The organism is Brevundimonas sp. NPDC090276, assembly GCF_044772165.1.
In the GTDB taxonomy this organism is placed as follows: domain Bacteria; phylum Pseudomonadota; class Alphaproteobacteria; order Caulobacterales; family Caulobacteraceae; genus Brevundimonas.
This window is the reverse complement of sequence record NZ_JBIVYK010000001.1, coordinates 888,238-996,339: the sequence shown is the minus strand read 5'-3', so window position 1 is coordinate 996,339 and position 108,102 is coordinate 888,238. Positions and strand designations below refer to the sequence as shown.

120 protein-coding genes, 2 tRNA genes and 1 riboswitch (2 of these 123 cut by a window edge) are annotated in these 108,102 nt (G+C 68.6%); of the genes, 50 read left to right on the top strand and 72 right to left on the bottom strand.

Annotated elements, in window-relative coordinates; all coding sequences use genetic code 11:
* The 6 genes from gcvH to ACIQTU_RS04825 all read left to right on the top strand — a co-directional run.
* Positions 1-105 carry the 3' end of a glycine cleavage system protein GcvH gene (gene gcvH, locus ACIQTU_RS04850; RefSeq protein ID WP_184271400.1) on the top strand. It extends 261 nt beyond the left edge of the window, so the window shows 105 of its 366 coding nt (coding positions 262-366); the start codon falls outside the window, past its left edge; its stop codon occupies positions 103-105.
* A 3-nt stretch (positions 106-108) separates the two neighbouring features.
* On the top strand, positions 109-609 hold the full coding sequence (locus tag ACIQTU_RS04845; RefSeq protein ID WP_400543116.1) for a hypothetical protein: 501 nt from the start codon (positions 109-111) through the stop codon (positions 607-609).
* Positions 610-1,956 (top strand): aminomethyl-transferring glycine dehydrogenase subunit GcvPA, encoded by a 1,347-nt coding sequence (gene gcvPA, locus ACIQTU_RS04840; RefSeq protein WP_400543113.1) that lies wholly within the window; start codon positions 610-612, stop codon positions 1,954-1,956.
* A gap of 15 nt (positions 1,957-1,971) precedes the next feature.
* The gene (gene gcvPB, locus ACIQTU_RS04835; RefSeq protein ID WP_400543110.1) at positions 1,972-3,552 is read left to right on the top strand and encodes an aminomethyl-transferring glycine dehydrogenase subunit GcvPB; all 1,581 of its coding nucleotides are present in this window, start codon (positions 1,972-1,974) and stop codon (positions 3,550-3,552) included.
* A 177-nt stretch (positions 3,553-3,729) separates the two neighbouring features.
* Positions 3,730-4,143, top strand: a complete 414-nt coding sequence (locus tag ACIQTU_RS04830; RefSeq protein WP_400543107.1) for a hypothetical protein — start codon at positions 3,730-3,732, stop codon at positions 4,141-4,143.
* Positions 4,144-4,262: 119 nt separating this feature from the next.
* The gene (locus ACIQTU_RS04825) at positions 4,263-4,733 is read left to right on the top strand and encodes a DUF6789 family protein (RefSeq protein WP_400543104.1); all 471 of its coding nucleotides are present in this window, start codon (positions 4,263-4,265) and stop codon (positions 4,731-4,733) included.
* A gap of 75 nt (positions 4,734-4,808) precedes the next feature.
* On the opposite strand, the gene ACIQTU_RS04820 is transcribed toward ACIQTU_RS04825, so the two are convergent.
* The 10 genes from ACIQTU_RS04820 to ACIQTU_RS04775 all read right to left on the bottom strand — a co-directional run bounded on the left by ACIQTU_RS04820 (position 4,809) and on the right by ACIQTU_RS04775 (position 12,302).
* Positions 4,809-5,327 (bottom strand): F0F1 ATP synthase subunit B, encoded by a 519-nt coding sequence (locus ACIQTU_RS04820; RefSeq protein WP_400543101.1) that lies wholly within the window; start codon positions 5,325-5,327, stop codon positions 4,809-4,811.
* On the bottom strand, positions 5,327-5,932 hold the full coding sequence (locus tag ACIQTU_RS04815; protein ID WP_400543098.1) for a hypothetical protein: 606 nt from the start codon (positions 5,930-5,932) through the stop codon (positions 5,327-5,329). Before ACIQTU_RS04815 ends, ACIQTU_RS04820 begins: the two co-directional genes overlap by 1 nt.
* Positions 5,933-6,004: 72 nt before the next feature.
* Positions 6,005-6,229 carry a F0F1 ATP synthase subunit C gene (locus tag ACIQTU_RS04810; protein WP_046651755.1) on the bottom strand — a complete coding sequence of 75 codons (225 nt, stop codon included), beginning with the start codon at positions 6,227-6,229 and terminating at the stop codon, positions 6,005-6,007.
* Between the two features lie 59 nt (positions 6,230-6,288).
* On the bottom strand, positions 6,289-7,080 hold the full coding sequence (locus ACIQTU_RS04805) for a F0F1 ATP synthase subunit A (RefSeq protein ID WP_400543094.1): 792 nt from the start codon (positions 7,078-7,080) through the stop codon (positions 6,289-6,291).
* A gap of 14 nt (positions 7,081-7,094) precedes the next feature.
* Positions 7,095-7,460, bottom strand: a complete 366-nt coding sequence (locus tag ACIQTU_RS04800; protein WP_400543091.1) for an AtpZ/AtpI family protein — start codon at positions 7,458-7,460, stop codon at positions 7,095-7,097.
* 180 nt (positions 7,461-7,640) lie between these two features.
* On the bottom strand, positions 7,641-8,309 hold the full coding sequence (scpB, locus tag ACIQTU_RS04795; RefSeq protein WP_400543088.1) for an SMC-Scp complex subunit ScpB: 669 nt from the start codon (positions 8,307-8,309) through the stop codon (positions 7,641-7,643).
* A 30-nt stretch (positions 8,310-8,339) separates the two neighbouring features.
* Positions 8,340-9,167: a segregation and condensation protein A gene (locus ACIQTU_RS04790; protein WP_400543772.1), complete on the bottom strand. Its 828-nt coding sequence runs from the start codon at positions 9,165-9,167 to the stop codon at positions 8,340-8,342.
* Positions 9,168-9,169: 2 nt separating this feature from the next.
* The gene (gene nagZ, locus ACIQTU_RS04785) at positions 9,170-10,219 is read right to left on the bottom strand and encodes a beta-N-acetylhexosaminidase (RefSeq protein ID WP_400543085.1); all 1,050 of its coding nucleotides are present in this window, start codon (positions 10,217-10,219) and stop codon (positions 9,170-9,172) included.
* A gap of 21 nt (positions 10,220-10,240) precedes the next feature.
* Positions 10,241-11,035, bottom strand: coding sequence for an SPOR domain-containing protein (locus ACIQTU_RS04780; protein ID WP_400543082.1), 795 nt, complete (start codon positions 11,033-11,035; stop codon positions 10,241-10,243).
* Positions 11,036-11,114: 79 nt separating this feature from the next.
* On the bottom strand, positions 11,115-12,302 hold the full coding sequence (locus tag ACIQTU_RS04775; protein ID WP_400543079.1) for a deoxyguanosinetriphosphate triphosphohydrolase: 1,188 nt from the start codon (positions 12,300-12,302) through the stop codon (positions 11,115-11,117).
* A 103-nt stretch (positions 12,303-12,405) separates the two neighbouring features.
* Here ACIQTU_RS04775 and ACIQTU_RS04770 point away from each other — a divergent pair, with 103 nt between their 5' ends.
* The 3 genes from ACIQTU_RS04770 (at position 12,406) to ACIQTU_RS04760 (ending at position 14,129) form a co-directional block, all read left to right on the top strand.
* Positions 12,406-12,759: a HesB/IscA family protein gene (locus ACIQTU_RS04770; protein ID WP_400543769.1), complete on the top strand. Its 354-nt coding sequence runs from the start codon at positions 12,406-12,408 to the stop codon at positions 12,757-12,759.
* 43 nt (positions 12,760-12,802) lie between these two features.
* Positions 12,803-13,195, top strand: coding sequence for a hypothetical protein (locus ACIQTU_RS04765; protein ID WP_400543076.1), 393 nt, complete (start codon positions 12,803-12,805; stop codon positions 13,193-13,195).
* Between the two features lie 82 nt (positions 13,196-13,277).
* The gene (locus tag ACIQTU_RS04760; protein ID WP_400543073.1) at positions 13,278-14,129 is read left to right on the top strand and encodes a neutral zinc metallopeptidase; all 852 of its coding nucleotides are present in this window, start codon (positions 13,278-13,280) and stop codon (positions 14,127-14,129) included.
* Here ACIQTU_RS04760 and ACIQTU_RS04755 read toward each other — a convergent pair.
* Together ACIQTU_RS04755 and ACIQTU_RS04750 are read right to left on the bottom strand one after the other, a co-directional pair.
* Positions 14,116-15,426: a DUF418 domain-containing protein gene (locus tag ACIQTU_RS04755; protein ID WP_400543070.1), complete on the bottom strand. Its 1,311-nt coding sequence runs from the start codon at positions 15,424-15,426 to the stop codon at positions 14,116-14,118. The two genes, ACIQTU_RS04760 and ACIQTU_RS04755, sit on opposite strands and share 14 nt — an antisense overlap.
* A gap of 62 nt (positions 15,427-15,488) precedes the next feature.
* Positions 15,489-16,433, bottom strand: coding sequence for an aspartyl protease family protein (locus tag ACIQTU_RS04750; RefSeq protein ID WP_400543067.1), 945 nt, complete (start codon positions 16,431-16,433; stop codon positions 15,489-15,491).
* A 154-nt stretch (positions 16,434-16,587) separates the two neighbouring features.
* On the opposite strand from ACIQTU_RS04750, the gene thrC reads away from it, so the two are divergent.
* Positions 16,588-17,976, top strand: a complete 1,389-nt coding sequence (thrC, locus tag ACIQTU_RS04745) for a threonine synthase (RefSeq protein ID WP_400543064.1) — start codon at positions 16,588-16,590, stop codon at positions 17,974-17,976.
* Here thrC and ACIQTU_RS04740 read toward each other — a convergent pair.
* The 3 genes from ACIQTU_RS04740 to ACIQTU_RS04730 all read right to left on the bottom strand — a co-directional run bounded on the left by ACIQTU_RS04740 (position 17,973) and on the right by ACIQTU_RS04730 (position 20,727).
* Positions 17,973-18,917, bottom strand: coding sequence for a DUF5996 family protein (locus ACIQTU_RS04740; protein WP_400543062.1), 945 nt, complete (start codon positions 18,915-18,917; stop codon positions 17,973-17,975). The genes thrC and ACIQTU_RS04740 overlap by 4 nt on opposite strands.
* A 125-nt stretch (positions 18,918-19,042) precedes the next feature.
* Positions 19,043-19,369, bottom strand: coding sequence for a hypothetical protein (locus ACIQTU_RS04735; RefSeq protein WP_400543059.1), 327 nt, complete (start codon positions 19,367-19,369; stop codon positions 19,043-19,045).
* Between the two features lie 179 nt (positions 19,370-19,548).
* The gene (locus tag ACIQTU_RS04730) at positions 19,549-20,727 is read right to left on the bottom strand and encodes a helix-turn-helix domain-containing protein (protein WP_400543056.1); all 1,179 of its coding nucleotides are present in this window, start codon (positions 20,725-20,727) and stop codon (positions 19,549-19,551) included.
* 240 nt (positions 20,728-20,967) lie between these two features.
* On the opposite strand from ACIQTU_RS04730, the gene ACIQTU_RS04725 reads away from it, so the two are divergent.
* Positions 20,968-21,297, top strand: coding sequence for a hypothetical protein (locus ACIQTU_RS04725; RefSeq protein WP_400543053.1), 330 nt, complete (start codon positions 20,968-20,970; stop codon positions 21,295-21,297).
* A 58-nt stretch (positions 21,298-21,355) separates the two neighbouring features.
* On the opposite strand, the gene ACIQTU_RS04720 is transcribed toward ACIQTU_RS04725, so the two are convergent.
* Together ACIQTU_RS04720 and ACIQTU_RS04715 are read right to left on the bottom strand one after the other, a co-directional pair.
* Positions 21,356-22,318 carry a homoserine kinase gene (locus ACIQTU_RS04720; protein WP_400543050.1) on the bottom strand — a complete coding sequence of 321 codons (963 nt, stop codon included), beginning with the start codon at positions 22,316-22,318 and terminating at the stop codon, positions 21,356-21,358.
* A gap of 2 nt (positions 22,319-22,320) precedes the next feature.
* Positions 22,321-24,054 (bottom strand): homoserine dehydrogenase, encoded by a 1,734-nt coding sequence (locus tag ACIQTU_RS04715; RefSeq protein ID WP_400543047.1) that lies wholly within the window; start codon positions 24,052-24,054, stop codon positions 22,321-22,323.
* 432 nt (positions 24,055-24,486) lie between these two features.
* Positions 24,487-24,611: riboswitch (SAM riboswitch) on the top strand.
* Between the two features lie 80 nt (positions 24,612-24,691).
* On the opposite strand from ACIQTU_RS04715, the gene ACIQTU_RS04710 reads away from it, so the two are divergent.
* Together ACIQTU_RS04710 and metB are read left to right on the top strand one after the other, a co-directional pair.
* Positions 24,692-25,759, top strand: a complete 1,068-nt coding sequence (locus ACIQTU_RS04710; protein WP_400543044.1) for a homoserine O-succinyltransferase — start codon at positions 24,692-24,694, stop codon at positions 25,757-25,759.
* Complete coding sequence (gene metB / locus ACIQTU_RS04705) at positions 25,756-26,937, top strand: cystathionine gamma-synthase (RefSeq protein WP_400543041.1); 1,182 nt, start codon at positions 25,756-25,758, stop codon at positions 26,935-26,937. The genes ACIQTU_RS04710 and metB overlap by 4 nt, the downstream gene beginning before the upstream one ends.
* 59 nt (positions 26,938-26,996) lie before the next feature.
* Here the strand turns inward: metB and ACIQTU_RS04700 are convergent, their stop codons facing one another.
* From ACIQTU_RS04700 to ACIQTU_RS04660, 9 genes are all read right to left on the bottom strand, one after another.
* A complete protein-coding gene (locus tag ACIQTU_RS04700; RefSeq protein WP_400543038.1) occupies positions 26,997-28,817 on the bottom strand; it encodes a methyl-accepting chemotaxis protein in 1,821 nt (606 codons plus the stop codon).
* Positions 28,818-28,922: 105 nt separating this feature from the next.
* Positions 28,923-29,747 carry a sulfite exporter TauE/SafE family protein gene (locus tag ACIQTU_RS04695; protein WP_400543035.1) on the bottom strand — a complete coding sequence of 275 codons (825 nt, stop codon included), beginning with the start codon at positions 29,745-29,747 and terminating at the stop codon, positions 28,923-28,925.
* A 225-nt stretch (positions 29,748-29,972) separates the two neighbouring features.
* Complete coding sequence (gene dusA / locus ACIQTU_RS04690; RefSeq protein ID WP_400543766.1) at positions 29,973-31,007, bottom strand: tRNA dihydrouridine(20/20a) synthase DusA; 1,035 nt, start codon at positions 31,005-31,007, stop codon at positions 29,973-29,975.
* A gap of 83 nt (positions 31,008-31,090) precedes the next feature.
* A complete protein-coding gene (locus ACIQTU_RS04685) occupies positions 31,091-34,303 on the bottom strand; it encodes an efflux RND transporter permease subunit (RefSeq protein WP_400543032.1) in 3,213 nt (1,070 codons plus the stop codon).
* A 10-nt stretch (positions 34,304-34,313) separates the two neighbouring features.
* Positions 34,314-35,477, bottom strand: a complete 1,164-nt coding sequence (locus tag ACIQTU_RS04680; RefSeq protein WP_400543030.1) for an efflux RND transporter periplasmic adaptor subunit — start codon at positions 35,475-35,477, stop codon at positions 34,314-34,316.
* Positions 35,477-36,727, bottom strand: a complete 1,251-nt coding sequence (locus ACIQTU_RS04675) for a TolC family protein (protein ID WP_400543027.1) — start codon at positions 36,725-36,727, stop codon at positions 35,477-35,479. Before ACIQTU_RS04675 ends, ACIQTU_RS04680 begins: the two co-directional genes overlap by 1 nt.
* 54 nt (positions 36,728-36,781) lie before the next feature.
* Positions 36,782-37,120, bottom strand: coding sequence for a hypothetical protein (locus ACIQTU_RS04670; RefSeq protein WP_400543024.1), 339 nt, complete (start codon positions 37,118-37,120; stop codon positions 36,782-36,784).
* Between the two features lie 105 nt (positions 37,121-37,225).
* Positions 37,226-38,734: a copper resistance protein B gene (locus ACIQTU_RS04665; RefSeq protein WP_400543021.1), complete on the bottom strand. Its 1,509-nt coding sequence runs from the start codon at positions 38,732-38,734 to the stop codon at positions 37,226-37,228.
* On the bottom strand, positions 38,731-40,515 hold the full coding sequence (locus ACIQTU_RS04660; RefSeq protein WP_400543018.1) for a copper resistance system multicopper oxidase: 1,785 nt from the start codon (positions 40,513-40,515) through the stop codon (positions 38,731-38,733). The genes ACIQTU_RS04665 and ACIQTU_RS04660 overlap by 4 nt, the downstream gene beginning before the upstream one ends.
* Positions 40,516-40,723: 208 nt before the next feature.
* Between ACIQTU_RS04660 and ACIQTU_RS04655 the strand changes: the two genes are divergently transcribed.
* Positions 40,724-41,455, top strand: coding sequence for a PepSY domain-containing protein (locus ACIQTU_RS04655; RefSeq protein WP_400543015.1), 732 nt, complete (start codon positions 40,724-40,726; stop codon positions 41,453-41,455).
* A gap of 7 nt (positions 41,456-41,462) precedes the next feature.
* Here ACIQTU_RS04655 and copD read toward each other — a convergent pair whose 3' ends face one another.
* Positions 41,463-42,347, bottom strand: coding sequence for a copper homeostasis membrane protein CopD (copD, locus tag ACIQTU_RS04650; protein ID WP_400543012.1), 885 nt, complete (start codon positions 42,345-42,347; stop codon positions 41,463-41,465).
* Between the two features lie 17 nt (positions 42,348-42,364).
* Positions 42,365-42,724: a copper homeostasis periplasmic binding protein CopC gene (copC, locus tag ACIQTU_RS04645; protein WP_400543009.1), complete on the bottom strand. Its 360-nt coding sequence runs from the start codon at positions 42,722-42,724 to the stop codon at positions 42,365-42,367.
* A 136-nt stretch (positions 42,725-42,860) separates the two neighbouring features.
* Between copC and ACIQTU_RS04640 the strand changes: the two genes are divergently transcribed.
* From ACIQTU_RS04640 to ACIQTU_RS04625, 4 genes are read left to right on the top strand one after another with little or no spacing between them, the layout of a single operon-like run.
* On the top strand, positions 42,861-45,356 hold the full coding sequence (locus tag ACIQTU_RS04640; RefSeq protein WP_400543006.1) for a heavy metal translocating P-type ATPase: 2,496 nt from the start codon (positions 42,861-42,863) through the stop codon (positions 45,354-45,356).
* A complete protein-coding gene (gene cueR / locus ACIQTU_RS04635) occupies positions 45,353-45,781 on the top strand; it encodes a Cu(I)-responsive transcriptional regulator (RefSeq protein ID WP_400543003.1) in 429 nt (142 codons plus the stop codon). Before ACIQTU_RS04640 ends, cueR begins: the two co-directional genes overlap by 4 nt.
* The gene (locus ACIQTU_RS04630; protein ID WP_400543000.1) at positions 45,778-45,975 is read left to right on the top strand and encodes a heavy-metal-associated domain-containing protein; all 198 of its coding nucleotides are present in this window, start codon (positions 45,778-45,780) and stop codon (positions 45,973-45,975) included. Before cueR ends, ACIQTU_RS04630 begins: the two co-directional genes overlap by 4 nt.
* 2 nt (positions 45,976-45,977) lie before the next feature.
* Positions 45,978-46,466: a DUF411 domain-containing protein gene (locus ACIQTU_RS04625; RefSeq protein WP_400542997.1), complete on the top strand. Its 489-nt coding sequence runs from the start codon at positions 45,978-45,980 to the stop codon at positions 46,464-46,466.
* A gap of 42 nt (positions 46,467-46,508) precedes the next feature.
* Here ACIQTU_RS04625 and ACIQTU_RS04620 read toward each other — a convergent pair whose 3' ends face one another.
* On the bottom strand, positions 46,509-47,267 hold the full coding sequence (locus tag ACIQTU_RS04620) for a 3-oxoacyl-ACP reductase (protein WP_400542994.1): 759 nt from the start codon (positions 47,265-47,267) through the stop codon (positions 46,509-46,511).
* A gap of 115 nt (positions 47,268-47,382) precedes the next feature.
* On the opposite strand from ACIQTU_RS04620, the gene ACIQTU_RS04615 reads away from it, so the two are divergent.
* From ACIQTU_RS04615 to ACIQTU_RS04605, 3 genes are read left to right on the top strand one after another with little or no spacing between them, the layout of a single operon-like run.
* The gene (locus ACIQTU_RS04615; protein ID WP_400542991.1) at positions 47,383-47,670 is read left to right on the top strand and encodes a metalloregulator ArsR/SmtB family transcription factor; all 288 of its coding nucleotides are present in this window, start codon (positions 47,383-47,385) and stop codon (positions 47,668-47,670) included.
* A complete protein-coding gene (locus ACIQTU_RS04610; protein WP_400542988.1) occupies positions 47,667-48,344 on the top strand; it encodes an SdpI family protein in 678 nt (225 codons plus the stop codon). The genes ACIQTU_RS04615 and ACIQTU_RS04610 overlap by 4 nt, the downstream gene beginning before the upstream one ends.
* A gap of 19 nt (positions 48,345-48,363) precedes the next feature.
* Complete coding sequence (locus tag ACIQTU_RS04605; RefSeq protein WP_400542985.1) at positions 48,364-49,287, top strand: alpha/beta hydrolase; 924 nt, start codon at positions 48,364-48,366, stop codon at positions 49,285-49,287.
* A 6-nt stretch (positions 49,288-49,293) separates the two neighbouring features.
* Here ACIQTU_RS04605 and ACIQTU_RS04600 read toward each other — a convergent pair whose 3' ends face one another.
* From ACIQTU_RS04600 to ACIQTU_RS04590, 3 genes are all read right to left on the bottom strand, one after another.
* The gene (locus tag ACIQTU_RS04600) at positions 49,294-50,028 is read right to left on the bottom strand and encodes a prephenate dehydrogenase/arogenate dehydrogenase family protein (RefSeq protein ID WP_400542982.1); all 735 of its coding nucleotides are present in this window, start codon (positions 50,026-50,028) and stop codon (positions 49,294-49,296) included.
* Positions 50,025-51,362 carry a dihydroorotase gene (locus tag ACIQTU_RS04595; protein ID WP_400542979.1) on the bottom strand — a complete coding sequence of 446 codons (1,338 nt, stop codon included), beginning with the start codon at positions 51,360-51,362 and terminating at the stop codon, positions 50,025-50,027. The genes ACIQTU_RS04600 and ACIQTU_RS04595 overlap by 4 nt, the downstream gene beginning before the upstream one ends.
* 64 nt (positions 51,363-51,426) lie before the next feature.
* Positions 51,427-52,383, bottom strand: coding sequence for a glycosyltransferase family 9 protein (locus tag ACIQTU_RS04590; protein ID WP_400542976.1), 957 nt, complete (start codon positions 52,381-52,383; stop codon positions 51,427-51,429).
* A 179-nt stretch (positions 52,384-52,562) separates the two neighbouring features.
* Between ACIQTU_RS04590 and ACIQTU_RS04585 the strand changes: the two genes are divergently transcribed.
* From ACIQTU_RS04585 to ACIQTU_RS04535, 11 genes are all read left to right on the top strand, one after another.
* Positions 52,563-53,291 carry a hypothetical protein gene (locus ACIQTU_RS04585; protein ID WP_400542973.1) on the top strand — a complete coding sequence of 243 codons (729 nt, stop codon included), beginning with the start codon at positions 52,563-52,565 and terminating at the stop codon, positions 53,289-53,291.
* Positions 53,292-53,340: 49 nt separating this feature from the next.
* On the top strand, positions 53,341-53,886 hold the full coding sequence (locus tag ACIQTU_RS04580) for a hypothetical protein (protein WP_400542970.1): 546 nt from the start codon (positions 53,341-53,343) through the stop codon (positions 53,884-53,886).
* A 27-nt stretch (positions 53,887-53,913) separates the two neighbouring features.
* Positions 53,914-54,705 carry a YgfZ/GcvT domain-containing protein gene (locus ACIQTU_RS04575; RefSeq protein WP_400542967.1) on the top strand — a complete coding sequence of 264 codons (792 nt, stop codon included), beginning with the start codon at positions 53,914-53,916 and terminating at the stop codon, positions 54,703-54,705.
* A 102-nt stretch (positions 54,706-54,807) separates the two neighbouring features.
* Positions 54,808-55,260: a hypothetical protein gene (locus tag ACIQTU_RS04570; protein ID WP_400542964.1), complete on the top strand. Its 453-nt coding sequence runs from the start codon at positions 54,808-54,810 to the stop codon at positions 55,258-55,260.
* Positions 55,257-55,457, top strand: coding sequence for a helix-turn-helix transcriptional regulator (locus tag ACIQTU_RS04565; protein ID WP_292033751.1), 201 nt, complete (start codon positions 55,257-55,259; stop codon positions 55,455-55,457). The genes ACIQTU_RS04570 and ACIQTU_RS04565 overlap by 4 nt, the downstream gene beginning before the upstream one ends.
* A gap of 72 nt (positions 55,458-55,529) precedes the next feature.
* Complete coding sequence (locus tag ACIQTU_RS04560) at positions 55,530-55,691, top strand: hypothetical protein (protein WP_400542961.1); 162 nt, start codon at positions 55,530-55,532, stop codon at positions 55,689-55,691.
* A gap of 29 nt (positions 55,692-55,720) precedes the next feature.
* Positions 55,721-55,879 carry a hypothetical protein gene (locus ACIQTU_RS04555; RefSeq protein WP_400542958.1) on the top strand — a complete coding sequence of 53 codons (159 nt, stop codon included), beginning with the start codon at positions 55,721-55,723 and terminating at the stop codon, positions 55,877-55,879.
* Between the two features lie 84 nt (positions 55,880-55,963).
* Positions 55,964-56,944: a TraB/GumN family protein gene (locus ACIQTU_RS04550; RefSeq protein ID WP_400542955.1), complete on the top strand. Its 981-nt coding sequence runs from the start codon at positions 55,964-55,966 to the stop codon at positions 56,942-56,944.
* Between the two features lie 258 nt (positions 56,945-57,202).
* Complete coding sequence (locus tag ACIQTU_RS04545) at positions 57,203-57,817, top strand: DNA-3-methyladenine glycosylase I (protein ID WP_400542952.1); 615 nt, start codon at positions 57,203-57,205, stop codon at positions 57,815-57,817.
* Between the two features lie 211 nt (positions 57,818-58,028).
* Positions 58,029-58,307, top strand: coding sequence for a hypothetical protein (locus ACIQTU_RS04540; RefSeq protein ID WP_400542949.1), 279 nt, complete (start codon positions 58,029-58,031; stop codon positions 58,305-58,307).
* A 121-nt stretch (positions 58,308-58,428) separates the two neighbouring features.
* The gene (locus ACIQTU_RS04535) at positions 58,429-59,079 is read left to right on the top strand and encodes a ribonuclease HII (RefSeq protein WP_400542946.1); all 651 of its coding nucleotides are present in this window, start codon (positions 58,429-58,431) and stop codon (positions 59,077-59,079) included.
* Positions 59,080-59,198: 119 nt separating this feature from the next.
* On the opposite strand, the gene ACIQTU_RS04530 is transcribed toward ACIQTU_RS04535, so the two are convergent.
* The 4 genes from ACIQTU_RS04530 to ACIQTU_RS04515 form a co-directional block, all read right to left on the bottom strand.
* Positions 59,199-59,348, bottom strand: a complete 150-nt coding sequence (locus ACIQTU_RS04530; protein WP_296174369.1) for a hypothetical protein — start codon at positions 59,346-59,348, stop codon at positions 59,199-59,201.
* 37 nt (positions 59,349-59,385) lie between these two features.
* Positions 59,386-60,426 carry a DNA adenine methylase gene (locus ACIQTU_RS04525; RefSeq protein ID WP_400542942.1) on the bottom strand — a complete coding sequence of 347 codons (1,041 nt, stop codon included), beginning with the start codon at positions 60,424-60,426 and terminating at the stop codon, positions 59,386-59,388.
* Positions 60,427-60,435: 9 nt separating this feature from the next.
* Entirely contained in the window at positions 60,436-61,890 is a 1,455-nt protein-coding gene (gene pyk / locus ACIQTU_RS04520; protein ID WP_400542939.1) for a pyruvate kinase, read from the bottom strand.
* Positions 61,891-62,037: 147 nt separating this feature from the next.
* Positions 62,038-63,726: an alkaline phosphatase family protein gene (locus ACIQTU_RS04515; protein ID WP_400542936.1), complete on the bottom strand. Its 1,689-nt coding sequence runs from the start codon at positions 63,724-63,726 to the stop codon at positions 62,038-62,040.
* A gap of 166 nt (positions 63,727-63,892) precedes the next feature.
* On the opposite strand from ACIQTU_RS04515, the gene ACIQTU_RS04510 reads away from it, so the two are divergent.
* Complete coding sequence (locus tag ACIQTU_RS04510) at positions 63,893-64,627, top strand: hypothetical protein (protein ID WP_400542933.1); 735 nt, start codon at positions 63,893-63,895, stop codon at positions 64,625-64,627.
* A gap of 4 nt (positions 64,628-64,631) precedes the next feature.
* On the opposite strand, the gene ACIQTU_RS04505 is transcribed toward ACIQTU_RS04510, so the two are convergent.
* From ACIQTU_RS04505 to ACIQTU_RS04475, 7 genes are all read right to left on the bottom strand, one after another.
* Positions 64,632-64,716 (bottom strand) — tRNA-Leu (locus ACIQTU_RS04505).
* A gap of 12 nt (positions 64,717-64,728) precedes the next feature.
* On the bottom strand, positions 64,729-66,165 hold the full coding sequence (locus tag ACIQTU_RS04500; protein ID WP_400542930.1) for a M28 family peptidase: 1,437 nt from the start codon (positions 66,163-66,165) through the stop codon (positions 64,729-64,731).
* A gap of 82 nt (positions 66,166-66,247) precedes the next feature.
* A complete protein-coding gene (locus ACIQTU_RS04495) occupies positions 66,248-66,487 on the bottom strand; it encodes a DUF3297 family protein (RefSeq protein WP_312063422.1) in 240 nt (79 codons plus the stop codon).
* Positions 66,488-66,571: 84 nt separating this feature from the next.
* Positions 66,572-67,525 carry a MotE family protein gene (locus tag ACIQTU_RS04490; RefSeq protein ID WP_400542927.1) on the bottom strand — a complete coding sequence of 318 codons (954 nt, stop codon included), beginning with the start codon at positions 67,523-67,525 and terminating at the stop codon, positions 66,572-66,574.
* Between the two features lie 108 nt (positions 67,526-67,633).
* Positions 67,634-68,215 (bottom strand): DUF6468 domain-containing protein, encoded by a 582-nt coding sequence (locus tag ACIQTU_RS04485; protein ID WP_400542924.1) that lies wholly within the window; start codon positions 68,213-68,215, stop codon positions 67,634-67,636.
* A gap of 1 nt (position 68,216) precedes the next feature.
* Positions 68,217-69,275, bottom strand: coding sequence for a flagellar motor switch protein FliM (gene fliM, locus ACIQTU_RS04480; RefSeq protein ID WP_400542921.1), 1,059 nt, complete (start codon positions 69,273-69,275; stop codon positions 68,217-68,219).
* Positions 69,276-69,277: 2 nt separating this feature from the next.
* The gene (locus ACIQTU_RS04475; protein WP_400542919.1) at positions 69,278-69,919 is read right to left on the bottom strand and encodes a flagellar basal body-associated FliL family protein; all 642 of its coding nucleotides are present in this window, start codon (positions 69,917-69,919) and stop codon (positions 69,278-69,280) included.
* A gap of 179 nt (positions 69,920-70,098) precedes the next feature.
* Here ACIQTU_RS04475 and flgF point away from each other — a divergent pair, with 179 nt between their 5' ends.
* From flgF to ACIQTU_RS04435, 8 genes are all read left to right on the top strand, one after another.
* Positions 70,099-70,836: a flagellar basal-body rod protein FlgF gene (gene flgF, locus ACIQTU_RS04470; protein ID WP_400542916.1), complete on the top strand. Its 738-nt coding sequence runs from the start codon at positions 70,099-70,101 to the stop codon at positions 70,834-70,836.
* Positions 70,837-70,852: 16 nt separating this feature from the next.
* Positions 70,853-71,641 carry a flagellar basal-body rod protein FlgG gene (flgG, locus tag ACIQTU_RS04465; RefSeq protein ID WP_400542913.1) on the top strand — a complete coding sequence of 263 codons (789 nt, stop codon included), beginning with the start codon at positions 70,853-70,855 and terminating at the stop codon, positions 71,639-71,641.
* 3 nt (positions 71,642-71,644) lie between these two features.
* Complete coding sequence (flgA, locus tag ACIQTU_RS04460; protein WP_400542910.1) at positions 71,645-72,418, top strand: flagellar basal body P-ring formation chaperone FlgA; 774 nt, start codon at positions 71,645-71,647, stop codon at positions 72,416-72,418.
* 11 nt (positions 72,419-72,429) lie between these two features.
* On the top strand, positions 72,430-73,152 hold the full coding sequence (flgH, locus tag ACIQTU_RS04455) for a flagellar basal body L-ring protein FlgH (RefSeq protein WP_400542907.1): 723 nt from the start codon (positions 72,430-72,432) through the stop codon (positions 73,150-73,152).
* A gap of 185 nt (positions 73,153-73,337) precedes the next feature.
* Positions 73,338-73,742, top strand: coding sequence for a hypothetical protein (locus ACIQTU_RS04450; RefSeq protein ID WP_400542905.1), 405 nt, complete (start codon positions 73,338-73,340; stop codon positions 73,740-73,742).
* Between the two features lie 37 nt (positions 73,743-73,779).
* Positions 73,780-74,214, top strand: coding sequence for a hypothetical protein (locus tag ACIQTU_RS04445; protein WP_400542902.1), 435 nt, complete (start codon positions 73,780-73,782; stop codon positions 74,212-74,214).
* 8 nt (positions 74,215-74,222) lie between these two features.
* Complete coding sequence (locus ACIQTU_RS04440) at positions 74,223-74,723, top strand: hypothetical protein (protein ID WP_400542899.1); 501 nt, start codon at positions 74,223-74,225, stop codon at positions 74,721-74,723.
* A gap of 69 nt (positions 74,724-74,792) precedes the next feature.
* The gene (locus ACIQTU_RS04435) at positions 74,793-76,610 is read left to right on the top strand and encodes a DUF885 domain-containing protein (protein WP_400542896.1); all 1,818 of its coding nucleotides are present in this window, start codon (positions 74,793-74,795) and stop codon (positions 76,608-76,610) included.
* Here the strand turns inward: ACIQTU_RS04435 and ACIQTU_RS04430 are convergent, their stop codons facing one another.
* Positions 76,611-76,952, bottom strand: a complete 342-nt coding sequence (locus ACIQTU_RS04430; protein ID WP_400542893.1) for an MmcQ/YjbR family DNA-binding protein — start codon at positions 76,950-76,952, stop codon at positions 76,611-76,613.
* A 1-nt stretch (position 76,953) separates the two neighbouring features.
* On the bottom strand, positions 76,954-77,604 hold the full coding sequence (gene msrA / locus ACIQTU_RS04425) for a peptide-methionine (S)-S-oxide reductase MsrA (protein WP_400542890.1): 651 nt from the start codon (positions 77,602-77,604) through the stop codon (positions 76,954-76,956).
* Positions 77,605-77,748: 144 nt separating this feature from the next.
* Here msrA and ACIQTU_RS04420 point away from each other — a divergent pair.
* A tRNA-Ser gene (locus ACIQTU_RS04420) sits at positions 77,749-77,838 on the top strand.
* A gap of 124 nt (positions 77,839-77,962) precedes the next feature.
* On the top strand, positions 77,963-79,027 hold the full coding sequence (gene fba / locus ACIQTU_RS04415; RefSeq protein ID WP_400542887.1) for a class II fructose-bisphosphate aldolase: 1,065 nt from the start codon (positions 77,963-77,965) through the stop codon (positions 79,025-79,027).
* Positions 79,028-79,093: 66 nt separating this feature from the next.
* On the opposite strand, the gene ACIQTU_RS04410 is transcribed toward fba, so the two are convergent.
* Entirely contained in the window at positions 79,094-79,732 is a 639-nt protein-coding gene (locus ACIQTU_RS04410) for a DUF2799 domain-containing protein (RefSeq protein ID WP_400542884.1), read from the bottom strand.
* An 80-nt stretch (positions 79,733-79,812) separates the two neighbouring features.
* Here ACIQTU_RS04410 and ACIQTU_RS04405 point away from each other — a divergent pair, with 80 nt between their 5' ends.
* Positions 79,813-80,814, top strand: coding sequence for an RluA family pseudouridine synthase (locus ACIQTU_RS04405; RefSeq protein ID WP_400542881.1), 1,002 nt, complete (start codon positions 79,813-79,815; stop codon positions 80,812-80,814).
* Positions 80,815-81,041: 227 nt separating this feature from the next.
* Positions 81,042-81,926 carry an RNA polymerase sigma factor RpoH gene (rpoH, locus tag ACIQTU_RS04400; protein ID WP_400542878.1) on the top strand — a complete coding sequence of 295 codons (885 nt, stop codon included), beginning with the start codon at positions 81,042-81,044 and terminating at the stop codon, positions 81,924-81,926.
* A 45-nt stretch (positions 81,927-81,971) separates the two neighbouring features.
* On the opposite strand, the gene ACIQTU_RS04395 is transcribed toward rpoH, so the two are convergent.
* The 8 genes from ACIQTU_RS04395 to ACIQTU_RS04360 all read right to left on the bottom strand — a co-directional run bounded on the left by ACIQTU_RS04395 (position 81,972) and on the right by ACIQTU_RS04360 (position 91,815).
* The gene (locus ACIQTU_RS04395) at positions 81,972-82,778 is read right to left on the bottom strand and encodes a two-component system response regulator (protein WP_400542875.1); all 807 of its coding nucleotides are present in this window, start codon (positions 82,776-82,778) and stop codon (positions 81,972-81,974) included.
* An 87-nt stretch (positions 82,779-82,865) separates the two neighbouring features.
* A complete protein-coding gene (locus tag ACIQTU_RS04390) occupies positions 82,866-84,161 on the bottom strand; it encodes an adenylosuccinate synthase (protein ID WP_400542872.1) in 1,296 nt (431 codons plus the stop codon).
* A gap of 78 nt (positions 84,162-84,239) precedes the next feature.
* Positions 84,240-85,400, bottom strand: a complete 1,161-nt coding sequence (locus ACIQTU_RS04385) for a phosphoserine transaminase (protein WP_400542869.1) — start codon at positions 85,398-85,400, stop codon at positions 84,240-84,242.
* A 42-nt stretch (positions 85,401-85,442) separates the two neighbouring features.
* Positions 85,443-86,339: a DnaJ C-terminal domain-containing protein gene (locus tag ACIQTU_RS04380; protein WP_400542866.1), complete on the bottom strand. Its 897-nt coding sequence runs from the start codon at positions 86,337-86,339 to the stop codon at positions 85,443-85,445.
* Between the two features lie 81 nt (positions 86,340-86,420).
* Positions 86,421-90,104, bottom strand: coding sequence for a glycoside hydrolase/phage tail family protein (locus ACIQTU_RS04375; RefSeq protein ID WP_400542863.1), 3,684 nt, complete (start codon positions 90,102-90,104; stop codon positions 86,421-86,423).
* Between the two features lie 3 nt (positions 90,105-90,107).
* Positions 90,108-90,551, bottom strand: coding sequence for an NlpC/P60 family protein (locus tag ACIQTU_RS04370; RefSeq protein ID WP_400542860.1), 444 nt, complete (start codon positions 90,549-90,551; stop codon positions 90,108-90,110).
* Positions 90,548-91,201: a DUF2163 domain-containing protein gene (locus tag ACIQTU_RS04365; protein WP_400542857.1), complete on the bottom strand. Its 654-nt coding sequence runs from the start codon at positions 91,199-91,201 to the stop codon at positions 90,548-90,550. The genes ACIQTU_RS04370 and ACIQTU_RS04365 overlap by 4 nt, the downstream gene beginning before the upstream one ends.
* A gap of 2 nt (positions 91,202-91,203) precedes the next feature.
* Positions 91,204-91,815, bottom strand: a complete 612-nt coding sequence (locus ACIQTU_RS04360; protein ID WP_400542854.1) for a TIGR02217 family protein — start codon at positions 91,813-91,815, stop codon at positions 91,204-91,206.
* A gap of 162 nt (positions 91,816-91,977) precedes the next feature.
* Between ACIQTU_RS04360 and ACIQTU_RS04355 the strand changes: the two genes are divergently transcribed.
* Positions 91,978-92,679, top strand: coding sequence for a DUF805 domain-containing protein (locus ACIQTU_RS04355; protein WP_400542851.1), 702 nt, complete (start codon positions 91,978-91,980; stop codon positions 92,677-92,679).
* Positions 92,680-92,804: 125 nt separating this feature from the next.
* On the opposite strand, the gene ACIQTU_RS04350 is transcribed toward ACIQTU_RS04355, so the two are convergent.
* The 8 genes from ACIQTU_RS04350 to ACIQTU_RS04315 form a co-directional block, all read right to left on the bottom strand.
* Complete coding sequence (locus tag ACIQTU_RS04350) at positions 92,805-93,335, bottom strand: phage tail tape measure protein (protein WP_400542848.1); 531 nt, start codon at positions 93,333-93,335, stop codon at positions 92,805-92,807.
* Positions 93,328-93,501 (bottom strand): phage tail assembly chaperone, encoded by a 174-nt coding sequence (locus ACIQTU_RS04345; RefSeq protein ID WP_400542844.1) that lies wholly within the window; start codon positions 93,499-93,501, stop codon positions 93,328-93,330. The genes ACIQTU_RS04350 and ACIQTU_RS04345 overlap by 8 nt, the downstream gene beginning before the upstream one ends.
* Positions 93,498-93,788 (bottom strand): GTA-gp10 family protein, encoded by a 291-nt coding sequence (locus tag ACIQTU_RS04340; protein WP_400542841.1) that lies wholly within the window; start codon positions 93,786-93,788, stop codon positions 93,498-93,500. The genes ACIQTU_RS04345 and ACIQTU_RS04340 overlap by 4 nt, the downstream gene beginning before the upstream one ends.
* A gap of 62 nt (positions 93,789-93,850) precedes the next feature.
* Positions 93,851-94,261: a phage major tail protein, TP901-1 family gene (locus ACIQTU_RS04335; RefSeq protein ID WP_400542838.1), complete on the bottom strand. Its 411-nt coding sequence runs from the start codon at positions 94,259-94,261 to the stop codon at positions 93,851-93,853.
* A gap of 1 nt (position 94,262) precedes the next feature.
* On the bottom strand, positions 94,263-94,670 hold the full coding sequence (locus tag ACIQTU_RS04330; protein ID WP_400542835.1) for a DUF3168 domain-containing protein: 408 nt from the start codon (positions 94,668-94,670) through the stop codon (positions 94,263-94,265).
* A complete protein-coding gene (locus ACIQTU_RS04325) occupies positions 94,667-94,960 on the bottom strand; it encodes a head-tail adaptor protein (protein WP_400543763.1) in 294 nt (97 codons plus the stop codon). Before ACIQTU_RS04325 ends, ACIQTU_RS04330 begins: the two co-directional genes overlap by 4 nt.
* Before the next feature lie 5 nt (positions 94,961-94,965).
* On the bottom strand, positions 94,966-95,232 hold the full coding sequence (locus ACIQTU_RS04320) for a head-tail connector protein (protein ID WP_400542832.1): 267 nt from the start codon (positions 95,230-95,232) through the stop codon (positions 94,966-94,968).
* A gap of 59 nt (positions 95,233-95,291) precedes the next feature.
* Positions 95,292-96,518 carry a phage major capsid protein gene (locus ACIQTU_RS04315; RefSeq protein ID WP_400542829.1) on the bottom strand — a complete coding sequence of 409 codons (1,227 nt, stop codon included), beginning with the start codon at positions 96,516-96,518 and terminating at the stop codon, positions 95,292-95,294.
* Positions 96,519-96,647: 129 nt separating this feature from the next.
* Here ACIQTU_RS04315 and ACIQTU_RS04310 point away from each other — a divergent pair, with 129 nt between their 5' ends.
* Both ACIQTU_RS04310 and ACIQTU_RS04305 read left to right on the top strand, forming a co-directional pair.
* Entirely contained in the window at positions 96,648-97,328 is a 681-nt protein-coding gene (locus tag ACIQTU_RS04310) for a hypothetical protein (RefSeq protein ID WP_400542826.1), read from the top strand.
* Positions 97,328-97,966, top strand: coding sequence for a hypothetical protein (locus ACIQTU_RS04305; RefSeq protein WP_400542823.1), 639 nt, complete (start codon positions 97,328-97,330; stop codon positions 97,964-97,966). The genes ACIQTU_RS04310 and ACIQTU_RS04305 overlap by 1 nt, the downstream gene beginning before the upstream one ends.
* Here ACIQTU_RS04305 and ACIQTU_RS04300 read toward each other — a convergent pair.
* From ACIQTU_RS04300 to ACIQTU_RS04270, 7 genes are all read right to left on the bottom strand, one after another.
* A complete protein-coding gene (locus tag ACIQTU_RS04300; protein ID WP_400542820.1) occupies positions 97,961-98,386 on the bottom strand; it encodes an HK97 family phage prohead protease in 426 nt (141 codons plus the stop codon). The two genes, ACIQTU_RS04305 and ACIQTU_RS04300, sit on opposite strands and share 6 nt — an antisense overlap.
* A complete protein-coding gene (locus ACIQTU_RS04295; RefSeq protein WP_400542817.1) occupies positions 98,386-98,610 on the bottom strand; it encodes a hypothetical protein in 225 nt (74 codons plus the stop codon). Before ACIQTU_RS04295 ends, ACIQTU_RS04300 begins: the two co-directional genes overlap by 1 nt.
* On the bottom strand, positions 98,610-99,788 hold the full coding sequence (locus ACIQTU_RS04290) for a phage portal protein (protein ID WP_400542814.1): 1,179 nt from the start codon (positions 99,786-99,788) through the stop codon (positions 98,610-98,612). Before ACIQTU_RS04290 ends, ACIQTU_RS04295 begins: the two co-directional genes overlap by 1 nt.
* Positions 99,789-99,812: 24 nt before the next feature.
* Positions 99,813-101,066 (bottom strand): DNA-packaging protein, encoded by a 1,254-nt coding sequence (locus ACIQTU_RS04285; RefSeq protein WP_400542811.1) that lies wholly within the window; start codon positions 101,064-101,066, stop codon positions 99,813-99,815.
* Positions 100,957-101,394, bottom strand: a complete 438-nt coding sequence (locus tag ACIQTU_RS04280; protein ID WP_400542808.1) for a hypothetical protein — start codon at positions 101,392-101,394, stop codon at positions 100,957-100,959. The genes ACIQTU_RS04285 and ACIQTU_RS04280 overlap by 110 nt, the downstream gene beginning before the upstream one ends.
* A 121-nt stretch (positions 101,395-101,515) precedes the next feature.
* Positions 101,516-103,930, bottom strand: a complete 2,415-nt coding sequence (locus tag ACIQTU_RS04275; protein ID WP_400542805.1) for an ATP-binding protein — start codon at positions 103,928-103,930, stop codon at positions 101,516-101,518.
* A 54-nt stretch (positions 103,931-103,984) separates the two neighbouring features.
* Complete coding sequence (locus ACIQTU_RS04270; RefSeq protein ID WP_400542802.1) at positions 103,985-104,455, bottom strand: YcgN family cysteine cluster protein; 471 nt, start codon at positions 104,453-104,455, stop codon at positions 103,985-103,987.
* A gap of 79 nt (positions 104,456-104,534) precedes the next feature.
* Between ACIQTU_RS04270 and ACIQTU_RS04265 the strand changes: the two genes are divergently transcribed.
* Positions 104,535-104,894 carry an endonuclease domain-containing protein gene (locus ACIQTU_RS04265; protein ID WP_400542799.1) on the top strand — a complete coding sequence of 120 codons (360 nt, stop codon included), beginning with the start codon at positions 104,535-104,537 and terminating at the stop codon, positions 104,892-104,894.
* 164 nt (positions 104,895-105,058) lie between these two features.
* On the opposite strand, the gene ACIQTU_RS04260 is transcribed toward ACIQTU_RS04265, so the two are convergent.
* Together ACIQTU_RS04260 and ACIQTU_RS04255 are read right to left on the bottom strand one after the other, a co-directional pair.
* On the bottom strand, positions 105,059-105,397 hold the full coding sequence (locus ACIQTU_RS04260; protein WP_400542796.1) for a DMT family transporter: 339 nt from the start codon (positions 105,395-105,397) through the stop codon (positions 105,059-105,061).
* A complete protein-coding gene (locus ACIQTU_RS04255; RefSeq protein WP_400542791.1) occupies positions 105,394-105,987 on the bottom strand; it encodes a TetR/AcrR family transcriptional regulator in 594 nt (197 codons plus the stop codon). The genes ACIQTU_RS04260 and ACIQTU_RS04255 overlap by 4 nt, the downstream gene beginning before the upstream one ends.
* Positions 105,988-106,095: 108 nt before the next feature.
* On the opposite strand from ACIQTU_RS04255, the gene ACIQTU_RS04250 reads away from it, so the two are divergent.
* Positions 106,096-107,910 (top strand): ABC-F family ATP-binding cassette domain-containing protein, encoded by a 1,815-nt coding sequence (locus ACIQTU_RS04250; RefSeq protein ID WP_400542788.1) that lies wholly within the window; start codon positions 106,096-106,098, stop codon positions 107,908-107,910.
* Positions 107,911-107,978: 68 nt separating this feature from the next.
* Here ACIQTU_RS04250 and ACIQTU_RS04245 read toward each other — a convergent pair whose 3' ends face one another.
* On the bottom strand, positions 107,979-108,102 hold the 3' end of the coding sequence (locus tag ACIQTU_RS04245) for a hypothetical protein (RefSeq protein ID WP_400542785.1). Its footprint extends 203 nt past the window's final position; only the last 124 of its 327 coding nucleotides appear in the window; its start codon lies beyond the right edge, outside the window; the stop codon is at positions 107,979-107,981.

The following is a 108,102-nucleotide window of genomic DNA, read 5'->3' as shown; positions in this document are numbered from 1 at the left end:
CCGGAAGGCGAAGGCTGGTTCGCCAAGATCAAGGTCTCCGACGCCTCGGCCGTCGAAGCCCTGATGGACCAGGCCGCCTACGACGCCTACCTGACCACCCTCTGATCCGTGTTCACGGTCTACTTCAGCCACGCCACGACGACGCCCAACCAGCCGGGCCTGGCCCAGTTGGTGGAGGCGGCGCTCGTGGACTGTGGCGCGGAGCGGACCGGTCTAGAGGCGGAAATCCGGCTGGCGGACGGAGCCTCGCTGTATCTGTTCGGCGAGGATCAAGCCGATGGAATGCTGGCCGAATTTCCTACTCTCACGTCGGAGGTCGCAGTCGCCACGCTGGCGATCCTACGCCGTACCAACAGCTTCATGCTGATTGAGCCGGACAGCGCGGTCTTCGTTCGCGCCTTTGGCGTCGTTGGTGAACCTCGGATGCCTTTGGCCTTCGATGTCGAGGTCGCCGAAGTTCAAGATGCCGACGCCATGGCAGATATCCTGAGGGAGGTCCGAGCCAATCGTTCGCCTCCCTCGCCCCGGCCTAAGGCGCCTCGCACCCCGTCTCCCCGGGCCGGTCGAGGCTTCTCACTCACCGACTTCCTTTTCGGAAAAGCTGTCTAGATGCGCTACCTCCCCCTGACGCCCGACGACCGTGAGGCCATGCTGGCCGCCATCGGTGCCAAATCCATCGACGACCTGTTTGTCGACGTGCCGCAGGCCGCGCGCCGCGACGGCTTTGTCGACCTGCCCCGCGTGGCGGGCGAGCTGGAGGTCGAACGCGCCCTCTCGGCCATGGCGGGCAAGAACGCCACGGCGGGAACCGTGCCCTTCTTCTGCGGCGCCGGCGCCTACAAGCACCACGTCCCGGCCACGGTCGATCACGTGATCCAGCGCTCGGAGTTCCTGACCAGCTACACCCCCTATCAGCCGGAAATCGCGCAAGGGACCCTGCAGTACCTGTACGAGTTCCAGACCCAGGTCGCGAACCTGACCGGCATGGAAGTCGCCAACGCCTCGCTTTATGACGGTTCAACCGCCATGGCCGAGGGCGTGCTGATGGCCACCCGCGTCACTCGCCGCAACAAGGCCGTCATCTCGGGCGGGGTGCACCCGCACTACGTCAAGGCGACCGAGACCGTCGTCCATGCCGTCGGCGTCGAGACCCAGGCCCTGACCGCCGCCGTTGACGCCGAAGACGCCGTCATCGCCGCCATCGACAAGGACACGGCCTGCGTCGTCGTCCAGACCCCCAACGTCTTCGGCACAGCCACCGACGTCACGAAGATCGCCGAGGCCGCCCACGCCGCCGGCGCCCTGCTGATCGTCGTCGTCACGGAAGCCGTGTCCATGGGTCTGCTGAAGTCGCCCGGCGAAATGGGCGCCGACATCGTCGCGGCCGAAGGCCAGTCGATCGGCAACGCCCTGAACTTCGGCGGCCCCTACATCGGCCTGTTCGCCACCCGCGAGAAGCTGCTGCGCCAGACGCCCGGTCGCTACTGCGGTGAGACGGTGGACGCCGACGGCCGTCGCGGCTTCGTCCTGACCCTGTCGACGCGCGAGCAGCACATCCGCCGCGACAAGGCTACGTCGAACATCTGCACCAACTCGGGCCTGTGCTGCCTGGCCTTCACCATCCACATGAGCCTGCTGGGCGAGACGGGCCTGCGCCAGATGGCCCTGCTCAACCACGAGAAGGCCGTCGCCACCCGCGACGCCCTGGCCGCCATTCCGGGCGTCGAGGTTCTGACCCCGCGCTTCTTCAACGAGTTCGCGGTCAAGCTGCCGAAGAACGCGGCTGACGTGGTGCAGACCCTGGCCGACAACGGCGTCCTGGCCGGCGTGCCCTACAGCCGTCTGGCCCCGGAAGCCGGTCTCGACGACGTCCTGCTGGTCGCCGCCACCGAGACGACGCTGGACGCCGACATCAAGATCCTGGCGGGTGCGCTCGCCAAGGTCCTGGCCGCCTAAAGGGAGTTTGGAACCATGAGCACGATGAACACTGTCGGCCGTCCGACCACCCCGAACGCCCTGCCGGACAACGACTACAAGCACCCGACCCTGACGGGCGCGCGCGGCCTGCTGCAGGACGAGGCCCTGATCTTTGAAGGCGACGGCTGGAACAAGACCGGCGTCGACCTGCCGAAACCCGCCACCGACGGTTCGGACCTGGGCGACCTGGTCCGCAAGGACCCGATCGGCCTGCCCGGCCTGTCCGAGCCCGAGGCCATGCGCCACTATGTGCGCCTGAGCCAGAAGAACCACGCCATCGACCTGGCCATCTATCCGCTGGGCTCGTGCACGATGAAGCACAACCCGCGCCTGAACGAGAAGATGGCCCGTCTGCCCGGCTTCTCGGACATCCACCCGCTGCAGCCGCAATCGACGGTTCAGGGCGCGCTGGAGCTGATGGACCAACTGGCCCACTGGCTAATGACGCTGACCGGCATGCCCGCGGTGGCCCTGTCGCCCAAGGCCGGCGCCCATGGCGAACTGTGCGGCCTGATGGCCATCCGCGCCGCCCACGAAGCCAAGGGCGAGCATGAGCAGCGCCGCAAGGTGCTGGTCCCGACCTCGGCCCACGGCACCAACCCGGCCACCGCCGCCTTCGTCGGCTATTCGGTCGTCGAGGTCGCCCAGACCGACGACGGTCGCGTGGACGTGGCCGACCTGGCCGCCAAGCTGGGACCGGACGTGGCGGCCATCATGGTCACCAACCCGAACACCTGCGGCCTGTTCGAGCGCGACATCCTGGAGATCAGCCGCCTGACCCACGAAGCGGGCGCCTACTTCTATTGCGACGGCGCCAACTTCAACGCCATCGTCGGTCGCGTCCGTCCGGGCGACCTGGGCGTCGACGCCATGCACATCAACCTGCACAAGACCTTCTCGACGCCGCACGGCGGCGGCGGTCCCGGCGCGGGTCCGGTCGTACTGTCGGAGGCCCTGGCCCCGTTCGCACCCGCCCCGTGGGTCGTGAACACGGGCGACGGCTACAAGCTGGTCGAGCGTGAGGAAGACGAGGCCGCGCAGGCCTTTGGCCGTCTGTGCGCCTTCCAGGGGCAGATGGGCATGTATGTGCGCGCCCTGTCCTACATGATGTCGCACGGCTCGGACGGCCTGCGTCAGGTGGCCGAGGACGCCGTCCTGAACGCCAACTACATCAAGGCCCGCCTCGAGGACCTGATGAGCCCGGCCTTCCCCGAGGGACCGTGCATGCACGAAGCCCTGTTCGACGACGAATGGCTGAAGGGCACGGACATCACCACGCTCGACTTCGCCAAGGCGATGATCGACGAGGGCTTCCACCCCATGACCATGTACTTCCCCCTAGTGGTGCATGGCGCGATGCTGATCGAGCCGACCGAAACCGAATCCAAGGCCGAGCTGGATCGTTTCATCCACGCCATGCGCCTGCTGGCCGAGGCCGCCAAGGCCGGTGACGTTGACCGCTTCAAGGGCGCCCCCTTCCATGCGCCCCTGCGGCGTCTGGACGAGACCCGCGCCGCGCGCTCGCCGCGTCTGCGCTGGTCGGCCCCGGAAGGCTCCAACATCGCCGCCGAGTAAGATCTCGAACCCGACCTGAAGTGAAGCGCCGTGTCTTTCGGGACACGGCGTTTTGCATTTCAGCCGGCTCTTACGAAAGCTTCACCCGCACGCCACGGTTCGGCCTTGTCGTCCGTGTCTAGGATAGGCTGACAGCCCCTCCCAGGGTCGTCGCCTCCTCTCCCAGCCGTGACGCCCGTGACCCTCGCCCTGATTCCCTTCCGTGCCGACAGCCAGCCTCGTCAGAGGCCCGGACTGCTGCGTCGTGCGAAGCGTCTGGGAATGATGGCTCTGGGTTTCCTGATCATCGGCCTGGGCATCCTGATCGCCCCCCTGCCCGGTCCGGGCGGCGTGCCGGTCATCGCCCTGGGCCTGGTCCTGCTGCTGCGCAATTCCTGGTGGGCCAAGCGGCAGTTCATCCGCGCCCAGTACGCCCGCCCCAAGTGGGTCTATCCCTTCCGTCGCCTGATGCGGAAGAACCCCGAGATCGCGCCCGTCTTCTGGCAACAGGCCCTGCGCGCCGAGAAGGTGGTGCTGCGCAAACGCCCCTCGCGTCAACTGATCCGGGCCCGCAAGCGCGTGCGTCGCTTTTTCCGCAAGCTGCTCCGCTAAAAAGCCACATTTCATCAGACACGGTAACGTGAACGGCGAATCGTCCCGCCGCGCGCCGAACGGCGTATGCTTCCCCTTGCGTAGTCAAAAGGCAGATGGCGTTGGGAGGCGCTTTTCTCATGATGTCACGCGTAAAACAGGGAATCGTCGCCGGCTTCGTAGCCACCGTCGCGGTTTCCATTCTTGAAGCGGTGAACCTCCTGTTCGCCAAGGTCTTCGACCCATTCCCTGAAATCGTCGCCCGTATGTTCCGTCTTGGTGACAACCTGGCGGCCGGTTGGGCCATCCACTTCGTCATCGGCTCCCTGATCATGGGGCCGCTGTTCGCGGTGCTCTATGCCCGGCTGCCGACCAAGACGCCTGAGACCAAGGGCATCCTGTTCGCCGTGGCGGCCTGGGTGGCGATGATGCTGATTATCAGCATGATGGGCGATCCGCGCACCTTCTCGGGCAGCGCCGGCTTCGGCACCTTCGGCTGGATGCTGATCACCCACATGATCTTCGGCGGGGTGATGGGCAATGTCTTCGCCCGCTTGCTGGCGCGCGAGAAACGCGCCGCCGGCTTCATCCACGGCGCGCCCGCCCACTAACCAGCGCGCGCACCTGAAACGCAAAAGGCCCCGCCGGCGACGGCGGGGCCTGATGTGTTGTCGCTGTGATCGCGATCAGTTCAGCTTGTCGCCGATCTGAGCGATGGCGGCGTCGATCAGCGGGTCCGACTTGGCGCCGGCCAGGCGGGCGGCCAGGATGTCCTGGGCAGCCTTGGCGGCCAGTTCGGCGGCAGCGGCCTTGACCTCGGTCGTGGCCTCGGCCTCGGCCTGGGCGATGCGGCGCTCGGCCAGGGCCTGACGACGGGCCAGAGCCTCTTCCAGCTTGACCTTGGCTTCGGCCTCGATGCGGCGGGCGTCGGCTTCGGCGGCGGCCAGCATGTCGGCGGCCTGGGCTTCGGCTTCGGCCTTCTCCTGACGGATCTGGGCCAGCATGGCTTCGGCTTCGGCGCGCAGACGGGCGGCCTCATCCAGTTCCGACTGGATCTTGCCGGCCTTGTCGTCCAGCGCCTTGGCGACCATCTTCGGCACGCCGGCCAGAACCACGATGCCGACGAAGATCAGCAGACCGACCAGAACCCACAGTTCGGCGCTGGTTTTGACGTCCCAGAAGTGGGGATCGAAGAACATGTTCATCAGGCGGCTCCCTTGACGGCCGCGTCGGCCTCAGCGGCCGTCGGAGCCTTGCCGGTCAGACGCTCGACGATGGCGCGCGTGGTGTCCGAAGCGATGGCCGAAGCGTGGGCCATGGCCCCGTCGCGGGTTGCGGCGATAGCCTTCTCGGCCTCGGCGACGCGGGCCGCGACAGCGGCTTCTTCCTGAGCCTGACGGGCCTGGATTTCAGCAGCGATACGCGCCTTGGCGCCGGCGGCGGTGGCGCGCGCATCAGCGCGGGCCTTTTCGAGGTCGGCCTTGGCGGCGTCGGCCTGGGCGACGGCTTCGGTCTGAACCGAACGCGCCGTGGCGACAGCCGAAGAAACGGTCTCGGCCCGTTCGTCGATCACGCGGCGCAGACGCGGCGCAAAGACCTTGGCGACGAGCACATAAAGAATAGCGAACAGGATCAGCAGGTAGGCGGCCTGGCCGGCCCAGTGCTGGAACTCGAACTGCGGCAGTCCGCCGGCGTCATGCTCGGCAGCAGCGGCAGCCGCGTTGGCGGGCACGTGCCCGGTTTCGGCCGCGTATTCGACGGCCTGTTCCACCGGCAAGACCGGGGGCGGAGCAGAGGGGGTTGCAGCCATGATAATCCGTCGCGAAAGCAGATGCGGCGGCGCAGCCGGTCAGGCGCGCCGCCGCTGATCAAGTGTTCGGGTTTAGCCGAGCCAGATCAGGATGCCGAGCACGAAGGCCAGGATGCCCAGGGCTTCGGCGAGGGCGGCGCCCACGAACAGGTTGCCGACTTGCGAAGCGGCGGCAGCCGGGTTGCGCAGAGCGCCGGCCAGGAACTGGCCGAAGATGTTGCCGACGGCCAGAGCCGAACCGACCATACCGATGGTGGCGATACCGGCGCCGATGAACTTGGCGGCTTCAGCTTCCATGATGATATTCCTAATTCTTGGAGCGTTTGGAGGGTGGGGTTTAGTGCTGGTCCGCAGCCTTAATGGCCATGACCCAGGTTGACCACATCATTGAGATAGATGCAGGCCAGAACAGCGAAAACGAAGGCCTGAAGGAAGGCCACGAGGAACTCAAGCGCGGTCAGGGCGATCACCATGCCGAGCGACAGCGCCGCCACCGGCAGGGCGAACAGGCCCACGCCGCCCGCCAGCGCCACGCCCATGAGGGAGACGATGAAGCCGGCGAAGATCTTCAGCGCCACGTGACCGCCCAGCATGTTGCCGAACAGACGAAGCGCCAGGGTGACGGGACGCAGGAGGAAGGAGAAGAACTCGATCAGGCCCACCACCGGACGCAGCACCAAAGGCGCGCTGGTCGGCCAGAACAGACCGAAGAAGCCCAGACCGTTCTTGGCGATACCGATGATGACCACCAGTGCGAAGGTCAGGACGCCGAAGGTGGCGGTGACGGCCAGCTGCGAGGTGGCGGTGAACGTCAGGAACATGCCCAGCAGGTTCATCATCAGAACCAGCATGAACAGGGTGAAGACGAACGGGAAATACTTGCGGCCTTCATGGCCGATGATCGACTGGGCCAGGTTGTCGATCATGCCGAACATGGTTTCGCCCGCGGCCTGCAGACGCCCCGGGACCACCTGGGCGCGCGACGTCGAAAACTGCAGGAAGGCGATGACCAGGACGAACGCCAGCGTCATCGCCAGGTGCGAGTTGGTGAAGGCCAGGTGGACCGTGCCAATGACCGGCAGCGTGACTTCACCGAAGTCGAGGCCGGGCAGCGGCGTGATCTGGAACTGATGAATCGGATCGGCCACGGGCCTTTCGCTCCTTAGTCTTCTTCTTCGCCGGCCTCGACGTAGGGAACGGGTTTCGCCGTCACTCCTGCCGCCAGAGCCTGCGCCATCAGCCGATTGGCTGTCCGGCGCGCCATGTAGATCGCCAGGGCGAAGCCCAGAAGGACTCCGACCAAAAGGCCCCAGGGGGTCGTGCCGAACAAACGGTCGACGCCGAACCCGAGCCCCAGACCAACGAAAACACCGCCGAGCAGCTCGGCGATGATCTTGTAGGCCTGCCCCGTCACCGCGTGCGCAGCGAACTCGGCCGATTGCTCGACCTTGGTCCGGTCTTCCAGCGCGGATGCGCTTTCGTGGAGGCGTTTAATCGCCTCTTCGCGCGATTCCTTCGTCGGGGACATGGGCCTGTTCGCTCAGCGTCCGACACAAGGCCGGAACGGGTCTGAATTCGGCGCGGAACCTATAGCCGAGGGGGCCTCAGGTCAAGGCACGCCCGCCCTTACTTAAGTCTATGTATTTCAGATATTTAGCTGCAACGAACAAACAGGCGTGGCGATGCGTCGCTGCCTGGCTTGCGAGTCTCAGTCCTCGCTGACGAAATCCTGGGCGAATTCGGGCGATCCCTCGTCCAGGCTGGTCAGCAGGTCCTCGCCTTCGCTCTCGCCGCTACGGGTCGGGTCGGGCACCTCGAAGCCCACAGGGATCGACAGATCCAGCAGGCCCGCCGCCTTCATCTCCTGCACGCCCGGCAGGTCATAGAGGCTGCCCAGACTGAAATGCTCGAGGAAGCGGTCGGTCGTGGCGTAGGTGACGGGCCGCCCCGGCGTGCGCCGACGCCCGCGCAGCCGCACGAAGTCCATCTCCAGCAACAGGTCCAGCGTCCCCTTGGACAGGGAGACGCCGCGCACGCTCTCGATCTCGGCTCGGGTGCAGGGCTGGTGGTAGGCGATGATGGCCAGGGTCTCGAGCGCGGCCTTGGACAGGCGACGCGGCTCGTCGCGCTCCTCGGTCATCAGGAAGGCCAGGTCGGCGGCGGTGCGGAAGCGCCAGCGGTCGGCCACGCATTCCAGCTCGACGCCCCTGCCCTGATAGCGTTGGCGCAGGGCGGCGATGGCGCGACCCGCGTCGGCGCCCTCGGGCAGACGGCGCGCGATCTCGGCCGCCGACAAGGGCGCGGCGGCGGCGAACAACAGAGCCTCGACCCGGCGCTCGATCTCGGTTTCGTCAGGTTGGAAGCTGAGATCAGACATCGAAACACGCACGCAGCGGCAAAAGGGAAATCACGGCGTCAGCTCCAGCGGTTCGCCAAAGCCCCGGCGTTTGAGGAAGAGATCGGCGAAGGCCTCGGCCTGGCGCACGTCCATGGCCCCCTCCTTCACCAGCTCCAGACTGGCCGACAGGGTGGAGGCGGTATAGCTGGCCTGGCTGGGCCCCTCCCCGTCTTCTTCCTCACGCGCAGGGGCGACCTGATCCAGCGGCGTCCAGTCGGCCAGGCGCGGCATCATCGAGCGCAGCCAGTCGCGCGCAGCCTCCAGCTGGAAGGCCTCGACCCGTTGGCCGGGCGCGTAGTTGCGGCGCTGCTCGCGGCGGCGCTGGGCGACATAGGCTGCCATCAGCTCATAGAGGCTGGCGTCCACGCGGTCCGACGGGATGATGACGGTGGCTTCGGGATCGCCACGGGTGAAGACGTCGCGCTTCAGCTGCGGGCGGCTGGTGATAGCCTCCACCGAGCGGCGCATGGCCTCAAGTTTCTGCAGGCGAAACGCCAGGGCGGCGGCCATTTCCTCGGCCGGCGGCTCCTCGGCCTTGCCCTTCTCATTGCGGGGCAACAGCAGGCGCGACTTCAGATAGGCCAGCCAGGAGGCCATCACCAGATAGTCGGCGGCCATGGCGAAGTTGCGCCGCCGGGCCTCGTGAACGAAGGCCAGATACTGTTCCGCCAGCTTGGTGATGGACAGCTTCAGCAGGTCCACCTTCTGCGTGCGCGCCAGCGCCAGCAGGACGTGCAGAGGCCCTTCATAGCCTTCCAGATCGACGACGAAGGCCTCGGTAGCATCCGCCTCGGCGACGGCGGTGAAGTCCAGATTAGGCTGGAACGCCTGATCCATCATCAGGCTTGCGCCTCACCGACATCGGGGCCTTTGGCGGCGTCGAAGCGCCCGCTCAGGGCCGCCTCCAGCCGGGCGCGCGCCTCGGCCACGTCGAGCGGTTCGGGCGTGTGGACGATGCGGTTCAGCGCCGCCTCGGCGCGGCGCCGGGCCTCGCCCTTCAGCTTGCCGGTCCCTTCGGCCACCGAACGCATCTCCGTCAGGTCGCCGTTGCAGTGCAGGATAACGTCGCAGCCCGCCTTCAGCGACTGTTCGGCGCGCTCGGTCAGGCTGCCCGACAGGGCCTGCATCGACAGGTCGTCGGACATGATCAGGCCGGAGAAGCCCAGATGCTGTCGCATCAGGCGGATGCTCTTCTTCGACGTGGTGGCCGGGCGTTTGGCGTCCACGGCGGTGAAAACGACGTGGGCCGTCATGGCCATCGGCATGTCGGACAGGGCCTTGAACGGAGCGAAGTCCCAGGCGTCCAGCGTCGCCAGGTCTGTCTCGACCACCGGCAGGGCGTGGTGGCTGTCGGCGAAGGCGCGGCCATGGCCGGGGATGTGCTTGATGATCGGCAGGACGCCGCCCGCCAGCAGACCTTCCGCCGCCGCCCGGCCCAGCTGGGTCACGGTGGCGGGGTCCTGGGCATAGGCGCGGTCGCCGATGATGTCGTGGGCGCCCGGCACCGGCACGTCCAGTACAGGCACGCAGTCCACGGTGATGCCCAGTTCACGCAGGTCGTGGGCGATCAGACGCGCGCCCAGACGCACCAGCTCACGCGCCGCCATCGGATCGTTGACGGCCTTCAGATAGGCCGAGCCGGGCGGATACTTGGGCCAGTGCGGCGGGCCAAGGCGCTGCACCCGGCCGCCCTCCTGATCGATCAGGACGGGAGCGTCGGCGCGGCCCACGCTGTCGCGCAGGTCCTCGACCAGAGCTTTCACCTGAGCAGGGCTGTCCACGTTGCGGCGGAACAGGATGAAGCCCCAGGGCTTGGCCTCGGCGAAGAAGGCGCGCTCCTCCGCCGTCAGCCTGTGGCCGGAACAGCCGTAGATGGCGGCGGAGGTCATGCGTTGTCTTTCCCGCTCGTCTTAGCGGACGATGCAGTCGCGGCCGGCGGCCTTCAGCGCGTTGCAGAAGGCGACGGCGCGGTCGCGGCTCATGCCGGTGAAGGTCGTACGATAGACGGTCGAGCCGTTGGCGGCGGTGACTTCCTGCACGCGCTTTTCAGCGCCCGAAGCGAACGAGCCAAAGCGCGCGGCGACGGCGGCGTATTCACGGTCGGCGATGGCGGTCGAGGAGAAGGCGCCGATCTGCACGCCCGACGAACCGCCAGCGGCAGGAGCCGGCGTCGCCGGAGCCTTGACGGCGGGCGCCGGGGTCACCGGCGCGGGCTTGGCCGGAGCGACCGGCGCAGGCGCCACGGCGACAGGCGCAGCGGGCGGCAGGGCGGTGGCGGCGACCGGCGGGGCGACGGGGGCCGGCGCGGGGCGCGGCTCGACCGCTTCCGGGCCGGGGGTGAAGGTGGGGGCGGCGCCGACGGCCTCACCGCCGTCGCGATAGACGCGCACGCCCGCTTCCGGGTCGATCGGCTGAGCGTCCAGCGGCGCCTCGACCTTCATGCTTTCAACCGGCGTGCCGACGGCGGGCGGGGCGTCGGTCGAGGAGCGCACGCCCGAACGATAGAAGACCACCACGGCCACGATCAGCAGCAGCAGGACGATGGCGCTGATGATCAGGGTGATCGGCGGCGACTTGGCGGCCGGGGCGCGACGGGGATCATAGCTGCGGCGCTCGAACGGCAGGTCGTCGTCAGTGGGCGGCGTGTAGGCCCCCCGCTCGCGGCCGGCGTTGGGGTTGCCTCGGTGATCGTCGTCGTAGGACATGGGTCGCGCTTTCTGGATCGGCCCCGCGCGAATCGGCGCCGGGAAGTATCAGTCTAGCCCGCCCGTGGCCGCTTTCGAATCACAGATCAAGCGCCAGGTCGAGACTGAACAGCTTGCCGTGCACCTCGATGGCGTAGCGGTCGGTCATGCCGGCGATATAGTCGCACACGGCCCGCGCCCGCTTGACCGGATCCTCCGACAGGGCCGGGGCCGACCATTCGGGCGGCATGACCTCGGGTTCTTCCATGAACAGGTGGAACAGCTGCGACAGGACGCGGCGGGCCTGACTGCGGGTGCGGTTGACGCGGTAATGGCGATACATCCGCTCGAACAGGAAGCGACGCAGCACGCCCAGGTCCGCCATCATCTGCGGCGAGAACTGCACCATCATCTGCGGGGCCAGACGCACGTCCTCCGCGGTGACGATGCGGTGCTCCGCCAGCCGCCGCTCCGTCTCGGCCAGAACGTCGTCGACCATGATGCCGATCATGCGGCGCACGGCCTCCAGCCGCACCATGCGGTCGTCCAGCGCGGGCCAGTCGCGACGCACCTCGGCCAGACAGGGCCCGATCAGCGGCACCTCGGCCAGATCGGCCAGGGTGAACAGGCCCGCCTGCACCCCGTCGTCCACGTCGTGGTTGTTATAGGCGATGTCGTCGGCGATGGCCGCGCACTGGGCCTCCAGCGAGGCGAAGGTGTCGAGACGCAGGTCCCAGTTGGCCGCCCCGCCCGGCGCATAGGCCGCGACCGTCTTCCACGCCGGGTCGTCCAGGTGATGCATCACCGGGCCGTTGTGTTTGATGACGCCCTCGACCGTCTCCCAGCTCAGGTTCAGGCCTAAAAATTTCGGATAGCGGACTTCCAGCTCGGTGATGACGCGGAAGCTCTGGACGTTGTGATCGAAGCCGCCGTAGTCGGCCATCTGGGCCTGCAACTCGTCCTCGCCCGCGTGGGCGAAGGGCGGATGCCCCAGGTCGTGGGCCAGGGCGATGGTCTCGGCCAGATCGTCGTCCAGCCGCAGGGCGTGGGCCAGGGATCGAGCGATCTGCGCCACTTCCAGACTGTGGGTCAGACGGGTGCGGTAGTGGTCGCCCTCATGCGCCACGAAGACCTGGGTCTTCTCCTTCAGACGACGGAAGGCGGTGGCGTGAATGATGCGGTCGCGGTCGCGGGCGAAGGGGGTGCGGGTGCGGCTGGCGGGCTCAAAGACATGGCGGCCGCGGCTGGCGGCGGGGTCTTCGGCGAAGGACGCGCGGGTCTGGCTCAAGGCGGACAGCACTTCTATTGCAGCACAGGCCTTTGCGAACGCCTGTCAGCTCCTCATATAGAGAGGCGTGAGCACCGTCCAATCCACAGAATCAGCCCGCGACCTGTCGCTTTCGGTTTCCCCCCGCGCCCCGGAAGGCATCCTTCTGGCCGAAAGCGCGGCGAAACGTCTGGCCAAGCTGGCCGAGATCGAGGGCAGGCCGGTCATGCTGCGTGTCGCCGTCGACGGCGGCGGCTGCTCGGGCTTCCAGTACCGGCTGGAACTGGTCGACGCACCAGAGGCCGATGATCTGGTTATCCGCCGCGACGGTCAGGCGGCGGTGATCGACCCCGTCTCCATCCCCTTCCTCAAGGGGTCCGAGATCGCCTTCGTCGATGAACTGGCGGGGGCGCAGTTCGTGGTGCGCAACCCCAACGCCTCGTCCAGCTGCGGCTGCGGAGTCAGCTTCGCCATCTAGGGCCACGCTTGGCGCAGAGCGGATGGGCGCCCATTTAGGCCTCATGCGCCGTCTGATCCTCATGACCCTGCTGCTGGTCGCCGCGCCCTTGACGGCGAACGCCCAGACCTGGCCCGGCTGGCCCGCTCCGCCGCCGCCCGGCTACGACCCCGGCTCGGCCATCGCCGACCAGCACCGCATCGAGATGGACCGCCTGCGCAATCAGGCCGCCGAGCGCGAGGCCTTGGCCCAGCAGCAGCGGCTGCAAACCCGGCTGACGATCCAGCAGCTTGAGGCTGCGCGCCAGCCGACGCCGCCCCTGCCGCCGCAAACCGCCTATGCCCCGCGCACGCTGGAACAGGAGCGGCAGGCGCGCGAGGCGCAGGACGCACGCCGCGACCAGATGGTGCGCGGCGTCACCGAGATCGACGCCTGGCTGGACCGCCGCCCGCACTGAGCCTTCGTTACAATTGCATCCCTTCCCTGCCCCCCGCGTTTTCGCCTAGCTTCGGGCGAGACTTCAGGGCGGAGACGACATCATGCGTTGGCAGGGCGGACGGCGCGGCGGCGGCATCGAGGACCGGCGCGGCATGGGCGGCGGCGCTGTGGCCGGCGGCGGCATCGGCGTTCTGGTGCTGGCGGCCATCGGCTACTTCGTCTTCGGCATCGACCCCAACACCACCCAGCAGGTCGCCAGCCAATTCGGCGGCGCCAGCCAGACCGAGCAGGCCGGAAAGATGGGCTCGCCCGAGGATCAGGCCGGCCAGTTCGTCGAGGTCATCGGCTCCAACATCAACGACGTCTGGAAGACCAAGCTGCGCGGCTACACCCCGCCGACGACGGTCCTCTATGAGCAGGGCACCCAGACGGGCTGTGGCTTCGGCCAGTCAGCCATGGGCCCCTTCTACTGCCCCGCCGATCAGAAGGTCTATCTGGACCTCGGCTTCTGGCGCGAGATGGAGACCAAGCTGGGGGCCTCAGGCGCCGACTTCGCCAAGGCCTATGTCATCGCCCACGAGTTCGGCCACCACGTCCAGACCCTGACCGGCGCAAGCGAGCAGGTGCAGCGCGCCCAGCAGGCGGCGCGCTCACAGGCCGAGGGCAACAAGTATTCGGTCGCGCTGGAGCTTCAGGCCGACTGCTACGCTGGCGTCTGGGCCAGGAACGCCGCCGCCGTCTCCGGCGGTCAGGTGGCGCTGGAGCCCGGCGACCTCGAAGAAGGCATGAAGACCGCCCAAGCCATCGGCGACGACACCCTGCAACGTCGCGGCGGCGGTCGCGTCTCGCCCGAAAGCTTCACCCACGGCTCCTCGGCGCAACGGGTCGAATGGCTGCAACGCGGCTATCAGACCGGCGATCCTGCGGCCTGCGACACCTTCAAGGGGCTGTGACGAGGCGGGCGCGGCGGACCGCCGGCACCTTGCCATAGGCCACCAGCCGCAGCGCCCACTCCATCGGCCCGAAGGCGAAGACGCGCAGCCACAACAGGCTGCCGATCGCCAGCGCCACCCAGATGATCGCGGCGATGCCCCACAGCGTCCACCAGTCGAACCGCCCCCACAGGTCCAGGCCGTAGAAGAGCAGCGACGTGATCGCTGACTGGGCCAGATAATTGCTCAGCGCCATCCGTCCCATGGCCTTCAGCCCCGTGCCGACGAAGCCGAAAGCGTTCAGCTTCCACAGGGTCAGGATCAGCCCCACGTGGCCCAGGGTCACGCCCAGGCGCCCGACCTCATAGGTGGCGCGGCTCAACCATAGCTCGGGCGAGAAATCATTGCGCCAAAAGGCGACCGCCTGGGCGCCGTTGATGCTCAGCCCGACCGCATAGCCCGCCGCCATCAGCAACAGGTAGAATCGCAATGACTGCTCGCCCGTCAGCACGCCCAGCTTGAACAGGGCCATGCCCAGCAACATGAAGGCCACGCATTCCATCACCAGTATGATGGTGTAGCTGGAGGCGGCGTAATCGACCCAGGTGTGGACGCTCCACTTCAGCAGACTGACCGGCCCGCCGGTGCGCTGTTCCGTCTGCTCGGCGCGGGCTTCACGTGTCGGCTGACGCGCCGCCACCGCCGCCTGATAGGCGTCCAGAGCCTCGCGTTGTTTCGAGTTCAGCCGTTCGGCGGGCAGATGGCTTTCAGCTACGGCCCGGCCCTCGCGCGCCTCGACAGCCCGCTTGTAGGCGCTCGCGCCCTGGAACCCGGTCAGAAGGGCGATCAACAGGACCGAGGTCAGGATCAGGGCGCGCGGTCTGGCCGCCCGGAAGGCGAACAGGAAGAAGCCCGACAGCCCATAAACGTAAAGGATATCGCCCGGAAACAGCAGGATGGTGACATTGCCCACGCCCAGCACCAGCAGGGCGATGCAGCGTCGGAAGTAGACGTCCGCCGCCTCGATCGTGCCCTTGCCGCTGCCGCCACGCAGGGTGATCAGCAGCATCCCGGCGCCGAACAACAGGGTGAACAGCCCCCGCATCGAGCCCTGCAGGAAAACGTGCTGCACCAGCCAGGCCGACCAGTCCGGGTTTTCCAGATTGGGCGTCGACATAGGCACATAGGCTTCCCAGATGCCGCCCATGGATATGATGTTGACCAGCAGGATGCCGCACAGAGCGAAGCCCCGCAGCAGGTCAAGGCTCTCAAGCCGTTGGGGCGCCGCGACGGGCGCGCTCATGAGCGCATCGGTCATGCAGAAGGCCTAGCGCCGATCCTTCGAACGGCAAAGCCCGCCTTTGTAACAAATCCTGCGCCCTAACCCACCGTCAGATCCATCATCGGCGAGACGTGCAGGCGCCCTCGCCCCAGATCCAAGGTCACCTCGCGATCCTCAAAGGCGGCCATGCCCAGCAGGGCGTCGGGATAGTTGGGCAGAGGCGAGTCAGCGAAAACGGGCGTCCGCACCGACCGCCACAAGTCGTCGCCGAAAGTCACGGTCCGCGCCTCGATCACCCGCGCCTTCGCCATCCCGCCAAGAACAATGCTGGCCCCGGCCGTCTCAGGCCGACCGTCCAGCAGACCCGCCGCCTCGGCGGCGCCCTGACTGAGGGCGATCAACGACGAAAAGCCGGTGTCGATGACGGCGCTAATCACCGCACCCTCGACCGTCACCTCGGCGGTCAGGGCCGTGCCGCTTGGCTTGACCGGAACCGGACGCAGGACGGACGAAACGACAAAGCCGTCTGGATCGACAAATCGCGCGCGACGTCGCTTCAGGTCCAGATCCAGCACCGCCTCGCTCAGCAGATCCTGCCCCAGCACCAGCGGCGCCCCCAGGCCCGCCTCATCCGCCAACGGCCCCAGATCGAGGATGGCTGTACGCAGACCCGTCACCGCCAGCGAGCCGATCGTCACGTCCAGCGTCACCCCGCGCCCGACCTGCGGCTGTCCCCCGACCCCGTAAGCCACCAGAGGCATGTCGAAGAAGGTCGTCAGGCCCAGGGCCTCGACCAGGGCTCGGTCGATCACCGAATACTGGGCCCCGCTGTCGATCAGAGCCGTGACCTCACGCCCGGCGATCCGCACTCGCACGGTCGGCGTGGTCGCGTCATGGACGACGAAGGGAGACCAGCCGCTGGTCCCGCCCTCGGGGAAGATCAGCCCAGGCCGACGCCAGATGACATGATCCTTCAGCCACAACCCGCCGCCGATAGCGGCCGCGGCGGCGCCCGCGCGGATCAGGAAGGAACGACGTCTCATCGCCCCTGACATGGACCGGACGGCGGCGATGCGCCAGCCCCGCCGTCGCCGCACGCCCTTTCCCGCCATCTTGTTGCGCAAAATCGCGAAATCGCCTTCGCAGACGCAAAATAATCATGACGAAGCGTCGCACGGCGGCTAGAAACGACCCGTCATGAGCACCTCCCCCGACCGCTATCTTTCGACGCGCGGCGACGCCGCCCCGACCAATTTCGCCGACGCCCTGCTGCGCGGCATCGCGCCCGACGGCGGCCTCTACATGCCGCAGACCTGGCCGACCCTGCCCGCCGACGCGGCGCGGCCGGGCCGGACCTATGCCGAGATGGCCAGAGAGGCGATTTCCCCCTTCATCGGCGACGCCCTGCCCGCCGGGGCGCTGGACCGCGCGCTGGAGCGGCTGACCAAGGGCTTCGACCATCCGGCGGTGACGCCTCTGGTCGAATTGGAGCCGGGCCTGTTCGTGCTGGAGCTGTTCCACGGCCCGACCGCCGCCTTCAAGGATCTGGCGATGCAGCTGGTCGCCGCCCTGTCGGACGAGGCCCTGGCCGCGACCGGCCAGAAGTTGACCCTGCTGACCGCCACCAGCGGCGACACCGGCGCCGCCGCCGTGCGCGCCTTCGCGGGCGCCGAGCGCATCAACCTGGTGGTGCTGCACCCGCTGGACCGCGTCTCGCCCGTGCAGCGCAAGCAGATGACGACGGTGCAGGCCGACAACGTCCTGAACCTGGCGGTGCGCGGCGATTTCGACGACTGCCAGCGTCTGGTGAAGGGCCTGCTGGCCGAGGAATCCTTGCGCGACGGTCGCCGCCTGTCGTCGGTCAACTCGATCAACTGGGGCCGTCTGGCGGGGCAGATCCCCTACTATGTCTCGGCCACGGCCCAGCTGGGTCAGGCGGCGACCTTCGTCGTCCCTACCGGCAATTTCGGAGATGCTTTCGCCGGCATCGCCGCGAAGAACATGGGCCTGCCGGTCAAGGGCTTCGTCGCCGCCGTCAACCAGAACGACGCCCTGGCCCGCGCCCTCAACGAGGGCGTCTATGCCCGCCGCCCCGCCGTCGAGAGCGGCAGCGTGTCGATGGATGTCCAGGCGCCGTCGAACTTCGAGCGTCTGGTCTATGAGGCCGCGGGCCGCGACGCCGACGCCACCCGCGCCGTCTTCGAAACCTTCGCCCGCGAGGGGTCTGTCACCCTGTCGCCCGACCTGCTGGCCGCCCTGCGCGCCGAGGTGTCCGGCGTCTCCATCGACGAGGCCGCCACCAAGGCCGAGATCGCCCACGCCCACGCCGCCTGGGGCCGCGTCGTCTGCCCGCACACCGCCGTGGCCCTGGCCGCCGCGCGCCGACTGGACCGCGCTGACGGCCCGGTCGTCGCCCTGTCGACCGCCCACCCGTCCAAGTTCGGCGCCTTCGTCTCGGACGTGCTGGGCTTCGAGCCGGAAGCCGCCCCCGTCATCCGCGCCCTGGGCGACCAGCCCGAGCGCCTGACCATCATCGACAATACGGCGGAAGCCGCGCTGGCGGCGGTGAAGGGTTTTACGGCCTAACCTACCCGACGCGGGTGGCGCGGCGTGCCGCGCGGACACTCCAGCGCCGCGCGATCCCAGGCCGCCAGATCGGCGGCGGCCTCATAGGTGGACTCCAGAAAGGCGCAGAGGGCGGCGTCGGGATCAGCCTCGGCCCGCACCGCCGCATAGGGCAGGACGAACTCGCCCAGCCCGGCGTCCCAATGCGCCGCGGCGGGCGCGACCGTCGCCGCCTCGAACCCCGGCGGCGCGGGATAGGCGTAGGCGTAGAAGGCTGGTTCGCGCCCCGAATCGCCGGGCCAAAAGCCCGCGCTGGACACCTCGTGCGAATAGGCCTCGCGCGTCACCGCGTCGGGCAGGTGCGGCACCCCGCCCGGATGCAGGGGCGCCGGTCGCCCCGAGAACCGCGTCACCGCCAGATCGAAGGCGCCCCAGAACAGGTGGACGGGGCTGCACTTGCCCAGAAACCCGGTGCGGTAGAGGTTGAACACCCGGTCGACCTGCACCAGCGCCCGCCAGTAGTCGCGCGCGACCTCGGGGTCATACTGACGAAACCGCTCGTCCAGCGGAAAGGGCGTCGCCTCGGCCATTTCATCGGGGGTCAGGTCGATGCGGCAGGCCACGCCCAGCGCACTCAGGGCGTCCTGCACCTCGGCGTAGAAATCGGCCACCGTCCCGGATTTCAGCACGACCCGGCGTTCGCCCCCGTCGCTGACGCGGATGATCAAGGCCCCGGCGATAAAGTCGAACTCCATCGAAAACCCGACCGCCCCGTGCGGGATCAGTCCGGTCGTCAGCCCCCGCGCCGAGACCCGCAGAGTCACGTGCCAGCCGTGGTTCAGCCAGGGCGTCTGCGACAGCCGCGTCTTGCCGACAATCTGCGCCCACAACTGCAAGGTCTCCATCGTCGGCCACAGCCTCGCCGCTGACAGCTCTGGCCATCCATCCGCGCGCGCCGCCATCCCAAATCTCCTCGCCGGCCCCCTGCCTCAAAATCCCGCGCGGCGAGATCGTTGCATGGAGAGCTGGAAGCAGACCTAGGCGGCGACATCCTATGGGTGGGAAGCGGACGTTCGTCGGTAGAGATTCAGAGGTCGAAGGGTGCCGAGTGTTCCTGTGGCCAAATCACCTGGCGAGCGCCGGATTTCAGTTCCTTGGCAATCACGGCTCGGGAAAGCCATCCCTTGAGCTTGAGGAACGCCTGCACGCGTTCGATGACAGGTCCCCAAGAGCTACGCGGATAGACGAAGATGTTGAAACGACCTTGCCCGAAGTCGTGACCGTCCACGGCGCCGTAGTTATTCTGAGAAAACGCCTGAATCAACGTGTCTTCGACCGCTATGAGGTCGTCGTAGGAATCCCCTTCTGACACTTCAAACTGAATGATGAGCCGATTTCGAAGGTTCGTCGCCACGTCCACTCCGCTGGAAGCACTGGGCTGCAGAATGCAGCGGCAGAGTTCGCCCGGCAAGCCGACGTTTTCGACGCCACCTATGGCTGGATAACGAAGGCCGCCAACCCGTCACGATGAGCGTCCGCTATGGGTCGAAAGCGGCCTCTCGCCCAAGCGCTGGAAGCCGCCCCTGGCTGTCATCACGGATGCGCGGCGAACGCTCCGCTGTCGAGCGGCTGAGGCGCCGGGCGATACCGTCCCTCGACGGCAGGCTCCGGCGTCGCCGTGGCCCGCCCGGAGCGTCGATCCCAGCTGTCCATGATCTCCAGCGCGGCGCGCTCGTTCAGCCGGTCCCGCGCCTCCCCCGTCGCGGCGCGGACGGCGTCCGGCGTCGCATTGAGGCGGTTGACGAAGGCGCGGGTGAGACGCGCCTTGCTGGCGTAGCCGCACAGGCTGGCGATCTCGGCGATCGGCGGGCCGACCGGCGACGACACCAGAATCCAGGCCCGTTGCAGCCGCCGCTCGTCGATGAAGCGTGCGACCCCGCCATAGGGCGCAAAGGTGCGATAGAGGGTGGCGCGCGACACCCCCAGCCGCTCCGCGATCGAGGCGGGCGTCAGGCCAGGGCTCTTGAGATGCTCATCGACGATGGCCTCGGCACCGGCTCGCAGGGACATCTCTTCGCCCCGGGCGCGGGTAGTGTCCGTCAACGCCAGACCCAGCATCTCGATCACGCCCTGAAAGACGACCGAACCCTGGGCAGGGGTCATGCGTCGGGAATCTTCCCACAGACGATGGGTGGTGCTGGTGATCACGCGAGCCAGCGGGTGGTCGGCGCGGATCTCGGTGCAGTGCAGGTCCAGACCGCGCGCGGCCTTGGGCAGCAGGCTGCGCGAGATGACCACCATCATCGCCGTATAGTCGGTGTTGACCACGGTGGCGGCCTTCTTCAGGTCGACGATCAGGATGTCGCCTTCGCGCAGACGTCGCCCTGAGCGCGTCGGCTGCACATCGACCGTGCCCGCCTCGACCAGGATGATGAAGAGCTGATCGGCGCCCGTGGCGGCTACGCGCTCGGCGTCGCGCACCAGGGTCACCGCCCCGCGAAGCACCGAGCGGGAAATGACGCCGTCAAGCAGCACCGCCGTTTCGGCCGAATAGTCGAAATCGGTCTGGGCCGCGGTCAGCTCGGGATCCATATAGAAGGCGAAGGCCACCGAATGGGCGGCGCGACGCATCAGATCGACCATCCGCTCGCCGGGCAGTCGCACATGATGGACGCGGGGGATCGGCTGCTCGCAGTGAAGCTGCCCCCCGGTCGTGTCCATGTTGATCGGCTCCATGGGCGCCTGAATGACCGAGACAACGACGGTATCCAAATCAATTTCTCATTCCTGAGACGGATGGGGCGCAATATCCCGTTCGTGAGACACCGCGACAGCAGTCCTCTCAATGCGCTCGTCCACTCGCGCTGCACTGAGCCGACTTGCGTCGCCAGCACACGGGCCGGCGGGACATTCCGAGCACTTCACGATACAATTCACAACATTGTTATTTAGAATCAAGCCCCAGACAACGACAACCTGCGATTGCCAAACTTGGCTATTTGGGAGGGTTTCATGTCTTGGAAGATAATGGGCGTCGCCGCAGCGAGCCTGACGATCTCGACGATGGTCGGCGCCGCCGCGCCGATGCCTACATTGCAGCAGTACTACCCTGGAGAGGGAATCTACTGCATGGGCCACAGCGCCTGCTACCCGATCGCCTACCAGAGAGAGGTCTACTCCGACGCCGCCTTGACCAATCTGATCGGCAGCGGATCAGACGACTGCACCCAGTCAGGAAGCATGGTCTGGATCACGACGCCTCAGTTGCCCACCGGCTATGAGGTCAAGACTCCGATGTGGGTTTGCACGCCCAGCGGTCCTTACGAGCCCCTCGACTGGTGACGTGAGGAACGGAACGGGGCGGCTGGCGGCCGCCCCGTTTACGGCGAAGAGGATGTCCTCAAGCCACTTCCGCCGCCTTCCAGTAGTCCAGCCGCCGGAAGAAGGGCGCCGGGTCCTTCGGCGTGACCAGGTTGGCGGGGTCGTGGAACAGGCGGTCGTGCAGGCGGGTAAGGGTGAAGCGCACCGCCGCCGCCGCGCCCAGTCCGGGAAGCGCTGCAGCCTCGGCGGGCGTCAGGGGACGCACGGATTCATAGCCCTTCTGGAAGGCGCGCAGGGCCGAGTGCATGGGCCGGCCCTCAGCGTCAAAGCCCCAGGCGCTCAGCGCAATGGCCAGGTCATAGGCCAGGACGTCGGTGCAGCCGAAGTAGAAGTCGATCACCCCGCCGACGTCGCACTTCCCGTGCTCGTTGGTCGCGAACAGGACGTTGTCGGGGAAGTAGTCGGCGTGGATCGGTCCGCGCGGCAGGGCCGGGTCGCTCCACGGCTCGGCCAGACGCGGCAGCAGGGCCTTGATCTGATCCAGCATCTTGCGGTCGACGCCTTTCGCGGGCGCATCGCAGCGCGCGGCCAGCGCCGCCCAGGCCTCGGGCCCGACCGGGTTTTTCCGCTCCAGTGCGAAGTCGGCGGCGTCGAGGTGCAGCAGGGCCAGCACCTGTCCGGCGCGATACTGCTCCTTGTCCGATGGCTGACGCTTCCAGGCGCCCGGCGCCCAGTTCAGGATGGCGGCGGCGCGGCCGTTCAGATGACCGATGATCTCGCCCTGATGATCCGCCACCGGCGACGGCGTGGGGAAGCCGCGCGCCGACAGATGCCGGGTCAGGCCCAGGCAGAAGGGCAGAGACGCCGCGTCCGTCCGTCCCTCGAACAGGGTCAGGACATAGGCGCCGGACGTGGTTTCCAGCTTGTAGTTAGTGTTCTCGACCCCCTCGGCGATCGGCGTCAGCGCGACCAGATCGCCCAGGGGGTAACGCATGAGATAGTCAGCGGCCTGATCCGGCGTGACGGGCGTGAAGACAGCCATATCTAGACTAGCTCCGCCGCCGCGCGACGGGCGCGCACCACGTCGGCCACATCGGCCAGCACGCTCTCGGTCGTGGCCCAGCGCCCGGCGCCGCGCCCCTTGCACGTCCAGACGCGACCGTCCTGTCCATAGACTTTCAAGGCGTTTCTCTCTCCGTTCAGCGACTGGAAGAGCGCGTCTTTCAGATCGCCGTCAAGCCGGACCGAGGCGTCCAGACGACCGTCGCGGTCGTGACAGGCGCCGATCTGGCGCACGGGCCGGTCGCCCAGCGGCGTTTCCGCCGACAGCTCGTCGCGCGGCAGGTCGGCGGGGGCGTGACCAAAGGCCTCGAAGGACAGCAGCTTGACCTTGGCGGCGGCGTCGTGACCCTCCAGATCCGACGACGGGTCTTCCTCAGCGAAGCCCGCCACGCGGGCGTCGGACAGGGCGTCGGCGAAGGCCGCGCCCTCGCCCAGACGTTGCAGCATGAAGTTGACCGTGCCGTTCAGCACCGCCTCGAAGCCAGCGACGGGGCCGGCGGCGCGGGCGGCGCGCAGGGTCTCGATCATCGGCGCCCCGCCGCCGACCGAGGCCGACCAGGCGACGCGACAGCCGTTGGCGGCGGCCAGAGCCTGAAGGCCTGCCGGATCGCGAGCCACGGCCTGCTTGTTGGCGCTGACCACGTCGCAGCCGGCCTCCAGCGCGCGGCGGATCAGGGCGTGACCGGCCTCGCCTTCCGACAGGGCCTCCAGCAGCAGGTCAGGCTTCTTGGCCAGCAGGCCCTCGACGTCGCTGGTGAACAGGTCGGCGGGGGCGGACACATCGCGCGCCTTGCCCGGGTTGCGGACCAGAACCCCGACCACCTCATAGCGTTTGTCGGGCAGCAGACGGTTCAGCAGCCCGCCGCCGACGACGCCGCAACCGGCCAGGGCCACGCGCAGCGGGGCGTTCGGCTGGACCGGGCCAGGAGGGGCGCCGCGCTCGCCGACCACCGTCCCCTCGGCGCGGCCCAGGGCGGCGACCTCGATCTCGACCCCGTGCTGCATGCCCAGATCGATGGCGTCATGCTGAACCAGGGCCCCGCCCAACTGGCGCGCCGTCTCCCAGCTGGCGCGGCGATAGCGCAGCGGCGTGCCCGTTTCCGAGGCTGGATCGCGGTCATAGAGACCGTCCACATCCTTCACCAGGCGCACCCGGTCCAGACCCAGTTCGGCCGCCAGAACCACCGCCGTCAGGTCCGACCCGCCGCGTCCCAGCAGGGCCACCCGGCCGTTGGAGCGTACGCCGCCGAAACCGGGGACCACCACCACCTCATGCTCGGCCAGGGCCTGCGCCAGCCGGTCGCCCTTCAGGCTGACGGGGCGGGCGTGCTGCGCCGGCCCCTCGACCACGATACCCAGTTCCCGCACCGACAGACCCACCGCGTCCAGCCCCACCCGGTCGCAGGCGATGGCGACCAGGGCCGCCGCCTTTTCCTCGCCCAGCACCACATAGGCGGGCAGCAGTTCGTTCTCGTGATCCAGACCCAGGGCGCGGGCGTCGGCCAGCAGCCGGTCCGTGTGACCCGAAAGGGCCGAAACCACCGCCACCACTTTGCGGCCCGCGCGGACATGGCCGTAGATTTCCGAGGCCACGGCGGGGGCTTCGGCGGCGTTGCGCAGGACGGAGGAGCCGAACTTCAGCACCACGACTTCGGCGTCGGGCGCCGCTTGCAGTTTCTGTTTATCGGCGACGAGAGCGAGGGCGGAGGCGGGCATCGGGGTGATCCTGAAGGCGGGGTCTGGGGAAGGTCGGCGTGGGCTCGGGCCATAAAAAAACCCGCCCGGAGGTCCGGGCGGGGTGTTCGGTTTTTGCGTTTCTCGCCTAGGCGGCGCGCATCATCCGGTCCCCGCCCGCAAGGGCATGGTGGTGGTACCGGTGGTCGTAATCATGGACGCAAAGAGACCCGTCGCCGAAGCGGCGATCGCGGTCATCTGCATGCTGGCGAGGCGGTGAAGCACAGGCGGCGTCCGGTTGAAAATCTTGCCTCAAGGGTGGTGCACGACCCCGCACCGCGTCAACCCCGGAAAGGATAAATTTTTCTCATGACAACACCAAAAGCGCGTTTTCACCGACTTTCGACCACCATCGCCGCAAATGAGGTGAAATTTTCCGCTTGACCGGCGCCCTTCGCAACCGCAACGTAAGGTCACTCATCAAGACCGGCTGAGGGATTAGGCCCTTTGACGCCGGGGCAACCATCGGGTTCCGCCCGAAACGGTGCCAACTCCTGCGGGGTTCCCGAGCTTGTCTCGGGGGCCGCGAGAGATGGGTGGAGCATCGACGAGGCGAAGTTCCACGGTCTGTCACTGCATGGGTTCCTTGGCGAGCCGTTTTGCTGAGTGACCGAGACCCATGACCCTGGCCCTGATCGAACCTGTCGAAGCCGTCGAAGACCCCGCCTGTCGGCCCGCGTCCGCACGCCGTCCGTCCGAGCTACTGTCGCGCGACGGCGCCCATGACGTCTTCGTCCCCATCCCCGATGGCTTCCCGCTGGATTTTGGCGGAACCCTGAACCAGAAGCAGGTCGTCGGTCGTCTGCACGGCAAGGCCGGCGCCCCCCTGATCGTCGTGGCTGGCGGCATCTCCGCCGACCGCTACGTCCACCGCACCGAGACCAAGGGCCTGGGCTGGTGGTCGGGCGCCGTGGGCGTTCGCGCCCCCATCGACCTGACCCGCTTCCGCGTCCTGGCCTTCGATTTCGCGCCGGAATTCGGCGACGGCGTGAAGGATCCGAAAACCCCGCTGACCATCACCACCCAGGATCAGGCGCGGCTGCTGGCCCTGCTGCTGGACCACCTCGGCGTGGACAAGGTCGCGGCCTTCATCGGCTGCTCCTACGGCGGCATGATCGCCCTGGCCTTCGGCGAACTCTTCCCCGACTGGGCCGAGCAACTGGTGGTGGTGTCCGCCGCCCACCGCCCTCACCCGCTGGCCACGGCCTGGCGCGGCATCCAGCGCCGCATCCTGCAACTGGGCCTTGAGACCGGCCGCGTGGATCAGGCCGTCGGCCTGGCCCGCGAGCTGGCCATGACCACCTATCGCACCCCCGACGAGTTCGGCGAGCGCTTCGATTCCGAGGCCCCCAGCCACGCAGGGCAAGCCTATCCCGTCTGCGATTATCTGACGGCGCGCGGCCGGGCCTATCGCGACCGCACCACGCCGTCGCGCTGGCTGAGCCTATCGGACTCCATCGACCGCCACCGGGTCGAGCCCGAGGCCATCACCGCCCCCGTCACCCTGATCGGCTTCACCACCGATCGCCTCTGCCCCATCGACGACATGAAGGAGCTGGCCGCGCGCCTGCCCAACCTCTGGCGCTTCGAACAGCATCCCTCCCTCTACGGCCACGACGCCTTCCTCAAGGAAGACGTTCTGGTCGCTGACATTTTGACTTCCGTACTGAAGGACATCGACCAATGAGCCGCGCCGCCCGTCCCGCCGATCCCCGCACCATCGCCGCCCGCTCGGGCGTCGATACGGACACGGCCCACGGCGCGGTCATGCCGCCGCTGTATCTGTCGTCCAACTATTCCTTCGCCGGCTTCGACCAGAAGCGGAAGTATGACTACTCGCGCTCGGGCAACCCGACCCGCGACGTCCTGGCCGAGACCCTGGCCGAGCTGGAAGGCGGCGCCGGCGCCGTCATCACCGCCACCGGCATGGCCGCGGTCGATCTGCCGCTGAGCCTGCTCAACCCCGGCGAGCTGCTGATCGCGCCGCACGACTGCTACGGCGGCACCCACCGCCTGCTGACGGCGCGGGCCAAGAAGGGCCACTTCCGCGTCGCCTTCATTGATCAGAACGACGGCGCGGCCCTCGACGCGGCGCTGGCTGATGGCTGCAAGCTGGTGCTGATCGAGACCCCGTCCAACCCCTTGCTGCGCGTGGTGGATGTGGCCGACGTCTGTCGTCGCGCCCATGCGGTCGGGGCCAAGGTGGTGGCCGACAACACCTTCCTGTCGCCCGCCCTGCAACGCCCTCTGGAGCTGGGCGCCGACATCGTCGTTCACTCGACCACGAAATACATCAACGGTCACTCCGACGTGGTCGGCGGCGCCGTGGTCGCGGCGGATCCGGCGGATCATGCCGAGCTGGCCTGGTGGGCCAACTGCCTGGGCGTCACCGGCTCACCGTTCGACGCCTATCAGACCCTGCGGGGCTTACGCACCCTGTTCACCCGCATCGAGCGCCAGCAGACCACCACGGGCCTGGTCGCCGCCGCGCTGGAAGCGCACCCTGCGGTCAAGGCCGTCCACTATCCGGGCCTGAAGTCCCACCCCGGTTACGCGCTTGCGGCGCGCCAGCAGTCGGGACCGGGCGCCATGCTCAGCTTTGAGCTGAACGGCGGCACGGACGCCGTGCGCGAGCTGATCGACAACCTCGACATCTTCACCCTGGCCGAGTCGCTGGGCGGCGTCGAAAGCCTGATCGCCCACCCCGCCACCATGACCCATGCCGCCATGACGCCTGACGCCCGCGTCACCGCCGGCATCACCGACGGCCTGATCCGCCTGTCGGTCGGGCTTGAGCATCAGGACGATATTCTGGCCGATCTGGTTCAGGCGCTCGACGCCCTGGTGCTGCAACAGGCAGCCTGATGCGAAAAGGGCCTCTCCGGTTCGCCGGAGAGGCCCTCATCTTCACTCGCGCCAGGCTGTCAGGCCACCGCGCGCTCCAGCATCCGCTGCTGACCGCGCGCGTCCATGGCGGCGTCCTCCAGCGAGAACTGACCCATCATCCGGTCCAGCTCGCGCGCGTCCTGCGCCAGCGAGTGGCTGGCGGCGGTGGATTCCTCGACCATGGCCGCGTTCTGCTGGGTGACCTGATCCATCTGGGCCACAGCGATGTTGACCTGTTGCAGGCCGCTGGACTGCTCCTGCGACGAGGCTGAAATCTCGCGGGCGATGGCGGTCAGGCGCGTGATCTGCTCGGCGATCCGTTCCAGCGCATGGCCGGTGTCGCCGACCAGAGACACGCCCTCGCCGACCTGACGGCTGGAGGCCGAGATCAGGGTCTTGATCTCTTTCGCCGCCTCGGCCGAACGCTGGGCCAGAGCCCGCACTTCCGAAGCGACCACGGCGAAGCCGCGGCCGGCTTCGCCCGCGCGCGCCGCCTCGACGCCCGCGTTCAGGGCCAGCAGGTTGGTCTGGAAGGCGATCTCGTCGATCACGCCGATGATGTTGCCGATCTCGTTCGAGGACTGCTCGATCTCGCCCATGGCGACGATGGCGCGGCCGACCACGGCCTGGCCCTGGGTCGCTTCCTGACGGGCGCCGTCGACGACGCCGCCGGCCTCGATGGCGCCCTCGGCCGAGCGGGCCACGGTGGCGGTGATCTGTTCCAGAGCGGCGGCGGTTTCCTCCAGCGAGGCGGCCTGCTGCTCGGTGCGGCGCGACAGGTCGTCGGAGGCCTGGCTGATCTCATGGGCGCTGGCGCCGATGGCGCTGGAGCGATCGACGATGACGCGCATCGTGTTCTGCAGTTGGGCCATCGCCGCGTTGAAGTCGGCGCGCAGCTTTTCATACTCGGGCGCGAAGGCGGTGTTCAGGCGATAGGCCAGTTGGCCGTGGGACAGACGATCCAGACCGGCGGCGATGCCGTCCACGACCTGGGCCTGCTGGCGGGCCGCCTCTGCGTCGCGCTCGGCCTGGGCAATGCGGGCCTGTTCGGCGGCGGCGCGCTGGACCTCGGCCTCGGCTTCCAGACGCACCTTCTCCTCGGCGTTCTGCTTGAAGGTCAGGACGGCGTCGGCCATGTGGCCGATCTCGTCGCGGCGACCCACGGCGGGAATGGCGACGTTCAGATCGCCCGAGGCCAAACGGGCCATGGCGCGGGTCATGGCTTCGACCGGGCGGCTCAGCGCGCCGATCAGCCAGGCGATGGCGCCGAGCGCGATGATTAGCGCCACGACCCCGCCGATGGCGAAGCTCCAGTAGGCTTCCTTGTAGGCGAAGGCCTTGGCCTCGGCGTTAGCAGCGGCGACCACCGCCTCCTTTTCCTGAATGGCGCCGATGGCGGCGCGAATGTCCGACAAGCGCGCGCCAGCTTCCAGTCCGGCGATAGCCTGGGGCTGGGTGGCGGGGTCCCGGGCCAGGGCGATCAGGCCGTCGGCGCTCTGGTGGAAGGCGTCGACCGCGCCCTTCAGCGCCGTCTGCTCCTGACCATAGGCGGCGTTGACGTCGGCGGCGGCCAGGTCGGCCAGCCGCGACACCAGAACCTTGCCCGGCTCCTCGTACTTGGGAATGAAGTCAGCGTCGCGCGTCGCCACAAAGGCGCGCATGGCGTTCTGCTGCTCGACCGCGGCGGCCAGCACCAGGTCCGAGGCCTTGAACATTTCGGCGGAGGCGGCGTTGGCGGCGTCAGCGCGTTGCAGCACCGTCACGGCCCACAGGACCACCATGGTGGCCATCCCGCAGGCCGCGATCACGGCGGCGAAGGACAGCATCAGCTTCTTGGGAACGGACAGGTTTTGCAGCATTTTCTACGCTCGGGGGGAGGACTACAGCCTCTCCCTAACCGCGCGCTGTTCGCCAAAGCCTTATCGTCGCACCCCGGAAATTTACGTAGGCGAAATGGACGTTTCTCAAAGCGCCTTCAGCACCACCGACAGGGCGGTCAGCAGCAGGTAGACCGCGAAGGCCTTGCGCAGCACCTTTCGGTTCAGCCGGTGCGCCAGCCGCGCGCCATAGGGCGCGGTCAAGGCCGTCAGCAGCCCCATGATCACCGCCGCCGGGACGTTGACGTAACCCAGCGACAGCGGCGGACGCCCCGGCGCGTCCCAGCCAAAGGCGGCAAAACCCAGGGCCGCCGTGGCGCCGATGGCCAGACCGAAGCCGCTGGCCGTGGCCACCGCCTGATGGATCGGCCGACCGCACAGGGTCATCATCATGCCCCCGAAACTGCCCCCGCCGACGCCCATCATGGCCGACAGCAGGCCGATGCCTGTGCCCACCCCGCGCCGTCCCCAGCCGGTCGGCAGGTCCTTGCGCAGGGTCACATGCTCGGGCAGCAGCCCCATCTGCATGGCGATCAGCAACAGGCATACGCCATAGACGACGGCCAGCCCCTCCATCGAGGTGAAGCCCGCGATCGCCGCGCCGACCAGACCGCCGAACGCCACCCAGGGCGTCCAGGTCTTCAACACCTGCTCGTCCACCGCCCCATGCGCCCGGTGGGTCGCCAACGACCGCAGCGAGGTGGCGACGATGGTCAGCAGCGAGGTGCCGATGGCGACGTGCAGATTGCTCTCTCCGCCCACCCCCAGCACCGAAAAGGCGTAGAACAGCGCCGGCACCAGCACCGTCCCGCCGCCGACTCCGAACAGGCCGCCGATGACGCCCGCCACCGCGCCCGCCGCGATCAGGGCGGCGAACATCATCAGCAGTTCGGACAGGGGCAGAGCGCTCATGGCCTGGGCATAGCCGCAGCCTTCGCCAGCGTCATCCCGGAAAGGGCGTCAACCTACCCCGCCTTTCGTCATCCTCCGGCGTCCGCAGGGCGACCGGGGGACCCAGCGGCGCCGAAGGCGACCTTTAAAGCAGGCGTCGCGCGTGCAGCTTTCGCCCTCACGGGCGCCGCTGCCCCCCCGGTCAGCGCCGCTGCGCGACTTGCCGGAGGGTGACGAAAGTAGAGATCAGGCCGCTTCTTCGCTCTCGCCAAGCCGCGCCTGCCGCGCCTCGGCCTCGCGCACGGCCTCGACCGCGCGGTCCACAACCTCCAGCCCGGCCCCGGCCTTCACGCCTTCAACGGTCAGGATGCGGCGGAAGGCCCGCGCCCCGGCCCGACCGTGCATCAGGCCCAGCATATGCCGCGCCATGCTGGCCAGATGCGCGCCCTCGGCCAGCCGCCCGGCCATATAGGGACGATAGCGCTCGATGGCGGCGAAGGGATCGACGTCCTCGACATCCATGCCGAAGATGCGGCGATCCACCTGCCCCAGCAGGGCCGGCTCGTGATAGGCGGCGCGGCCCAGCATGACACCGTCCAACTGCACGCCGTCCGCGTCTTCCAGATGCGCCTCGGCCTGATCCAGATCGCCGATCCCGCCGTTGATGCAGATGGTCAGATGCGGCCGCTCGCGCTTCAGGCGCCGCACCAGATCATAGTCCAGCGGCGGCACGTCGCGGTTTTCCTTGGGCGACAGGCCCTTCAGCCAGGCCTTGCGCGCATGAACGATGAAGCTGGTGATCCCCACCGCCGCCGAGGCGTCCACCGTGGCGAACAGGCTGACTTCCGGGTCCTGATCGTCGACGCCGATGCGGCATTTGACGGTGGCGGGGACGCTGACCGCGCCCTTGATCGCCGCCATGCAGTCGGCCACCAGCTCCGGCTCGCGCATCAGGCAGGCGCCGAACTTGCCCGACTGCACCCGGTCCGAGGGGCAGCCGACGTTCAGGTTGATCTCGTCATAGCCGTAGGCCTCGCCGATCTTCGCCGCCTCGGCCAGTTGCACCGGGTCTGAACCGCCCAGCTGCAGCGCCACCGGATGCTCGACCGCGTCGAAGCCCAGCAGCCGCTCGCGGTCGCCGTGGATCACCGCCGGGGCCGTGACCATCTCGGTATAGAGCAGCGCCCGGCTGCTCAGGGCGCGGTGAAACGCCCGGCAGTTGCGGTCGGTCCAGTCCATCATCGGGGCGACGGACAGTCTGTGCGGCAGGTGTTGCGTCATCACTCGGGAAGTCAAGCGGCGGGGATTGGCGGCGGGAAGGCCGGCTATATAGGGCAAACCTTCCCGCAGCGCGAATGAGGCGGCTAGATCGCCCTCTCCCGTCGTTTCACCGTCCGCGCCGCGAACGTCGGCAGGACCAGCAGCGTCAGGGCCGTGGCGGTCAGCAGGCCGCCGATCACCACCGTCGCCAGCGGCTTCTGCACCTCGGCGCCCGCGCCGTGCGCCAGGGCCATGGGCAGGAAGCCGACGATGGCCACGGTCGCCGTGGTCAGCACCGCCCGCAACCGACTGGACGCCCCCTGGACCGCCGCCTCGAACGGGGCCAGCCCCGCCTCCAGCCGCTCACGAATGGCCTGCATCAGCACCAGACCGTTCAACGTCGCCACCCCCGAAACAGCGATGAAGCCGACTGCCGCCGAGACCGAGAAGGGCATCCCCCGCAACAACAGGGCCAGCGCCCCGCCGACCAGGGCCAGAGGCACGCAGGCGAAGACCAACCCCGCCTCAGTGAACGAGCCCAGAGCCATGAACAGCAGGACCCCGATCAGGACGAAGACCACTGGCAGGACCAGCGACAGCCGTTGCTCGGCTCGCTTCAGGTTCTCGAACTGACCGCCCCACTCCAGCCGATAGCCGGGCGGCAGCGGCACGTCCGCTATCGCACCCTGGGCCTCGGCGACGAAGCCGCCCAGATCGCGACCGCGCACATTGGCCTGGACCACGATGCGGCGACTGCCGTCGTGGCGGCTGATCTGGTTCGGCCCCTCGCCCGTCTGGATACGCGCCACCGTCGACAGGGGCGCGATGACCCCATTGGCCGCGACCATCGGCAGAGCTTCCAAGGCGGCGGGATCATTGCGGCCCTCGTCGGCCAGACGCACCACCACGTCGAAACGACGGTCGCCCTCGAAGACCTGACCGGCCTCGGCCCCGCCTACCGCTGCGGACACCGTCTCGCTGACATCCGCCGCCGACAGGCCGTAGTTGGCGGCGTTGAAGCGATCCACGCTGACCGTCAGGGTCGGCAGGCCCGACACCTGCTCCACCTTGACATCGGCCGCGCCCGGCGTCTGGCGCAGGCGGTCCGCGACCTGATCCGCGACCGATTTCATGACCTCGAAATCCTCGCCATAGACCATGACGGCCAGGTCGCTGCGCACGCCCGAGATCAGTTCGTTGAAGCGCAGCTCGATGGGTTGGCTGAACTCGAAGCTGTTGCCGATCTGCTGGCTGGCCGCCTTTTCGATCCGCGCAATCAGCTCTTCTTTCGACAGCTTCGGATCGGGCCAGGCCTTGCGGTCCTTCAGGATGATGACGCTGTCCGAGATGTTGACCGGCATGGGGTCGACCGCCGCCTCGGCCGTGCCCGTGCGTGAAAACACCGTCTCGACTTCCGGCAGTGCGGTGATGACGCGCTCCAGCCCCATCTGCATCTGCAACGACTGCTCCAGCGAGGCCGAGGGGACGCGCGACGCCTGCATGGCGATGTCGCCCTCGTCCAGGGTCGGAATAAACTCGCGCCCCAGAAGCGTGAACGAAATCCCGCCCAGAACCAGCGCCCCTAGGGCCGCCGCCAGCACCACCTTGGGCCGCGTCGCCGCCGCGCGGATGGCGGGCTCGACGCCGCGACGAGCCAAGCGCAGAAGGCGCGTCTCATGCTCCTCGACCCGACCGTGTGCGTCCAGATGGACCTGCTTCGGCTCACGCACCAACAGGGCCGTCATGGCTGGAACGAAGGTGAAGGAGAAAATGAAGGCCCCGATCAGGGCCAGCATGACCGTCGCCCCCATGGGCACGAAGGTCTTGCCCTCGACCCCGTCGAGCATCAGCAGCGGCGTGAAGACGAGCAGGATGATCAGTTGGCCAAAGGCCGCCGGCTTGACCATCTGACGCGCCGCCCGAACCGCGATGTCGAGACGTTCACGCACGACCAGGGCCCGCCCTATTGCACCGCGCTTCCGGCTCAGCATCAGCAGGGTGTTTTCGATCACCACCACGCCGCCGTCGACCATCAGGCCGAAGTCGAGCGCGCCGAGGCTCATCAGGTTTCCGCTGATGCCGAACCGGTTCATGCCGATGACGGCGAACAGGAAGCTCAGCGGGATCATCAGGGCCGTGATCGCCGCCGCGCGGAAATTACCCAACAGCAGGAAGAGGACGACGATGACCAGCATCGCCCCCTCGGTCAGATTCCGGGCCACGGTGGCGATAGTGGAATTTACCAGGGCGCTGCGGTCCAGAACCGGCTCGGCCAACACGTCGGGCGGCAGGCTGTCGTTGACCCTGGCCAGTTGCCGGGCCGCCGCCTGAGCCGTTGTGCGGCTGTTCTCGCCAGCCAGCATCAGGGCGGTGCCCAGAACCGCCTCGTGACCGTCTCGACTGGCGCCGCCCAGACGCGGCGCCTGGCCGATCTCGACCGTGGCCACATCAGAGACCCGCACCGTCAGCCCAGCCCGGTTGACGACCGGCGCCTGGGCCAGATCCTGCAGCGTGCTCGCCCGTGCATCGACGCGCACCACCAAGGCCTCGCCCGCGCGCTGGACATAGCCGGCGCCGGACTGGACGTTGGCCCGCTCCAGCGCCTGGGCCAGATCGGTCACGGACAGACCGTAACGGGTCAAAGCCGCTACGTCGGGCCGCACAGCATATTCCTTCACATAGCCGCCGTTGACGTCGATCCCGGCCAGGCCGGGCGTGTTCCGCATCTGCGGCGCGATGATCCAGTCCTGCACCGTCCGCAGATAGGTGGCGCGCTCCTTTGCGGTCGCCAGACGCTCACCTTCGGGCGTCAGATAGGCGCCGTCGGCCTGCCATCCGGGCTGACCTGTCCTGGCGACCTTGCGGGCATTGAACGGCGCATAGTCGACCGTCCACATCAGCACCTCGCCCAAACCCGTGGTGATGGGGGCCAGGGCCGGCTCCACGCCTTCGGGCAGGTCCGCCGCCGCGCCCCGCATCCGCTCGACCACCTGCTGGCGGGCGAAATAGATGTCGGTGCGGTCGGTGAAGACGACGGTGATCTGGCTGAAGCCGTTGCGCGACAGGGAGCGGGTGCTTTCCAGCCCCGGTAGGCCCGCCATCGCCGTCTCCAGTGGATAGGTGACCTGCCGCTCGACCTGATCCGGCGACAGGGCCGGCGCCAGGGTGGTGATTTGCACCTGCCGGTTGGTGATGTCCGGCACCGCGTCGATCGGCAGGCGGGTCAGATTATACAGGCCGAGACCCGCGATCAGGGCCGCCGCCAACACCACGAACCAGCGATGGCGGACCGAGGCCTCAATGATGAGTTTGAACATCGAACGCCCCTTAGTGACCGTGATCGGCGTCGCCGAGGCCCAGTTGGGCCTTCAGCAGGAAGGCCCCGGCGGCGGCGATCCGTTCGTCGCCGTTCAGCCCGCGCAGGATCTCCGTCCGTCCCCCCGCCTGACGTCCGGTCAGCACCGGCGCGGCGCGGAAGCCGTCCTTGGTCTGGACGAACACCACGGCGCTCCCCTCCACGGTCTGCACCGCTTCGGTCGGCACGGTCACAGCGCCCGGGGCCGCTGTGGTCGTCAGAACGCCCGTGACCGACGCCCCGGCCGGCGGCGGCTGGCCCTGGGTCGGACGGGCGCGAACGACTGTCGCGCCGCTGTCGCCGCCCGCCCCCGCCGCCACGCCAGTAACGACCGCGTCGAACGCGCCGGCCGGTCCCTGCACCTTGATGGTCGAGCCGAGCCGCGCCTGCACCGCCGCCAGCGGCGGGGCGTGGAAGACCAGATCGACGCGGGTCGGGTCCGAGACCTCGGCCACCACGCCACCCTGGGCCGCAAAGCCCCCCGGGCCGACCTGAACCGAGGTCACCACGCCCGAGATCGGCGTCGTCACGCTCAGCCGACCCGCCGCGTTCGGCGCGCCGCTGGCCGCGACCCGCGCGCGAGCCGCGCGCCCCGCCGCCTCGGCCCCCAGATAGCGGGCGTGGGCGGCCTCGACGTCCTGGCGCGCGACCACGCCCTGTTCCGCCAGACGGCTGTCGCGCTGATAGGCGCTACGGGCAGCGTCGGCGGCGGCCGAGGCCGCGTCGGCGTCGGCGCGCATGACGGCGGCGTCGCCACTGACCACCACGGCCAGAACCTGACCGGCTCGCACCGCTTGGCCGGGGGCGACCAGCACCCGCTCGACGCGCCCGCCGACCGGCGCCGCGACCGCCGCGCGAGCGTCGATCATCGGCTCGACCCGCCCGGACAGGCGCACCTCGCCGCCGCCGCCGCGCTCGACAGAGACGACCGAAATACCCGAGGCCTGCATCTGTTCGGCGGTCAGTTGGACGACGCCTTCGGGCGCTTCAGCCGCCTCGGCCTCAGCCTCGGCGGCGACCGCCTGCGCTGGCTCCGCGCCGTCGCGAGTCAGCAGAAAGGCCGCCCCGCCGACAGCGATGACGACGACGGCCGCGCCCGTCAGAAGCCGGGCGCGGTTGTTCATGAACGGACGCATCAGCGACCTCCTTCAAAGGGGGCGCGGCCCTGCAGGCGCGCCAGATCAACTTCGGCGCGCACCCGCGCCAGACGGGCCTCGACGGCGGCGTCGCGCGCCGCGATCAGGGCCGAGCGGGTCGAACGGAGTTCAAGCTGGGAGATGCGTCCCGCCTCGAACCCAAGCCGCGACAGGCGATAGGCTTCCTCGGCCGAGGTCACGCCCATGTCGCCGACCGCCACCCGGTTGGCCGAGACCCGCAGCCGGGCCAGGGCCGCGCTGCGCTCGGCGGCCTCGGCCATTCGCGCGCCCGTCACGCGGGCCTCGGCGGCGCGGTGTTCAGCCCGCGCGGCGTCGATATTGCCGCGATTGCGATCGAACAGCGGCAGAGGCATGGAGACGCCGAACGTCAGGGCCGTGGCGTCCTCGGCCTGATAGCGGGTCACCCCCACCGAAGCGCTGACATTGGGCCGCGCCTCGATCTGCTCGCGCCGGATCCGGCGCGCCGCGGTTTCGGCCTCGGCCTCGGCCACACGCACCGTCAACGAGGTCTCGCCGCTGTCTGGAAAGGTCGGAGAGGTCCGGTCCAACAGGCCGTCGCCAACCGACGTCACCGGCGTCGGCAGCATGGCCACAGCGGTCAATCGGGCAAAGGCTGCGTCGCGCTCGGCGCGGGCCTCTTCCGTGGAGATGCGCGCGGCGGCGGCTTCGGTTTCCGCCTGGATGCCGCGCAACAGAGGCTCGCGTCCCTCCTCTACCAGCGCCATGGCGGCGCGGGCATCGGCCAGGGCCAGGGCCAGGGCCTCCTCGGCCAGCGCGAAGCGACGCTCGGCCGCCTCGGCCTCGGCATAGGTCAGGGCCAGACGCGCGACCGTCTCGGCGTCCGTCAAATCCCGGCGCAGGGCGCTGATCCCCGCTTCCGCGCGGGCCACGTCGATGCGCGCGCCGCGACGCCCGCCCAGTTCCAGGTTCTGGGTGACGTCGAGACTGATCTCGGCCTCACCCCACCCCGCGTAGGGCTTGCCGCCCAACACCCCGTCGGCGCGCACGGCCAGTTCGGGGTTCGGTCGGACGCCCGCCTGATGCAGGCGCGCCTCGGCGGCCTCCAGCAGGGCCTGGGCCTCCTGACGCGCCGGTGTCTGACCGATCCGTTGCAGCAGGGTCTCATAGGCCGGCGCGGGGTCCGCCCGCGCAGGGCCGACGTCCCAGGCCGCGACGGCCAGGACGCAGCCGGCCGCGACAAGCGGCAGCCGGCGTTTCAGGGAATTCATGGTTCCTATCCCGAATGACTGACAAGAAGACGCGCCAGGCGGCGCGGCGTCTGATCAGCTTCGGGGCGGGCGCTCCAGACCGCTGGGCGCGCGCGAGATCATCAGGTCGCCGGGCACGGGCGTCGGCAGACTAGCCCCGCCAAACGCCACGGGGGTCACGCCCCCGAACGGGGCCAGAGCATTGGTGGCGTGGTGGCAATGGCCGTGGGCGCAGGCCGCGTCTCCATCCAGACCGGCGTGGTCGCCCGCATCATCCGCGTCATGGACTTCGACGATCAGCCCGTCAGCCGCCACGACGTCATGCGGCAGTTCGGGACCGCAAACCGCGGCGTCGGCGACGGGCACGAGACCGAACATGGTGACGACGAGCGCCAGAAGCGCCCCCAACACCATCGTCCTGAATCCACCCGAGACCATGACCTTCAGATAACACGGCGCGAATGGTTCGCACGACCCTGAATCATCCACGCGCCGATCCGCCGCAGCGCTGGTCCGTCATCAGAACCAGGCCTTGATCCCGACGACGAAGCGCGTCGCGTCCACGTCGTCGCCCCGCGCCCTGGCGTAGTCGGCGGTGTCACCGAACGCGCGGCTCCACTCAATCCCGACATAGGGGGCGAACTCCTTGCGGATTTCGTAGCGCAGGCGCAGCCCCGCCGTGACCGAGGTCAGACCCGAACCCATCTCCAGCTCAGGGATGTCGCTCGCCGAGAAGGCCGCCTCGATCGCTGGTTGGAGGATCCACTTCTGGGTGATGCGCTGGTCGTATTCGGCCTCGGCGCGGGCGGTCAGATCGCCCTCGGTCGACAGGAAGGCGGCGGCGCTCATCTCGAACCAGTAGGGCGCGACGCCCTGGACGCCCACGGTCAGGTGGGTCGTGTCGTCGCCGTCGGGACGGAAGTCCTGACGCACGCCGGCCTGCACGTCCCAGAAGGGGGCGACGGCGCGGCTGTAGAGGGCCTGGAGCTCGGCGTCGTGCAGCTTGCCGTCGAAGGCCCCTTCGCCCTCGGTCTTCCACCAGAAGCGGTTGATGTCGCCGCCAGTCCAGCCCTGGGCGTTCCAGCTGTAGCTCTTCTCGCCGTCGCCGAAGCTGGCCTCGAGCGTGTCGATCAGTACGGCGGTCGTGCGCACGTCGCCGTTCTCGACCAGCAGTTGCTTGCGCGACGCCGCCATCACAGCCGGGTCGAACAGCAGGTCCGCCGCATGGGCGGGCGCGGCCCGGGCGGCGGCGGGCGGCGGCGTCTCGACCATGCGGCCGCCGACGGCGTCCACGCTGGTCGGGATGTTGGGCGCGCCGCCGGTCATGGCCGACATGTCATGACCGGCGCGGGGATCAGTCTGGGTCGGCGCCATGTCGTGACCCGCGTGCGGGTCGGCGGCAGGCGTCTGAGCCGGAGCCCTCTGCATCCCGCTCATGTCATGGCCAGCGTGCGGGTCCGCCGCAGCCGCAGGAGCCGCGCTCATGGCATGACCGGCATGAGGATCGACCGGCGCCGGCTGGGCGGCGTGCCCCGCATGGCCGCTCATGTCATGGCCCGCATGGGGATCGGCAGCAGGCGTCTCAGCCGCAGCCTTCTTCATGCAGTCCATGTCATGGCCAGCGCGGTCGCTCATGTCGTGACCGGCGTGAGCGCCTTCCTGACCCGCGCAATTGGGGCAGGCGCAGGTCCTGGGCGTCGGTTGTTCCGTCGTGGGAGCTGCGGCCGCGCCCATGTTGTGACCCGCGTGCGGATCGGCGGCGGGCGTCTGGACCGGAGCCGCCTGCATCCCGTTCATGTCGTGGCCGGCGTGCGGGTCCGCCGCCGCCGGGGCCGCAGGCGCAGCAGGCCGAGGCGCGGCGACGCGCGGCTTGGGCTTGGGCGCAGGCCTCGGACGGGCTTGCGGCGGGCGCACGGGCGCGGCGTGGGCGCCGTGGCCTCCATGCTCCCCATGGCTCTGAGCGACGGCGGAGCCGGCGGCCAGCATCAGGGGCAGAACCGCGACAGCGGCGAACAGGGCGCGGCTCATCGGGCGGCTCCTTCCAGCGGACGAACCGTGACGACGTTGAACATCCCCGCATGCATGTGCATCAGCAGGTGGCAGTGGAAGGCCCAGTCGCCCGGCGCATTGGCGGTCAGGTCGAAGGTGACCTTGCCCCCCGGCGCCACGTTGACCGTGTGTTTCAGCGGCTGATAGCCGTCGTGGCCGTTGACCAGTTCGAAGAAGTGGCCGTGCAGGTGGATGGGGTGGGCCATCATGGTGTCGTTGACCAGGGTCACGCGCACCCGCTCGTTCAGCTCGAAGCGGATCGGCTCGACCAGCTCCGAGAACTTGCGCCCGTCAAAGCCCCACATGAACCGCTCCATATTGCCGGTCAGGTGGATTTCCATCGAACGCGACGGCGGGCGGGTGTCCGTGTTGGGCGTCAGCGAGCGCAGGTCGGTATAGACCAGCACCCGGTGATCAACGTCCTGAAGCCCCTGCGGGCGGTCGCCGAGACGGTTGGCGGGCGCGGGCGCGATGGCGTCCACGCCGACCCCGACGGCCATGTCAGCAGGGGCATTGTTCGGATCGCGCATGCTCATGGCGCCGTGATCCATCGGCGCGGCAGCGGCCGCTCCGGCTGCAGCGCCTCCCGCTGCACCATGGGCCGAATGGTCCATCCCGGCCATCGCGCCGTGGTCCATGCCGCCCATGCCCATGTCCTTCATGGTCAAGTTCGGCACCTTGCGCAGCGGCGGCACCTCGGCCGTCATGCCCAGACGCGGGGCCAGGGTGGCGCGGCCCATGCCCGAGCGGTCGATGGCTTCCGAGACGATGGTGTAGGCGCGGTCCTCAGTCGGGCGGACGATGACGTCATAGGTCTCGGCGACCGAGATCTGGAACTCGTCGACCTCGACCGGACGCACGTGCTCGCCGTCGGCCTGGACCACGGTCATGGCCAGACCGGGGATGCGGACGTTGAAGATCGACATGGCCGAGGCGTTGATGACGCGCAGGCGCACCCGCTCGCCGGGCCGGAACAGGCCGGTCCAGTTCTCTTCAGGGCCGTGGCCGTTGACCAGATAGGTATAGGTGGTGCCGTTGACGTCGAGGATGTCGCGCGGGTCCATGCGCATCCCGCCCCACATCCGGCGCTCGGCCAGATTCATGCCGTCCGAGCCGTCCAGCAGACCCGCCAGCGTCGTCTTCTGCATGTTGAAGTAGCCGGGGCTCTTCTTCAGCTTGGCCAGGATTTCGTGCGGATGCAGGAAGCTCCAGTCCGACAGGACCAGAACATGCTCGCGGTCATAGCCGACCGGATCGACACCCGCCGGGTCGATGACGATGGGGCCATAGTGGCCCATGGCCTCCTGCAGGCCCGAGTGGCTGTGATACCAGTAGGTGCCCGACTGCTTGATCGGGAACTCGTAGACGAAGGTCTCGCGCGGCTTGATGCCGGGGAAGCTGACGCCCGGAACGCCGTCCATCTGGAAGGGCAGCAGCAGGCCGTGCCAGTGGATCGAGGTGTCTTCGTCCAGGGTGTTGGTCACCGACAGGCGCACGTTCTGGCCCTCGCGCATGCGCAGCAGGGGCGCGGGCAAGAGGCCGTTGACGGTGAAGGCGTGGCCCGTGCGCCCGCCGACGGTGAAGTTGGAGTGCCCCACCGTCAGGTCGATGTTCGGCCCCGTCAGCGTCGGCAGGTCGGCGCGCAGGCCGGGTGATCCGGTTTGCGCCCAGGCGGGCAGCAGCCCCGAAAGACCAAGCAGCCCGCCGCCCGCGGCCGCGCCGCGCAACAGAGATCTGCGATCGAGAGCCATGCTCGACATGGAGAGGATCATCCTTCTTGTACCGGCCCGCGCCTGACGATTTCGACGCGGGCTTCACTGCTATTACGCAGCCCGGCGCAACGCCCCTTGCGACAGGACGCCACAGAGCGTCCAAGACTATCACGCCCGCCACGAGGGATGACCGCGACCGGCGCGTAGGATCATGCAGGGACGCGCCCCACAAAGGCGCAAGAGGGGGCAAACCACCGTGAAACTGCTTCGACTATCCACCCAGATCCACAAGTGGGTCGCGCTCGTCATCGGCCTGCAGGTGCTGTTCTGGGTCGGCGGGGGTCTGGTGATGACCGCCATCCCCATCGAGACCGTCCGCAGCGAACATCGCTTCCAGAAGCCGGACTACCCCGCCTTCGCCATCGACGCCCTGGTCCCGGTCCAGACGGTGGCCGCCGGCCTGTCGGCCCCGATCGACAAGGCCGAGTTGCGCCCCACCCCGCGCGGCCCAGCCTGGGTCCTCACGCCCGAGGGCGGCGAGCCGGTCATGCTGTCGGCGCTGGACGGCAAGCCCTTTGCGGCCTTCCCCCGCGCCGAGGCCCTGCGTCTGGCCCAAGCCGTCTATCGCGGCGAGGCCCGCGCCGAAAAGGCTACCCTCCTCGCCGAGGCTCCGCGCGAGACGGGCCGCGAAGGCCCGCTGTGGCGCGTCGACTTCAACGACTTCGAACACACCAGCTTCTATCTGTCGCCCGAGACCGGCGAGGTCGTGACCCGGCGCTCCGACGTCTGGCGCTTCTATGACTTCTTCTGGCGGCTGCACATTCTCGACTTCAAGAACGGCGAGAACTTCAACCATCCGACCCTGATCATCATCACCGTCCTGACGCTCAGCATGGTGATCAGCGGCTTCATGCTGCTGTGGATCAAGCTGGCGCGCGACTGGACGGTGCATCAGGCCACCCGTCGCAAGCTGGCGCAGAAGGCCTGATGTGAGCCTAGAGGGATGCCGGCGGCGCCAGCATCCCCATCGCCCCGATCAAGGCCAGGATCAGAAGACCCAGGGCCAGCTCGGCGCCGAGGCTGAGCCTCAGCCCCGCCAGACCGCCCTGCCCCCGCTCCAGAGCCGGGGTCGAGCGGAACCGGTGCAGCGCCGCCAGCCCCAGCATGGCCGCGAACGCCGCCAGCTTGACCGCCAGCAGACGGCCATAGGGCGTCTCATTCAGGCTGACGACCCGTTCGATCCCGACCAGGTAAAAGCTGTTGATCAGGCCCGTCACCAGCAGGACGGCGACACAGAGCGTCCCGACCTGGGCGAAGCCGCCCAGCGCCCTCGCCAGCTCAGTCTTCGCCGCCACATCCGTCTCGATCCGCCGCGTCGCCATGGCCACGAAGGCGAAGACGGCGCCCAGCCAGATCAGGGCGGCGACGGCGTGGGCGATGTCCGAGGCCAGATGCAGGCCATGCCCCGGCCCCTCGGTGGCCGCGCCGTGGCCGGTCCAGGCGAAGCTGGCCGCGACGACCAGACCCAAGGACAGACCGACCAACCACAGCCCGCGTCCCGGTCGCAGCGCCAGAACGGCCAACAGAAACAAGAGCCCCGCCGCGATCCGCACCACATAGGCCGCGCCCAGCGACGTGCCGCCGACGACAAAGCCCAAAGCCTCCGGGTTCAGCGCCTGATCCAGCGCCCCGGCCATCAGCCCGGTCTGCAGGGCCAGAGCCGCCGTCGCCAGCAGCGCCAGCATGGCAGCGCTCCACCCCAGGGCCGGACGCGCCCAACCGGGCGGCTGTCCTCCGAAGACCCCGCCGCCGTAGAGCATGAAGGCGGGCAACCCCATTGCCACGGTGGCCGCCGCGTACTGGGCCGCGCGCAGCCCCATCAGCCAAGCCTCCATGCTCAGCGCACGGTGAAGGGAACGGATCCCGTCATGCGGTGGCCGTCGCTGGAGGCCAGCCGCCAGTTGATCACATAGGCGCCCGCCGCCAGCGGCCGGGCCACGGGCGCGCTCAGGGTCTTGCCGTCCTCGCTGACGGTCGTGCGCACCGGGGTCTTCACGCCCGCGGCGTTGACGACCTCGAAGGTCGAGAAGGCCGGGGCCATCTTCTCGCTGAAGGTCAGGCTGATGGCGCGCGGCGAGGCCACGCTTGATCCGGCCACCGGGGTCGAGCTGACCAGACGCGCATGGGCGGCGGCGACGCCGGGCAGCATCAGGGTCGTGGCGACGGCCACCGCAGGCAGAAGGCGAAACAGGGTCATGGGATTCTCCTTGAGGAAATCAGCTCTCCCAACCTCTACGCATCGACCCGATCGCCCCCTCGAGAAGGGGCGTTGACCTTACCATGACGGGAAGGTTTAGAAGGTTCAGGCTGAATAACGACGAAAGGCTCCGCCGATGTCCGACGCCTCCCTGAAAGTCCTTGATCTGCCGGTCCTCGGCATGACCTGCGCCAGCTGTGTTGGCCGGGTCGAGAAGGCCGTCCGCGCCGTGCCCGGCGTCACCGAGGCCAGCGTCAACCTGGCCGCCGAACGCGCCCATGTGGTGCTGGACGGCGGCTCGCCCGCCGCGGTCGCCGCCGCCATCCGCACCGCCGGCTATGAGCCGATGGAAGAAGAAGTCGTCTATCCCGTCCGCGAAATGACCTGCGCCAGCTGCGTCGGTCGCGTGGAAAAGGCCCTGGCCGCCGTGCCCGGCGTGCTGGGCGCCAGCGTCAATCTGGCGACCGAGCGCGCCACCGTCCGCTTCCTCTCGGGCGCCGTCGCCTTCCGCGATCTGGCCGCCGCCGTGCAGCAAGCCGGCTATGTGCTGGAACAGCCGGAACAGACCGGCCTCGACGCCGCCGACCGTGAACAGGCCGCGCGCGCCGCTGAAATCCGCAACCTGGGCCGGGCCGTCCTGATCGCGGGCGCCGCCACCCTGCCCCTGTTCGTGCTGGAAATGGGCTCGCACTTCGTGCCGGGCATGCACCACTGGCTGGAACAGACCATCGGCACGCAGAACTGGAGGCTCGTCAGCTTCGTCCTGGCCACGTTTGTCCTGTTCGTCCCCGGCCTGATCTTCTTCCGCAAGGGCGTGCCCGCCCTGCTGCGCCGCGCGCCGGACATGAACTCCCTGGTGGTGCTGGGCGCCAGCGCGGCCTGGGCCTTCTCGACCGTGGCGACCTTCGCCCCCGCCCTGCTGCCGTCCGGCACGGCCAACGTCTATTTCGAAGCCGCCGCCGTCATCGTCACGCTGATCCTGGTCGGACGCTGGATCGAGGCCCGCGCCAAGGGTCAGACCAGCCAGGCCATCCGTCGCCTGATGTCGATGCAGGCCAAGACCGCCCGCGTCGTGCGCGACGGCGTCGAACAGGACGTGTCGATCGACACCGTCCAGGCCGGCGACATCATCGTCGTCCGCCCAGGCGAGCGCGTCCCCGTCGACGGCGTGGTGACCGAGGGCTCCTCCTACCTCGACGAATCCATGCTGACCGGCGAACCCATTCCCGTCGAAAAGAGCGCAGGGGCCAAGGTCGTCGGCGGCACCCTGAACACCACCGGCGCCTTCCGCTTCGAGGCGCAACAGGTCGGGGCCGAGACGGTGCTGGCCCAGATCGTCCGCATGGTCGAAACGGCCCAGGGCGCCAAGCTGCCCATTCAGGCCCTGGTCGACCGCATCACCGGCTGGTTCGTGCCGGTCGTCATGGGCGTGGCCGTCCTGACCTTCGCCGTCTGGTATCTGTTCGCGCCCGATCCGGCGCTGGGCATGGCCCTGGTCGCCGCCGTGTCGGTGCTGATCATCGCCTGCCCCTGCGCCATGGGTCTGGCCACGCCGACCTCGATCATGGTCGGCGTGGGCCGCGCCGCCGAGTTGGGCGTCCTGTTCCGCAAGGGCGAGGCCCTGCAGGCCCTGCAAGGGGTCGAGGTCATCGCCTTCGACAAGACCGGCACGCTGACGGCGGGCCGCCCCGAACTGACCGACCTGAACATGGCTGCGGGCTTTGCCGAAGACGACGTCCTGGCCCTGGTCGCCGCCGTCGAGGGTCAATCGGAACACCCCCTGGCCCGCGCCCTGGTCGCGGCCGCCGCCGCGCGCGGCCTCAGCGTGGCCCGCCCCGAAGACTTCGCCTCCGTGCCCGGCAAGGGCGTAGCGGGCGTCGTCGCGGGCCGCCGCATCGAGGTCGGCGCCGACCGCTACATGGCCGAACTGGGCCACGACGTCGCCGTCTTCGCTAACGACGCCGCCCGTCTCGGCGACGAGGGCAAGACGCCCCTCTACGCCGCCATCGACGGCCAACTGGCCGCTGTCATCGCCGTGGCCGACCCGATCAAGCCGACCACCGCCGCCGCCATTCAGGCCATGCACGGCCTGGGGCTGAAGGTGGCCATGATCACCGGCGACAACCGCCGCACCGCCGCCGCCGTCGCCCGCCTGCTGGGCATCGACGAGGTCCACGCCGAGGTCATGCCCGACGGCAAGGTCGCCGCCATCAACGCCCTGAAGGCCGGCGGTCGCCGCGTCGCCTTCGTCGGCGACGGGGTCAATGACGCGCCTGCGCTGGCCTCGGCCGATGTCGGGCTTGCGGTCGGCGGCGGCGCCGACGTGGCCATCGAAAGCGCCGACGTGGTCCTGACCGGCGGAGACCTTCGCGGCGCCGTCAGCGCCATCGGCCTGTCGCGCGCCACCATGACCAATATCCGCCAGAACCTGGCCTGGGCCTTCGGCTACAACGTCCTGCTGATCCCGGTCGCGGCGGGCGTCCTCTATCCGGCCTTCGGCTACATGCTGTCGCCCATGCTGGCGGCGGGGGCCATGGCCCTGTCCAGCGTCAGCGTGGTGCTGAACGCCCTGCGCCTGCGCGGCTTCAAATCCCAGATGGGCAAACCCCAGATAGAAGGAGCCGCCCGATGAACATCGGCAAGGCGTCCGCAGCCACCGGCGTCACCGCCAAGATGATCCGCTACTACGAATCCGTCGGCCTGATCCGACCGTCCGAGCGGACCGAGAGCAACTATCGCGACTTCAACGAGCGCGATCTGAACGACCTGCGCTTCATCCGCCGCGCCCGCAGCCTGGGCTTTTCGGTCGAGGAGATCGCTCGCCTGCTGTCGCTGTGGCGCGATCACAACCGGCCCAGCCGCGAGGTGAAGGCCATGGCCGAAAAGCACGTCGCCGACCTCGATGCCCGAATCAAGGAAATGCAGGCCATGGCCGACGCCCTGCGCGACCTGTCTCGCTGCTGCGCCGGCGACGACCGCCCCGACTGCCCCATCCTGTCCGACCTGGCGGGTTCGTCCGCTGCGGCTTCCCCTGTTCCTCAAGGAGTAAACCCATGATCGCCCTGACTATTCCCAAGATCCGCTGCGGGGGCTGCGTCGCCTCCGTCGAGAAGGCCATTCACTCCGTCGACGCCTCGGCCCAGATCGTCGCCGACATCGAGACCCGCCGCGTCGAGGTGACGACCCAGGCCGACCGTCAGGCTCTGGTGACGGCTCTGGACGCCGCCGGTTATCCGGCCGAGGCCGCCTGATCATGAACAGGATGAAGATCGCCACCCTCGCCTTCGGCGTCGCCATCCTCGGCGGCGCGGGCTTCTTGCTGAACGGCCTGCCGACCGTGGCTCAGGCCGCCGACATAACCGTCTACAAGAGCGATTCCTGCGGCTGCTGCGGCGGCTGGGTCGAGCATATGCGCAAGGCCGGCTACGCCATCACCGTGGTCCCGACTGATGATCTGGCCCCGGTGAAGATCCGTCTCGGCGTGCCGGAATCCCTGTGGGGCTGCCACACGGCGGTCGTCGACGGCAAGGTGATCGAGGGCCATGTCCCCGCCGCCGCCGTCGACGCCTTCCTGAAATCGCCGGGCGCCGCGCGTGGTCTCGGCGTGCCCGGAATGCCGACCGGCTCGCCCGGCATGGAGGCCCCCGGCTACGCCCCCGAACGCTACGACGTCATGCGTTTCGGGACCGGAACCCCGGCCCCCTTCATGACCTTCGAGGGCGTGAACCCGGTTCGCCGCTAAAGATCAAAGGCCCCGCCGGTTCGCCAGCGGGGCCTTCTCGTATCAGTCCCGGACCAGCCCGCCGTCGACCACCAGGTTCTGCCCCGTCACCGCCCGGCTCCACGGCGAGGCGAAGAAGAGCACCGCATCGGCGAACTCCTGCGGCGTCGTCACCGAGCGCAGCGGCGTCATGCCGGCGATCAGGTCGAACACCGCGTCCGGCGTCGCCGCGCTGGCGTCCGTGGTCCGCAGCAGACCGCCCGAGACCATGTTGACCGTGATCCCCGACGGCCCCAGGTCGCCCGCCGCCGTCCGCGTCAGGCTGAGCAGAGCGGCCTTGGCGGCGGTGTAGTCGTGATAGGGCACGACCGGATTCTGGAACAGGTTGGTGCCGATGTTGACCACCCGGCCAAAGCCCTGCGCGCTCATGCCCGGCGCCGTGGCCTGGATGACGTTCAGCGCCCCATGGATCACGGTCGAGAACTGACGCGCCATATCCTCCCACGGAATGTCGGCCATCTGCGCCCGCGCGTCGCCGTTGAAGCTGTAGTCCAGGGCGTTGTTGACCACGGTGCTGATCGCGCCGCCGAAATGCGCCCCGGCCTTGGCGACCATGGCCTCGACCGCCGCACGGTCCGTCACATCGGCCTGAATGGCGATAGCGCGCTCGCCCAGCTCAGTCGCCAGAGCCTCGCCCTGTTCGCCGCTGGCGCGCCAGTTGATGACCACCCGCGCGCCCTGCCCGGCGAAGGCCCGCGCCGTCGCCGCGCCGACGCCGCGTGCGCCGCCGGTGATGAGAACGATCTGATCGCGGATTTCCATGGCCATTCCTCAACTCGAAACCAGCTGAGCCATAAGCCGGCCCCTTATCGAAGGCCAGCCGCGCTTGAGCGAACACGGGTTGCATTTAGCAATACTCCTAATTAGCCTCTTCCCTATGAACAGCCTGTTCAAAGCCCTGTCGCATCCGGTCCGACGACGCATCATCGCCATGCTGCGCGCCGGCCCCCTGTCGTCCGGCGACATCGCCGCCGCCTTCGACATGAGCTGGCCGACGGTGACCGGACACCTCAATGCCCTGAAGGAGGCCGAACTGGTCAGCACCGAGCGCGAGGCCCAGTCGATCCGCTACCGGCTAGAGATCTCGGCGGTCGAGGAGGCCCTGGCCTTCCTGATGGACCTGAGCGGAACGGGCAAAACGGACGAGGAGGAGAAAGAGCCATGATGAAGAACCTCACCCTGGCCGACACGGTCGCCGCCATCGTCTCGCTCCTGATCCTGACCGGGGCGGCGTGGATCGCGGTCTACGGCCCCGAAACCCCGATCCCGGTGCATTTCGACGGCGCCGGGCAGGCCAATCGTTACGGCAGCCGCTATGAGCTCGCGGCTGTTCTGGCGGGACTGGCCTTGCTGAACCTGCTGGTCGCCTGGATGACCGGACGTCAGGCCGCCTCGGTCGCGGACCCGGTCCGCCGCAAGGGGCTTCAACGCGGGCAATGGCTGTCGGTCCTGATCATGGGGGCGGTTTGCACCTTCGTCGCCTGGGCCAGCCTCGGCCCCGCCGCCGCGTCCGGGGTGAGCCACCCTGGCGTCGCCATGGCCTTCACCGCCTTCATCCTGCTGATCACCGGCGCGGTCCTGGGCCGTGTCAGCCCCAACCCCTTCATCGGGGTCAAGACGCCCTGGGCCTACAAGTCGCGTCTGGCCTGGGATCGTTCCAACCGCCTGGCCGGACGGCTGATGTTCTGGCTGGGGGCGGCGGGCCTGATCGCCAGCCCCTTCATCGCCCAGCCCGCTGGCCTGATCACCCTGCTCGTCAGCGTCCTCATCGCCGCCCTCTGGTCCGTGTTCGAGAGCTGGCGCGTGTGGCGCACCGACCCCGACCGGCAAGCCTTCTGATTTCAAGACGGAGACGACCATGCTTACCCTCGCCGCCGCCCTGCTGCTCTCACCTGTTTCAATGCCCATCGAACTGGCCGCCATCCCTGCGCCCCTGCACGGAACCCTTCTGACGCCGGACGGCCAGACGCGCGCCGCCGCTGTCATCCTGCCCGGCTCCGGCCCGACCGACCGCGACGGAAACAGCCCCCAGTTCGGCATCAAGGCCGCCCCCTACCGGATGCTGGCCGAGGGCCTTGCCGAGCACGGCGTCGCCACCCTGCGTATCGACAAGCGCGGCATAAACGAGAGCGCCGCGGCCGGCGGGGCCGAGGCCGACCTGCGCTTCAACGCCTATGTCGACGACGCCCGCGCCTGGGCCGCCGAGGCGGCGGCGAAGACCGGCCGCCCCTGCGCCTGGCTGATCGGCCACAGCGAAGGCGCTCTGGTCGCCCTGGCCGCCGTCGCGAACGGCGACGACAAGGTCTGCGGTCTGGTCCTGCTGTCCGGCGCCGGGCGGCCAGCTGGGGCGGTTCTGCGCGAACAGTTGGCGAGCCTGCCCGAGCCGCTGAAGAGCCAGGCCGACGTCGCCCTGACCGAACTGGAGGCCGGTCGCACCGTCGCGAACCCGCCCCCCGAACTGGCCGCCCTGTTCCGCCCCTCGGTCCAGCCCTACCTGATTTCCTGGCTGGCGCTGGACCCGGCCAGGCTGGCCGCCGCCTATGACGGTCCGATCCTCGTCGGCCAGGGGACCACCGACCTTCAGGTCAGCATCGCCGACGCCGAGGCGATCAAGGCGGCCCAGCCGCGCGCCACGCTCGTCGTCTGGGACGGCGTCAATCATGTGCTGAAAGCCGCGCCCGTCGACCGCGCCGCCAACGCCGCGACCTATATGGACCCGGCCCTGCCGCTGGCCCCGGGCGTGGCCGAGGCGGTGGCGGACTTCGTGCTGAAGACGCGCTGAGGCGCCCTAGCCGTCCAGTTCCGCCCGCGCCTGTTCGGCCAGGCCGAAGAAGCGACGGCGGACCTCGGCGGCGTAGGGGTTGTCGTGTTCGATAGCGCGGAACACCGCCGCGCTGTCATGGCGCACCATATCGACGCCCTGCATGACGCGCTCGAAGCTGGACGTGGTCATGCGCGTCGGCAGCGGCTCCATGGCCAGCAGGACCTTGGCGATCAGGTGGGTCAGACCCTGCACCGTCGCCGCCTCGCGGTCGTGATCCTCGGGCGTGACGACGAAGACTTTCAACGCCAGCTCCTTTCTGCAGAAGGCCGCCACCCGCCACGCCGCCTTGTCGCCGCGCACCGGACAGACGGCGATGCGCAGACCGGCGATGCCGTCCTTGCCGCTCTGGGGGCCGAACAGGGGGTGGGTGCCGACGATCTGAACCGCCTCGGGCAGGCCCTCCAGCATGACCCCGGCCGGCCTCACCTTCACCGATCCGACGTCGAGGATCAGGGCGCCCGGCGTCACGTGCGGCGCGATGGCCCCGACCGTCTCGGCCAGCACGCCGACCGGCACGGCCAGCACCACCACCGGACAGGCGGCGGCTTCTTCCAGCGTCGTCAGCCGCGCCAGCCCTTCACCGTCGCTCGCCGCCGGATCATGGGCGAGGATGTCGAACCAGGACGACAAATGCAGCGCCGTCAGCCGCCCGAAGGCGCCGAAGCCGATCAGTCCGAGCGTGGGCTTGGGCGCGCTCACCCCGCCAGCGTCTCCTGGAACCGCACCGGCTGGCCGTGGGCCTTACCGATCAGTTCGCCGTCCTTCATCACCACGCGGCCGCGCACGATGGTGGCCACCGGCCAGCCCGTCGTCTCGAAGCCGTCGAAGGGCGTCCAGCCGCAACGGCTGGCCTGCTGGTCATGGGTGATGGTCTTCTTCGCCTTCAGATCGACGATGGTCAGATCGGCGTCATAGCTGACCGCCATTCGCCCCTTGTTAGCCGTGCCGAACACCCGCTGCGCCCCGCCCGAGGTCAGGTCGATGAAGCGTTCCAGCGACAGACGCCCATTGGCCACATGGGTCAGCATCAGCGGCACCAGGGTCTGCACCCCCGGCATGCCCGACGGCGAGGCCGGATAGGGCTTGGACTTTTCTTCCTTCGTGTGCGGCGCGTGGTCCGAGCCCAGCACGTCGGCCACCCCCTGCTGCATCCCCCACAGCCACAGGGCGTCGACGTGTTCCTGCGAACGGATCGGCGGGTTCATCTGGGCATAGGCGCCGAGGCGCTCATAGGCCTCGGGCGCCACCAGGGTCAGGTGCTGGGGCGTGATCTCGACGGTGGCGACATCCTTGTGGAAGCGCAGGAACTCCATCTCGTGCTTGGTCGTGACGTGCAGGACATGGATGCGGGCGCCGGTTTCCTTGGCCAGCCCGACCAGACGGCGGGTGGACATGATGGCGCTCTCGGCGTCGCGGACTTCCGGGTGGCTGGTCCAGTCGCCGGTGCGGGCCAGGCTGCGGCGCTCGACCAGTCGGTATTCGTCCTCGGAGTGGAAGGTGGCGCGGCGGCGCACGTTCGACAGAACCTTGCGCACCCCCTCGTCGTCGGCGATCAGCAGGTCGCCGGTCGAGGCGCCCATGAAGACCTTGACCCCGCAACAACCCGGCAGGCGCTCCAGATCGGCCAGATGCTCGGCGTTCTCATGCGTGCCGCCGACGTAGAAGGCGTGGTCGGTCCACATCCGGTTGTTGGCCCGCACCAGCTTGTCGGCCATGGTCTCCGGGTCAGTCGTATTGGGATTGGTGTTCGGCATCTCGAACACGGCGACGACCCCGCCCAGAGCCGCCGAACGGCTGCCGGTCTCCAGATCTTCCTTCCATTCCAGACCCGGCTCGCGGAAGTGGACCTGGGTGTCGATGACGCCCGGCAGGACCGTCAGGCCCCTGGCGTCGAACACCTCGCCCGCCGAGGCCTGGCTCAGGTCGCCGATGAAGGCGATGCGCCCGTCGATGACGCCGACGTCCGCCTTGCCGCGTCCGGCGTGGTTGGCGACTTCGCCGCCCCGCACGATCAGGTCATAGGTCTGGGTCATGGGCGCATCTCCTGAGGTCGAGCGCTTATGCGCGCCTGACGCCTCAGGGGGAACCCCCGAAGGCTCAGCCGGCCAGTTGCGCCAGCAGCTTCTTCGACGCCTTCAGCACCCGCTCATAGGGCAGGTCCATCATGTGCTGGATGTGCTGGTTCAGGCGCGGGTCCATGTCGATGAACTCCTGCAGGCTGCGCGGACCGCGCACCGCCACCCCGGTCCAGGGACGACGCAGCCCCTCATCCGAGGGACCGAACACCCCCACCGCCGGCACGCCCGCCGCCACCGCCAGCTGGGTCCACAGCGAGTCCCCGCCGATATAGAAGTCGGCCCGCGACAGGGCCGCGACCGTCTGCAGCCGCGTCAGCCGACCCTGCAGCTCGATCACTCGCTCGCGCTTGACGGCGAAACGGATCGAGTGGGCCGCGTCGCGATCCGCCTCCTCTCCGACGATCATCAACCGCCCGCCTGCCAGAGGTCCGTCCTCGCCCAGCAGGGACAGGGCCACCTTGGCGTAACGGTCGGCCGGCCAGCGCTTGCCGATCCAGTCCACGCCCGGCCCGATGGCCAGGATGGGCCCTTCGCCTGGCGGGATCAGGGCGTCGGCGGCTTCCTGCGTGTCGCGGCCCACGAACAGCTTCGGCGCCGGAATCTCGTCCAGTTGCAGCACCCGCGCCGCCTGTTCGACCAGATGGATGTCGGGCAGAACCTTGCCCTTCACCGCCCGCTTCTGACGCCGCAGCTTGCCCGACAGGGTCGAGCCGCGCATGTCGACCACCAGCCCCCAGTTGGTCTCGCGCACCTGGTTCCACAGGGCGATCCAGTCCCAGCGCCCGTCTCGGTCCAGAACGATCAGCCGCTCCAGCCGCGGCAGGTCGGCAAACAACGGCGCGCTGGCCGGCGATCCGACGACGGTGAAGGTGGCGTGCGGTATGGCTTCAACCAGATGGGCGAGCGTCCCCGACGAGAGGACCGCCTCTTCAGCGTCCGCCTCGGCGATATAGAGGATCGGGAAACGCCCATGCATGGGCCTGACCCTAGAGGGATTCTCTACGGAATTCAGCGGTGATGCGATGTCGCCCTGAAGTCCGCCTTCCTCGCTTCAAACAGCCTTCCCGTCTGCCGGCCCCAGACTGGCGGTTGGCCTGACGGTCTTGCGCTCCGACAAACGCGATGCGATCCAGCCTCCAGCTAGCGGGGGTCTTCATGAGCGAACAGGAACAGTCGGCCAAACCGACGCGGGCACAGACGGTTCACGACCTGTCCGAGGACACCCTGGGCGTTGGCTCGGTGGACCTGCGCACCGCGCGCGACCTGCTGGTTCGTCCCCGTCAGGTGCTTGAAAGCTGGATGGTGCTTGGCCCAACCGGCGGCGGCCTCTACACGCGCCCCCTTCGCCTCTATCTGGCGCTCAACGCCATTCTGATGCTGATGCTCTTTCTGAGCGGCGGGTCGGGTCACATGATCACCACCCTGCCCCCCGAAATGCTGGACCCGTTGATCGAGACCTCGGGCAAGAGCCGCGACGCCTTCGTGGCCGACGCCGACAGCTGGATGACGCTGTTCATGGTGCCGCTGTTGTCGACCCTCTACGCCCTGGCGACCGCCCCCCTGCTGCGCTGGTGGGACGCCGAGAATCTGGGCTGGCGTCGCGGCTTCCGCGCCAGCTTCGCCTTCCTCAACGCCTGGACGCTGCTGATGCTGCCGATTTCCTGGTTCCTGTACGGCCAGGGATGGCCAGCCGTCCTCGCTTCGTTCGCCATGTGGGTGATGGGCGTCGTCACCTTTATGCGCATGGGCAGGGGGCGCTGGTACCGGACGGTCGGCGCCGGCGTCGCCAAGGGTCTGACGGCTCTAATCAGCCTCTATGCGATCAGCCTCGTCGGCGGCATGGCCATCACGGCTATTGGTCTGGCGGCCGGTCTCTGGTTCTGACCTCCGATCCGCGGGCGAATTTCCGAACGTAATGGGCTAAGGCGGCGGCATGAGCCTTCCCCTTCTGCCTGACCGGACCTGCGGCGGCTGCGTCGAGTGCTGCCGCGTGATCCCGCTGAACCTGCCCGAACTGGCCAAGCCGACGGGCGAGCTGTGCGGCTATTGCATCAACGGTTCGGGCTGTTCGGTGCATGAGGTTCGGCCCCAGACCTGCCGTGTCTGGTTCTGCCTGTGGCGGGCGGTCGAGCTGTCGGACGATTGGCGCCCCGACCGCAGCGGCGTCATTATCCGCCCCGACGGCGTCGATCGGGGCGAGATCACCCTCTATGTCGTGCGCCGTTCCGACTTCCTGGCGGGCATGGACTTCTTCGCCGCCGTGGCCGGCTGGATCGCCGAGGGGGTCGAGGTGGCGCTCAGCGTACCCGGCCCGGTCGGGACCTATCCGGCCCGCGCCGTCGTCACCGACTGGCTGCGCCCCGCCATCGAGGAAGGCGATCCCGAGGACTTCGTCGCGCGCGTGATCGCCTCGCTGGACAGGCTGGCCGAGCACGACTTCCAGCCCGACGGCGTCACGGCACGGTATGCGGTGGTGTAGGGGCCTCCCCCTCCCTATCTTGGCCGCATGTCCATCGCCCGCCTCGACAGCCGCGCCCTGATCCGCGTCACCGGCCCTGACGCCCGCCCCTTCCTGCACAACCTGCTGACGCAGGATGTGGAGACGCTGGAACCCGGCGCGTTGCGCTTCGGCGCCCTGCTGTCCCCCCCCGGTCGGCTGCTGTTCGATCTCTTCCTCTGGGGCGAGGAGAACGGCGTGGTGCTGGACGTGGCGGCTGAGCGTCGCGACGCCCTGGTCCAGCGGTTGTCGATGTACAGACTGCGCTCCAACGTCGAGGTCATGCCCATCCCCGACGCGGTGTTCGTGGCGTGGAACGAGACGCCCGCAGGCTTCATCCCCGACCCCCGCCTGCCCGCCCTCGGCGGCCGCCGCTGGGGCGACCAGTGCGAAACCAACGCCACCGAGGCCGACTGGCAGGCGCACCGCCTGGCCCTCGGCGTGCCGGACCCCACGGCGGATACGCTGTTGGACAAGACCTATCCCATCGAGGCGGACTTCGACCTGCTGAACGGCATCGATTTCCACAAGGGCTGCTTCATCGGTCAGGAGACGACCTCGCGCATGAAGCGGCGCGGCACGATCAAGAACCGCATGATGGCCATCGCCTTCGACGGACCGGCCCCGGAACGCGGCGCCGAGGTGCTGAACGGGGACTTGCGCGCCGGCGAGGTCATGACCGGGGCCGAGGGGCGCGCCATCGCCCTGATGCGTCTGGACCGTCTGGAGGGCGATTTGACCGTCGATGGCCGTCCCGTACGCGTCGAAAAGCCGAGCTGGATCCCTGACTTTCAAGGCTAATTTCGGAATAACGGAAAATCTGCTTGTCATGATGTAAAAGTCGCTTGACGCAAAACACAGCGCTGGTAAAGTTCACTTGTCACAACGACAGGGGAGCTTGTCATGAACACCGCCACCAAGACCGCCGCCGCCAACAAGAAGAAGATGGACGACCTCACCGTGGGCCTGTGCGCTCTGGTCGTGGTCTCCTCCGGCCTGACCGTCGCCACGCCCTTCTGGCCCGCCCAACTGGGCAGCGCCCCGCAACTGGGCGTGGTCCTGCTGGCCGCCGCCGTCGCTGTCTTCTCCGCCATCCACAGCCTCTACTGGTGGCGCGCCCTCGATGAAGCCGCCAAGGAAGCCCACAAGTGGGCCTGGTGGTGGGGCGGAAATCTGGGCCTGGTCGTCGGCGGCGCCGGCGTCGTGGCCGCCACGCTGATGGACGTGAACCTGCTGCCGGCCTTCGTGCAGCGCTCGGACGCGGCCCTGGTCGCCGCAGGCGTCCTCGGCGTCTTCGCCGCCCAGGCCGTCGGCTACGGCATCGCCTGGTGCGGCTGGTGGATGGCCCGCCGATGACCAGTGAGTTCGTGAACCGCCTCAAGGTCTTCCGCGCCGAGCGCAACTGGACCCAGGCCGATCTCGCCGAACAGCTCGGCGTCTCCCGCCAAACTGTCCAGGCGCTAGAGAAAGGCCGCTACGACCCCTCCCTGCCTCTGGCCTTCCGCATCTCGCGCCTCTTCGGCCGACCGATCGAAGCCATCTTCGTTCAGTGATCCGACTCTAGCTTCTGGCGAGCCCCGCGCCCGCCAACTTCAAAAACACACCCACATTCAAAGGACTAACCAATGACCTGCGCCAACCGCATGGGCCAAGCGGCCAAACACGTCTCCGACTTCGCCCTGGGCGTCTGCGGAGCCCTGCTGATCTGCATCGCCGTCATGACCATTCCCAGCCCCGGCCAGGCCGCCGCCTGGTTCGACGCCCCTGCCGCCGTCACCGCTCGCTAAGCCCTCAGCTCATTTTCAGGACCAGACCCATGTTCAATCTCTACTCTTCGATCGTCGACCGCTTCTCGGGCTTCGCCCTCGGCGTCTGCGGCGCCCTGCTGATCACCACGGCCATCGAGGCCGTCCCCACCTTCAGCCACAGCCAGCCCGCCGCCGTCATCGCCACCGCCGTTTCCAACGCCTTCTGATCCAGCCTTCCAGCCCTCCCGGCTGATGCTGCCGCCGACCTGATCGGCGCCTCGAAACACTCCAGACAATCCAAGGACGATCCAATGACCCTCGCCAACCGCATGGGCCGTATGGCCAACCACGTCTCGCGCCTGGCCCTCGGCGCCTGCGCCGCCCTGGCCGCCAGCGCCGCTCTGGCCGCCTTCCCCGGCGCCGCCCACGCTGAGCAAGCCGCCGTCCCGGCCGCCGCCGTGGCCGCTCCCGCCATCCCCCGCGCCGAGGGCGCCGGTCCGCCGCTGTGGGTGGTCAAGGACGCGGACTCCACCGTCTATCTGTTCGGCACCGTCCACTATCTGCGTCCCGGCACGGCCTGGGGCTCGGACAAGGTCGACGCGGCCTTCGCCAGCGCCGAGCAGTTCTGGGTCGAGGTGGCCGATCAGGACGACCCGAGCGTGGCTGCCCGGGTGGCCCAGCAGCACGGCGTCACCCCCGACCGCCCCCTGTCGTCCATCCTGTCGGCCGAGGACTTCGCCGCCTTCGACAAGGCCGCCCAGGGCGTCGGCGCCAGCGGCGCGGCCATGGACGCCTACCGCCCCTGGCTGGCCGCCTTCATGGTCGCCGGAACCGCCCCCCTGCAGGCCGGCTATCGCCCCGACGCCGGGGTGGACAAGACCCTGATGGACCGGGCCCGCGCCGAGGGTAAGACCATCCGCGGCTTCGAGACCGCCGACATCCAACTGCGCCTGATCGCCAGCATGAGCGAGGAGGCCCAGATCGCCTATCTGAACAACTACGTCCGTCACGGCGACCAGATCGTGCCCAAGCTGGATCAGACCGTGGCCGCCTGGCTCAAGGGGGACGCCGCCGAGGTTGGCCGCCTGAACCGCCTCGACACCCGTGACATCCACCCGGACGTCCACCGCGCCGCCCTGATCGTGCGCAACGCCGACTGGACCGACCAGATCGAGACGATGATGAAGGGTTCGGGCACCGCCTTCGTCGCCGTCGGCGTCGCCCACCTGGCCGATCAGGACAGCCTCATCGATATGCTGAAGGCACGCGGCTTCACGGTCGAACGGCTGTAGATTTCGGTATCGAGCACACGAGAGGCCCGGCGGAAACGCCGGGCCTCTTTCTTTTTCGTCATCCTCCGGCAAGCCGCAAAGCGGCGCTGACCGGGGGACCCAGCGGCGCCCGCCAGGGCGAAAATCCACGCGCCACGTTTGCAGTTAGGTCGCCTTCGGCGCCGCTGGGTCCCCCGGTCTCGCTACGCTCGCCGGAGGATGACGAAGGAAGTTATTGCTCCCCCTTGCCACCCCAGAACATTCCCGCAACATCGCCCCATGACCGAATCCGACAAGGCCCCCATCGACAAGGCCAATGGCCGCTGCGGCTGGTGCGGCGTGACCGACCCGCTCTACATCGCCTATCACGACACCGAATGGGGCGTGCCCGAGTACGACCCCCGCGCCCTGTGGGAGAAGCTGGTGCTGGACGGCTTTCAGGCCGGGCTGGCCTGGATCACCATCCTGAGAAAGCGCGAGGGCATGCGCGAGGCCTTCGACGGCTTCGACCCCGAGATCGTCGCCCGCTACGGCGAGGCGGACCGCGCCCGCCTGCTGGCCGACCCGCGCATCATCCGCTCGGGCGCCAAGATCGACGCCGCGATCAACGGCGCGCGCATCTGGCTGGAGATGCGCGACAACGGCGAGGACTTCTCCGCCTGGCTCTGGTCCTTCGTCGGCGGCGAGCCCCTGGTGAACCAGTGGGGCCATTTCCGCGAGGCTCCGACCCAGACGCCGCAAAGCGTCGCCATCGCCAAGGCTCTGAAGGCCCGCGGATTCAAGTTCTGCGGCCCCGTCATCACCTACGCCTTCATGCAGGCCGTCGGCATGGTCAACGACCACCAGACGACCTGCTTCCGTCATGGGGAGGTGGGGGCGGCAACCGAGGTCTGATTCCGGGCGTAGCGCAGCAATCGGCTTTCGACCCGTTGCGGAACTTGCGTGTTAGCTCGCAAGATGGGTGTGGACTTGAATGGGGGAGCAAATGCCTAGGCTATTCATTTGGAGCGCCGCGTTCATTTGCGTTGTCAGCGTACTGGCATGCGCTCCCACGACTTCATCGGTCTGTGCACCAGCGCTTCAAGCTGGAAAGATTTCGACGACATTGAGCTACTACACCAATGGCATCGAGGTCTCGCGGGTCTACGATCCGGCCTGTCCTCAGGTCACCATCGAACTCGATCTCACCCGCCTATCGCAAGGTGAACAAGTGGCACTCTACGACTTCGCCTACTCAGAGATCGAACGGCGGTCCAACCCGGCAACTGTGCAGTTCGACGTGAGGGGCGATGTCAGACGACGCAACGACCGACTTGAACTCGCAGTAACGAAGCTCAGCAACTTCCGAGGTGTAGTCGCGCCTTCCCCGTATGGCGTTCGTTGATGCTAGCGTTCGCCAATCGGATGTCCGCTTCCCACCCTTAGCCGAAGTTCAGCGTGTCTACTTCGCGCCGCCAACCCGCGACCACCTTCCGCCCCGCACCCGTTCGTGGCACTGACGGGCGATGAAGCCGCCGAAAACCGCCCCCAAGATCGACCGCTCCTTCCCCAATCTGATGCTGGAGCTGGAGGCTCGCGCCGCCTGGAACGGTCACGTCTGCGGCGTGGACGAGGCGGGGCGCGGTCCCTGGGCCGGGCCGGTATCGGCGGCGGCGGTGATCCTGAACCCCGACGACCTGCCGCCCGGCATCGACGACTCCAAGGCCCTGACGGAAAAGCGCCGCGCCTTGCTTGAACCCGAGATCAAGGCCCGCGCCCTGGCCTGGGGCGTCGGCTTCGCCTCGGTCGAGGAGATCGACGCGCTGAACATCCTGCACGCCACCGGCCTGGCCATGCGCCGCGCGGTCGAGGCCCTGGCCCATGCGCCGGTTCACGCCCTGGTCGACGGCAACTACCGCTTCAAACTGCCCTGCGCCGTGACGCCCGTGGTCAAGGGCGACAGCCGCTCTCTGTCCATCGCTGCGGCCTCCATCCTGGCCAAGACGGCGCGCGATCGGCTGATGATCGAGATGGATGCGACCTATCCGGGCTACGGCTTCGCCAGCCACAAGGGCTACAACGCCCCCATCCACCAGCAGGCCCTGAACACCCTCGGCCCCTGCCCCGAGCATCGCCGCAGCTGGGCGCCGATCAAGGCCCTGCTGGAAACCGCCTAAAATCGACCGTCATCCCGGCCGCAGCGAAGCGGAGAGCCGGGACCGCCCAGGACGCCGCCCTCAGCATTTCCTGCAGTCCCGGATAGCGGCCGCGCCGCTTCCGGGATGACGAAATGGGGTTAGCCCCCCGTCGCGCCCGCGACCAACAGGCCCAGGATCACGACGACCGCCGCGACCAGGACAAAGAACAGCCAGTTGGGCAATCCGCTGGACGACCGACGGCGCGGCTCGGAAGGCGTGACAGGCGAACGATCGGTCGAGGCACTCATGTTGCCTGTAACCGGATCGCCGCGCCTTGGTTCCGCGTCAGGCGGCGACCGGCAGGACCAGTGGCTTTTCCGTCACGACGAACAGATGCTCGACGTTGCGCAAGCGCCCGACCGCGCCGACCTTTTCGCCCTTCAGGTTGTGGATGCCGATGCGGGCGCCGACGTAGCGGGGGCGCGGTATCTCGACCACCTGCACATGGCCGCGCGCCGACAGCATGGCGACCAGATCGTCGCGGCTCAGATAGCCCTCGTCGTTGAAGCTGACGATCAGGTTGGGCGTTTTCAGCCGTTCGACCACGGATTGCAGGGCCGGGCCAATGCCGGGACGGCTGTTGAACGGGCTCTTGCGGGTCCGCACGTCCACCCGCTTGTTGGCGATCCCGTAAGTCTCGGGCTTGTCCCACAGGATCAGGCTTTCCCAGCAGTGGTAGTTCGCCAGATAGGAGTGCTGGTTGTAGGGCGGGTCCAGATAGACGAGGTCCGCCTCGACTTGATCGGCGATCTCGACCGCGTCCCCTTGGGTGGCCCTGCACGGCCCCGCCGCCACGCCCGGCAGCAGGTCCGGCAGGCGCAGCTCCAGCGGCTTCAAGGCGCGCGGCGCCCACTGCTTCATATAGGCCATCTGCAGGCCCGCGGTGGAATCCACCCGGTCCGCCGCCTCCATCAGGGCGACCAGAACCACGGCCTTCAGTTCCGGCTCCAGCCCCATGGCCTCGATGCGGGTGCGCATGGCGTCGATGCGGGCGCCGTTGTCGGGATGGAAGAAGCGGGCGTCCTCGCAGAAGGCCTTGGTGAACCAGCCCGCCTCGGGCGTCACCGTCCGCAGCTCGGTCAGGATGATCTGGGCCTGCGTTTCCCAGCGTTCACGGTCGGCCTGGACATAGGCCGTGGCGAGCGTGTGGGCGTAGGCGTTGTGGTCGTTGGACCAGACGCGGAACCCCTGTCCCTTCAGGGCGTGGCCGACGCGGGCCGAACCGGAAAACAGGTCGCAGACCGTCCCGCCGGCCGGCAGGGCGGCGCGCACCGCACCCGTGACATGGCCCAGAAGCGCGCGCTTTGAGCCGATGTACTTGATCATTCCGTCCCGTCAGGTCTTCCGGGCGCGCTTCGCCCCTTGCGGAACATGGGCCGGAGCATGGGCCAGACGCAACAGATTCGCGGCCCCCGGCGCGCCGAAAGGCGTTCCGGCCAGGATCAGGATGCGCTGTCCGGCCTCGGCCAGGCCATAGGTCATGGCCGCTTCGACCGCATCGTCGGTCAGGCCTTCCAGCGACGACGGCTGTTCGCCCAGACGCGGCTCCAGCCCCCAGACCAGAGCCAGACGGCGCGCCGTCTCGGGCTTGGGCGTCAGGGCCAGCACCGGTTGCAGCGGCCGCTCGCGCGACATGCGCCGCGCCGTGCCGCCCAGGGTCGTGAACACTACCATGCAGGCGGTCGAGGCGGCTTCCGCGGCCTTCCTCGCCGCCGCCACCAGGGCGTCGACGTCGTGGATATCCATGCCCGCGTGCTCGGCGTCCATCAGGCCCGGCCACAGGGGATCGCGCTCCACCCGTTCCATGATGCGGTTCATGATGGCGACCGACTCCAGCGGATAGTCGCCCGAGGCCGTTTCCGCCGACAGCATCAGGGCGTCCGCGCCCTCATAGACGGCGTTAGCCACGTCGGACGCCTCGGCCCGCGTCGGGGCCGGCGAACTGGTCATGGACTCCAGCATCTGGGTGGCGACGATGGCCGGCACGCCGCGCTGGCGGGCGGCGCGCAGGATCTTCTTCTGGGCGACCGGCACTTCTTCCGGGTCCATCTCCACGCCCAGATCGCCACGCGCGACCATGACGCCGTCGCAGTAGTCGAGGATGCTCTCCAGGTCGTTCAGGGCCTGCGGCTTCTCGATCTTGGCCAGACAGGCCGCCTTGCCGTTCACGATGCGCTTCAGCTCGGCCATGTCCTCGGCCTTCTGCACGAAGCTGAGAGCCACCCAGTCGACGCCGAGGCGAAGCGCGAAGGCCAGATCCTCGCGGTCCTTGGGCGTCAGGGCCGACACAGGGATGACGGCCTCCGGCACGGCCACGCCCTTGCGGTCCGACAGCTTGGAGCCGCTCTCGACTGTCACGTCGGCCCATTCGTCTGTGCGCTCGCCGACCCGCAGGCGGATGCGCCCGTCGTCGATCAGCAGCAGCATCCCGGTGCGCAGGGCCTTGAAGATTTCCGGGTGCGGCATCTGCACCCGCGTCTCGTCGCCCAGGGCCGGGTTCAGGTCGAAGCGCATCTTATGGCCGGGCTTGATGGCGATCTCGACATCAGCGAACCGACCCAGCCGCAGCTTCGGCCCCTGCAGGTCGGCCAGAACCCCCAGCGGACGCCGCAGCGCCATCTCGGCCCCGCGCACGGCCTTGAGAGCCGCCGCGTGATCCTCATGCGAACCGTGGCTGAAATTCAGGCGGAAGACGTCCACCCCGGCCTGGGCCAGCGCCTTGACGGTTGCGGGTGCGCGGCTCGCGGGTCCAAGGGTCGCGACGATGCGCGCGCGGCGGGCTCTGTTCATAGTGTTTCCTCGGCGGCTCTGACGGCCATGCCTCCCTCAGAGGCCTTGTATCCCTTGTGCCAATGAAAAGCCGGGGGCGTAAGACCACGCCCCCGGCCGGAAACACGAGTTTATGAGCGCCGAAACACGATGTTACGGCCCTTAGCCCTATTTGGCCTCGCAACGCCCCGCGGCGAACTGCGGCAGGTCCATGCAGCGACCGTCCACTTCGTCCGTCGGCTTGACCCCGATCAGGTGGGCCAGGGTCGGTGCGATGTCGATGGTGCGCATCGGCAGGAAACGCTCCTGACCATGGGCGCCCGGCCACCAGAAGATGATGGGCACGCGGCGGTCATAGTCCCAGGGCGAGCCGTGGCTGGAAATGGCGCCGCCGACGCGTCCCGATCCGGTCAGACCCGGCTGATAGGATCGCATAATGTCCGGCGAACGCCCGGCCACCGCCGACAGGCGCAGACGCTGGCGCACGCTCAGCTCCTCGGGATTGTCCGAGGCGGGCAGCGGCTCGGCCAGCAGTTCATCGCGCGACACGGCCAGGGCCACCTGGGGCTCGGCGTTCAGCAGTTCGACGGCGGCGGCCAGGACCTGGCTGCGCAGCGGCTCAGCCAGCGACTTGTGATCGGCCCCGACCACGATCAGCCCGCCCGCCGAGGAGACCAGCGGATTGGCGTCCAGCTTGAACCGGGCCTTCAGCGCGTCATTCACGCGCGGCATCAGGGCGCGATCCACGCGGCCCGCCGCCGGATAGCCCTCGACCGAGGAGCGCTCGGGGAAGTCCGACCCGCCGTGGTCGGCGGTCAGGGTGACGATCACCCCGCCGGGGATGGTCGACAGCTTGTCGAGGAAGACGCCCAGGGCCGCGTCGAGACGCAGCATCTGCTCGCACATCTCGGGGCCCTGCGTGCCATAGCCGTGGCCGATGCGATCGGTGGCCGACAGGCTGACGCCCAGCATGTCGGTGACGCCGCGACGGCCCAGTTGCTGCTCGTCCAGCAGCACGGCGGCGCCCTGCAGCGTCAGTTCATCCAGCATCGGCGAGCCGTCGATGGTGTCGTCGGCGGGCGGCAGGGTCGAGTTGAAGGTCTGGCCGCCGATGACCCACTGGCCTTCCAGACGACGGCAAGCGTCGTGCTGATAGGTCCAGGTCGGCATCTGACGCGTGAAGCGGTCGATCATTCGCGCATTGATCGCCGCCACCGGCGCCAGCCTGGCCTCGGCCGACTGGCCCGGCTCGACATAGGTGGTGAAGCCGAAACCCTCGGTCAGCCAGAAGGCGCCGTCGGCCTTGTGACCCGCCAGGTTGATGGCCCCGCGATCCTTGCCGGAAATGCCGAAGACGCGGCTGTTGGGGCTGACCGTCTTCAGCCAGTCGCCCAGGGTCGAGGCCTTCAGCTGGTCCGGGCCGACCGGGCCGTTGTCGGTGTTCTTGCCGTGCGCCAGGGTGTTCTGCGGCGCGGCCAGGCAATAGGTCTCCTGCCCTGTCGTGGTGTCGATCCAGTCGTTGGCAGGGATGCCGCTGTGCGTCGGATGGACGCCGGTCAGGACAGTCGAGTGACCGGCGCAGGTCACGGTGACCCCGTGGGTCTGATAGCCGTTGATCGAGACCATGCCCTGATCGGCCAGGGTCTTCAGTCCGCCGGTGAACTGGCTACGGTACTGGTTGAACAGGTTGGCGCTGAACTGGTCGATCACCAGGGTCACCACCAGGGCCGGGGCCGCACGTTCGGCGGAAGCGGCGCTAGCAACCGGCTGGGCCGCCTGCTGCGCCATCGCCGGAAGGGCCGCACCCGCCATAAGGGCGAGCGCCAGGGTCGGAGCCAGTACGCGGCTAAAGATCATCTTGAACACCGGAAATACGACAGGATGCAGGGTGACTACCTCCCTAGCGCAACCGTGCCAAGACAACCGGCCGACCTTGACCAAGGCCGCCCGTTGCTCTCGGCCTCCGACACACTTGATACCCCACACACCAGAACAAATGAGAGACTCATGTTAGGCAACCAACATGAAAAAAGAATGGGTTCAGATAGTAGTCGCCGTCGCGGTTATAACCACCACAGGTGCGGCTATCGTATTCGTAGAGCGCGGTATCGACATTGGCACTCTTGGTGAATGGGTATCGGGCCTAGGCTCAATTGGAGCAGTCGCCATTGCATTATGGATCGCTGAAAGCCAGCGAAAGCATGCAACGCAACAATTTTCAGACGAGCGCGATCACGCAAATAAAGCGGTCGAGGAAGACAGGCGATACCAGGCCAAACTCGCATCTATGTCCTCAGAAAACGAAGAAAAACAGAGACGAGAATCACAATTTCGGCGCGTAAATTGGGTCGCCTCACACGTCGGAGGAGGAATTCACTACGCAAAATCCATGTTAACGGAAATCAAAAACAACACAGTGCGTTCAGAAGATATTGCTAAATTCGCACTACGTTCTCGCGCATTCAGCCTGGCATCCCAAACGCTGAGCACGGTTGGCCCCGATACATTTGACGACTACGAACTTTCATCCTCAGCCAATAACGTGGTTTCAGCATGGTTGAACATTAGTCAGCCATTTGAATGGTATATCGACAATCAAGGAGTCTCGTTTGATCAGCTGGAAGAAAAATTCGACTTCGTACAATGCAAAGCGGCTTTGGTTCGCTTTACCGCACTCGGCCTCGAACTCTTACCCGAATGGACGCCTGAAGAGGCAAACATCAGAGCCGAGAAATGGTATGATGATTTAATGGCTTAAGAGTTGGTGCGAGCGGCGGGGGTCGAACCCGCAAGACCGAAGTCGGCAGATTTTAAGTCTGCTGCGTCTACCAGTTTCGCCACGCTCGCGGCCTCAGCCCCTCAAGGCTTGGCTTCTGTAGCCGCCGAACGCAGGGCGCGGAAGTCCACATCGGAATCGGCGATGAGACGCACCAGCGCGGCCCAGGCTGCGACGTTCTGGGTCATCTGCGCCGGGTCGATCTTGTCCAGGGTGTCGTCGGCCGTGTGGTGCAGGTCGAAGTAGCGCGTGCCGTCCTGCGCCAGACCGAAGACCGGGACGCCCGCCCCGGCCAGCGGGCCGATGTCCACGCCGCCGTGCAGTTCCGGCTCGCTCGACGGCAGGACGCCGATCGGGCGCAGCACCCGCGCAGCGATCCTGGCGAAGTCGCTGCCTTGCGCACCGGGCGGCAGGCCCAGGGCGTAGATGCGGTCGGCGCCGAAGTCGCTCTCGCCGGCGATGACGTGCTTCTCGACGCCCGCCGCGCCGATGTTGCGCAGGTAGGCGCCGCCGCCGTTGCCGGTGTCGGTCGGCTGGGCCACTTCTTCCGATCCATAGAGGACCACACGCACGGTGCGGCCCGGTCGGCCCTGCTCGGCGATCAGCTTGGCCGCAGCCAAGGTTATGGCGCCGCCCGCTGCATCGTCGATGGCCCCGGTGCCCAGGTCCCAGCTGTCCATGTGCGAGCCCAGGACAATGATCTCGTTCGGACGCGTCGCGCCGACGATGTCGCCGATCACGTTCTGGCTACGGGTCTCATAGGTGTGGGCGGTGGATTTCAGGCGCAGCCGCACCGGCTCGCCCATCTTCACCAGCCGCGCGATCTGGTCGGCGTCAGGCGCGCTCAGGGCAAAGGCCGGCAGCGGCACCTTGCCCTCGACATAGCGGGTGGTGCCGGTGTGCGGCATGCGGTGCTCGTCCGAACCGGCCGAACGCATGACGAAGGCCACCGCGCCGCGCTTGGCGGCCTCGGTCGGGCCCAGACCGCGAATGCGCGACAGCGAGCCATAGCCAGAGCCGTCCTGCATCCGCACCATCTGGCCGCCGTCGACCACGGCGATCTTGCCGTTCAGCGACCCGACCGGCGCGGCCAGCAGGGCGTCGAGACCGTCGAAGAAGACCACGTCGGCCTCGATGCCGTTGGCCGGCGTGGCGATGGAATGGCCCAGGGCGGCGGCGACCAGTTTCTGCGGACGGGCGCCCAGCAGTTCGGCGCTCTCTTCACCCCGCTCCCAGCCCACCAGCGGGAACTGTTCGATGCGGACGTTCTGGAAGCCGTGAGCGCGCATGTAGTCGGCGGCCCAGTCGGCGGACGCCTGTTCCGAGCGCGACCCCGCCGGGCGGGCGCCGAAGCGGGTGGTGATCTGGGTGACGTAGTCGAGGGCGATGTTGCCCTGGAGCGCCGTGTCGCGCACCTGTTCGGCGGCGCGAATGGTCTTGGCGTCCTGCGCCAGAACCGGCGTGGCGATCAGGCCGAGCGCCAATGCGCTGGCGGCCATCAGACGGGCATTGAACGACATGGAGCGCCTCCCAGACTCACTCAAAGAGGCGGCACGTTAGCGGGAGGGACCTGTGACCGAAAGCCTCAGGTCCCCGCCAAAATCACTCGCCCTTGAGGAAGGGCTCGACCGGGCCCTGCAGCTTGACGGTCAGGGCCTTGCCGCGACGGTCGACGCGGTTGCCGACGGCCAGGCGGACCCAGCCTTCCGAGACGCAGTATTCCTCGACGTTGGTCTTTTCCTCGCCCTTGAAGCGGATGCCCACGCCGCGCATCAGCAGGTCGGCGTCGTGGAAGGGGCTGTCGGGATCGACCGAAAGGCGGTCAGGCAGGGCGTCGGACATGGAGGGCTCTCGCGAAAATCGAAGCGCGCTGAATAGCGGCGCGCGGCCGGGATGCCAACCGCGCCTTTCCGCAGGGCGCTCTTGCTACTGGACCGACTGGCGCGCGGCGGCGGGCTGTCCGGCCTCGGACGCGGGCGGCGCATAGGGGCGCGGACCGGCCTCGGCGGCGGCCGCTGCGGGCTGAGCCGCAGGGCGCGCGGCCGGACGCTGCGGCGCCGGGCGCGGCGCCGGGCGCGGCGCAGGTCGGCGCGCGGGTTGGGCTGCAGGTTGCGCTGCAGCTGGCTTCTCAGCCGCCGGCGCCGCCGTACGGGTCGGGGCTGGAGCCGCCGCCGGAGCTGCAGCCGTCGTCGGAACGGCAGCCGGGGTCGCAGGCGAAGCGCCCGCCGTCGCGGCGGCGGCGCGGGCGGCGAACTGCTGGGCCTGGAAACGCTTGGCCAGCTTCTCGGTCAGTTCGCGGGCGCCGGCGGGCGGCATCTGGGCCATGATGGCGGCCAGGGTGCGGGGGCGCATGGCGGCGGCGACCGGCAGGCGCACGCTGTCGTCCAGGGTGTTGAAGACGGCCGCCGCCTCCTTGGGCCGCATGGCGGAATAGACGGCGACCAGACGATCGGTCTCGGCCTTTTCCTTCTCGTCGACCTGACCGACCAGGACGGCGATCTCGCCCTTCAGGGCTTCCAGCGCCTGCAGCTTGGCGTCCAGCTTCTGCTCGGCGGCGACCATCAGCGGCAGGGTGGTGGCGAAGTCGGCGTCGCGGGCGTCCAGGGCGTCGCGGCGCTTGGACAGGGACTGGATGATGCGCAGTTCAGCCGGTGAAATGCCCGCCTGCTGGGCCAGTTGTTCCGGCGTCAGGGCGCAGACTGCGGGAACCGGCTTGGCGGCTGCGCCCCCGCCCTCGCCGGGCGTCTCGGCGGTGACGGCTTCCTGGGCCCAGGCGGTCGCGCCCTGGAACAGTTCCGGCGCCACGCCCGCCGCGCGCACGGCCACGACCCCGCCGATGGCGACGGCGATCAGGGGCAGAAGACGGGGCAGCTTGCTCATCGGTGGCACTCGGTAAGGCGGTTCAGACGTCGCACAGTCATAGGGGCTGCAAAAACACTTCGCCCCTCAAGTCCTCCGCGGCCGCGCCTCGGACATAGGGGCCACTCATCAAGCAGCGAAAAGATCTTCGTCCAGGCTACGACGGGCGCGGTTTAGGCTCTGTTGCGCAGCATGGTTAGCGGCCAAGGCCTGACGCACCGGGGCGAAGGTTTCGGCGGGCGCGGCAGGCGCGGGCGCCGGACGCGCGGCCGGCGCCTTCATCACGGCGCGCGCGCCCTCGATCCGCTCCATCAGCGAGGCCATGCGGCGCGCGCGGGCCTCGTCGTCCAGCAGGGGCGCGACCGACGACGCCGGAACCGTCAGCTCCAGCGGCGGCTCAGCCGGGACCTCGACCTGGGCCCGGGGCGGCAAACCGGCGGGGGCGCGGGCGATCAGCACCTCCAGTTCCTGCTTCACGGCGCGTGCCTTGATGATCCGGTCGTGCAGGAGATCGGTTTCATGGCCCGAGGCGCGCAGCGTCGCGAGAGCCTGTTCGGCGCGTCCAGCGGCCAAGTTCAGCTCGCTCACGGCCGTCGCGAAGGCCAGCTGACCGTCGCGCAGGGCCTTGAGCTTCTTCTCCAGCTTGATGCCGTAGCCGATGGCCGCGACCAGCAGCAGCATGAGGATGGAATCGAGAATGATGCCGGTCATGTCAGCGTTTCCCTCGGCTCAGATTGGCGGCGATGTCGGGGTTGATGGGTCCTTCGACCCGCACGGCGATATGCTGGCCCTTGCGGCCCATCTTGCCGGTCGTCAGCGGGATGGAACCGGCCCGTATCGACACTTCGGAATCCGGCGAGACGTTCAGCATCAGGGTGTCCCCGACCTTGAAGCTCAGCGCCTGGGACAGCGGGATCTGCTGCTCGTCCAGCACGCAGCGCACCTCGGTTTCCGTGGTCCACAGCTCGGTGGCCAGGTGGCCTTCCCAGATGTTGTCGCGGCCGAACTTCTCGCCCATGAACTGCTGCAGCAGCATCTTGCGGATGGGCTCCAGCGTCGAATAGGGCAGCAGCAGCTCGACCCGGCCGCCGCGGTCTTCCATGTCGATGCGCAGCTTGACCAGGATGGCGGCGTTGGCCGGGCGCGCGATCGCGGCGAAGCGCGGATTGGTCTCCAGCCGGTCCAGGGTGAAATGCACCGGGGTCAGAGGCTCGAAGGCCTGACGCGCGTCGTTCAGGATGACCTCGACCATGCGCTGCACCAGCACCCGTTCGATGGTGGTGTAGGGCCGCCCCTCGATACGCAGCGCCGCCGTGCCGCGACGCCCGCCCAGCAGGACGTCGACGATCGAGTAGATCAGATTGCTGTCGACGGTCAGCAGTCCGTAGTTGTCCAGCTCCTCGGCCCGGAACACCGCCAGGATGGCTGGCAACGGGATCGAGTTCAGATAGTCGCCGAAACGGATCGAGCTGATGGTGTCGAGCGAGACCTCGACGTTGTCCGAGGTGAAGTTGCGAAGGCTGGTCGTCATCAACCGCACCAGGCGGTCGAAGACGATCTCGAGCATCGGCAGACGCTCGTAGGAGACCAGGGCCGAGTTGATGATGGCGCGGATGCCGCTCCGTTCGGAGTCGTCGCCGTCGCCCATGTCGAAGCCCAGCAGGCTGTCGATCTCGTCCTGGTTCAGCACGCGCTCGGACAGGGCCGCGCCCATGTCCGCTTCACCGCCGAAGGGATCCAGTTCGTTCTCGGCCGCCAGGGTGTCGGTCATGCCTACTGCACCAGCATTTCTTCGATCAGCACGGCGTCGACCTTGCCGGGGGCGGCTATCAGGTTGACCCGGCGCAGGATCTCGGCGCGCAGCTGATAGGAACCGGCCGAACCGGCCAGGTCCTCAGGACGCAGTTCGCGCAGGAAGCCCTGGAACATGTCCTGCATCCGCGGGGCCTCGCCCTGCAGGTGCGACGCCAGCTCGGCGTCCTTCATCTCCAGGGTCAGCTTCAGCTTCAGATAGGTCGGACGACCGTCCGGCGACTGAATGTTCACGATCATGTCGGGCAGGGTGTAGAAGGTCACGCCGTCTGGGCCGGCCGCGATCGTACCCGCCGCCGGATCGGCCTCGCCGTCCTTGCCGCCGCCGTGGTCGCCGCCCTTCTTGGCCTTTTCTTCCTTCTTGGCCGGCTCCGCGTGCTCCCCCGCCTCAGCCTCGGCCGGTTTGGGCTTCATCAGCAGGAAGGCCGCAGCCCCACCGCCGCCCAGCACGACCAGGGCCGCCGGGATGATGATGAACAGCAGGGGCAGTTTCTTCTTGGCTGGCGCGCCTTCGCCGCCCTCGCCGTCCAACACCGCGGGCAGGTTGGCGTCGTCGCCGCCCGGCGCCGCATCCTTCTTCTTGCCCAGCTTCAGCTTCAGCATCCGCACGTCGCCCCGATCATCACAATCATCCTGATGAGGCGATTTTGGTTAACGAGGCGTTTACGATCGGCAAATCCTGCCGGGCGCCAATAGAGCCGGATGCGCTCAAATCCCCGCCACGACTGGATTAACCCTGTTGGCACGGTCGTTGCGACGAGATCGGCGAAGGAGCCGCACTCGTGGAAAACGCCGCCTACATCGGATTGTCCCGTCAGATGACGCTTCGCCGCGAGCTCGACATCGTGGCGAACAACGTCGCCAACGCCGACACCACCGGGTTCAAGGTCGAACAGCTGATGGTCGGGACCGAGGTCGGTCAGCGCGCCCGCAACGACAACATCCGCCCCTCGGCCAGCTTCGTGCTGGACAAGGGCGTGGGCCGCGACTTCGGCCAGGGCTCGATGAAGCAGACCGGCCGTTCGCTGGACTTCGGCATCGAGGGCGAAGGCGCCTTCTTCACGGTCCAGACCGCGACGGGCCCAGCCTATACCCGCGACGGCGCCTTCACGACCAACGCCGAAGGCGTGCTGATGACCCAGCAGGGCCTGCCGGTCCTGGGCGACGGCGGCCCCATCACCCTGGACCCCGAGCGCGGCCCGGTCACCGTCGGGCCCGACGGCACCATCAGCCAGGAAGGCCAGCCGGTCGGCCGCCTGAACGCCGTCCGCTTCGACGCCTTGTCGGTGCTGCAAAAGAGCGGCGACGGTCTCTATCGCAACACCTCGAACGCCCAGCCCCTCGACGCCCCGGACGTGCAAATCCGCCAGGGCATGCTGGAAGGCTCGAACGTCAACACGCTTCAGGAAATCACCAACCTGATCGAGATCAACCGCGCCTACGAGCGCGTGACCAAGATGATCGAAAACGCCAACGACCTGTCACGCCGCTCGGTCGAGCGGCTGGGCCGGATCAGCTAGTTAGGACGCCCGAACGATGCGCGCTCTCAGAACCGCCACCTCCGGCATGCTGGCCCAACAGCTGAACGTCGAGGTCATCTCCAACAACATCGCCAACATGAACACGGTCGGCTTCAAGCGTCAGCGGGCCGAGTTCCAGGACCTGCTGTACCAGAACGTCGAACGCATGGGCGCGCAGTCCTCGTCGCAAGGCACCGTCGTCCCCACCGGCATCCAGATCGGCGCCGGTGTGAAGGCCGGCAGCGTCTACCGCATCACCGAACAGGGCAGCCCGACCCGCACCGGCAACCCCTACGACATCGCCATCGACGGCAAGGGCTACTTCCAGATCACCATGCCCTCGGGCGAGATCGCCTACACCCGCGCTGGCAACTTCGCCGTCAACGGCGAGGGTCAGCTGGTCACCGAAGACGGCTATGCGGTCGAGCCGGCCATCACCATCCCCCAGGACGCCATCGACGTCTCCATCTCCAAGTCGGGTCAGGTCCAGGTCACGACCCAGGGCCAGACCGCGCCCCAGGTGGTGGGTCAGCTGGAACTGGCGACCTTCTTCAACGAGGCGGGTCTGGAAGCCATCGGCGACAACCTGCTGCTGGAAACCGCCGCCTCGGGCGCGGCCACCATCGGCGCCCCGAACGAGGTCGGCTACGGCCACCTGATCCAGGGCTACACCGAAGCCTCGAACGTCGACGCGGTCAGCGAAATCACCGCCCTGATCGTGGCCCAGCGCGCCTATGAGATGAACTCCAAGGTCATCACCACCGCCGACGAGATGCTGTCCGTCTCGGCCCAGGTGAAGAGCTAAATCATGAAGCGCGCCCTGATCCTCGCCGTAGCCCTCGCCGCCTTCGCCGGTCCCGTTCTGGCCGGCCCGGTCAGCCTGCTGCCCGACCCCGTCGACGACGACGGCCGCGTCACCCTGGGTGAGCTGTTCGACGACGCGGGCGCCGCCGCCAGCATCGTGGTCGGCCAGCGCCTCGGGGCCACCGCCGTCTTCGAGGCCAGTCAGATCCAGGCCGCCGCCCGCCGCGCCGGTCTGGACTGGGCCAACCCCCAGGGCCTGCGTCGCATCGTCGTGCGCGAAGGCGGCGCCGCGCCCGCTGAAGCCGCCGCCCGTCCCGCCGTCGCCACCGTGGCCTCGCGCCCCGGCGCCACGGTCGAGGTCCTGACCTACGCCCGCAGCCTGGCCGCCGGCGAGATCGTCCAGCCGTCCGACGTGGTCTGGTCCACGGTTCAGGCCCATCAGGCCCCGGCCGGCGGTCCCCAGGACGCCGATCAGGTCGTCGGTCTGTCGGCCAAGCGCGCGCTGCGCGCCGGCGCCGTCGTGACCAGCCGAGACCTGGCCTCGCCCCAGGTCATCGCCCGCAACGACATGGTCGAGGTGGCCTACAGCGTCGGCGGCGTCGAGCTGACCGTCACCGGCAAGGCCACCCGCAACGCCTCGGCGGGCGAGCCCCTGCCCGTGCTCAACGTCCAGTCGGGCCGCACCATCGACGCGGTGGCCATCGCCCCCGGCCGCGCCGTCGCCGGGCCCGCCGCCCAGATGACCCGCGCCAATCCCCAACAGTTCGCCGCTCGCTGAGAGATCCCGTCATGCGTAAAGTCCTGATCCTCGCCGCCGCCGCTTCCGCCCTCTCGCTCGGTGCCTGCTCCACCATCACGGAGACGGTGAAGGGCCCCGAACTGGCCCCGATCGGCTATCCCGCCGCCCTGGTCCCGGTCGAACAGGCCTATCTGCCGACGCCGACACCCGCATCGGCCAACAGCCTGTGGCGCACGGGGGCGCGCAGCTTCTTCGGCGATCAGCGCGCCCGTCGCGTCGGCGACATCCTGACGGTCAACATCGACATCAACGACCGCGCCCAGACCCAGAACTCGACCCAGCGCGCCCGCAACAACAGCATTTCCGGCGGGGTCACCAACTTCTTCGGCCTGGAGAACAGCCTGGGCCGCGCCTTCCCCGGCGGCTTCGACCCGGCCAAGATGGTCGGCACCGAAGGCGAGGCCAACTCGGCCGGATCGGGCAGCGTCAACCGTTCGGAACGCGTCAACCTGACCGTGGCCGCCGTGGTCACCGCCGTCATGCCCAATGGCAACATGGTCATCCAGGGTCGGCAAGAAGTGCGCACCAACCGCGAGGTCCGCGAACTGACCGTCGCCGGCATCGTGCGACCCGAGGACATCTCCTCCGCCAACACCATCGCCCACACCCAGATCGCCGAGGCGCGCATCAGCTACGGCGGTCGCGGCGACATCAGCCGGATGCAGTCCACCCCGGCGGCCCAGTCCCTGGTGGAGCGCTTCAGCCCGTTCTGATCGCCGTTCGGCGAGCGTGTTTTTGCGGTGACTCGTCACCACGGAATCGCGCTCGCTCAAGCGGAGCGGTGAACTCTTAACAAGCGACCCGCGTTTGCTCTGTCGAACGCGAGTGATTTGTAATGTTGAAGTCCCTGCTTCCCGCCGCCGCCGCTCTCAGTCTTGCCGCCCTTGCGGGACAGGCCATGACCACAGCTCCCGCCCTGCCCGGACAGGGCGCGGCAGGCTGGCATCTGCTGCATGAAGGCTCGATGGCCAAGCTGGCCTACGGCCTGCCGGATTCCGATCAGGTGGCCCTGATGCTGACCTGCTCGCCCGGCGACCGGACCGCCGTCGTCTATGGCGACACCCAACCGCGAAGCCCGGCCCTGATCCCCGCCGCCACCGGCCCGCAGTTGATCGATCCCCTCTCGGACGGCGAAGCCTTCGAGACCCGCCTTCCCCTGAGCGACGCCGCCCTGACCGGCCTGGCGCGCGGAGGCCGCATGGCGGTGCAGAGCGAGGCGGGCGAGAAGCAGTTGCGCGCCAGCCGCGCCGAACGCCGCATGGTTCAAGGCTTCCTCAGCTATTGCGCTTCCAGCCACGCCTGATCAAAGTCCCCGCGAACCCATCAGCGGGGGCTGAACCATGACCACCTTGCTCGGGCTTGCGCTCGCCCTGACGCTTCAGACCACACCGACGCCGGCCACCGAGGCCTGGACCTGGACCCTCTATGCCGACAACGGGCCGCTGGTGCTGGCCAACGAGATTCCTGACACCCCGCGCCTGCGCACCACGCTGGAATGCGCGCCCGGTTCCAGCATCGTGCGGCTGACCCTCTATGATGCTGCGCCGGCCGAGGGCATCGCCGTCATCACCTCGGGTGCCGCCTCCGCCAACGCCGAGGCCCGCCCCCGGCGCGGCCAGTTGCAGACCATGCTGCGCGCCGACCACCCGGTCTTCGCCGCCTTCCTGGCCAGCGGGAAGCTGCAGGTCGCGGTCGGCGAACAGACGTCGCCGGTAGAGATCGACCGGGCGAATCTGTCCAAGCTGCGCCGGTTCGCCGAACTCTGCACCGGCTGAGGACCACCATGCGCCTGATCGTCTGGACAGCTCCCGCCCTCGCGGCGCTCGCTCTCGCGGGTTGCGCCCCCACGCTGAAATCCGAGTTCGCCGGCGCCTCAAGCGGCGCCCCCGTCCCCGTCGCGGGCTACGACTGGCACCTGAATGAAGACGCCGAAGAGGCCAGCCTGTCCTACGGCATGGCCGAGACCGACGACGTGCCTCTGGATCTGTCGTGCCGCCCCGGCACGGGCGCCCTGCAAATCCTGCAGACCGTCGCCGAGGGGCACCCCAAGGTCATCGCGCTGGAATCCGGCGGCGACACCGAGACCTATCCCGCCCAGGCCGAGCCCTCGGCCATGCATGACGGCCTCGATCTGACCGCCGTCGCCCGCACCACCGACCCGGTCTTCCTGCGCTTCCGCAAGCTGGGCTGGCTAGCCACCTATGGTCCCGACTACCGCACCCCGCTGGCGGCGCAGCACGGCTCGGCTCCGCAGATCGACCGCTTCTTCACCCTCTGCGGCTGAGACGCGCCGACATAGCTTGACCGTCAGCGCGCGCGCCTGTCTCCTCCCTCCCGCTTGAGGGAGGACAGTATGGACAAGCAATTTCTGACGGGCCGGCTTCTGATCGGGGCGGCTCTGGCGGCCTTCATGACTGCGACGCCCGCACTGGCCGAGAACGCCCAGACGCGTCCCGCCGCCGTGACCACGCCCGCCGCCGCCGCTCTGGCCGGCGTCCTGGCCGACTATGAAGCCTATCTGCGCCGCGTCGATCCGATCAGTTCGGGCATGGACGGCGACCGCGACGCCCTGTCGCGCCTGCCCGATCCCAGCCGCGCCGGCGATCTGGCGCGTCAGGCCCCGCTCAAGGACCTCAGGGATCGGCTGGACGCCATCGACGCCGCCGCGCTCGACGCCGACGGGCGCCTGAACCATGCCTTCAGCCGCTATTTGATCAATCGCGAGCTGGAGCGGATCGCCCTGGACCCGTCGCGTCTGGCCTTTGATTCTGAAGGCGGCCCCGGCCAGACCCTGTCCTATCTCGCCGCCTCCACGCGCATCGCCAGCCGCGCCGACGCCGACGCCTGGCTGGCCCGGCTGGAAGCGGCCCCCGCCTATTACGACGCCGGCATCGCCAACGCCCGGCGCGGCCTCTCGACCGGCTTGGTCCAGGCCCGTTCCGTGGTCGAAAGCGCCCTGGGCCAGGCCCAACGCGACGTGACGCCCGGTCCCGATGGCGATGTGCTGATGAAGCCCTTCGCCGCCTTGCCCACCAACATCCCACCGGCTGACCAGGAGACCCTGCGGCAGCGCGCCCGCGCCCTGGTCGAAGGCCCCATCACCGCCCGTCGTCAGGCCTGGCTGGCCATGCTGCGCGACGACTATTTGCCCAAGGCGCCGACCGAGCCCGGCATGGTCCACCGCCTCGGCGGCAAGGACCTCTACGCCTTCCTGGTGCGCAGCGACACGACCACCGACCTGACCCCGGATCAGGTGCATCAGATCGGTCAGGAAGAGGTCGCCCGCATCCGCGCCCGAATGCAGGATGAAATGCGCGCGGCCGGCTGGACCGGCGACTTCGCCGGCTTCCTCCACTTCCTGCGCACCGATCCGCAATTCTACGCGACCAGCCGCGAACAACTGATGGAAAAGGCCTCCGAGATCGCCAAGCGCGCCGACGACGGCCTGCCCGCCCTGTTCGGCACCCTGCCCCGCCTCCCCTACGGCGTGCGCCCCGTCCCGCGCGAGATCGAGGAGACCTACACCACCGGCCGCTACAATCCCGGCTCGATGCAGAACGGCGTGGCGGGCGGCTATATCGTCAACACGTCGAAGCTGGACCAGCGCCCGCTCTATGAACTGCCAGCCCTGACGGTCCACGAAGCCGTCCCCGGTCACCACCTGCAGATCGCCCTGCAGCAGGAGGCGGCGGATCAACCCTACTACCGTCGCGGCGCCGACGTGACCGCCTTCATCGAGGGCTGGGGCCTCTATTCAGAGTTCCTGGGCGAGGAGATGGGCATCTATCGCACCCCCTACGAACGCTTCGGCCGCCTCAGCTACGAGATGTGGCGCGCCTGCCGTTTGGTGGCCGACACTGGCCTGCATTGGCTGGGCTGGACTACGGAACAGGCCCGCGCCTGCTTCCGTGACAACTCGGCCCTGGCCCCGCACAACATCGAGACCGAGCTGCAGCGCTACATCGGCTGGCCTGGTCAGGCCACGGCCTACAAGATCGGCGAAATCCGTCTGCGCCAGATCCGTCAGAAGGCCGAACGCGAACTGGGCGACCGCTTCAACGTGCGCACCTTCCACGACGCCCTGCTGGTCGACGGCCCCCTGCCGCTGGACCTGCTCGACGCCCGCATGGACCGCTGGATCGCCGAGCAGAAGGCCAAGCCCGCGACGTAACTAAAGCCCTAGTTCCGCCCGCGCCTTCTTCGTCAGCTTGCCGGCGATGATGGCGTGGGCGGACTTGATGTGGTCCGCCAGCTCCTCGTCCGCCCAGTCGTCGATCTGCGGCAGGTTCACCCACTTGGCCCGCGCCATATAGGGCGCCGGCCGCGCATGGCCGCTCTCGGTCAACACCTCATAGGCGATGTCCGAGACCTTGAACGACACGCCGCCGGTTGCCCCCACCATGACGAACATCTTGCCGCCGACCTTGTAGGCGTCGTGATCGTCTCCGAACGGATGGTCCAGCGTCGCCCCCGGCAGCGCCAGACAAACCTTGCCTACCCCCTCCCGATCCATCCTAGGCTTCCACGCCCACGCCGATCGGGCAGACCACGCCGGTCCCGCCGATGCCGCAGTATCCGGCCGGGTTCTTGGCCAGATAGCCCTGGTGATAGTCTTCGGCGAAGTAATAGGGCCCAGCCGGTTCGATCTCGGTCGTGATCGCCCCCCGCCCCGCCACGCTCAGCGCCGCCTGATAGGCGTCGCGCGAGGCTTCCGCCTCCGCCTGCTGCGCCTCGTTCAACGTGTAAATGGCTGAGCGGTACTGCGTGCCCTGATCGTTGCCCTGACGCATGCCCTGTGTCGGGTCATGGTTCTCCCAGAAGGCCTTCAGCAGATCGCCGTAGGAAATCACCCTGGGATCGAACACCACCTGCACCACCTCGGTGTGACCGGTCCGACCCGAGCATACCTCCTCATAGGTCGGGTTGGGCGTGATCCCGCCGGCGTAGCCCGCCGAGGTCACCCAGACGCCCGGCAGTTGCCAGAACACCCGCTCCACGCCCCAGAAACAGCCCATGCCGAACACCGCCGTCTCGAACCCGTCGGGATGCGACCCCTTCAGGGCATGACCCAGAACGAAATGATTCTCGTCGGTCGCCAGCGGCGTCTCGCGCCCCGGCAGAGCCGTCTCAAGGGTCGGCAGTTCGGACGCTTTCTGGAGCAACATCAGAATTCTCGCTGAATCGGGGGCAAAATCCACTTCTCCCCATATGGGGCCTCAGACAGCGCTTGCCGAGGGGGTCAGGCTGTTCTATCAGCCTCGCTCCGCTGGATCGACCGTCCAGCGGCTACACGGCGACGTCGTGGAAACGGACAGGTGGCGGAGTGGTCGATCGCGCACGCTTGGAAAGCGTGTGTAGGTGAAAGCCTACCGAGGGTTCGAATCCCTCTCTGTCCGCCACCACCATTGCATCGACAAAAACACATACACGCGGGCCAAACTTTCACACGGTTTCGACGGCGTGACTTCCGTACGGCTCCGGGCTAAAGCCTCCGCAAAACAATACCGGCTCAGGAGACTACCCATGGCGCGCATCACGCTGCGACAACTGCTCGACCACGCGGCGGAGCACGACTACGGCCTGCCCGCCTACAACATCAACAACATGGAGCAGGGTCTGGCGATCATGGAGGCGGCCCATGAGGTCAACGCCCCGGTCATCATCCAGGCCTCGCGCGGCGCCCGCAACTACGCCAACGACATCATCCTGGCCAAGCTGATCGACGGCCTGGCCGAGCTCTATCCGCACATCCCGGTCTGCATGCACCAGGACCACGGCAACGGCCCGGCCACCTGCGCCACCGCCATCCAGTACGGCTTCACCTCGGTGATGATGGACGGCTCGCTCGAAGAAGACGCAAAGACCCCCGCCTCCTACGAATACAACGTCGACGTCACCCGTCGCGTCACCGAGATGGCCCACTCGTGCGGCGTCTCGGTCGAGGGCGAACTGGGCGTACTGGGTTCGCTGGAGACGGGCATGGGCGAGGCCGAAGACGGCCACGGCTTCGAGGGCAAGCTGGACCACTCGCAACTGCTGACTGACCCGGATCAGGCCGTCGACTTCGTCAAGGCCACCAAGGTCGACGCCCTGGCGATCGCCATGGGCACCTCGCACGGCGCCTACAAGTTCACGCGCCAGCCGGACGGCGACGTCCTGGCCATGAACGTGATCGAGGAAATCCACCGCCGCCTGCCCAACACCCACCTGGTGATGCACGGCTCGTCGTCGGTGCCGCAGGACCTGCAGGACATCATCAACGCCTACGGCGGCCAGATGCCCCAGACCTGGGGCGTACCGGTCGAAGAGATCCAGCGTGGCATCAAGCACGGCGTTCGCAAGATCAACATCGACACCGACAACCGCATGGCCATCACCGGCGCCATCCGCAAGGTTCTGGCCGAGAAGCCCGGCGAGTTCGATCCCCGCGCCTATCTGAAGCCCGCCAAGGAAGCCATGCGCAAGCTGTGCATCGAGCGCTACCAGCAGTTCGGCTGCGAGGGCCAAGCCTCCAAGATCAAGCCCCTGTCGACCGCCCAGATGGCCAAGCGCTACGCCGCCGGCGAACTGGACCCGCGCATCGGCTGATCCGCTCTGCCAGCGCCAGGCTGACTGAAACGCCCGCCTTCTCGCCGAAGGCGGGCGCTTTCGTTTTCACCACACGCCGTATCGCCCGCCGATGGCGCCGATCACCGCGCGCGCCTCGATCTCGGCATAGTGCAGCGCTTCTTCGGCCTGCCTTGCATCTCGGCGCGCATCGCGGATCTCTCCGCGCACTTCGCGGATGCGCTCGCGAATGCGTTGGCGCTGCTCGTCGGTCAGGCCTTCCTGGCGCAGTTCCCGCTCCTTGGCCTCCAGCTTGTCCTCGCGGTCGTCGATGCGGCTGATGGCCGAGTTCAACGCGCTTTCCGCCGAGGACACCGCCTGCTCGACGACATAGATCCGCCGCCCGTCCTCATAGGCCGGCACGAAATCGCGCTCCTCCGCCGGGGCGCACACCCCGCCGTAGCTGCTCCCCTGACGCCCCTGTCGGAAGCCGTTCTCCCAGGTGCAATAGGCCCTCAGACCGTCCTCGCGCGACGCCAGATAGGCGCTCATATTCGGCGCCACGCCATATTTGGCGCAGGCCTTGGCGTGGTCGTCCAGACGGCTGACCAGATGTCCGGCGGCCCCGTCACGCCAGCCCTGCCCGCCCCAGTCGCCGACCAGGCACTGGTCCTCGCTCATGGTGGCGCAACCGGACAGCAGGACCACGCCCGTTGCGGCGACAGCGACGGCGATCAGAACCTTCATCTTCAGCCTCTCCCAAGGCGTTTCATGCGGCGGGCAAGGAGCGATGAAGCCTCGCCCCGCAAGCCATGCTATCTCGCCCTATGGCCGATGAACCTTTGCTGACGGAAGACGACGACACGGAAATTCTCGAGGCGCGCATCGACGCGCCCGGCGTCCGCCTCGACAAGGCGCTGGCCGCGGCCTTCCCTGCCCTGTCGCGCGCCCGGCTGCAGGCCCTGCTGGCCGAGGGCGCCGTCACCCGCGACGGCCAGCCGATCACCAGCGGCTCGGCCAAGGCGCAAGCCGGTCTCTACGCCGTCACCCTGCCCCCCGTCGCCCCGGCCACGCCCCTGCCCGAGGCCATTCCCCTGACCGTCCTGTTCGAGGACGCCGACCTGATCGTCATCGACAAGGCGCCCGGCATGGCCGCCCACCCGGCGCCCGGCTGCGAGACCGGCACCCTGGTCAACGCCCTGCTGGCCCACTGCGGCGACAGCCTGTCGGGCATCGGCGGCGTGGCCCGCCCCGGCATCGTCCACCGTCTCGACAAGGACACCTCGGGCGTCATGGTCGCCGCCAAGTCCGACCGCGCCCACGCGGGCCTCTCCGCCCTGTTCGCGACCCACGACATCGAGCGCACCTATATCGCCCTGACGCGCGGCGCCCCCACGCCCGAGAAGGGCCGCATCCAGACCCTGATCGGCCGCTCGCCCCACGACCGCAAGAAGATGGCCGTGCTCAAGGGCGGCGGACGCGAGGCCATCACCGATTATGTGGTCCAGCGCACCTTCGGCCAGCCCGCCAAGGCCACCGGCGCCCCCATGGCCGCCCGTGTCGCCTGCACCCTGCACACCGGCCGCACTCACCAGATCCGCGTCCACATGGCGTCAAAGGGTTCGCCCCTGCTCGGCGACCCCGTCTATGGCTCGGGCAGCCCCGCCGCCCCCGTCCGCGCCGCCGTCGCCGAGGTCGGCCTGACCCGCCAGGCCCTGCACGCCGCCATCCTCGGCTTCGTCCACCCGGTGACCGGCCAGGCCCTGCGCTTCGAGACCGCGCCGCCCGATGATATGCGGCGGCTCGAAGAGCTTCTCGCCGAGCTTTGATACCTTCGCTGCCACCGATTTGATTGGCAACACACACTGTGCTATTAAGCCTTCACTCGGAACGGGTGGCTTGGGAGCCACAGTCACGCCTTCGTGTGACGATCCGCCCCTACACAAGGCGGAAACCCATACCCATCTGGATCGGTTGAGGGGTGAGGCGATGGCGCACGCATGTGGTCATGGCCGCGGCGCCTGCTCTTTGCTTTCGGTCGGAGGGACCACGTCTAATGGCTAACTCGACACTCGCGGTGATGTCGCCTGAACAGGGACTGTCGCGCTATCTCACGGAAATCCGTAAGTTTCCGATGCTCACCAAGGACGAGGAATTCATGCTCGCCAAGCGTTGGAGCGAGCACCAGGACCCCGAAGCGGCCCACCGCCTCGTCACCTCTCACCTTCGTCTCGTGGCCAAGATCGCCATGGGGTATCGCGGCTACGGCCTGCCGATCGGCGAAGTGATCTCAGAGGGCAACGTCGGCCTGATGCAGGCCGTGAAGAAATTCGATCCCGACAAGGGCTTCCGCCTGGCCACCTACGCCATGTGGTGGATCCGCGCCTCGATCCAGGAATACATCCTGCGCAGCTGGTCGCTCGTGAAGATGGGCACCACCGCCGCGCAGAAGAAGCTCTTCTTCAACCTGCGCAAGGCCAAGAGCCAGATCTCGGCCTTCGAGGAAGGCGACCTGCATCCCGAGCACCTGTCAGCCATCGCCACCAAGCTGGGCGTGTCGGAGCAGGAAGTGACCGACATGAACCGTCGCCTCGGCGGCGACGCCTCGCTGAACGCGCCCCTGCGCGCCGACGGTGAAAGCGAGTGGCAGGATTGGCTGGCCGACGACAATGCGGTGTCTCAGGAAACGGCCCTGGCCGACTCTGAGGAAAAGTCCATCCGCATGAGCCTGCTCGAGGAAGCGATGCAGGAACTGACCGACCGCGAGAAGCACATCCTCACGGAACGCCGCCTCAAGGACGATCCGGTCACGCTGGAAGAACTCGCCGGCCAGTACGGCGTGTCGCGAGAACGCGTCCGTCAAATCGAGGTCCGCGCCTTCGAGAAGCTGCAAAAAGCCATGCGCGCCGCCGCTGAAGAGCGGAATCTGGTCGACGCCTGAACGCTCAAGCAGCCGACGGCGGTAGCGCAAACAGACGGATGAGCCTCAGCCCGCCCGAGACAGGCTCTCGGGCGAGGCCAGGGCCAGAACGGCGCCGATCGGTCCGGCCAGCGTCGCCTTGGTCGGCGCACCCGCCGCCAGATTCGTCTCCAGTCCCGCCGCTGCAATCGCCAGCGAGGCGTCGCCGGTCTTGATGGCCAGAGCCTTGAGCGTCTCCGCCTGCTGCTTGATGGCGCGGATCGCCTGCATGGGATCGGTATCGAACTGGGTGTGCGCCGAGGCCAGAATCCTCATCGCCTGATCCTTGACCGCCACCACTGCCTCCGCCGCCGAGGCCGGCTTGTCCGCCTTGCGCTTGCCCGGCCCGGCATAGTCGTCGGAGTTGAAGCGGCGACGGTCCGGCCCGATGTAGCCCACCGCCTCGACCCAGTCGCGCGGCTTGGTGGCCAGGTTCTCGACCCGACGGAACAGGTCGCCGCTGGTGAAGGGCTTCCTCAGAAACTCGTGCACCCCGGCGTCGCGCGCGCCCTTGATGGTGCTGGCGGTGGCCTCGGCGGTGACCATGATGATCGGCACGCGGCGGCACGACAGGCTGGACCTGCGAATTCGTCGCGCCAGAGCCTCCCCGTCCAGGCGCGGGCCCGTCCGCTCCGTCAGGATCAGGCCCGGCTCCATCTCACGCGCCAGATCAATCACCCGCGCCTCGTCGCTCTCGACCGCGACATCGCGCGAGCCAAAGCCCTTCAGCAGGTCGGACAACAGCCGCGCGGCGGCGGGATTGGGATCGACGATGAGCACCCGGCGCACGACCGGGGCGATCCGCTGCATCGTCTTGGTGTCTAAAGCGAACACGGCACGGCTCCATCTGGAGCCAAGAAGGTAAACTCAGGGGGTTAAGGGGCCGTTTCCCTAAACGGGACGCAGCCCCTGACCGAGGTCTTATCCCTGGAAGGGGTCGCGCATCAGAATGGTGTCGTCCCGCTCGGGGCTGGTCGACAGCAGGGCCACCGGCGCGCCGATCAGTTCCTCGATCCGGCGCACGTATTTCAGCGCATGGGCGTTCAGATCCTTGAAGGTCCGCACCCCGCCCGTGCTCTCGCTCCAGCCTTCCAGCTCCTCGAACACCGGCTCGGCCGAGGCCTGATCCTTCAGGCTCGACGGCAGGTAGTCCAGCACCTCGCCGTTGATGCGATAGCCGACGCAGATCTTCAGCGTCTTCAGCCCGTCCAGCACGTCCAGCTTGGTCAGGGCGATGCCGTCGATGCCGTTGATCGCCACCGACTGGCGCACCAGCACCGCGTCGAACCAGCCGCAACGCCGCGCCCGCCCCGTGTTGACGCCGACCTCGCGGCCCACGACCGCCAGATGCTCGCCGACCTCGTCGTTCAGTTCACAAGCGAACGGGCCTTCGCCGACGCGGGTCGTATAGGCCTTGACGATGCCCAGCACATAGCCGACGCCGCGCGGCCCGATGCCCGAGCCCGCCGCCGCCTGACCGGCCACGGTGTTGGAACTGGTGACATAGGGATAGGTGCCATGATCCACGTCCAGGAAGGCGCCCTGCGCCCCTTCGAACAGCACGCGCTTGCCGTCCTTCTGAGCCTGATCCAGCACGCGCCAGGCGGGCTTGACGTAGGGCAGGATCTTCGGCGCGATCTCCAGCAGTTGCGCCAGCAGGGCCTCAGGATCGATCGGCTCCAGTCCCAGACCGGCGCGTAAGGGATCGTGGTGCGAGCGCAGACGGTCGATCTTGACCTTCAGGTCTTCCTCGTTGGCCAGATCGCAGACGCGGATGGCGCGACGGCCGACCTTGTCCTCATAGGCCGGGCCGATGCCGCGACCGGTCGTGCCGATCTTGGCGCCCGGCGCGCTGGCGGCGGCCTCGCGCGCCACGTCCAGGGCCGGATGGATCGGCAGGATCAGGCAGGCGTTGTCGGCGATAGTCAGGATGTCGGGGGTGATGGCCACGCCCTGGGCCTGGATTTTTTCGATCTCGCCGACCAGGTGCCAGGGGTCCACGACCACGCCGTTGCCGATGATCGAGGGCTTGCCCTGCACCACGCCCGAAGGCAGCAGCGCCAGCTTGTAGACCTTGCCGTCGACGACCAGGGTATGGCCCGCGTTGTGCCCGCCCTGGAAGCGGACGACCATGTCGGCGCGATTGGACAGCCAGTCCACAATCTTGCCCTTGCCCTCGTCGCCCCATTGGGCGCCGACCACTGCGACGTTAGCCAAGACCGTTTCTCCGCAATCCAGAATGCGGTGGGAGCCTATAACTCCTGAATCGTCCGGAGTCGCCCCGACAGCTCAGAATTATGCGCCCAGTTCACTGACCGCCGTCTGGAACGCCCATTCAAGCCACGGCGTTGCATCGACCACGTCCGCCGTCTCGACCGTGCAGCCGCACCACAGACGCAGGCCCGGCGGGGCGTAACGGTGCGGCTCCATGTCGAACACCGCCCCCTCGTCTTCCAGCAGGGCCTTGAACCGCTTCACAAAGGCTTTCTGCCCCGCCTCATCCATCGCCGCGATGCGCGGATCGACGAACTTCAGGCAGACCGAGGTTGTCGAGCGGACTTCAGACCGGTCGGGCAGGAAGGCGACCCAGTCGGTCCGCTCCACCCATTCCGCCAGCGCGGCATAGTTCCGGTCCGTGCGCCGGATCAGTTCCGGCAGGCCGCCCGCCCCCTTGGCCCACTCCAAGGCGTCGATCCAGTCCTCGATGGTCAGGATGGAGTAGGTGTTGATCACCACCCCGTCGGCCAGCGTCCGGTCAAAGCCCTTCTTGTCGGTCAGGCGCAGCACCTTGGGGATCGACCGTTCGGGACGATAGGTATCCAGCCGCGCCACGGCCCGCGGCGACAACACCATGACGCCGATGCCCGCCTCGCCGCCCAGCGCCTTCTGGAAGCTGAAGGTGGTCACATCCAGCTTGTCCCACGGCAGGTCCATGGCAAAGGCGGCCGAGGTGGCGTCACAGATGGTCAGCCCCTCGCGGTCGTCGGAAATCCAGTCGACGTTGTCGACCCGCACGCCCGAGGTCGTGCCGTTCCACGGGAAGACCACGTCCTTCTTCGGATCGACCTGGGTCATGTCCGGCAGCTCGCCCCAGGGCGCCGTAAGCACCTCGGGCTCCAGCTTCAGGTGGTCGCGCACGTCCGTCGCCCAGACCTGACCGAAGTTCTCATAGGCCACGACCTGCACCGGCCGCTCGCCCAGCATCCCCCAAAGCGCCGCCTCGACCGCGCCCGTGTCCGACCCCGGCGTATAGAGCAGCACATAGTCCTCGGGCGGCGCCAACACCTCCCGCGTCAGCCTCAGGCCATAGGCAAACCGCTCCACCACCTCCGGCGCGCGGATGCCGCGCCCCAGCAGATTGGTCGGCAGCGCCCCCAGCGACCACCCCGGACGCTTGGCCGTCGGACCGGCGGAGAACCACGGGCGAGCAGGCTTGGCGTCAGGCTTGGCGATCATCGTCGTCGTATCCAGCTTGGGGGGAGGAGGTATGAAGTCTGCTCAGCGTCCGGGCTTGTAGGGGCGCTTGTCGCGCCACTCGGTCGCGAACCGGATAAGCTCGTCGTCGGGCGTTTCCGGCAGGGTCACCGCCAGCTTGGCCAGCAGGTCGCCGCGCTTGCCCCCGGCATAGGCGCCGCGTCCCTTGAGCCGCAGGATCTTGCCGCTGTTCGAGCCCTTGGGAATGGTCATCATCACCGCGCCCTCGGGCGTCGGCACCTGGATCTTGCCGCCCAGCACCGCGTCGGGCACCGACACGGCCAGGTCCATGGTCAGGTCCGCCCCGTCGCGCTTGAACACCGGGTGCGGCGCGATCTTCAGCTCGATCAGGGCGTCGCCCGCCTGACCGCCGCGTCCCGGCGCGCCCTGCCCCTTCAGCCGGATCACCTGACCATCGGACGCCCCCTTGGGGATGACCACGTCCAGCATCCGTCCGTCCGAGAACTGGATGCGACGCGTCGTCCCGGCGATGGCGTCTTCCAGGCTGACGTCCAGCGTGGCTCGCACGTCCTGACCCTTGCCGCCAAAACCGCGCCCCGCCGTACGCCCGCCGCCGCCGAATGCGCCGAACAGCTCCTCCAGGTCGATGTCCTCGAACCCGCCGCGTCCGCCCGACCCACCAAAGCCGCCAAAACCGCCCGAGCGACCACCGCCTGGCGGCGCGCGGAACTGCTCGCGCCCGTCGGCGTCGATCTCGCCGCGATCATACTTGGCGCGCTTTTCGGCGTCGCCCAGCAGGTCGAAGGCGGCGGTGATACGCTTGAACCGCTCCTCGGCGGCCTTGTCGCCCGGGTTCTTGTCCGGGTGCAGTTCCTTGGCCAGTTTGCGGAACGCCTTCTTGATCTCGTCCGCGCTCGCGCCTCTGGCAACGCCCAGTTCCTTATAGGGATCGCCAGCCACGTCGAGTTCGCTCCAAGATCAGTAAAGGACCAGAGCGTCAGTTAAGCCATGCGCCCCCCCGCTGGAAGGGGCAGACGTGGTTTAGAGCAAAGGCGCGACCGTCTCCGCTCCCCAGCCATAGCCCTCGCCCCACTGCGCCACCGCGACCCGCGCGCCTTCACCGACCCCGCCGGGCCAGTCCGCCGCCATCGGCTCGGCGGCGTAGACCGTCTCCAGCCCCTCGACCTCCCAGACGCGCTTCTCGACGTCGACGTCCAGCACCCGCACCCTGAACCGACGCGGATCGACCTCGACCGCCTCGGCCTCCCAGCCCTCGCCATTGACCCGCACGCGCGGCGTCCACGACAGCCGCCGCCCGCCGCCCTCGATCTCCACGCGCAGATGCGCCGGCCGCCAGGGCCGCCCCGCCCGCCCGCTCCAGACAAAATCGACCTCGCTGAAACCAGCCCCGCCCGGCGGCGCGCCGACCGGCCCCGCCCGCCAGACCCTCGGCAAGCCCCGCTCGCCCGCCGCCACCTCTGCCCGCGCCATGTCGCGTTCCAGAAACACCACGACCGCCCCGACCAAGGCCCCCGCCGCCGTCGCCTCCTCGCTCCCCTGCTGCCCGCGCAGCAGACCGCTCAGCCGCCACACCTCGCCCCCGACCAGTTCCGCGCGCCGGTACTGCACCACCTCCCAGCCCGCCGCCGTCTCCAGCGCCAATGCATTGCCGCCGCTCAACACCCCACCCGCCGTCAGGCTCTCCGGCGCCCGCCCCTCGACGCGCACCTTGATCGCATTGACCTCGTCCCAGCGCCCGACCACGCCGCGCCCGACCGCCTCGACCAGCACCCCGACTGTCGCCGGTCGATCCACCGTCGCGCGCGGCGTCAGGGCGTCGATGCTCGCGCCCCCATGCACCGCCATCGGCGTCCAGGGATTGGCGGCTGCCGCCACGACTGGCCGACCATCATCCTCGCTTCCCGGCAGAGGCGGCAGATCCAGCAACCGCAGGAAGGGCGCCCCGACCATCGCCGGCCCATCGCCGGGCCGCCAGTCCGTCGGCGCCTCGTCGGCTCGCACGATCACCACCGGCTCCAGCACCGCCGACGGCTGCTCGTCCACGTCCAGCCGCGTCACGCGCCAGTCGCCCGCCCGCCCCTCGATCTTGACCACCTCGCCCGGTTCCAGTCGCAGCGCCTCCAGCGGCCCCAGCTTGACCGTCAACCGATCCGTCTCGCCCCCGGTCGTCGCCAGAGTCCGCCGCGCCAGCGCCCCGGCCACCCCCGCCCCGCACACCGCCGGCAGCTCCAGGTCCACCCCGCCGCCGTCGCCCGCGCCGCGCACCACCACCGACCCGGTCTGATAGTCCGCCGCCTCATCGATAAACCGCACTCGCGCCGCGCCCGGCCTCGGCTCCAGCGATCGATCCGCTGTGACGCTCGCGCCCTCGTCCGGCAGGGCCAAAGCCTCCGCCGTCAGGGTCAGCCCCACCGCCGTCTCGCCCAGCACCGCGATCCGCCCGCCCCGCTCCGCCGCCGTCGCCCCCAGGGCTTCCAGCAGCGGCTCCAGTGCATCCCGCGTCCGCATCGGCCGATCGATCACATAGCCGGCGATCTCGCCGTCCAGCGCTCCGATCTCGAACGCGTCTTCTTCCAGCCCGCCGCGCTTCAGCACCGCCGCGACCAGATCCGCCGCCTCGCCGCCCATGCGCCCATTCAGCCAGTGCCCGGCCCGCCACGCTCCCGCATCGGCCCAGATCTCGCCCCGTGCCGGAAAGGCCGGAAACGGCCTCGCGTCCCAGCACCAGGCGTCGGCCCCCTCGACCATCCGCCCGCCATAGAACGCCGACACCGGATTGTTCTGCCCATCCTCGAAGTGCGTCAGCACCGCCTCCAGCGCCCGCCGCTGCATCCGGTCGTCACGCGCCCCCGTCGAATACGGCGGCAGGGCGTTCTCCGAACTCTTGGGGTCCTGAAACAGGTTGGGCGCATTGCCGCCCCGGTCCACTGCCGCGCACCCGAACTCTGTCAGCCGGATCGGCTTCATCGCCGGAACCCAGGCCGTCGGCGTCGCCGACCGCCCCCCTGCCGCCCGCTCATGGTGCGGGTTCGACCACCAGCCCTTCAGGTCCTTGGCCCGATACAGCCAGTCCTCGCCGTGCGCCCCATCCACGATCGGCGTCCTCGCCTGCCCCGCCCGATCCTCAGCGCTCGCATAGAACCAGTCATGGTTCTCGCCGCCCGCCACCTGCATGGCCAGATAGGCCGGGTCCGCCGGCCCCTCGAACGCTTCCGCATCCAGCCCGCCCTCGCCCGCACGCCAGTCGCCCAGCGGCGGATACCAGTCGATCCCGACGTAATCGATGTTCGGATCAGCCCACAGCGGGTCCAGATGAAACCGGACCTCGTCGCCCTTGTGCCAGCCGAAATACTCCGACCAGTCAGCGGCGTAGGACAGCTTCACCCCCGCCCCGACAATGGCCCGGCACTCCGCCGCCAGAGCCCTGAATTGCGCCACGGCCGGGAAGCCGCCGCCCGCGTCGCGCGTCCCCGTCAGCCCCCGCATCTCCGAACCGATCAGCAAGCCGTCCGCGCCCTCCTCCGCCGCTATCCGCGCATAGTGCAGCGCCAGCCGCCTCAGCCCCCAGCCGCTCGCCGTCCCGAACATGGCCGCGACCTCAGCCGCCGCCCCTGCGCCGTCCGTCCCCGCCACACGCCCGCGCCACGGATAGCCAGGGCAGTCCATGAAGACGAAGGGATACAGCGTCGCCTCCAGCCCCCGCGCCTTCAGGCTGCGGATCGCCTGGCGCACGCTCTCATCCGACGGCGTCCCGCCATAGGCCGGCCCGCCATCGACCTGCGACACCAGATGCGCCTCATGCCGCTCCAGCCCCGCCACGCTCCAGCGCATCGGCTTCGTCATCTTGTCGCGCCGATCCACGCCGGGTCGGATGCGGCAATGCCCGGCCCTCAGGTCGTCGCCGAACCAGCCGATGATCAGGCTGACCCGCTTCAGCTTCGGCGCCTGGGCCGTCAACTGATCCAGCGACACCTCGATGTCCGCCCGCCCCTCGGCGTTGTTGACGTTCTCGACCCTGCTGCGCGTCAGCCCCTCGCGCCGCATCACCGCCTCGGTCGCCAGACAGAACTCCCCCGCACCGGGGATCAGGCACACCCCCTCCAGCTGATCCTCCAGACGCCGCTCCACGCCTACCGGCCGACGAAACACCTCGAACGCCAGCTGCGGCGGACGATTGCCGAACGGCCCCAGCGGCAGGTCCTCGAACACCACATAGGCCGTGCCCCGGAACGCCGGTGCCCCGCCCTCCACCGCCTCGATCAGTGGATCCGGCGTCTGCGTCTGCGTCCCGCGATGCACCCGCATCGTCACACCCGTCAGGTCCAGCGGCTGGCCGTCGGCCCAGACCCGTCCCACCCCGTCGATGACTCCCTCGCCCAGACCGACCGCGAAGCTCAGCGAGTAGTCGTACTCGACCGTCTTCTGCCCGCCCTTGCCGCCCGACCGCTTGTGCCTGGTCTCCAGGAACCGCGCGGCCCAGATCACCTGCCCCGTCACCCGCGCACGCCCGAACACGCAGGCCATCGGCGCCCCGTCCGCCGACGACTGCAGGCTCAGCGCCTCCAGCCTCGGCCCCTTCTGCCGCGCCGGCGACAGGCTGGCGATCACCCGATTGTCGATAGCCCGGCCGATGGTCGACCCGATGAACTGCCCGATCGGCCCGCCCACCTGCTGGCCCAGATTGCTCAGTACGACCTGCGCCAAATCTCACTCCCCCGTCTTCACCGGCCAGCGGAAGGCCGCGACCAGTCTTCGCCGCCACCACGGCCCCACCCAGCTCTCGACCACCGCCCGCCCCCAATAGGCGTGGATCATTCTCCACTCCGGCCCGTCATCGTTGCTCAGGATGCCGCAGTGCTTGACTGGACACCCCGCACTCATCCGAAACAGCAACACGTCCCCCGTCCGCGCCATCGCCAGCGGAACCTCGACCAGCCGCCTTCGCGCCGCGTGCAACAACGTCTCCTCGCCCCCGACCTCGGCCCAGTCGGGACGATAGGCCGGCGGCGCCTCCGGCTCCTCGCCCAACACCTCGCGCCACACTCCGCGCACCAGCCCCAGACAGTCCGTCCCCTCGCCCTTCACGCTCGCCTGATGCCGGTAGGGCGTTCCCAGCCAGCCGCGCGCGGCGGCGACCACCTCCCCCCTCATCGCCGGCTCCCGCCGTCATTGCGCCCGCTCCCCGCCGGTCGCGCCGTCAGGAAGTCGTCGCCCGGAATGTCCGGAAAGCCGTGGAAGTTGACGCCGTTGCCGAACACGCCCGTACAGGTCGCCCACCGCTTGTCGCAGCCTCGCCCCGCTGTCGCCGCCGCGCTCAGGCCGCAGCGCCCGTCACCGAGAACCGCGTCGCAGGTCCGGCCATAGGTCCGCCCCACCACCCGCTCCAGCGCCGCCATCGGCCCGTCCAGATCGGCGACGAACCCGCCGTTCTCGCGCCTGATCCGCGCCAGCGTCCCCGCCCACAGGCGCACCGCCAGGTCCGGCCGCGCCCAGTCCACGCGCCACAACTCGACCCGCGCCCCGTCATAGAGGCCCGCCGCCACATCCGCCTCGGTAATCGCCTCGTCATCCAGTCCGCCCGACGCCGACAACCCGCCCGCCGACAGCCCGGCCTCACCCTCGCCCGCCCCCGCCGTCCAGCCGCTACCCGCCCGACAGACCACGCCCTCGACGCTCAGGTCCCGATCGTGATCGGTGAACCCCATCACCGCGCCGTCCGCCCGTATCAGCACCCAGGCATGACACAGCATCGCCGCCCCGCTCTCGATGCGGTCGGCCAGTTCCTCCGGTATGTCGCGCATGGCTAGACCCGCACCTCGATCAGCGGCATGGCCACCATCCGCCCGGCGCCGAAACTCTCCAGCGTCACCTCGATCCGGTCGGCGTCGAACCGCACCGGCGTGTCGAAGACGAACCCCGCCGTCACCACCGCGCCAGGGTCCGGGGCCGCCGCCAGCGTCACCTCCCCCGTCGCCGCAGCGACCGCGAATTCCGTCGTCTCCACGCTCCCCACCGCCACGCGCACCGAGCCCTCGACCGGCTTCCTGATGCGGCGCTCGTGGTCGCCGTAGGCTTTGCTCAGCCCAAACACGCGCCGCGCCCCGTTGCCGGTTCCGATTCTCTGGTCGGTCGCCGCGACCGCCTCGCCCGGCGCACAGCTCTTGAAGTCGGCGAAGTCGCGGAACCGGAACCCGTACAGCCGCCCGCGCCGCGCCTCGAAAAACGCCGTCAGCGCCGCCATGTCGTCCAGCGACCTCAATCCCGCTCCGATCAGATAGCGCCGACGCCCCTCGGCCCAGGGCGTCGAGCGCCGCTCGAACCCCGAGCCCAGGGTCGTGATCTCCGTCCGTCGCTCGACCCCGCCGGTCGAGCCGAACGCCAGCCGCGCCGGCAGACGCACCTCGTGAAAGGCCATAGGTCCTCGCTCATGTCTTGAACTGCGTCATTCCGGGACAAGCTGCGATTTGTTCGCAGAAATCTTGCCCCACGGTCACGCTTCGGGTTGTCTGGAAACCGTCGCTCGGTCATGCTCGCGTCAAAGCGGCCGGGGGCCGTTCAGAACTCAGGAGACATGCGCGTGCGCGGTGAAATTCTCAGCTATGACGACGTCTCGGGCACCGGCCTGATCAGCGGCGACGACAGCATCCGGTACGGCTTCGCCCGTTCGGCCATCCAGGCCGGCGGAACCATCCGCGCCGGCGCCCGCGTCGACTTCGTGCCCGAAGGCCTCGAAGCGACCCAGATCATGGTCCTGGCCGGCGATCCCGCCGCCGCCTTCGGCGTCGCCGCCAACTCGGCCTTCACCGCTCGCGACACCGGCGGCGGTTATGACTTCACCAGCGCCCTGTTCTCGTTTAACGGCCGTCTGCGCCGCCAGCACTTCTGGATCAGTTGGCTGATCCTGCTCGGCGCCGGCGTCGTCCTCGGCTGGATTCCCTTCCTGGGCATCATCCTGTCGCTGGCGATGATCTGGCCCAACATCGCCATCGTGGTGAAGCGCCTGCACGACATGGGCAAGTCCGGCTGGTTCGTGGTCATCCCCTGGGTCGCCAACCTCGTCGGCTTCTTCATGATCATCAGCGCCGTCGGCATGGCCATCTTCACCAACCCTCAGGCCTTCGAAAGCGAAGACCCCTCCGTCGCCCTGTCCATGCTGGGCTCGATGATGGGCGGCCTCAGCATCATGTTCCTGGTCAACATCGCCTTCCTGCTGTGGATCGGCATCTCCGACAGCCAGCGCGGCGACAACAAGTTCGGCCCCAATCCCAAGGGCGAGTAAGACGACCAAAGGGCGCTCCTCGGAGCGCCCTTTTTCTTTTGGAGGCTACCGCTCGCCGCAGGGCGGCTCGCTGCTTGAGCCTCATTGGAGGCTATCGCGAACCACGCGGCGCGCCGCCAGCCCCTCTACATCCTTCTGGCGCCCAGGGCTGTCGCCCGCGCCAGCATCCGCGCGATCTGCGCTTCGGACCGCAGCAAGCCCTGCGCCCCGCCGTCCACGCTGACATTGACCGTCACCCCGGCCCCGCCGCTAATCGCTTCAATACTGCCCGCGCCCGCCGGTCGAAACACCTCCGGCCCACGCTCGCCGACCAGATAGGCCCCGCCGCCCAGCACCGGCCCGCCCTCGGCCCGCGCCCCGCCAAAACTGCTCATCACCGCCGCGATCGCGTCCGACAGACCGCCGCCTCGGCCCGATCCAGCCGCCGCGTTGACCGCGTTCAGCACCGCCCGCGCCAGCTCGGCCAGGGTCACCTCCCCGTCCGCCGCCGCCCGCGTCAGCGACCGCGTCAGGCTCTCCCCCGCCCGTCCGAACGCCTCCTCGATCGAGGCCGCCGCTCGCTCCGCCGGCTCCTTCAGCGCCTCCAGCGCCGCCGCCGCCTCCGCCGCCTTGACCGGCACGGCGTCGATCCCGTCCGGCCTGAAACTCTCAGCCATCCGGCCACATCTCCCTCATCCGATCCAGCTCGCTCCGCCCCAAGGGCGCCGCCTGAACCGACCCCGCCGTCAGCATCCGCCATTCCTTCAGCGACAGCCGCCAGAACCCTTCCGGCCCCACGCCCATTCGCGCCGCCGCCTGCATCATCTCACCCCACGGCGTCATGCCGCCGCCGCGAACGCCCTGGCCACCGCCTCCGCCGCCTCGCGCGGATCGACCGCCGCACCCGCCAGCCCGTCTGCCAGCGCCCCCTCGCCCCCGCCGCGCAGCAAGGCCGCCAGGACCACCATCAGATCCCGCGCCGACAACATCCGCATCCGCTCGGCCAGTCCCGCCATCCCGGCCACGCCCAGCCCCGTCTCGATCTCGGCCAGCGCCCCCAGCGTCAGACACAGCCTCCGCTCCGCCCCCGCCAGCACCGCCGTCGCCTCGCCCCGCACGCCGTTAGTCATCTTGGTCTCCATCACCAGGCCGCGTCGGGTCGAGAAGGCGGAACCTTCTGACCGCGGCCCACTCAAATGCTCGCGAACGTCACTTCACCCGCGCTCGCCAAACTCAGCGCAAAGCTTGCCTCCCCCTCGTGCTCGCCGGCGTATTCCAGCGCCGCCACCAGGAAGGCCCCCTCCAGCACGCCGAAATCCGGCACGATCAGCCGCCACGTCCTCGCCGCCTGTTCAAAAAAGGCCTCGCGGATCAGGGCGTCCGAAGCCGCATCGCGGAAAATCCCCTGCCCCGACACCGCCGCCGACTTCACCCCGGCCCCCGCCAGCAGCTCGCGCCAGCGCCCGGCGCTGTCGCCGTCGGTGGCGTCCACCGTCCTGGCGTTCAGCGAAATCGTCCGCGCCCTCAGCCCCGCCACCGTGGTGAAGACGCCGGCTGCGCCCTCGATCTTCAGCAAGATGTCCTTGCCGCGTTGCGCGCTCATCTCAGATTTCCTCCGTCACGGCCCGCAGCCGCATCACCGCCCAGGCCCGTTTCAAATCCGCGCTGCGAAACACGTCGGTAAAGGTCACGCCCAGGCTGACCGCCTTCACCCCGTCCGCCTCCAGCGGCGCATCCGCCACCCGCGCCCGCACCGCCGCCGCCACCGCCCGCGCCTCTTCCATCCCCGCAAAGCGACTGGCGCAGGTCAGGGTCAGCCGATGCTCGACTCCGCCCCCGTCCGCGTTCAGTCCCCGGCTCTCGCCCTTGCCGATCAGCAGATGCGGAAACTCAGGCTCCTCCGGCGGCTGGTCCCAGACCCTCACCGGATCGCCCAGCAGCGCCTGCAAACCCCCGTCGCCCTTCAGATGCGCGATCAGCGCCTTCACCAGCGCCCCCTCATGATCCCTCATCGCGCCCGCTCCAGGTTCAGCCGCACCCGCCCTGCCGCCTTGGCATCGGCCTCGATTCCCGCGACGCCCCAGTCCGCCCCGCCGAAGCGCACGATCAGCCCCTCGGCCAGCCTCGGATCAGCTCGAACGGTGGCGCTCAGCGTCTCCACGGCGCGCGTCACGCCGCCTTCTGTCCGCTCACGCCGACGCCGTGCGCCGAGGCTTAGCCACAGCGACCCGACCGGCTCATAGCTGACGACGCGCCCGCCATAGGGCGTCTCCGCCTCCACCGCCCGCACCAGCGACGCCATGACCTTCACAGCCGCACCACGCGATAGGGCGCGATCCACCCCTCGACCGGCGCCGCCGACATCTCGCTCTCGCCGCGCTCATAGGCGCGCAGCACCAGCATCATCACCGCCAGCCGCAGCGGCGCCGCCGAGGTCGAGGTCAGCGTCAGCCCCACCTCCCCCTCCACCCGCGCCCTCGCCGCATCAATCAGGGTCTGGACCAGCCCGTCCTCCGCCTCATGCTCGACACGCAGGAACAGCTTCGCCTCCGTGAGGGTCACGGGTGCGCTCATGGCAGTCTCCATTTGAAAAAAGCAGGGGACGGCCGACGGCCGCCCCCTTTCCGCGCCTGTCAGCTCGCCGCGAACTTCATCAGCTTGATCGCGTCAAAGTTCTGCACCCCGCCGCCCACGCGCTTGGTCGTGTAGAACAGCACATAGGGCTTGGCCGAATAGGGATCGCGCAGCACCCGCACCCCCGCGCGATCCACGATCAGATAGCCGCGCGAAAAATCGCCGAACGCGATCGACAGACTGTTGGCCGCCACGTCCGGCATGGTCTCGATCTCGGTGACCGGATAGCCCAGCAGGCTCGCCGTCTCGCCCGGTCGCGTCGCCGGCGACCAGACATAGTTGCCGTCCGCGTCCTTGAACTTGCGCACCGCCGAGACCGTGCGTCGGTTCATCACGAAGCGCCCGTTCGGACGATACTGGGCCTTGGGCGCATAGATCAGGTCGATCAGCCTGTCCGCCGGATTGCTGCTGGCGAAGGCGCCCGCCGCCCCCGAGGCCACCGTGCCGATCTGGCCCCAAGTCTGCGTCCCCTCGCTCGCCGTCGCATAGGCCAGGAAGCCCTTGGGCTTGTTGACCCCGTCGCCGCTGACGAATGCCGCCGTCTCCTGCGCCGCGAAGGCGTCCTCGACCTCGGCCGCCAGCCATTCGTCCAGATCGATCAGGGCGTCGTCCAACAGGCTCTGCGTCGCTGCCGGACAGGCGTAGAGATCCGCCGACGAGAACTCCAGCAGGCTCAAGGTCGCCGGGTCCGTCTCCGGCCGCGCCGCCGTCTCGGCCACCCAGCCCGCCGTCACCCCCGCCGTCGACACCGGTTTGCGGAACACGCCCGAACCCACCGTGCGCACCGTGGCGATCTCGCGCATCGGAGACCCCGCCATCAGACGGCGCTCGATGGCCCGCTCCGTCTCCGGCGGCACGACATAGCCGGCCGAGTTCGACGCCGAAGACAGCCCCGCCTTCAGCTCCAGACCATGAGCCTGGCCCGACTTCATATAGCCGTCCCACGCCGCCTTGGCCTCCGGCGCCGCCACGACCGCCGGCGGCTCACCGCCCAAAATCGGACGGCGGCTCTCGCTCAGCGCGCGGTCCAGCCGCGCCTGCGCCCCCGCCACCGCCTGATCGATGCGCGCCACCTTCTCCTCCAGCAGCGCATCGGCCGACGCCTTCTTCTCGATCTCGTCCAGACGGGCGTCATTGGCCCCTTTGAACGCCTCGAACGCCGCCATCATCTCATGCATGGCGGCGCGCGCCTCGGGCGAAGCCGAGGCGGTCTTGGTCTCTTTCATGCTCTCTCCGAAAATGTACGCGCCCGGTTGGCGCGCCCTACGCTTCAGGCCTCGCGACCCGAACTCTTTGCCGCTTCCGGGCCCTGGCCGAACCGTGCTACCCGTCCGCCGATCTTGGGGGATTCCAGTATGTTCAACGTCATCGCCGCCGCCCTGTCGGCCGCCCTGCTCGTCCAGTCGCCCACGGCGCTGACGGCGCGCCTGACGCCGGAACAGGCGGCGGACATCGCCCGGCTCATGCCGGATGCAGCCCCCACCATGGGCACGCTCGGCGCCTGCGAGCGGCTGATGCCCGAACTGGGCCAACACCTGGCTCCCATGTTCAACTCGCCGACCGACACTGCCGACCAGGCCGCCTTCCAGGAGTACATGCGTCAGGCCTATGAGCGCGGCAAAACCTCGCCCGAAGCCAGGACCGTCACCCCGGAAGCCTGTGTGGCCGCCGCCGGAGACCTGCAAGCCCAGACGAAGCAGTTGCAACAGTCCGCCGAAGCTCAGGCCTCGGAACTGACCCCGGAACAGGCAGCTCAGGCCGAACGGGCCTTGGCGCTCGTCCTGCGGATGGTCGAGAACCTCGGTTCCTGCGAGGCCGTCATGCCTGCCGGAACCGCCGAACAGATGAGGGCTGGCTTCGACAAGGGCGGCGATCCCGAAGCCCGCCGCCTGTTGCTCGAGGCCTATGAACGCGGCAAGACGTCGCCTGCCGCCGCTGGTCGCACCATGGAAACCTGCATGGCCGACCTCGCGGCCGTCGCCGAGGAACTGCAAAGCCTCCAGACCGAGATGCAAGCGGCCTTCAGCGCGGACTGATGACCCATTCCTGGCTCAACGCCGTCGAACGCTCATGGCGGCTCAAGCTGGCCTGGCTGTGCGTGCCGTACATCCCCATCACCGCCCTCGCCATCAGCCTCCATGCCGGCGACGGCCACTCCCTCCTGATCGCCGCTCTGCCCGCCATCGTTGTATTCGGCGGCGCCGCGCTTCCCTTTCTCGTCGGCCTGCTCGCCCGGCCAGCCAAGAAGGCCCGTCGCCGCGCCCTGCCGCCGCTCCAGCGCATGCAGATGTCCGAGGAAGCCGACGCCGCCACCGTCGCCGAAGCCCTCGGCATCACCGAAAAGCCGCCCGTCGATACGCTTCCCGACTGGCTTCAGGCCGCCATCGCCCATTTCGGCGCGCCGCTCCCTCGCCTCCTTGAGCCCCTTGCCAAGGCCCTCGGCCTCCTGATTTCGCTCGCCCTGATAGCCTTGGCCTTCCTGCGCGACCCTCTGGGCCTCATGACCCGCTGGACCGGCCTGACCCTGCCGCTCGACTACTGGCCCGCCTATGTCCTGGTGCTGACAGCGGCCCTGCTCACCACCCTCTGGCATTGGCTGCGCCAGATGCACGATCACTATGTCGCCGAGGCCAAACCCACCGGCCGCCGCCCCTTCCCGGCGCTCAGGTCATGAAGCCATCCTGAACCGCGCCCCCGGCAGCATAGGAAAGGTCACCAGCGACACCTCCCACAGCTCGACCGCGCTCAGCACCCTTAAGCGCCCGTCGCGCCGCGCCCTGGCCGCCCGGAACCCGATCGACAGCCCGTCCAGCGCCCCCGCCCGCGTCAGGGCGGCGGCATAGCGCGCCTCGCCCGACCAGTCGTGGATGCGCCCGCGCACCCGCAGGCCGCGCTCGTCCTCGACCACCTCGTCCCAGACGCCGACCACGGCGCGGCTCTCGTGCTGGTGCAGCATCCGCACCCCGCCCGCGCCGGTCTTCGCCAGGCTGTCGGCGAAGGCGCCGCGCGCCACGACGTCCCCGTTCAAGTCGGCCACGCCCCACAGCGAGGCGTAGCCTTCGATGACGACCCCTTGTCCCGTCGAAGCCTCCATCACCTCTCCTCCAGCCGCCGCTCGATCCGATCGACCGTCGCCCGCACCGCCTCGCCCTGGGCCTCCACCCGCGCCAGCCGTTCGGCGACCAGCCTCTGCTCGCCCACCCTCTGCTCCAGCGTGGCGATCCGCGCCGCCGCCCCGCCCGCCCAGACCAGGCCGCCGATGGTCTGCACCAGCAGGGCCGCGATCAGGGCGACCGGGATCTTCTTCACCTGTTCCATCACGCCCCCACCCCCGCCATGCGACGCCGCTCCTCATCCGTCAGGAAGCTCGCCGCATTCAGCCGCGCCCAAAGGGCGTCGCGCTCAACCTGCAGGGCCGGAACCGCGTCCAGATCCGGCTCAATGCGACAGTCCGTAAACCGCCCGCCCAGCCAGCCCGTCATCGCCCCCGCCGCCTTCCGCACCAGCGGGATCACCGTCCCGCGCCAGAAGGCGGCGTTGGCCTCGCGATAGTTGGCGTAGGTCGCATCGCCCGGAATCCCCAGCAGCTGCGGCGGCACCCCGAAGGCCAGCGCGATCTCCCGCGCCGCCGCGTGCTTGCCGGCGATGAAGTCCATGTCGTGCGGCGTCAGGCTCATCGGTTTCCAGTCCAGCCCGCCTTCCAGCAACAGAGGCCGCCCGGCGTTGCGCGCCCCCGCATGGGCCTCGCCCAGCTCCGCCTTCAGCGCCTCGAACTGCTCGCCCGTCAGCCGCTCGCCGTCCTTCGCCCCATAGACCAGCGCGCCGCTCGGCCGCGCCGCATTGTCCAGCAGCGCCTTGTTCCAGGCCCCCGAGGCGTTGTGCACGTCGATGGCGAAGGCCGCCGCCTCCAGCGGTGAAAAGCCATAGTGATCGTCGGTCGGGTGAAACAGCTTCAGATGCATGACCGGCGACCAGCCGTCGCCATGCCGCCCGATCCGCACCGCCTGCCCGCCGACCGCATACTCATAGGCCTCGGGCCAGCCCGCGCGACCCGGAACCACCTTCACCCGGTCGGGGCGCAAGGCCCAAAGCTCGTCGGGCGCCCAAGAACTGGAATTGGCGCCGTCGGCGTCCCCCGAGGCCTCGACATAGGCGTTGCCCGCCGTCTGCAGCGCGCCGTAAACCGCCTCCATCAACTCCCCGCCCGACTGCTCGGGATTGGGCTTGGCCAGCAGCCGCGCCAGCGGGTGATCCGCCGTCCGCACCCCGCCGACCATCACCACCAGCGGCGTCGAGGCCGCCGCCTCCGCGATCATCCGCACGCAGCGGTAGGCCACGGCGTTCTTGGCGAACCCCTCCTCGGCCAGATGGGCGTAATCCCGCGGCGTCCACCGCGCCCGCCCCGCCCCGGTCAGGGCGATCAGCGGCCCCGCCCGGCTGTCCTTGGTTTCAGGCGCGCCCACGCGCCGCCGACCGAACGGTCGTCGCCAATCCATGTGGTTCTCCATCAAAATACAGCGCTAGAGCGCCCGCAGCCTCGGTTGCGTCTTCCCGGCCAGCAGCAGGTGGGTCAGAGCCCACACCAGGGCGTCCGCGCGATCAGGACTCTTCGCTCCCGCCGCCTCGCTCCCCAGCGCCATCATCTCTTCTTCCAGCGACGGAAACGCGCCGCAGTGAACCACTCGCCCCTGCTCGTACAAGGCGGCTACCGGCTCGGCCCGCGCCTTCTTCGAGCGGCTGGCGTGGACCAGCCTGATCTGAACCTCGCAGTCCGCCTGGGCCAGCAGGGTCCGCACCATCTCCCCGCCCTGATTGGCCTCGGCCAGCACCAGATCGGCGCCGAACTCCGCCGCCGTCTCCGTCACGCGTTTCGCCCATCCAGCAGGCGACAGCCCCCGCGCCGAGCGGTCCGCCAGCACGTAGCCGACCTTGTCCTTCCTCCCCGCCGCCACTATGCCGCAGGCGTCGCCGTGGGCGCTGGCCGGCGGGTCCACCGCCACCACTACCCGCTCGAACTTCGCTGGGCGATGGCCCCGCGCCCGCGCCAGATCCTCGGCCCGGAACAGGGCGCCGTCGGCCTCGACGATCAGCCCCTCCATCTCCTGCGCCTCCAGCCGCGTCCCGGCGTAGAGCGCCTTCAGATGCGACAGGAACCCCGGCGACAGATTGACCGCATTGGCCGCCGTCGCCAGCCGCGCCTTGACCACCCCGGGCTCGGCCAGCAACCGCCGCAGCGCCGCGATCGGCCTCGGCGTCGTGGTGATCGCCAGCTTGGGATCATCCCCCAGCCGCAGCCCGAACCTCAGGTTCGACAGCGTCGTCTCAGGGTGCCGCCAGGCGCAAAACTCATCGGCCCAGGCCGCATGAAACTGCGGCCCCCGCAAACTGTCCGGGTCCTCCGCCGAAAAGGCATAGGCGGCTGAACCCGACGGCCAGACTAGCCGTCGCCGCCCCGCCTCCCAGCGCGGCCGGTTGTCGCCCGCCGCCTGCGCCTTCAGTCCCGACGGCCCCTCGACCATGACCTCGCGCACGTCGTGCAGGGCCGGTCCCACCAGGGCGAAGGTCAGGTCCTTCTCCCGCGCCAGCTCGTTCAGCCAGAAGCCCCCGGCGAAGGTCTTGCCCGACCCCCGCCCGCCCAGCAGCACCCAGGTGCGCCAGTCGCCGTCACGCGACCAGAACTGGTCCTCGGCCAGCCTCGGCGCCGCCCTGATCCCGGCCCGCAGCGCCCGGATCTTGTCCTCGCGCGGCAGGCTCTCGACCCAGTCCCGCAGCAAGGGACTTGCGTTCGAACCCTGCGACAAGATGATCGACACGGGCGAAGAATTCGGCCTGGAGCCCGGCCAGTTCGGCGTCGCTGACATCACGATCGTCTTCGCTCATTTCATCCTCATCCGGGGTCTTTCGGGCGGGCCGCGAACGCAGGGCCGCCACCGCCCTGGCCGTCCGCGCCAGAACGCCCACAGCCCGCGCCCGCTTCTCGGCCCCGGCCACGTCGGCCGGAGGCTCCGCGGCGGCCACCACCGCGATCGCCTCGTCGGTCAGGGCCTTCAGCCGGTCGAACACCGCCTCCAGCCACTCGGTCTCATCCGCTTTTCCCGCCATGCCTGAACCATAGCCGAGCAGCGTCGTCAGGCTGGCGAACAGCCGCGAGCACGGATCAATCCCGGAAATTTACAGGGTTTGCGCCCGCCGATTGCGACAGCCGCCGAACGATAGCGCCAGATCAGCTCGCCAGGGCCGCCGGATCGCCGCCCGCCAGCCAGTGGGCCAGGGCCCCCGCCAGCTCCGGGATCTGGATCGGCTTGGCCAGATGCCCGTCCATGCCCGCATCAAGGCAGCGCGCCACCTGATCCGCCTGGACGTTGGCCGTCAGCGCCAGGATCGGCGTGCGATGCCCCATCCCCGCCTGCATCCGCCGGATCTCCCGCGTCGCCGCCAGCCCGTCCATGACCGGCATGTGCACGTCCATCAGCACCAGGTCATAGGCCCCCGTCTGCATGGCCTGCACCGCCTCGGCGCCGTCGCAGACCGTATCGATCTCCAGCCCCAGTCCGCGCAGGATGGCGCTGACCAGCTCCCGGTTCCCCGGCGCGTCGTCGGCCATCAAGATGCGCCCGCCGGCCATGCCGCCCGGCGCGGCCATGGCGTCCTCGCCGCCGGCCAGTCCTCCGACCGCCCCGCCCTGGGTCAGCGGCGTCTCGAACCAGAAGGTCGCCCCCTCGCCCGGCTTGCTGTCGACCCCGATTTCGCCGCCCATGATCTCGATCAGCCGCCGCGAGATCGCCAGGCCCAGCCCGGTTCCGCCATAGACCCGCGTGGTCGAGGCGTCAGCCTGCGAGAAACGCTCGAACAGAACCTCGATCTTCTCCGCTGGAATGCCGATGCCGGTGTCGGTCACCGCCACCCGCAACCGCCAGCGGCCGTCGCCCTCGGGCCGCCCGCCGACCCGCAGCGTCACCCCGCCCTTGCCGGTGAACTTCACCGCATTGGACAGGAAGTTCAGCATCACCTGCCGCAGCCGCCCGGCGTCCCCGGTCAGCACCTCGGGCATGGAGGCGTCGGCCACCACCTTGAGGCTCAGCCCCTTGGCCTGGCACTGCCCCTCGACGATGGCCGCCGCCCCGTCCACCAGGGCCGCGACCTGGAAGGGCTCGGGGTCCATCTCGATCGCGTTCGCTTCCAGCTTGGAATAGTCGAGAATGTCATTGATCACCCCCAGCAGGGCCTCGGACGCCGTGGCGATCCGCTCGACGTAGGTGCGCTCCTCGTCCGGCAGGGCTTCCGAACCCTGCAACAGGCCCGAGAAGCCGATCACACTGGTCAGGGGCGTCCGCAGCTCATGGCTCATGTTGGCCAGGAATTCGCTCTTGGCCTGGGCGGCCTTCTCGGCCCGCTCCTTGGCCTCGATGACCTCGTCTTCCAGCACCTTGCGCTGGGTCATGTCGCGGATCACCACCACCACGTCGTCGACGTGGCCGTTCTCGTCCTTCAGCGCCTTGAAAGTGCACTCGACCCAGATGACCGTGCCGTTCTTGTGCACCGCCCGGTGCTCCAGGCGGGTCGGCGTCCCGGTCTTCACCGCCTCGCCGATGGCCCCCAGCACCAGATGCCGGTCTTCGCGATAGACATAGTCCGTCGACTGGCCGCTCATCTCCTCGAAGGTCCAGCCCAGCAGTTGCTGGATGGCCGGCGAGATGTACTTGCTCGACCCGTCCATCTTCACACGGGTGATGACGTCGCCGACGTTCTCGGCCAGCAGGCGGTACCGCCCCTCGTCACGCCGCGCCCGCGCCAGAACCCGCTCCTGCTCGGTCACGTCCTGGAAGACGCCGAACATGGCGATGACCCGGCCCGTCTCGTCGACCTCGGTCTCGGCATGGGTCAGGACCCGCCGCTCCTCGCCGTCAGGCCGCACGATCTGCAACTTGGCCAGATAGCCCTCGCCGACCTCGATCCCCCGCTGGATCAGGTCCGCCAGGGTCTGACGATCGCCCTCGACATAGAAGTCCAGCGCGCTGTGCAGATTAGGGTCGAAGCTGTCCCGCTCGACCCCGTGGATGCGATAGACCTCATCCGACCACTCGACGACGCCGGTGTTGCGCTCCAGCCGCCAGTGGCCGACGCCCGACATCTGCTCGACCAGCCGCAGCGTCTCCAGACGCTCGTCGCGGATGCGCGCCGCTTCGATGCCGGCGATGATGTCGTCGGCCATCCCGGCCAACAGCCTGAGCTGCTCCAGCTCCCGGTCGCTCGGCGCCGGCAGGCTGTGGTCATGCAGGACGCTCAGCGCCCCGATCGGCAGACCGTCCGGTCCGCACACGGTCGCGGCGGCGAAGAACCTCAGGTGAGCCTCCCCCGTGACGATCGGATGGTCCCTGACGCGCGGATCCTGCGTCGTGTCCGGGATCACCAGCACCGCCCCGGGGCCCATCTCCGTCACCAGGGGCGCCAGGCTGTTCTCCCGCGGCGTCCGCGCGGCGCACAATCCGGCGTTGGAGCGGATAATGGCCTCGGTCGGCGTCAACAGGGTCACCACCGCCGCCCGGCAGTCGAACACCGTCGCCGCCAGGTCGACCAGCCGGTGGAACGGCCCGGCCGGGGCGTCGAGCGCCTCGATGCTCTTGGTGGTGAATGACAAAGGCGACCCCTCCCGTAGCCTTCCTTCTCGCCGATACGGGCGAACGAAACGTTATCAGCCGGGGTTTTTCGACCCGCGTTCGACCATCCATTCCGGCGCCTCGAAGTCCAGGGCGTCCTCCTCGGTGGCCAGGGCCGTCTCGGAAATCGTCTGCCGGCGGATCGACACGCCCGCCGTATGCACCGTCTCGGGATCGCCCGAGACCAACGGATGCCACCAGGCCAGGCCCCGCCCCTCATGCACCCGGCGATAGCCGCACGACAGCGGCAACCAGCGCAGTCCGCCGATCTTTCCGGGCGTCAGCTTGATGCAGTCCGGCACGTGCTCCTGCCGGTTGGCGTAGTCCGAGCAGGTGCAGCGGTCCGGATCGAACAGCTTGCAGTGCACCCGCGTCGGTACGATCTCGCCGGTGTTCTCGTCCTCGAAGCGAATGACGCAGCACAGGCCGCACCCGTCGCACAGGCTCTCCCACTCGGTCGCCGACATCTCCGTCAGCGGTGTTGTTTCCCAGAAGGGACGCTCCATTCAATCCTCCCCTGCGCAGCGGGGGAGGGGGACCATGCGAAGCATGGTGGAGGGGGCGGAACTGTGCATACGCTGAGCCATGAGAGCGCCGCTCCTTACAGAAAAACGCGCCCGGAGTCTGCGTCGCGCGATGACGCCGCCCGAAACCGCGCTCTGGACTCGGCTGCGTGCGCGCCGCGAAGGGCTGCCGAGCTTTCGTCGCCAGCACCCGATCGGCCCCTACATCCTCGACTTCTACTGCGCCCGCCTTCACCTCGCCATCGAAGTGGACGGCCTGATCCACGGCACAGGACAAACGCCCGTCCACGATGACCGTCGCGACGCCTGGCTGCGTTCGCAAGGGATCGAAGTCATCCGCTTCACCGCCGCTGACGTACTGAAAGACGCTGACGCCGTCGCCCATTCCATCTGGACCCTCGTCCTGTACCGCACACGTTAACCCGTGATCCTCCCCGTTCACGGGAGAGGGGGACCATACGCAGCATGCTGGAGGGGGCCGAAACGGGCAGGCGTTCAGGCAATCAGAGCGCCGCGTTCGTGGCTCGCCCCCTCCACCGCCTTCGGCGGTCCCCCTCCCCCGCTGCGCAGGGGAGGATTGAAGATTCAGTGTGTCACGCTCTTCGAGAACAGGTTGATCACCACCACCCCGCCCACGATCATCACCAGGCCAATGACGGCCGGCAGGTCCAGCTTCTGCTTGAACAGGAACAGGCCGATCACCGAAATCAGCACCACCCCCAGCCCGCTCCAGATGGCGTAGGCCAGCCCCACCGGCATCTGCTTCAGCGCAATGGTCAGCAGGTAGAAGGCCAGGCCGTAGCAAACCGCCAGCCCCGCCGTCGGCCAGGGCCGGGTGAACTGCTGCGACTGCTGCAACAGGGTCGTGCCCATGACCTCGAAGCCGATGGCGCCCAGCAGGGCCGCCCAGGTCACCGGGTTCATTCAGCGGCCCCGGGGGCAGGCGCCTCGCGCAACTGCGTCCCCGGCGTCATGAAAGACAGCAGGGCCCTGCGCTGCTCGCGCGACACCTCATGGGTGCCGAACAGGTCCGACATCCACAGGCCGTCGGCCATCAGCCGCAGCATCAGGGCGTCGTCCGCCCCCACGGGATCAGTGGGGTCGTCGGCGCTGATCTTCGCGATCCACATCTTCCAGCGCGCCGCCAGCGGGGTCCGCACGGCGCAGGCGGCCAGCACAGCCCGGCCGATGCTGACGTCGCGCGGCGTCACCGGGTCGTTGACCACGGTGCGCAGATAGGCCCGCGCATTGCGGCCATAGGGCTCCGGGTCCTTCACCGCCTCGGCCAGCACCTCATCGACCATCATCTGGCCCAGATGGTCGATCATCCCTTCCAGCAGGACCTGCTTGTTGGGAAAGTGATGCAGCAAGGCGCCCTTGCTGAACGGTAGTCGGTCCACCACCGCATCCAGGGTAAAGCCCAGCGCCCCCTTCTCGGCGGCCACCTCGATGGCCATGTCGATGATCTCGGCGCGGGTGGCCTGGGGCGAGCGGCGGCGGGTCTGAGCGTCCATAGGATTTCGATACCGTCCAGACGGTATGTTATCAAGCGATGGCTTGTCGCACCCCCTTCGGTCTATAGGGACGGCCCTTCCTCCCGCTTTACCGGTCGCATCGTCTTCATGGCTGCTCGCCCCCCTCTCGTCGCTCTCAAGGACGTCCGCCTCCAGGACGGCCAGCGCCCGCTGTTCGACGGGGTCGATCTGGCGATCGAGCCACGCAGCCGCGCCGCCGTCGTCGGCCGCAACGGGGCCGGCAAGTCGACCCTGATGAAGGTCGCCATGGGCCTGATCGAGCCGGACAGCGGCGACCGCGCCGTCCAGGCCGGCACCCGTTTCGCCTATGTGGCGCAGGAACCGGAGATCACCGGCGACACCCTGCTGGACTACGCCGCCTCGGGCGGGGCCGAGCGCTGGACCGCCGAGAGCTGGCTGACCACCTTCGGCCTCGACCCGGAAAAGCCGGCGCAGAACCTGTCGGGCGGCGAGACCCGCCGCGCCGCCCTGGCCAAGGCCTTCGCCGAGGAACCCGACGTCCTCTTGCTCGACGAGCCGACCAACCACCTAGACATCCTGGCCATCGAACTGCTGGAGAACGAGCTGGTCCAGGCCCGCTTCGCCGTCCTGGTGGTCAGCCACGACCGCGCCTTCCTGAACAAGGTGACGAACACCGTCCACTGGCTGGACAACCGCCGCGTCCGCACCCTGAACAAGGGCTTCGACGCCTTCGACGACTGGGCCGCCAAGGTTCAGGAAGAAGAGGCTCTCGCCCTCGAAAAGCTGACGAAAACCATCGAGCGCGAGACCGAGACCTTCTACCGCTCCATCACCGCGCGGCGCACCCGCAACGAGGGCCGCGCCCGCAACCTGGCCGCCCTGCGCGCCGAACGCGCCGAGAAGATGAAGGACGTCCCGCGCGACCTCTATCTGGGCGTCGATTCCGGCGCCGTGTCCGGCAAGCTGGTGGCCGAGCTGAAGGGCGTGTCCAAGGTCTTTGGGGACCGCACCATCTTCAAGAACCTGACCACCCGCGTCATGCGCGGCGACCGTCTGGCCATCGTCGGCCCCAACGGCGCGGGCAAGACCACCCTGGTCAAGACCCTGCTGGGCGAGTTGACCCCGGACGAGGGCTCCGTCCGCCTCGGCGCCAATCTGGAGCCCGTCTATCTGGATCAGTCGCGCGAGGGGCTGAAGTCGGACATGACCCTGTGGGACGCCCTGACGCCGGGCGGCGGCGACAGCATCCTCGTGCGCGGCTTCTCCAAGCACGTCGCCGCCTACGCCAAGGACTTCCTGTTCCAGGAAAGCCAGCTGCGCCAGCCGATCTCCACCCTGTCGGGCGGCGAGCGCAACCGCCTGCTGCTGGCCCGCGCCCTGGCCAAGCCCGCCAACATGCTGGTCCTCGACGAACCGACCAACGACCTCGACATGGACACGCTCGACAAGCTGGAAGAGCTGCTCGAGGGCTATGACGGCACCCTGATCCTGGTCAGCCACGACCGCGACTTCGTCGACCGCCTGGCCACCTCGACCATCGCCATGAACGGGCGCGGCGACATCGTCGAAACCCCCGGCGGCTGGCAGGACTTCCTGCGCCAGAACCCGACCTTCCTCGCCCCGCCCCCGACCCACGCCGAGAGCGCGCCAGGGGCGCGTCGGGTCGAGAAGGCGGAGCCTTCTGACCGCGCCCCCAAAAAGACAGTCAAGCTGTCCTACAAGGACGCGCGCCGTCTGGAAGAGGTCGAGAAGCTGATGGAGACCCTGCCGGTCGAGATCGCGAAACAGGACGCCATCCTGGCCGACCAGAGCCTCTACACCCGCGACCCCGCCGCCTTCGACCGCGCCATGAAGGCCGCGGACAAGGCCCGCGCTGACCTCGAGGCCGCCGAACTGGACTGGCTGGAGCTGGAAGAGAAAAAGGCGGCCCTGGCGGGGTGATCTCCCTGCCGCCGCCGCAGCGAGTCGTCAGGAGCGATGAACGTCCCTGACGACCGCCGTTTGCCTGGTTACGCGGGCTCCGACTCGGCTTCTTCCGCCCGGTATTCTTCGGCGGAGACGAAGGCGGCGCCCTCGTTGTCCAGCACCCACATGCCGATGAAGGCGGCGTGCTCAGGCTCCAGGTCTTCTTCC

What these genes read in the sequence shown, in the direction of transcription:
- gcvPA (WP_400543113.1), top strand. Translation starts at nt 610, where the DNA reads ATGCGCTACCTCCCCCTGACGCCCGACGACCGTGAGGCCATGCTGGCC.
- gcvPB (WP_400543110.1), top strand. Translation starts at nt 1,972, where the DNA reads ATGAGCACGATGAACACTGTCGGCCGTCCGACCACCCCGAACGCCCTG.
- ACIQTU_RS04825 (WP_400543104.1), top strand. Translation starts at nt 4,263, where the DNA reads ATGATGTCACGCGTAAAACAGGGAATCGTCGCCGGCTTCGTAGCCACC.
- ACIQTU_RS04820 (WP_400543101.1), bottom strand. Translation starts at nt 5,327, where the DNA reads ATGAACATGTTCTTCGATCCCCACTTCTGGGACGTCAAAACCAGCGCC.
- ACIQTU_RS04815 (WP_400543098.1), bottom strand. Translation starts at nt 5,932, where the DNA reads ATGGCTGCAACCCCCTCTGCTCCGCCCCCGGTCTTGCCGGTGGAACAG.
- ACIQTU_RS04810 (WP_046651755.1), bottom strand. Translation starts at nt 6,229, where the DNA reads ATGGAAGCTGAAGCCGCCAAGTTCATCGGCGCCGGTATCGCCACCATC.
- ACIQTU_RS04800 (WP_400543091.1), bottom strand. Translation starts at nt 7,460, where the DNA reads ATGTCCCCGACGAAGGAATCGCGCGAAGAGGCGATTAAACGCCTCCAC.
- scpB (WP_400543088.1), bottom strand. Translation starts at nt 8,309, where the DNA reads ATGTCTGATCTCAGCTTCCAACCTGACGAAACCGAGATCGAGCGCCGG.
- ACIQTU_RS04790 (WP_400543772.1), bottom strand. Translation starts at nt 9,167, where the DNA reads ATGGATCAGGCGTTCCAGCCTAATCTGGACTTCACCGCCGTCGCCGAG.
- nagZ (WP_400543085.1), bottom strand. Translation starts at nt 10,219, where the DNA reads ATGACCTCCGCCGCCATCTACGGCTGTTCCGGCCACAGGCTGACGGCG.
- ACIQTU_RS04780 (WP_400543082.1), bottom strand. Translation starts at nt 11,035, where the DNA reads ATGTCCTACGACGACGATCACCGAGGCAACCCCAACGCCGGCCGCGAG.
- ACIQTU_RS04765 (WP_400543076.1), top strand. Translation starts at nt 12,803, where the DNA reads ATGCGCCGTCTGATCCTCATGACCCTGCTGCTGGTCGCCGCGCCCTTG.
- ACIQTU_RS04760 (WP_400543073.1), top strand. Translation starts at nt 13,278, where the DNA reads ATGCGTTGGCAGGGCGGACGGCGCGGCGGCGGCATCGAGGACCGGCGC.
- ACIQTU_RS04755 (WP_400543070.1), bottom strand. Translation starts at nt 15,426, where the DNA reads ATGACCGATGCGCTCATGAGCGCGCCCGTCGCGGCGCCCCAACGGCTT.
- ACIQTU_RS04750 (WP_400543067.1), bottom strand. Translation starts at nt 16,433, where the DNA reads ATGAGACGTCGTTCCTTCCTGATCCGCGCGGGCGCCGCCGCGGCCGCT.
- thrC (WP_400543064.1), top strand. Translation starts at nt 16,588, where the DNA reads ATGAGCACCTCCCCCGACCGCTATCTTTCGACGCGCGGCGACGCCGCC.
- ACIQTU_RS04740 (WP_400543062.1), bottom strand. Translation starts at nt 18,917, where the DNA reads ATGGCGGCGCGCGCGGATGGATGGCCAGAGCTGTCAGCGGCGAGGCTG.
- ACIQTU_RS04725 (WP_400543053.1), top strand. Translation starts at nt 20,968, where the DNA reads ATGTCTTGGAAGATAATGGGCGTCGCCGCAGCGAGCCTGACGATCTCG.
- ACIQTU_RS04720 (WP_400543050.1), bottom strand. Translation starts at nt 22,318, where the DNA reads ATGGCTGTCTTCACGCCCGTCACGCCGGATCAGGCCGCTGACTATCTC.
- ACIQTU_RS04715 (WP_400543047.1), bottom strand. Translation starts at nt 24,054, where the DNA reads ATGCCCGCCTCCGCCCTCGCTCTCGTCGCCGATAAACAGAAACTGCAA.
- ACIQTU_RS04710 (WP_400543044.1), top strand. Translation starts at nt 24,692, where the DNA reads ATGACCCTGGCCCTGATCGAACCTGTCGAAGCCGTCGAAGACCCCGCC.
- metB (WP_400543041.1), top strand. Translation starts at nt 25,756, where the DNA reads ATGAGCCGCGCCGCCCGTCCCGCCGATCCCCGCACCATCGCCGCCCGC.
- ACIQTU_RS04700 (WP_400543038.1), bottom strand. Translation starts at nt 28,817, where the DNA reads ATGCTGCAAAACCTGTCCGTTCCCAAGAAGCTGATGCTGTCCTTCGCC.
- ACIQTU_RS04695 (WP_400543035.1), bottom strand. Translation starts at nt 29,747, where the DNA reads ATGAGCGCTCTGCCCCTGTCCGAACTGCTGATGATGTTCGCCGCCCTG.
- dusA (WP_400543766.1), bottom strand. Translation starts at nt 31,007, where the DNA reads ATGACGCAACACCTGCCGCACAGACTGTCCGTCGCCCCGATGATGGAC.
- ACIQTU_RS04685 (WP_400543032.1), bottom strand. Translation starts at nt 34,303, where the DNA reads ATGTTCAAACTCATCATTGAGGCCTCGGTCCGCCATCGCTGGTTCGTG.
- ACIQTU_RS04680 (WP_400543030.1), bottom strand. Translation starts at nt 35,477, where the DNA reads ATGCGTCCGTTCATGAACAACCGCGCCCGGCTTCTGACGGGCGCGGCC.
- ACIQTU_RS04675 (WP_400543027.1), bottom strand. Translation starts at nt 36,727, where the DNA reads ATGAATTCCCTGAAACGCCGGCTGCCGCTTGTCGCGGCCGGCTGCGTC.
- ACIQTU_RS04670 (WP_400543024.1), bottom strand. Translation starts at nt 37,120, where the DNA reads ATGGTGTTGGGGGCGCTTCTGGCGCTCGTCGTCACCATGTTCGGTCTC.
- ACIQTU_RS04665 (WP_400543021.1), bottom strand. Translation starts at nt 38,734, where the DNA reads ATGAGCCGCGCCCTGTTCGCCGCTGTCGCGGTTCTGCCCCTGATGCTG.
- ACIQTU_RS04660 (WP_400543018.1), bottom strand. Translation starts at nt 40,515, where the DNA reads ATGTCGAGCATGGCTCTCGATCGCAGATCTCTGTTGCGCGGCGCGGCC.
- copD (WP_400543012.1), bottom strand. Translation starts at nt 42,347, where the DNA reads ATGGGGCTGCGCGCGGCCCAGTACGCGGCGGCCACCGTGGCAATGGGG.
- copC (WP_400543009.1), bottom strand. Translation starts at nt 42,724, where the DNA reads ATGACCCTGTTTCGCCTTCTGCCTGCGGTGGCCGTCGCCACGACCCTG.
- ACIQTU_RS04640 (WP_400543006.1), top strand. Translation starts at nt 42,861, where the DNA reads ATGTCCGACGCCTCCCTGAAAGTCCTTGATCTGCCGGTCCTCGGCATG.
- cueR (WP_400543003.1), top strand. Translation starts at nt 45,353, where the DNA reads ATGAACATCGGCAAGGCGTCCGCAGCCACCGGCGTCACCGCCAAGATG.
- ACIQTU_RS04630 (WP_400543000.1), top strand. Translation starts at nt 45,778, where the DNA reads ATGATCGCCCTGACTATTCCCAAGATCCGCTGCGGGGGCTGCGTCGCC.
- ACIQTU_RS04625 (WP_400542997.1), top strand. Translation starts at nt 45,978, where the DNA reads ATGAACAGGATGAAGATCGCCACCCTCGCCTTCGGCGTCGCCATCCTC.
- ACIQTU_RS04620 (WP_400542994.1), bottom strand. Translation starts at nt 47,267, where the DNA reads ATGGAAATCCGCGATCAGATCGTTCTCATCACCGGCGGCGCACGCGGC.
- ACIQTU_RS04615 (WP_400542991.1), top strand. Translation starts at nt 47,383, where the DNA reads ATGAACAGCCTGTTCAAAGCCCTGTCGCATCCGGTCCGACGACGCATC.
- ACIQTU_RS04610 (WP_400542988.1), top strand. Translation starts at nt 47,667, where the DNA reads ATGATGAAGAACCTCACCCTGGCCGACACGGTCGCCGCCATCGTCTCG.
- ACIQTU_RS04605 (WP_400542985.1), top strand. Translation starts at nt 48,364, where the DNA reads ATGCTTACCCTCGCCGCCGCCCTGCTGCTCTCACCTGTTTCAATGCCC.
- ACIQTU_RS04595 (WP_400542979.1), bottom strand. Translation starts at nt 51,362, where the DNA reads ATGACCCAGACCTATGACCTGATCGTGCGGGGCGGCGAAGTCGCCAAC.
- ACIQTU_RS04590 (WP_400542976.1), bottom strand. Translation starts at nt 52,383, where the DNA reads ATGCATGGGCGTTTCCCGATCCTCTATATCGCCGAGGCGGACGCTGAA.
- ACIQTU_RS04585 (WP_400542973.1), top strand. Translation starts at nt 52,563, where the DNA reads ATGAGCGAACAGGAACAGTCGGCCAAACCGACGCGGGCACAGACGGTT.
- ACIQTU_RS04580 (WP_400542970.1), top strand. Translation starts at nt 53,341, where the DNA reads ATGAGCCTTCCCCTTCTGCCTGACCGGACCTGCGGCGGCTGCGTCGAG.
- ACIQTU_RS04575 (WP_400542967.1), top strand. Translation starts at nt 53,914, where the DNA reads ATGTCCATCGCCCGCCTCGACAGCCGCGCCCTGATCCGCGTCACCGGC.
- ACIQTU_RS04570 (WP_400542964.1), top strand. Translation starts at nt 54,808, where the DNA reads ATGAACACCGCCACCAAGACCGCCGCCGCCAACAAGAAGAAGATGGAC.
- ACIQTU_RS04565 (WP_292033751.1), top strand. Translation starts at nt 55,257, where the DNA reads ATGACCAGTGAGTTCGTGAACCGCCTCAAGGTCTTCCGCGCCGAGCGC.
- ACIQTU_RS04560 (WP_400542961.1), top strand. Translation starts at nt 55,530, where the DNA reads ATGACCTGCGCCAACCGCATGGGCCAAGCGGCCAAACACGTCTCCGAC.
- ACIQTU_RS04555 (WP_400542958.1), top strand. Translation starts at nt 55,721, where the DNA reads ATGTTCAATCTCTACTCTTCGATCGTCGACCGCTTCTCGGGCTTCGCC.
- ACIQTU_RS04550 (WP_400542955.1), top strand. Translation starts at nt 55,964, where the DNA reads ATGACCCTCGCCAACCGCATGGGCCGTATGGCCAACCACGTCTCGCGC.
- ACIQTU_RS04545 (WP_400542952.1), top strand. Translation starts at nt 57,203, where the DNA reads ATGACCGAATCCGACAAGGCCCCCATCGACAAGGCCAATGGCCGCTGC.
- ACIQTU_RS04535 (WP_400542946.1), top strand. Translation starts at nt 58,429, where the DNA reads ATGAAGCCGCCGAAAACCGCCCCCAAGATCGACCGCTCCTTCCCCAAT.
- ACIQTU_RS04530 (WP_296174369.1), bottom strand. Translation starts at nt 59,348, where the DNA reads ATGAGTGCCTCGACCGATCGTTCGCCTGTCACGCCTTCCGAGCCGCGC.
- ACIQTU_RS04525 (WP_400542942.1), bottom strand. Translation starts at nt 60,426, where the DNA reads ATGATCAAGTACATCGGCTCAAAGCGCGCGCTTCTGGGCCATGTCACG.
- pyk (WP_400542939.1), bottom strand. Translation starts at nt 61,890, where the DNA reads ATGAACAGAGCCCGCCGCGCGCGCATCGTCGCGACCCTTGGACCCGCG.
- ACIQTU_RS04515 (WP_400542936.1), bottom strand. Translation starts at nt 63,726, where the DNA reads ATGATCTTTAGCCGCGTACTGGCTCCGACCCTGGCGCTCGCCCTTATG.
- ACIQTU_RS04510 (WP_400542933.1), top strand. Translation starts at nt 63,893, where the DNA reads ATGAAAAAAGAATGGGTTCAGATAGTAGTCGCCGTCGCGGTTATAACC.
- ACIQTU_RS04500 (WP_400542930.1), bottom strand. Translation starts at nt 66,165, where the DNA reads ATGTCGTTCAATGCCCGTCTGATGGCCGCCAGCGCATTGGCGCTCGGC.
- ACIQTU_RS04495 (WP_312063422.1), bottom strand. Translation starts at nt 66,487, where the DNA reads ATGTCCGACGCCCTGCCTGACCGCCTTTCGGTCGATCCCGACAGCCCC.
- ACIQTU_RS04490 (WP_400542927.1), bottom strand. Translation starts at nt 67,525, where the DNA reads ATGAGCAAGCTGCCCCGTCTTCTGCCCCTGATCGCCGTCGCCATCGGC.
- ACIQTU_RS04485 (WP_400542924.1), bottom strand. Translation starts at nt 68,215, where the DNA reads ATGACCGGCATCATTCTCGATTCCATCCTCATGCTGCTGCTGGTCGCG.
- fliM (WP_400542921.1), bottom strand. Translation starts at nt 69,275, where the DNA reads ATGACCGACACCCTGGCGGCCGAGAACGAACTGGATCCCTTCGGCGGT.
- ACIQTU_RS04475 (WP_400542919.1), bottom strand. Translation starts at nt 69,919, where the DNA reads ATGCTGAAGCTGAAGCTGGGCAAGAAGAAGGATGCGGCGCCGGGCGGC.
- flgG (WP_400542913.1), top strand. Translation starts at nt 70,853, where the DNA reads ATGCGCGCTCTCAGAACCGCCACCTCCGGCATGCTGGCCCAACAGCTG.
- flgA (WP_400542910.1), top strand. Translation starts at nt 71,645, where the DNA reads ATGAAGCGCGCCCTGATCCTCGCCGTAGCCCTCGCCGCCTTCGCCGGT.
- flgH (WP_400542907.1), top strand. Translation starts at nt 72,430, where the DNA reads ATGCGTAAAGTCCTGATCCTCGCCGCCGCCGCTTCCGCCCTCTCGCTC.
- ACIQTU_RS04450 (WP_400542905.1), top strand. Translation starts at nt 73,338, where the DNA reads ATGACCACAGCTCCCGCCCTGCCCGGACAGGGCGCGGCAGGCTGGCAT.
- ACIQTU_RS04445 (WP_400542902.1), top strand. Translation starts at nt 73,780, where the DNA reads ATGACCACCTTGCTCGGGCTTGCGCTCGCCCTGACGCTTCAGACCACA.
- ACIQTU_RS04440 (WP_400542899.1), top strand. Translation starts at nt 74,223, where the DNA reads ATGCGCCTGATCGTCTGGACAGCTCCCGCCCTCGCGGCGCTCGCTCTC.
- ACIQTU_RS04435 (WP_400542896.1), top strand. Translation starts at nt 74,793, where the DNA reads ATGGACAAGCAATTTCTGACGGGCCGGCTTCTGATCGGGGCGGCTCTG.
- ACIQTU_RS04430 (WP_400542893.1), bottom strand. Translation starts at nt 76,952, where the DNA reads ATGGATCGGGAGGGGGTAGGCAAGGTTTGTCTGGCGCTGCCGGGGGCG.
- msrA (WP_400542890.1), bottom strand. Translation starts at nt 77,604, where the DNA reads ATGTTGCTCCAGAAAGCGTCCGAACTGCCGACCCTTGAGACGGCTCTG.
- fba (WP_400542887.1), top strand. Translation starts at nt 77,963, where the DNA reads ATGGCGCGCATCACGCTGCGACAACTGCTCGACCACGCGGCGGAGCAC.
- ACIQTU_RS04410 (WP_400542884.1), bottom strand. Translation starts at nt 79,732, where the DNA reads ATGAAGGTTCTGATCGCCGTCGCTGTCGCCGCAACGGGCGTGGTCCTG.
- ACIQTU_RS04405 (WP_400542881.1), top strand. Translation starts at nt 79,813, where the DNA reads ATGGCCGATGAACCTTTGCTGACGGAAGACGACGACACGGAAATTCTC.
- rpoH (WP_400542878.1), top strand. Translation starts at nt 81,042, where the DNA reads ATGGCTAACTCGACACTCGCGGTGATGTCGCCTGAACAGGGACTGTCG.
- ACIQTU_RS04385 (WP_400542869.1), bottom strand. Translation starts at nt 85,400, where the DNA reads ATGATCGCCAAGCCTGACGCCAAGCCTGCTCGCCCGTGGTTCTCCGCC.
- ACIQTU_RS04370 (WP_400542860.1), bottom strand. Translation starts at nt 90,551, where the DNA reads ATGAGGGGGGAGGTGGTCGCCGCCGCGCGCGGCTGGCTGGGAACGCCC.
- ACIQTU_RS04365 (WP_400542857.1), bottom strand. Translation starts at nt 91,201, where the DNA reads ATGCGCGACATACCGGAGGAACTGGCCGACCGCATCGAGAGCGGGGCG.
- ACIQTU_RS04360 (WP_400542854.1), bottom strand. Translation starts at nt 91,815, where the DNA reads ATGGCCTTTCACGAGGTGCGTCTGCCGGCGCGGCTGGCGTTCGGCTCG.
- ACIQTU_RS04350 (WP_400542848.1), bottom strand. Translation starts at nt 93,335, where the DNA reads ATGGCTGAGAGTTTCAGGCCGGACGGGATCGACGCCGTGCCGGTCAAG.
- ACIQTU_RS04345 (WP_400542844.1), bottom strand. Translation starts at nt 93,501, where the DNA reads ATGACGCCGTGGGGTGAGATGATGCAGGCGGCGGCGCGAATGGGCGTG.
- ACIQTU_RS04340 (WP_400542841.1), bottom strand. Translation starts at nt 93,788, where the DNA reads ATGACTAACGGCGTGCGGGGCGAGGCGACGGCGGTGCTGGCGGGGGCG.
- ACIQTU_RS04335 (WP_400542838.1), bottom strand. Translation starts at nt 94,261, where the DNA reads ATGAGCGCGCAACGCGGCAAGGACATCTTGCTGAAGATCGAGGGCGCA.
- ACIQTU_RS04330 (WP_400542835.1), bottom strand. Translation starts at nt 94,670, where the DNA reads ATGAGGGATCATGAGGGGGCGCTGGTGAAGGCGCTGATCGCGCATCTG.
- ACIQTU_RS04325 (WP_400543763.1), bottom strand. Translation starts at nt 94,960, where the DNA reads ATGGCGTCGCTGGTGCGGGCGGTGGAGGCGGAGACGCCCTATGGCGGG.
- ACIQTU_RS04320 (WP_400542832.1), bottom strand. Translation starts at nt 95,232, where the DNA reads ATGAGCGCACCCGTGACCCTCACGGAGGCGAAGCTGTTCCTGCGTGTC.
- ACIQTU_RS04315 (WP_400542829.1), bottom strand. Translation starts at nt 96,518, where the DNA reads ATGAAAGAGACCAAGACCGCCTCGGCTTCGCCCGAGGCGCGCGCCGCC.
- ACIQTU_RS04310 (WP_400542826.1), top strand. Translation starts at nt 96,648, where the DNA reads ATGTTCAACGTCATCGCCGCCGCCCTGTCGGCCGCCCTGCTCGTCCAG.
- ACIQTU_RS04305 (WP_400542823.1), top strand. Translation starts at nt 97,328, where the DNA reads ATGACCCATTCCTGGCTCAACGCCGTCGAACGCTCATGGCGGCTCAAG.
- ACIQTU_RS04300 (WP_400542820.1), bottom strand. Translation starts at nt 98,386, where the DNA reads ATGGAGGCTTCGACGGGACAAGGGGTCGTCATCGAAGGCTACGCCTCG.
- ACIQTU_RS04295 (WP_400542817.1), bottom strand. Translation starts at nt 98,610, where the DNA reads ATGGAACAGGTGAAGAAGATCCCGGTCGCCCTGATCGCGGCCCTGCTG.
- ACIQTU_RS04290 (WP_400542814.1), bottom strand. Translation starts at nt 99,788, where the DNA reads ATGGATTGGCGACGACCGTTCGGTCGGCGGCGCGTGGGCGCGCCTGAA.
- ACIQTU_RS04280 (WP_400542808.1), bottom strand. Translation starts at nt 101,394, where the DNA reads ATGGCGGGAAAAGCGGATGAGACCGAGTGGCTGGAGGCGGTGTTCGAC.
- ACIQTU_RS04270 (WP_400542802.1), bottom strand. Translation starts at nt 104,455, where the DNA reads ATGGAGCGTCCCTTCTGGGAAACAACACCGCTGACGGAGATGTCGGCG.
- ACIQTU_RS04265 (WP_400542799.1), top strand. Translation starts at nt 104,535, where the DNA reads ATGAGAGCGCCGCTCCTTACAGAAAAACGCGCCCGGAGTCTGCGTCGC.
- ACIQTU_RS04260 (WP_400542796.1), bottom strand. Translation starts at nt 105,397, where the DNA reads ATGAACCCGGTGACCTGGGCGGCCCTGCTGGGCGCCATCGGCTTCGAG.
- ACIQTU_RS04255 (WP_400542791.1), bottom strand. Translation starts at nt 105,987, where the DNA reads ATGGACGCTCAGACCCGCCGCCGCTCGCCCCAGGCCACCCGCGCCGAG.
- ACIQTU_RS04250 (WP_400542788.1), top strand. Translation starts at nt 106,096, where the DNA reads ATGGCTGCTCGCCCCCCTCTCGTCGCTCTCAAGGACGTCCGCCTCCAG.